Raw genomic sequence first — 84,092 nt, 5'->3', positions numbered from 1 at the left:
TTATATGGCTCCGCTACGATAATCTTGCTTTCTGGAGACAATGCGCTATTCTCTATCATTGACAGTTGTGCGAACCAGTCACGAATCTGATCATATTGTTTTGAGCTCGCCTGCAAATGATTTGTTGTCATCATCCGGACGGATAAACAATAACTTATCTCCAGCGTAGTCATTGTTTTCAATAAGAGACTGGAAAGTGTAATCTTCGCTTCATAGTTAAGCATATGCCGCCCCAATGTTTAATATAGTTTTCTATTGAGAACTTTTGTTCATCAAAGAAACTCCTTCTCTTAATATTGGATCATTCGCAGCAATCGCATTAAAGGTAGTAGAGCCATAAATGATAGAACGACGCGTTTTATCAAAAGGCGGTAAGGTTGATGTAAAAGGAATGATATCTATGGCCGTAAACGGAATATCCGATTTAGCACATGCATTTTGCATTCCCTCAAAATCGGAAAGACTGGTAGATTACGTTGTACAACCCACTGTATATTCCTAAACTGTGTCATAGGCATTATAATATCCATCTGGTTTACATGGCCTTTTTCAATGTGGCCAGTTTTTCTATCAATATTGTACAGCCAATACCCACCGTATAACACATCATATCTGTCCAGGTAAAATAATTCCCGATAATAATATTAGCTGCCCGGGAGTGCTCCAGCCCCAATAACTTCACAACTTTGAAGTATTGTAATATCTCTACCAGATAGGAAATACCAGCACACTCAGTGCAACAGGGATCACAGGTGCCTGAATAAAGCTGCGAACAAAACAATAGATCAGCACAACTACCAGTACATCTCCAAAATAGGGACGGATAAAATCATCATGTACATATAATGCAATCAGTACTTCTACAACAAAAATAAGGATAGCTAGTAGCAGGTAAGGCAGACTAAAACGAAATTTCATAAGGACTAAGATAATACTTCGGATGCATAGCGGCCTTAATAATTAATTTTCTTATGTACTTCGCCTTTCTCATTATAAAACAGGATCTCAGGCTCGTTCTTTTCATTAACGATCATCTCCAGCCTTATCCGGCCTTTGGTATCACGCACAAAGAGACCCGTGCGTTGGCCTTGTTGACCGGCAAACATACGCGTATAACCAAAATATCCTCCGCTTTTAGCTGATCAATCGCTTTCTGTTGTTCCTGTTCTCCTTTAACCTTACTCCGGATAGAATCGAGTGTGGCCATCGTCTGATCAACAGGAAAGGAAGGGCGCTCAAAAACGGTCAGTCCTTTAGTATCCTGCCCATTTTCGCGTTGAATGTAGGACAACTGTACCATCTGGTCCTGCTTATATTTATCAAACGTGATGCTAAGCTCATTCTGACCTTTACCATTTTTCCCTTTCCCGTTATATACCAGACCTCCACATTCTTCTCCTTCAGTATTATAAAACATCAGTCCAGCTTCATCACCACCCTGACGACTCAGCTTTTTACCATTCACAACCGCAGGAGGAAGGTTCTCTTTGTTGAACAAGGATAGTTTGACAGTGCCATCTGGTTCCACAATTTCAATCTTTTCTGCACGTAAGCTTTTGATAATGTCATCCTGTGCTGATTTTCGGAAACCGTATCCAATAAAGGCCAGTATAAAGAGGGATGTAATAACAGCATATAGTTTGAAAAAAGACATCTGACGGCGCAATTGTGCTACCTCATTGTGTAGATCCTGCATAGTTTGCATGAGTTTGGTGAGTAATGAGAAATATGGATAGGGAAGATAACAAAAAGGGGAGAAGTTCTGTAACGCAATAAACGAAGAACGGCCAGGTAACCCCGGCCGTTCTTCGTTTTATATAGCGTAAATAACTACTTGTTAAGATTAGGATTATTCTGCTCTTCGCCCTGTGGTACCACGAATATGTAATAAGGGCTGTTGGCTGCAAATGCAGTTCCATCTGAAAATGTCAGTGCTGTATGATACCTTGCCGGTACCTCTTTGCTACTGCCATCAGGTTTTACCACGGTCACCTTAATATCATTTCCGTTGACATCCACATAAGGTTTACGTACTACTGCCTGCTGGGTACGGATAATATCAGATAAACCAAACCCTTCACCCCACAGTTCTTTTCTTCTTTCTATCAGGATCTCCCTGATCAGATTATCCGCGGTTGCGCCATTGGCGTCAAACAATTTGGCTCCTCTGGCCGTACGAAGCTGGTTCAATGCAGTAATACCTTCAGGAAGATTACCAGCGCGGGCATAACCCTCCGCTTTGATCAGCACGGCTTCTGCACTTCTCATCAGGACAAGGTCCGCAGTCTGATCTGCTTTGAACTTGAATTTTTTATATTGAAGATACCCTTCTCGGGCGGCAGCGGAGCCGTCCCATGAGAACAGTGTTTTACGGATATCGCCAGTTTCAAATAGTTCGCCAAAGAAAGGATCTGCCATATAACTGTAATAATAGGAAGAGGAAGAAGACACATCCAGAAAATGGAAGGCATAACTACCATCACTCTGACTAGGTATTTCAGAATGTCCCCAGATCCATTCAGAGTTGCCGGCATCATTGAAACCTTTGCTGTATTCAGATGGTGCCATCAATGGATAATTTTGCAGAGCTTCATTAGCAGCAGCTGCTGCAAATGCCCATCTGCCGGTATTCAGGTAAGCACGTGCCAGTAAGCCATTTACCACATCGGCATTGATTTTATATTTCGCCGGACGATCATAACCTGCCAATAACTCTTTAGCTTGTAACAGATCAGAGAAAATCACTTCATAGATCTCTTTCAGAGATGCTTTCGGATTACCCTGTGTACTGGCATTCGTTGGTGTGGTATAAACAGGTGCCGTTTTTGCAGTTGAATCTTTCAGGTAAGAATACTGGTAAAAAGAAGCAATTGTAAGATAGGTATGTGCCCTCAGTGCCAGTGCTTGTCCTTTGAGCACTTTTTGGTGGTCAGATCTCCTTCCACTCTGTCCACATTCGCAATGATGATATTGCTATTGTTGATGATTTTGTATAGTTGTGCCCAGATAGCGCTCACACGTGACTGTGTCTTATCATTCATCTGAGTAAAACGGTATGCTGTAGGAAAACCATACTTGGTAGTGATCAGTGCGACGTCATTCGCCATGGCATCGCTGGTAAGTGCAATCGTCTTAAAGCCGGGATTGCTGTACGTTCCACCATAAAAATCATCCATCATTGCCGCCCACGTGCCCTCAGAGATGGTGGTCAGGTTGGCAACATTTTTCAGTACGATATCTTCTGAGACCGCATTGGAAGGAGCGGTATCCAGTTGTTTATTGCAGGCTGATAATCCTAAGAGCAGCGCTGCCGTATATGTGTAAAATCTGATTGATTTCATGTTCATTCAATGTTAAAACGTTACTTATTAGAGTCCCACCTGTATACCCACTGAGAATGTTTTCATCGCAGGATACTGATAGTAAGTGGTACCATCTATTGACTGCTCTGGATCCATGCCTTTGTGACCGTAGAAGGTCAGGAGATTTTCGCCCAGACCGTATACTTTAGCGCTTTTAATACCAATTCTGGATAATAATCTGTTTGGCAGAGAATAGCCGAGTGATACAGTTTTAAGACGGGCGTAAGTAGCGCTATAGAGGAAACGGGTAGAAGTAGATGTCCAGTTCAGGTTGTCTGTAGTGAAGCGTGGGACATCTGTGTTGGTATTTTCCGGTGTCCAGCGTTCCAGTAATTCTGTAGACCAGTTACGGCCAGGACTGGTTGCCCCGCTCAACAAGGATACATAATCCAGATCCAGCACTTTACCTCCTATGCTATAGGACAATAAGAAAGAGAGATCAAAGTTTTTGTAGTTGAAGGTATTGGTAATACCTCCTGTAACATCTGGTAATGCAGAACCTGCATAATATTGTGTTGCGGAAGCGTAGTTAGTGGTTGTTACCTTCTTGCCTTCGGCATCCGTCTGATACCAGAGTGGATTACCTGTCTTGGAATCTACACCTGCCCATTCACGCAGATAGAATTCATAAATAGAACTTCCTACAGTCAGCTTTTTAGTGCCACTGATGATTTCCTTCTGTGGCAGTTCAGTGATCTTATTCTTGTTATGCGCTACATTCAACCCGATATTCCATTTAAAATCGCGGGTTTGAACAGGTATAACATTCAGTTCGAGTTCCAGACCTGTATTGCGTAATGCGCCAATATTAGCACTGATAGAGCTGAATCCGGTAGAAGAGGCCATCGGTTTTGCATACAACAGATCCTTACTGGTTCTGTTATAGTAATTGATATTACCATACAGGCGATTGTCAAATAATGCGTAATCCAGACCAATATTCAGATTCAGGTTACTTTCCCATTTCAGACCCGGTGTAGCCAGTCTGGATGTGATAACGCCTCCATTCCCCAGGTTATTCTTAATATCGAATAAAGCGAGGTATGCGTAATAAGTACTCAGGTTATCGTTACCAGACGCACCATAGCTACCTTTTAATGTCAGGGTATTCAACCAGCTCACAGAACGGAGGAATTGCTCTTCTGACAGACGCCAGGATGCACCTGTTGACCAGAATGTTCCCCAACGGGAATCAGGAGAGAAACGGGAAGAACCATCCCTTCTTACAGATGCTGTGAAATAGTATTTGTTCAGGTAGTTATATTGACCCTGACCAAAGAAACTGAGTTTTGCGTAGTTATCAGAAACACCGGTAAAGTCATTTAACTGAGAGGCCGCTGCCGGCTCGTAGAGGTCAGGTAATGCAAACTTCTGACGACTACCACTCTGAGAACTGGAATTGAAATAATAATATTCATGGCCAGCCAGCAGGTTGAGGTGATGTCCTCCCAGCAGATCTGCATCATAGGTCAGAATGTTATTCCAGGTATAGCTTAATCTTCTGCCATTACTTTTACTGATAGCACCACCTATTTCTGCATCACCGCCCACAAGTGGGTTCGTGTAGAACAGGGAATTGGTATTTACATAGTCAACGTTGTAACTTGTCTTGATATGTAATGCTTTAGTAAGCGCAGCTTCTACAAATGTTCTTGCAGAAAGATTCTCATTTGTATTTCTGTTTTTATCCAGAGGGAGAGAGCCGATCAGATTCTCACGGGCCAGTGCTGCGGATGGGCGGTAAGCGCCATAGTCAAACAATTTCTGGCCACTGGCATCTAATATAAAAGTACCGTCGGGATTGCGTTGGTAAATAGGGTAGAAGCCGGGAACAGTCCTGCCGAATAGCACGACATTATCTGTACGGGAATCAGATGAAGCAGGATAGTCCTGTGCAGCGCTGGAACCACTCAGGTTCAACCCGGTCTTCAGCCATGATTTAGCCTGTAAGGTAATATTGCTCTTGAAGTTGTAACGTTTAAAACCAGAGCCCATGTAAGCACCTTCATTGTTGACATACCCACCACTTACATAATAAGTTGATTTGTCACTACCACCGCTGAAACTAAGTTGTGCCTGTGTATATTTTCCGGATTGCTGTATGCCTTTTTCCCAGTCATCGTTCCATAAAGGATGTGCACCAGCTACGATCTTTCCATCTGTACCTACAGGTTGAGGGAAGGTAGGACCGTAAGGATTGATTCCCAGATCGGAAACTACACGAGCACTGGCTGTTGCTGCCGCCTGAGCAGCTGATTGTCCGTTGGTCAGCTGTTTGTTACGCAATGCTTCCCAGTATAGTTCAAAGTACTGATCTGTATTAAGTTTATCATAGTCTTTCACCGCACGGCTGCTCCATCCCTGATTGAAGTTGATATTCACTGCAGATTCACCTTTTTTACCTTGTTTGGTAGTGATGATAATCACACCATTTGCCGCACGTGAACCATATAGGTTGGCAGCAGTAGCATCTTTTAACACACTGATGGATTCGATGTCTGCACCGTTAATTGCATTAATATCTCCGTCATACGGAGCGCCATCTACAACGAAGAGGGGTGCACTGGAAGCATTGATAGAACCAACACCACGGATGCGGATAGTGGAACTATTACCCGGCTGACCGTTAGAAGAGGTGGTCTGTAAACCGGTCACTAATCCCTGTAATGCATTGGTAACATTGGGCGTAAGACGGTTATTGATTTTATCTGAACTAACAGTTGACACGGCTCCCGGATATCCGGAACGCTTTACATTCGTATAGGCGACTGCTACTACTTCGCCCAGTGTCGTATTAGCGGGTTTAAGCAGGATCACAACATTTTGATCTCCTTCGCGGACTTCTGTTTCTGTTGTTTCTCTGCCAATAGAAGATACCGAGATAACGGTCTTGCTGGAAGGGACTGTCAGCTGAAAATGCCCTGCCTGATCAGTGGTGGTACCCAATGTGGTACGGTTAATTTTTACTGTCACTCCCGGCAATGGCTGCTTGTTTTCAGCAGCGAGCACCTGCCCCCGTATTTGTGTTTGCTGTGCAAAAAGCCTTGTGCTAAGAAGCAGCGCAAGCACGAGTGTTACATTTCTTTTGAACATGCGTGTTTTAATTAAGAAAATGGAAGAATACATTGCCTTTGGGGCAATAAGATATCAGTCAGCTGCGGGTGGGACAGCTGGTAATGGTTAAATTCATTATTTATATCAGTCAGGAAATACTACAATAACAGCTTATGCTTACAGATAAGGGTTTTGAATAGAATAAAGCTGATAAGAGTACAGTTGGTCTTCTCATAATGTCTAGATTCTTGTCGTTATTATACCAGTCTACAGTAAAGCTGATCATATCCGGGAAGCAAAAATAGAATAAAAAATTAGTCTATCAAAACAGTAGGGTATTCTTTTTGATGATTTTTTGAGATCTTATCTTGATAGGGGGTAGATAAGCCATCGTCCTTAAAAATCATTATCTTCCTTTCCATGAAATCTACCCAAACATTTAAAATTATACTGTTGACATTACCTTTTCTGATACTGTTGTATGTGTTTTTTCTGAGAGACAGAATAGACACAGGAGATGGAATCGGTGGCGGTTCATACGACCTGACGAAGCTTTACACTGCAATTGGTATTGGGTTGTATACACTCATTCTTAATCTTGTATTGCTGATCCAGGATGCGCATGGTAATAGAATGTTCCTCCTTGGTGGGATCGCCTTGTTGGTGGTGACGATAGTAATGGCCGTTCGTAGTTTCTAAGTCAGCAGTTGTATTCCCTGAAAACTAATCAATAACCACGTATGAAGTATATCTTTTCCCTGATCCTATTATTAGTGGGTACACCGGTGTTGTATGCACAAAGTATTCATTTTACACCTGTTACATTCTCTAATTTATACATAGGGGATGGTCATGCTGCACAGGGAGATGGAGAGATCGCCGGCAACGCTCTGGAAACTTCTATGGATGTTATTTTTTCTGTGCGTCTGATCAGGAAGGGCACAATGCCACTTAACTATCCCAGAGCTGAAGACGATAAATATATAATGGCGATGGGTGTACACAAAGAGCTTAAAAATGCTCTGAAGATTGCTTCCGCAAATCTGCTTGACTGGTTGCAGTACCAACATGATCTTACCTTGCAGGAGGCTACGCAGGTGATGAGCACAACCATTGAGTATACAATTGCAGAAATTGCAGATCCGGAGCAAATGGTCGTCGCAAAAATAGAAAAGAAGAAACTGAAAGATTTGCCACTACGAAGGTAACCAGACATTACATGATTACCTTTTATTAGTATCTATGTCCGTCAGCCAGACAAGCTTCAGCATAGTCAATAATACCTGCTTCCTGTAACTGCACCAGTTGTTTTCTGATAGGAGTGTAATCCAATCCTACAGGAATCTCTACTACAAAATACCACTCATTAAGGCCATCACTCGGACAGCCGGCTTTTTTAAAATCGGCCCTCAATGAGGTCGCATCTTTGCCGGCATCACGTACAATAACCTGTATCGTTGAGTTGCCGGAGCATTCAACCAATTCCCGATAAGTCATCATCTGCTCTTCTTCGTCATATTCTGCCAGAATAATATCGCCCGAAGCCAGACCCGGTACGTAAAAAGGAATATTGTCCAGTTTGAAATAACCTTTTACCGGATCTGTCGTCAGAGCCCATAAGGTTTCTACGGTTGACTCTTCGAGCAGGTTGCTGTAAAAGCGGAATAGGATCTTTTTATATTCATATTTCGGAGCATCCATCTGACAATAATTGAATGTGCCGTGAAAATAAGTAATTGCATGCATATTGAATTATAACTGCACAATTCCGTGTTTCACTGCATACATGGCCATAGTCACTCTTGTTTTTACATTCAGTTTCTGAAATAGCGCTTCACGGTATCCGTCTATTGTTTTCGGACTTAGATTCATCTTATCGGCTATTTGTTGATAAGTCATCTCTGTAGTGGCAAGTTTCAGGAATTCCCGCTCGTTTTCTGATAAATAGAGGGACGCCGGGTTTGGCTTTATATTTCCCATAAGATTCTGATTCAATACTTCAGTCGCAATTTCGGAGTAATAAAAACCGTTGCTGGCAATGGCTTCCAGTGCCCGGTTCATGTCTTCTACTTCAATATCCTTTGATAGATATCCTTTGACGCCCATACGCAACATGCGTAGGATGGCATTATCCGATTCTACCATAGATACAACTAATACTTTAACCGTAGGGTGCGTACGTTGCAGCCAATCAACTGCTTCATACCCATCCATGTCCGGCATGTCGATATCCATCAGTATAATATCCGGAAACGGTGGTTGCATCATTTTTTCCTTCAGATCGTTTCCATTTTCGGCTTCAAACAGAATATGATATTTCTGCTGTGTATCTCCCATGTTAATGAGCTTGATAAGGCCTTTACGGAACAGGTTGTGGTCATCTACGAGGGCGATGTTGATTTTTTTGCTGGCATTTTTCATACAGCATAAGTTTTTAGTATTTGTGGATGTGGAATATTAATGGTTACAATAGTACCGTCTCCGCTATGACTGGTAATATTCAGATCAGCGTTGATAAGTGATGCTCTTTTACGCATATTCAGTAAGCCGGTGCTTTGTTTTTCTCCGCTTTGTTTAAGCGCCTGATCGATGTCAAATCCATCGCCATTATCGGCAATGGTAAGGATGAAATTGTCATCTGAGAAAGAGAGTTTTGAAACCACTTTAGATGCCTTCGCGTATTTCACCACATTATTGAGCACTTCCTGACAAAGGCGGAAAAGAATGATCTCATGCTCAGGTTGCATCCGGTATTCTTCACCGGTTTTTGTAATACTGACATCATATCTGCCGGTTTTAGCTAATCTGTTCAGTTCATTCTGCAATGCCTGTACAAATCCGATATTAATGATATGATCGGTATTGAGATTGGCGCTGAGTGCTTTTAATTCGCTCATCAGCTGCTTGGCCAGTGACTTTGTTTCAAGAATGTTTTCCCTTTGTCCGGCGGGACTCTTAGGTAATATTTCAGAAAGATTGATATTAATCAGGGATACCAGATGACTAAAATTGGCGTGTAACTCTTTTGAGATATGATTGAGCGTTTGTTCCTGTATCGCAAGCTTTGACTGGAGTAGTACATGGTTAAATGCTTCCCGCATTTCAATCAGTTCCTGTTGATGTCGGAATTTTTTCTTCTGATAGAGAAACAGGAAATAAATAACGGCCGCACTGAGACTCATAACAAGTAAGGTTGATATGATGATAGTCAGAGAGGTTGCGAATGTTGAGGTTTGCATAAAAAGCTGATTAAATAACAGGTGCAAATGATGAAATTGAAGATGTCGTTGATAAACAGTAATGACAGTGCCAGGGGAGAGTGCTGTAAATTCAGAAAACCAAACATGATCAGGAATGGAAGTGATGCGGACTGGTATAGGAATGTTCCCAGGGTCATCCATATCATGGGCTCTTTGTGTAAAACAATGATGCCGGGGGCCTGCAGCAGCTGTCTGAAATAACAAAGGCATAGTGCTATCAGTGTTACGTGACATGATATCACACTATAAGTATTGTACTGAAAGGGACTTTGGATAATGAAATAATCTGCAAGGCCAAATACTATTAAGCCTATAGTCACCCCATACACTATTTTCTTTGTTCGGGGCTCGTATAAGATCTGATAGAAAATAGACGCCAGTAAAACGAGACGGATCAGAAAATAGAAGTTATAGATCCATAAGTTGTTCCTGGAATAGTCCCAGCCAAACATGTTATGCAGTTTATGTATCCAGAGGTTTGCCAGTGCTTCTGCTAATAATGTGGTCCAGATCAGTACAGCAAATAGCCTATATTGCTTAGGCCATCCCGGCCTGAAAGTCTTCAGGCTTAGAATGGCACTAAGCAACAGAGGTAACAAATACATGTATTCGTAACTGAAGAATCGCTGCATTTACTCAAATTACGTAATGTTATTGAGAAAACTCTTCGTCACAGCGTGGCGGACAAGGGATACCCATGTTGAAGTCCCTGATGTCTTCTCCAGCATCTTCACCCGGGAATAAGATCACATCTTTTTCCACAGAAGACCGCTCTGAATAGTTAGGTTCCTTCTCGAGTATTACATTCGCATGTGTAATGGTATTGCCTACCTGTTTTTCTCTGGTTGTAACGAACAACAGACAGGTCTGACCGGCAAATTGATGCCCCTCCTCATAGGTACCGAAATATACCCTGATACCGTCTCCACCGGCGAATTCAATTTCTTCTACAAGTTTGGTGAAATGTTCTTTCGAATACCATACAGATTTGGTATCGGGCTTCCCGCTGCCTGGCTTAATGCGGCATGTTTTTGTTTCTGGAATCTGGCGATCCTGTCGGCAGTAGTTTTCTGACCTACATAGAAGAATGGTAGAGGTTTTACGGTAAGGTGTTGTTGCATAAAAGGAATTTTTAGGTGTAGTGAAAAATCGGGGTGTAAACTGTTTACGCTGCGAAACTATAACCGGAACGAGCAAAAAAAATCAGCTCAAAGTAAATACCGGAAAAATCCTATCGCCCCGGGGGAATTATCCGGGACCGTGTGTAAAAAGGGGATTTTTCCCCCTGTATACCGGTTTTTTCCGCCGCAATGTAGTTTCATCTTTGCTCCGTCAACCAAGGACAATCCCAGACTAATCCCAATGAAAATATACACGCATGAGAAAAGCACTAGTAGTCGGAATTGATGACTATCCCGGCGCCCGCCTTAAGGGCTGTATCAATGACGCAAAAACGGTAGCAGAACTATTAGACAAAAACGCAGATGGCTCACCGAATTTTGAAGTAAAGCTCTTTATCACTGTAAAGACAAAATCAGAACTGAAGTCTGTGATCCGCAAAACTTTTAATGACAGGGATGATGAAATCAGCCTGTTCTATTTTTCTGGTCATGGTAATGTGACAGAGTCCGGCGACGGCTACATTGTTACCCCCGATTTTTCCCGCGATGATGTTGGCATTTCTATGGATGACATACTGAAAATGGCGGGCCTGTCAAAGGCGAGACACAAGATAGTCATTCTGGATTGCTGCCATGCCGGGGCTATGGGAACACCTGCTTTTATGAGCAATAATAATGTGGCATTCCTGGAACAGGGTGTGATCATCCTTGCTTCCAGCCGCAGCACGGAGACTTCTGTAGAGAGTAATGGTCATGGTGTATTTACCGGCCTCCTGATCGATGCCTTAAAAGGTGGTGCTGCAGATATAGATGGAGAGATAACTCCGGGAAATATCTATAGTTATATAGATAAAGCGTTGGGTAGCTGGCACCAGCGGCCCGTATTTAAGGCGAATATTGTACGTTCTGCCAGCCTGCGTAAAGTGAATCCAACGGTATCTAAAGCTGAATTGAGACAGCTGCTGGAATATTTTCCTGAAGTGGACAAAGAGTTTCCGCTCGATCCCAGCTATGAATACACAACTACAACAGATGCCCCGAATGAAAAGAATATCAGTACGTTTAAAATGCTGCGTAAAATGCAGCAGATAGGGCTAATAGAGCCTGTTGGTGAGGAGTATCTGTATTGGGCAGCTGTCCGGAATAAAAGCTGCCGTCTCACAGGTCTGGGGACTTATTATTGGACATTAATTAAAAATGGAAGAATATAATGCTGGTAACCTCAAATCCCATATACCATGATTCGGTTATTCAAATACGATGTAGCTATTTCGGTTGCTGAAGAGAACAAGCATGTTGCTGATCAGATTGCAAAAGAGTTGAAAAAACTAGGTATTCGGTATTACTATTACGCCGAGAATGAAATTGGTAGTTGGGGTAAGCATATCATTGATCTCACAATAGACGCTTATGGCCGGCAGGCCAGATTTGTACTAATGATCACCAGTGCCACTTTTGTCAATAAGTACTGGTCTGGACTGGAAAAATTAATCGCACTCGCCAAAACAAGAATGGGCGAGCCACATATTCTTCAGCTGAGACTTGACGATACACCTATTGATGGTATATCAAAGCATGTTGTTTATCAGGATTGGAAAAATAATCCGGAACACATCGCCCGTATGCTGAAAGAAAAGATTAAAGGACAAAAAAGGATCAGGCAACGTAAAACAGGCGTTACAACAGTCAGTGTTGGTTCCAGTATAGCTATTTTATCAGGGTTATGTATTCTGTTTAATCCTCCCATCAGAAATATATTCTTTCCGTTGAAGCATATGCAGCAAATATTGATCACAGGATCAGGCATAGATTCATTTTATATCAGCAATACGGAAGTGACGATTGACGAATATAGAACATATTGTAAAAGTGTTGGAAAACAGCCTCCGCCGCAATTAACAGGCCTTAGAGGAAATGCGCCTGTTGGCAATATCACCTGGCAGGAAGCCATGGATTTTTGTAAGTCTAAAAATGGTCGCCTTCCTACAGAAAGAGAATGGGAATACGCTGCTGACGCCGGGCTGGGGAAAAAATATAGTGGCGGAAATAATGCTCAGAAAGTAGCAATATACAACACGAAAAAACCGGCGACAGTAGGTTCTTTGGATCCTAATACCTTCGGTATACATGATATGACCGGCAATATCGCAGAATGGTGTGCTGATTGGTCCGATAGTTTACAGCGTTATAAGATTGTCAAAGGTGGCGCCTATAATAGCCGCATTAGCCCGGAAAATGAATTGCTGATCAGCGCCCGTACTATAGCAAATCCCAATGAGAGGTGCCCTGACATCGGTTTCAGAGTCGCCTGGAATAAACAATAAATCACGTCAACATGAAGAATCCCAAATTTGAGCTTTTCTCCGGTATCGGAAGGAATGACTATTTCTTCAACCTGAAAGCTGGCAATGGAGAGAAAATCCTGGGAAGTGAAAGCTATACCTCAAAACATGCAGCCGTACACAGCATCGCTTCCGTAAAAAGGAACGCTCCTTATTATAAACAATACGAAAGAAGGTTTAATAGTGACAATAACAGTTACACATTCGTATTAAAAGCCGAGAACGGAGAAATTATCGGTCGAAGTGAGACCTATCCCTCTGCCTATAGCCGTGACGAGGGCATTGAAGCCGTGAGACGGAATGCCCCTGAAGCACCTACTGATGATCTGACCTGATACTTGTGAATGTGAGCATGCAATACCGGCAAAGTCAGATCTTCACAGCAGCCAGTGAAACTTTGCCGCTCCTGTTTATCCCTTTATTTATCCCTTTTGAATGTTAATAACTCAAACATGCCTTTACGTCCGGAATTAAAAACACACTTTTTGAACCTATACCACATGGCGCTTGCAGATGAGCATGTGGATATCAGGGAACTTGAACTACTATACCGCATCGGAGAGGATGGAGGTATTAACAGAACAGAAATCGAAACACTGATCATGCAGGCAGAACAGCCTGTCTTTATCTCACCGACAACACTGTCAGAAAAGATCAGCTATTTGTACGACCTCAGTCTGATGGCTTGTGCAGATGGTAAAATCGATGAAGCAGAGCAAAAGCTCCTCATACGCTTCTGCTCCCTGTTTGGTTTCAAACAAGAAAACGTCCTGTCTATTTGTGAATATCTGTTGGGAGAAGCTGCACGCAATACTCCCATACAACAAGTATTATCCAATGTTTCTAAAAATCTCTAAACCATGGGCCTTTTAAAAGTCACCAAAGATTTGTTTACCGTAAACGAAAATCCCTCAACCGATACAGCTACTGCTGAACCGGCCGAAACAAGAAGAGAAGAAATTACTTATCAGGATTATGGCTATCAGCAGGCCTCCTTGTTAGGTGGTAGTATTGCAGGTTTACGGGTATGCCTGCAAAAGATTTATTATGATTTTAAGGAAAGGATCAAGAATGATAAAGAAAGACAGGATGATTTAAAGAAGCCGATGAAAGTCAAACTTGAGGAACATAAAGGAGATATTGACCGTTGGGAGAACCGGATCGGAAAGATGAAAGAAGAAGATCTTCCGGCTTTACTTCGTAAAATAGACACACTCAAAGAAGAAAAGAAACATCTTCGTGAAAATCCACACGAAATTGTGGGAGATCTCACCGGCAGACCTAGTTTTTATATCGGTTGTTTCATTCTTGCCACACTGACCATTTACCTGTTCGTCTTTTATAGCTCAGCCTCTTATTCCACTTTTTTAAGGAATTCAAGTTAGGCGACATCGGTGTTGCGAATGCGATTTTTGATGCGGAAGCCCTCTCCAATTCTCTGAAAAAGGAGTAACGCAGCTGTTACTAATTGTCACAATACCCTCTGTGTTTCTGGGACTTGGATACCTTATCCACAAATTCCAGGAGGAAAATGGTGTGCAGAAATATGCGAAAATTGCCACCTTGATATTGATCACGTTTGTATTCGATGGCATTCTGGCATATGAAATCACTGAAAAGATCTATGACATCAAGAAAAACGATGTTATTGACAAAGTGGTGCCGGATTACACTATCGGGCTCGCCTTTCACACTATCAATTTCTGGTTGATCATATTCGCGGGCTTTATAGTATATCTTATATGGGGATTTGTATTTGATTTCGTATTAGCTGCTCATGGTAAGATCGATAAGGTCAACGTTGCCCTGAAAGAAAAAGACAAACAAATACAGGATGTAAATACGCAGGTCAGTGATATGCATACCGGCGCCGATAAATTGACCCATTATATAGACGATGCAAAAACACAGATCAAAAAACTTCAGGAGGCAATTGCAGGGGTAATTATTCCCAGCGAGTTTGAAACATGTATGTACAGCTTTATGGCAGGATGGCTCGCCTGGATGAGTGGCGCCGGAAAATCCGGTACAGAACTGGATACAGCAGAGAATATCGTACGTGACTTTATTGGCACTGTAACATATACAACTCCCAAAACAGATGCGCTATGAAATACATCCTGTTGACGTTTACAATGATGCTGTTCAGTTGCCGGTCTAATGATGCGAAAGAAGATCAACCGGAAGTGAGGGCGAAAACGATGCTTAATGATCGCCAGAAACAATTAAACCTATCCATTCTGCTCGACCTTTCTGACCGGATCGACCCCAAAGCGAACCCCGACATGCCCGCGCATTTTCAGAAAGACAGTGCACTGATTAGTTACCTGACGGAATATTTTAAAAGCGAAATAAGATCCAAAGGTGGACATGCAGCCAAACCAAAGATGCGTATCATATTTTCTCCTAATCCTGCTGATCCGGGTATCAGTAAGGCCGCCGAGAAGTTGAGTACCGATTTGTCCGGATTGATGCCCGTTGAAAAGAAAAAGATATATGATAACATCGGTAATACCGTCACCGAAAATATCAGCTATATCTATCGTACCAGCCTCCGTCAGGCTTACTGGCCGGGATCAGATATCTGGCGTTTCTTCAAAAACGATGTGGATATCACAATAGATCCTGATACTTCTTACCGAAACATCCTTGTCATATTCACCGACGGCTATCTTTTTCATGCAGATTCCAAAGATGCTGCAGGCAACCGGTATGCCTACCTGCTACCCGGCTTGCTGGATAAATATAAACTTCGCAATAATCCTCAATGGTCAAAAGACATTGATAAACTTGACTTTGGTTTGATCAGCAAACGTGCCGACCTCGATCGCCTGGAAGTATTGGTGGTTGAAGTTACCCCCGCCACCAAACATAAAAACGATGAAGACATTATCCGCAAAGTCCTCGATAAATGGTTTGCAGAAATGAAGATCAAAAAATGGAAGATCCTGAATACAGACCTGCCTCAGATAACAAAAGGAAGAGTAGAGAGCTTTCTGAGAGACTGATAAACGGCTTTTTATCCATTCCCCCGATCCCGGATAAATGACTATTTCGACAGGGAGGAGATCAGTTCAGCCAGTTGTACATCTTCTGGCGCTGTATACTTCTCCCCCAGAAATGTCTTCACCACCTCGATCTTTCCCTCAATATGCCGGTTGAACATCTCCAGCTCCTCTGCGGGTACCCACAACTCATTATGTGACCCGTCTCCCACATTCTGGATATCATACCTTTGCAGAAAAGCTGTATCCACAGCAAACCGGGTTACAATGCCACAGTAACCGGACGCTTCGTCATTTGTGTTCCATTCCAAAGCGATCTGCTCAGCATAAGGCTGGTTCAGTACAGGGTAAATATCGGTTGCCAGGATAATCTGGGTGGAAAATGCCGGAAACCTGTCTCTGCAATCAGGGCTAACTCTTTTATTCCCGTCGGACGGTAAAGTATTGTCGTATTCATATTCAAATTCAATGTATAGTGATTGAGTCCTTTATCATATAATGGCTAAATAAAATTCTGTATTTACTGAAAGAATTACTATATAGCATGCAAAAATAGCTACAAATGAAAGAGAAAGTGTCAGTTACGGATACGGGGATCCAGTCTTCCGGTCTTCCGAAAGACTACATGGAAGCTGTGGCGGAGTATATCTGGAACGGGTTTGACGCCGCTGCTTCTGTGATAGACATATATTTTCAATCCAACGAAATCGATACCATTCATAGTTTATCCATAACAGACAATGGCTCCGGCATTGATTATGATCTGTTAAAGGAGACTTTCGGGCATTTTAATGATTCCATAAAAAAAGCCTCTTTCCAGAAAACCTCCTCCTTTATCAAAGGAAATAAAGGTCGCGGCCGCTTTTCTTTCTCTGCATTCAGCGGGAAAGCGGTATGGCATACTGTCTATAAAGACGATAAAACCGGCGGTATGATGGAATACGATATCACCATCAGCCGCAATGCAAAAGACTTTTATGACCCGGATGGAAAGAAAACAACCGTTAAGAAAGCAACCGGTACCACTGTTACTTTCTACGATCTGTTTGAAGTATCTGGTTTTTCCTTCGAGTCAGATGAATTTAAAAGCTTTCTGATCCGTGAATTCGGCTGGTTTCTAATGCTGAACAGAGAAAAAGAATATCAGATCCGCATCAATGGGGTCGCGCTGGATTATCAGGCTGCAATTGCAGAAAGTGACACAGGCGTATTGTCCCGGAAAGATGCGGAAGGCACGGAACATTATTTCAGGATCACTTTTGTAAGATGGTCGGAGCGAATAGGGGATAAGTTCTTCTTTTATTTCCTGAATTCAGGACAATCTGAAGTATTTAAAGACCTGACCTCTTTTAACAATAATGCTATTGGCTTCTATCACAGCGTATATGTTGAATCCCGTTATTTCGATGCATTCCATCCCCGTGATGCAGAACAAACGGAGAATATGTTTGAGCGGACAAGACAACATAACGTCTTTCGTGAATTAATGAACCATCTGCATGAATTGGTAAGGCTGAGACAGAAGGCTTTTGTAAAAGGAGAAGCCGCAGTGAAATTGCTGGATAGCTATGAAAAGAATGGTGTCTTACCGGATACGGGTAACAGGAGAGAATTGAAGAAATTCCTGAAAAGTATATTTGCTACCGAACCAAGACTGTTTCAAGGTTTGAATAAGGAGCAGCAACGTGTATATCTCGGTATGATAGATATCTTGTTGCAGACCGGCAAAAAAGATGATTTACTCGCATTGGTGAACGAGGAAACAGCAGCTTAACTGATCATTTTCGCAATAGCATAAGCAGCCGCTGCTGCAAAGATGCCGGTAAGGGCCACTTTCAGCGTACCTTTCAGCAGTGGTTGTGCTGTTACTTTCGACTTGAAATAACCGAATATGATCAGCGCAAAAATGGTGATCCCGCAGGACCAGTAAAAACCATGTTGATTGTTACTGATAATAACATAAGGCGCCAACGGAATTAAACCGCCTGTCAGATAGGCCAGTGCAATCGTAATGGCTGATTGATACGCTCTGTTTTTATCAGGTTTGTCCAGTCCCAATTCGAAGCGCATCATAAAATCAACCCATTTGTCTTTATCCTGACTGATCTGTAAAGTCACCTGTTTGCTAAGCGCCTCGTCCACACCCATAGAAATAAATATCTCCTCCACCTCTTTGCGTTCTATTTCAGGCACTTTCTCGATTTCCTCATACTCCCGCTTCAACTCAGCATCATAATGCTCTATTTCCGTCTGGCCCGCCAGAAAACCACCTAATCCCATTGAAATACACCCTGCCGCAATCTCTGATAAACCTGATACAATGATCAGGTGATTGGTATCCAGTACGCCGCTCAGACCTGCTGTCAGCGCAAAAGGCACCGTCAGCCCGTCAGACATACCAATGATAATATCCCGTACAATGTTGGAACTGGTTACATGTGTTTCCTGATGCATAGGCCTATTTTATCTAAAAGTATCAAATTTCATTGCTCCATTTGAATTCTTCTTTTTTAATCTTCCAGATGAAGCCATCAAGGACGTAGTGCGTGATCTGGGGAAGTGCCAGTAAGGGAACGATCAGACTTAATAACTGCTGATTGAGGTCAAGTGTGGGAAGACGGGTTGTACCGAAAACAGTCGCATGTTCCTGCCATACGGTCATATCCCAGAGACCTTCTTCCACAAAAGCAAACACAAATATCAACAGTAAAAATACCACTATGCCATACCTGCTGAATATCATCCGCAGAAAGGAGCCACTTTTCTCAGGATTCTTGTACTGTTTCTGGCCATATAGCCATATCAGTGCCATGTAAGGAATGCCGTGGCTAACCACATTCAGTAAGGTAAATGCCATATCTCCGTTATAGTATACTATCCCGAAATACCAAGAGACCAGAGTACCGGCGATCACCGCGTTTTTAGGGATATTGAATGTACGGGTGGTGTAGGTGTTATAGATCTCTTTCACAATATAAACAGCCACAGTAGCAAAATATCCAACCCCTAATATATTCCTGATCAGCACAGACTCGAAAAACACAAAGTCATTTTCCACAAACCAGTTAAAGTTCCGTGGTCCGCTGAGATGCCAGTATGCCATCGGATACAGGGCTGCTGTATAAATCGTGATACTATCTATCATTTTGCTGACACGCCCCGCAATTTCCTGTCGGCTGTATACGCGCATAAAACCATACTGCTGCCTGACGAAATGAAAAACCGCCACATAGGCCAATATGCGCCAGAATAACAAACTGCTGAGCGAGTAGATAATAACACCTCCGATAAAACTCAGTGCCGGTATGATCCATAACAAAAAACGTTGCTGGTTCAATGCATGTGGATCAAAGTAAGTTCTGTATAATGTACTGTATACATGCGCTACGTCTACCAGCAGAACGAGTACTACCCAGCCCGCATCCGGCATGTTTTTATTGTCCTGAAAGAAGGATGGGAAGAGTATGATGATCAGCAGACTGAAAAACGGAGGTAACAGTATGAATACACTGTCAGTCCATGGTTTGCCTATCCACGCTTGCTTGTTCATATCTTAGCGGATAATTGTGTCATTACTTTTTGAGCGGCTGTCAGTCCCTGATAAAATGCTTCTTCAAAGAGACTATTACCTGCAAGATCTGTATGTGCAAAGTGCAGGTGGTCATTGACCGAAGCACCCAGTTCCTGTCGTATCGTACCGTGCGCGGTGCCCGGTAAAGGTTTGGCCATGGCATGGCCCCATATCATTACATTGACTTCCTCAATATTTGTCGCAATATCAGGGTGTACAAGATCCAGATCATCTACGATCATCTTTACCCACTCCGTGTGAGTCCTTTCAATTGCTGCCTTTCGCTCTTCCACCGGACTTTTTCCTGTCAGTGGGAGGTAATAGGTCAGGTTCTTTTGCTTTTTACCCTGTTCTACCTGCTGATGAGTGGCTTCTACATAACCAAGAGAAGGACTGTTATAAATCACATTGTCCCAGCTTAAAGTATATCCTGTTCTTTCGTCCAGTGCGTTACTGCGGATATTCGCCACCATCCACGGACTATATTGCATATGCTGGTGTACTTTCCTGATACGCGCTTCATCATGTAATATCCTGCCGGCTACAAACTGTGGTACGGCAAGTATACACTGGCGGGCATTGATTCTTTTTAACCGGCTTTCTTTTACGTCGAAGTAATCAATCGCCAGTTTACCTCCCTCTTCCTGTATGCGGGCTACCAAAGCCTCATTTTTGAAGTACGATTGTAATTCTTTTTTCAGATGAGCCGCCAGCCAGCCATTTCCTTCCGGCCAGGTCAGTACATCATGATGATCTGCATTACTGCCTTTTCCTTTCCTGCTGGCAAAATACTGGATACCCACCCATGCGCTGATCTCATCGTAAGTGGTCCCATAATCATCCCGGGTGCAATAGTTCACATACCATTGCAGGTAAGGTGATGTCCAGCCTTGCTGGTGCAGCCATTCTTTCATGGTCAGCTTATCTAATGTAGTAAAGACAGGGTCTTTGCTGGAGTTGTCCAGTGGAATCGCAAATGCGTCTTTACCGTCTTCCCCTTTGGCAACACGGAAAGCCTGCATTTTATCAAGAAACGCCTGTATCTGTTTTTTCTCGGCATCAGGAACGCCAAACTGTGGGATAAGTCCTTCCTGCCATTGTCCGTTGATATAGAGTCTTTCTTCGGGATCGAAGCAGATATAGTATTCATTGTAGGTTGGGAGAGGTGCTTCCGGCGGACTGGTAATAACTCCACATTCCCGCATGAAGTCTGTATAAGCTGTAAGGTCATTGTTGGGAATCGGCACATAGTGCGCTCCCCATGGATAGCCGGAAACTTCATTACTGCCACAGGCTGCATTACCGCCCATTTCCTTTTCGAGGTCCAGTATGACCATGTCGGTGATACCCTGACGATGCAGGTGACGTGCTGCAGATAATCCACTAATACCTCCGCCAACGATCACGATGTCATGCTCCACAGCCGCTACGGGGGCTGCAAAGTTCTTATCCCGTAATAAGTGACCGGTATGCGAACTGGCCCCGATCACACTTCCTTTGATGACGTGCTGCCTCTGGCACGATGCCAGAAAACTGCTCACTACAGTGAGGCCTGCTATAGATTGTATAAATGATCTTCTCCTCATATCTTAACGTTCAAGATATTTACTCCATTCTTCTTCGAAATATTTTACCAGTGCCTGATTATTGAGTTTATTGATGTCGAGCAACTGATGCGCTTTCATGTCTTCAGGAAAAGTAAGCATCTGCTGAAGCGTGGTTGGATTAAGGAATTTCAGCGGAGCTGGTATATGACTGAACCATTGATGTGGCTCCTGTGGAGTAGCCATAATATATCCCCATTCACCAAAAGAAGGAACATAGTTATGATAAGCAATTGTATGCAGACCTACCGCTCTTAAGGTAGTGTCTACGCACCAGAAACTTTTAGGGGCAACATATGGAGAAGTGCTCTGAATAACAGCAATGCCCTCCGGGCGTAGTGCATGTTTCAACAATTGATAAAAGGTCGTGCTGTATAACTTTCCGATAGAGAAGTTAGAAGGGTCGGGAAAGTCAACAACGATCGCATCAAATTTCGTCTTGTTGTTCCGCAACCAGGTAAATGCGTCTGCATTATGTACCTGTACTTTCGGATTCAGCAGGGAAGAGTCATTCAGCATGGTTAACATACGCTGTTTAGAAAACAGCTTTGTCATGGCGGGATCGAGATCGACGAGGGTTATCTGCTTTACAGCCGGATATTTCAGTATCTCCCTCACAGCCAGTCCGTCTCCGCCACCCAATACCAGTACCTGTTCCGGATTGCTGAGAGAAGAAAAAGTGGGATGTACCAATGCTTCATGATAACGGTATTCGTCAGCAGTACTGAACTGCAGATTTCCATTAAGGAAAAGCCGCAGTTCATGCTTATTTTTAGTAATCACAATACGCTGATACGGTGTAGAGGTAGAGTACACAACATTATCATCATAGGTCATGGCTTCGCTGTAGGTCATGATCTTTTCTGAAAAGACAAAACATACCAGCTGAGACAATAACAGGATGATGGCACTTACCTTTAACAGCCCGGCCTGTCGTACTTCTCCTGAAAATTTATATGCCAGATACCACCCCACGCCGACATTCAGGATGCCGAAAAAGAGAGAGGTTCTGATCAGCCCGAGATGTGGTACCAGCAATAGCGGAAAGATCAGCGACGCCAGCAAAGCGCCGATATAGTCAAAGGTAAAGACCCGGCTTACCAGTTCTTTAAATTCCACCTTCTTTTCCAGTATCCGCATCAGTAGTGGTATTTCCAGCCCTACCAGTATGCCGGTAATCAGCACGATGGCATATAGTATCAGGCGGAAAGACGCTGCCAGCGGAAACATGATAAATAATAAGGCGGAACTGAACCCTCCTACCAGTCCTACCAGCAACTCTATCCTGATGAACCAGGCCAGCAGGTTTTTGCTGAAGTACTTAGACAGGAAGGAACCTATTCCCATAGAAAACAGGTACACGCCGATAATAGTGCTGAACTGTGTAATACTATCCCCCAGCAGGTAAGAAGCCAGCGTACCAGCTACCAGTTCATAAATCAATCCACAGGTGGCAATAACAAATACTGCCGTCAGTAACAGCCACTGTGCGCCGTTTTCTTTTTTAGACATCGTTTCGTTTACTTAGTGAATAGCAGAAGCAATAATGATCGCCATTGCCAGCATGAAAAAGCCCGCCAGTACAGCTACCGCCATGTTCTGATTGTCCATGATCTCTTTACGGAGGTTATGTCTTGGTGTCAGAACTTCCACCAGTATAAAGACAATCACGAGAATAGCGATACCAATGAAGGAATACAGAATAGAGTTGAGTAGTGCGTTTGTCATATTAGGTTGTTTGTTAGATTATTTATGAAAATGCTGCTGACCGGAAGCGTTCCATTGCTGTTGTCCGGAGCCGGAAAACAGACGATACCCGCTGGAATCAGAATACAGTAACACGCCGCTTAACAGTGCCAGAATAAGGAGGAACCAACGGAATGGAAACATGGAAGAATCCTCCTTGAAGGGATTGAAATTATTCAGATTCATAGTTAAACCTTGAGTATGAACTATTGGACCAGCGGTTCTTTTCGCTGTAGTATGTGAAAATATATTTAAAGACAGGCCATATCAGTAACAGCCCTATACAAATAAACAGGTTGTGCAAATTCGATACGTCATAGTATGCTGTAACATGATAAGAACGTACAGGGAAGGCCCCTTGCTCACGTGTAGCACTGAGTTGTACGGTATAATCTCCTCTGGGTATACTATTCAGGTATACTTTGGCATCCTGACTACCCTCACTCCAGCGTTCTCCTTCTGATACTCCGCTATAATATTCAACACCTTTACTTACACTATATTCAGTGCCGTCTTTTTTGTTGACCAGCGTAGCTTCTACCTCAACCCAGGAGTTATCCACAGAAGAGGTGATGGTCAGCATGACATTACTGCTGCGTTTGTCCAGGTGTACATCACCTACTACCGCACTATGTACATTGGATGAATCGTAGAAATAAAGCTCTTTGTCGATCAGCACTTCCTGTTTGCTGCCACTCGTAGTGGCAAGATGCACTACTATCAGTACGAGAATGGCAACCAGAGTGTACTTCAACATCTCTTTGAGGTTGATATAGCCATTAGGCTTTAACATACCGATGCCATCCTGCTTAGGAAGTGTTACTGCGTCTCCAAACGCGTCTTTGACATCTTTTGCGGCAATATGGGTTCCTTTAAACCAAACGATTCCTTCTTCCGGACTCTGCTCTCTGGCCCACATGACAGGCGGCGCTATAAACTCCCAGCACTTAATGTGACCATCATTGAAAGGATTACCCGGGAATTCTCCTTTTCCGCATATCACCTTAAAAGAATAATCATTGTACAGATCAAAATCACGTCCATCATATCTGAAGCCATCTGTTCCAATCGTATCCGGTACGGGCGTTTTCCCCTGCTCGCGCAGGTATATCCAGTGGCCGGCATAAACGCTCAGAAAGGCAAAGCCTTCTTTTTCATTAAACAGGGCGTATTCTGTCCACCGGGCGTGATAGGAATTACGTTCCTCCTTCATGATATAACCGGTGACTGTATAAGATATCCCTTTTATAATACCTTTTGCACCTACCTTAATGACTGGCTGGGGAGTCATGGTATTTCCCTGCCCAACTTTGACAAACTCAAGCTGGTTCTTGTATACATACCAGTTACCACAGCCGGTACACACCGTGCTTTGTGCAAATGGGAAGGTCGCTACATGGTTATTATACCCACAGTTACATTTAAACGATCTGCCACTATTTTCATATGGGCGGGTGTTTGCCAGTGCAAGACTGGTAAAATCAGTGTGATGTACTTCGAATGCAGGTTGTATGCGTGGCCAGTACTCTATTATATGTATGATTCTACCCGACGGACTGGAAAAATCATAGGTCAGAAACGTAGTGTTACATTCCGGAATATACAGTTCGCCTTCTACTTCCCATAGTTTAGCGGTGTCCTTACGCAACAGCATATACTCCTCCCCAAACATTAATTTCTTCTTGCCGGGCGCTATGCTTCTGATATTGTCTCCGGCAAGCTCAGGAGGCGATTTTTTGGGAATATAAATGGCATACATGCCATATCCTTCAGCAAGATAGGCGGCCGTTTCATCCTGAAAGATGATTGTCCAGTAGCTGAAAACAGTTTCTTCGGTCCATATTCTGAAGCGTCCGGTAACAGTAAATTTCTTCCCGTTCCATTGTCCGGTAGTGCCGGGGGCAATCACGGATGCTTTATCCGTAATGGTCCGGAATGGCCGGGGTAGAATGGAGCCGTCACTCATCCTGTTGATCACCGTTCCGCATTCGCATACTTTAACGGTTGTGTGAGGAGAGGAGAAATTAACAACACGGCTACAGTTCGGGCATTGATAGATAGATGGGATCACAGTCATTTGTTTAGCGTTTGAGGAATTGTTCCTGTTCGACAGTCGCATTAAAATGATCTTTGATCGCGCTGTATAGTTTATCTACCGTACCGTCATTGTTCCGGAGATAATTGCTCAGGTATATATCAATATTGATCTTGCCATGTTCCGGCCAGGTATGTATAGAAAGATGACTTTCGCTCAGACATACGACACCGGTATAACCGGAAGGGCTAAAGTTATGGTATACTTCTCCCAGCTTTTGTAACTGGTGTGTCCCGATGAGGTCATCTGTCAATATTCTGAATGCTTCAAAAGTATTAAGTAATTGATGCTCAGTTGTATACAGGGTCGCAATCAGGTGGGTTCCCTTGTTGTAGTGCATAAGTATCCTGGATAATTCGGTACCAAAATAATGAATCCTGACGATTTATACCTGAAAACCGCTATTCCAGGCAGTTACTTTTTGATCTACTTTTGACACCGAATCAGTACACAACATAAATGAAGCAGAAACCGTCACTTGCCTTTATTGCTACCTCCTGGCTCGCACTATTGATTGGAGTGGTAGGTTATGTAATTGGGCTGTGGAACGCAGCAATGCAGCTCAATGAAAAAGGCTACTATTTTACCATACTCATGTATGGCCTTTTTGCCGGCGTCTCTGTGCAGAAATGTGTAAGAGACCGTCTTGAAGGTATCCCGGTAACAGACATTTATTATGGTCTTAGCTGGGTATCGACCCTACTCTGCATCGTTCTGCTGACAGTAGGTTTATGGAATGCGACATTACTGCCAAGTGAGAAAGGATTCTACGCCTTCGCCTTCCTGCTGAGCATCTTTGGTGCTATCAGCGTACAGAAAAATACACGCGATACGCAGGCTGCAAAAGCCGGTACCGGAACCATAGACACAACTTCTGAAAGGTAACCCACCCTGATATTGATGGCACAAAGGCAGGCCACGGTAGCAATACTGTCGCCCGGGCCGCAAAAATTTAAACCATATCTTTTATGAAAAACCAAACGTTGGCTACTATTGCCTACATCACGTTGATCGGATGGTTGTATACCTATGTCCGGTATAGAAACAGTCCTGATAAAAGCAGGCTGGTTCAATACCACCTGAATCAGGCACTGGGCATATTTATATTCGCTGCGGTTTTGTGGATAGCAATTCAGATTATCTCAGCAATACTCCCTTCAATAGGCTCAATATTAGCGGTTGCCGGCCTTCTTCCATTGGTCTTAATGACTTTTGGTGCTGTTGCAGCATCAAAGGATATTCTAAGCCCTGTCCCCGGAGTTGGAAAATTGTTTGAGAACAGGTTTAACTTTTTGAATTAATCTGTCGTGGATCCGTTAGCCGTTAAAAGCATTATTGACTATATCCTAACACCCTATACTAACTGAAAAAGTAAACCGGGGAACTCCGTCCTGGAGTTTCCCGGACCTTAGTCTAAACCTGCTTATTTGTAGATCTCAATAGTGATTTTACCATCGGCAGTCACCATACCTCTGTACATCCCCTCCGTATTAAAAGGAAGTGCAGCATTCCCTTCTTTATCCAACGCAATCAATCCACCATTACCGCCTGATTTACCTACTTTATCTATCACGGCCTTTCCGGCCTCCTGTACTGTTAACCCTTTATATTCCATCAGCGCAGATAGGTCGTGTGCTACTACATTGCGGATAAAAAACTCTCCCCATCCGGTACATGAAATAGCGACTGTATTATTATTAGCATAAGTGCCCGCTCCGATAATAGGTGCATCTCCCACACGTCCGTATTTCTTATTTGTCATACCTCCGGTAGAGGTGCCGGCTGCCAGATTACCTGCTTTATCCAACGCCACAGCGCCTACAGTACCAAATTTGTTATCGATATTCTCAATGCCAAGCTTGCCGGCAGGACTGTAACTGTGGTCCAGCTTACTCTTGATAGAATCTTCACGTAGTGCTTTTTGTAATCCTTCCCAGCGTTCCTGTGTCCGGAAATAAGAAGGATCTACTATTTCCAGTCCGGCCTCTTTCGCAAATTGTTCTGCTCCACGACCAGTCATCATCACATGTTCTGATTTTTCCATTACCGCTCTTGCTGCCGTTATAGGATTACGGATTGTTGATACCCCTGCCACAGACCCTGCTTCCAGTGTTTTACCATTCATGATGGCAGCATCCATTTCATTACGGCCATCATGTGTGAACACCGCACCTTTACCCGCATTGAACAACGGATTATCTTCGAGTACCCTGATCGTAGCTTCCACAGCATCCAGACTACTTTTTCCTGCCTGTATTGCCTTATAACCAGCATTTAGTGCATCGCGTAAACCAGCAGTATAAGCCGCCTCCTTTTGTGGTGTCATATTTTTTTTCAGGATAGTGCCGGCTCCGCCATGTATAACAAGTACATATTTTTCCTGATGAAGGCTGTCTTCATTAGCTATAGTACTGGCGCCTGCCCGTATGCTGCTGCACATTATCAGCAGCCAGACGGCTGATTTGAGAAAGGATATTGTTTTCATACAGACTAAATTATAAAATCCGTTCCAGTTGTCAGTAGGACACTGTAGGATACTTTGTTAACAGAGATATTGCAAATTAATAATCCGTTTTTGCGCAAACGTTTCCATACATTTATCGAAATGTGTTTCCACGATGAGGAATAAAAGAACATCTGCCCGGCTGATTGCGCTTTCACTATATGTCTTTCTGCTGCTAAATGGCATTACCGCCAGTAGTCAGGAACGTATAGACCGTATGGCCCTTGTACAAAGACATCATGTCATTAATAAACAGTTTGATTCTCTCTCGGCATTGACCGTGGGGAATGGTGGCTTTGCTTTTACGGTGGATGTAACCGGTATGCAATCATTTCCTGAAGCCTACAGCCAGGGTGTTCCGCTGGGAACGCAATCAGAGTGGGGATGGCACAGCTTTACGGATACCGCCGGTTATCGTTTTGAAGAAAGTCTGAAATCCTATCATCTGGATAACCGTGATATTACCTATGCTGTGCAATGGAATACGCCGGAAAGAAATAAAGCTGCATCCGACTGGTTCCGCCAGAATGTACACCGGCTGCAATTGGGGAATCTGGGGATGCTTATTACGCTGAAGAATGGTACTACCTGTAGCTTATCAGATATTAAAGGAATTGATCAGGAACTCGATCTCTGGAATGGTATTGTCAAAAGTCATTTTACAGTGGAGGGTACGCCTGTGGACGTAATCACAGCGGTACATCCCGAAACAGATGTTGTCTCCGTCAAAATATCATCTGCTCTGATAAAAGAGGGCCGTATAAAACTGCGTGTCCGTTTCCCTTATCCGACCGGTACTTTTTCGGATGTGGGCGTCAACAGACAATTCCCTGAAAAACATTCCTCCCGTATCATCGATTATGACCAACGTTCCTTTACCCTGGAACATGTGCTGGATAAATACCGTTACTATCTTAAAGTGTCTGGTTCAGAACCTATGACCGTCACTCAGTTACAAAGACATGATCATCTGTTGACTCCTGCTGCAAGCGGTGCTGTAATAGAATGTAGTTTCCGTTTCAGTGAAGAAATACCATTAGGACGTAGTATTCCTAATTTCGGTGTAGTACGGATGCTGAGCGAAGACCACTGGCAGCATTTCTGGCAGGAGGGAGGTGCTGTGGATTTCTCCGGCAGCACAGATCCAAGAGCAACCGAACTGGAAAGAAGGATCATCTTATCCCAGTATCTTATGGCGGTACAATGTGCTGGTAATATACCACCACAGGAAACCGGACTGACCTATAACAGCTGGTTTGGAAAACCACACCTTGAAATGCATTGGTGGCATGCTGCCCATTTTGCTCTCTGGAACCGGCCGGATATGCTGGAAAAGTGTCTGCAATGGTATTATAAAGTAGCTGAAAAAGCGGCCGCTATTGCAAAAAGACAAGGTTATGAAGGCGTGCGCTGGCAGAAAATGACCGATCCGGCGGGTAATGAGAGTCCTTCTTCTGTAGGGGCATTTCTGCTATGGCAACAACCACATTTTATTTACATGACAGAACTGCTTTATCGTCATTATCACGATAAAGGCACACTGAATAAATACAAAGATCTCGTATTTGCGACAGCTGATTTCATGGCTTCCTATCCTACATATGATAGTGCTAAGCATCGCTACACACTAGGCCCCGGTATGATTCCGGCACAGGAACGTTTCAAGCCGGAGAGTACTTTTAATGCAACGTTCGAACTGGCCTATTGGCGCTGGGGATTATCTACAGCGCAGGAATGGAGAGTACGTCTGGGCATGCCCCGTAATGCCCGCTGGGATAATGTGCTGGATAGCCTTTCTGCACTTCCTCAGCAAGACGGATTGTATCTGGCAGCCGAAAGCGCTCCGGACTCTTATACGAATCCTCCTTATATGACAGATCATCCGGCCGTATTCGGTGCTCTGGGCATGTTACCGGCGCGTCCTTATGTAGATACGGCCGTAATGCATCGCACTTTTAATAAGATCTGGCAGTCATGGAACTGGAAAGAAACCTGGGGCTGGGATTTTCCGCTTACCGCTATGACAGCTACCCGTCTGGGGCTACCTGAAAAGGCCATGGATGCACTGTTTATGCCGGTAAAGACGAATACATGGTTAGTTAACGGACATAACTATCAGGACGAAAGACTGCGGCTGTATCTGCCCGGGAATGGCGGATTGCTGACGGCTATTGCCATCATGTGTGCAGGATATGACGGTTGTAATGTGGCATTGCCCGGTATTCCAGAAAATGGTAAATGGCACGTGATGTGGGAAGGGTTGAATCCCATGCCATAATGTTGATCCATCCACGTAAAAACTATATACAATGAAGATGCATCTTTTCGCAGCTGCCGCTTTGCTGAGCATCAGCAGTTATCTGCCGGTACAGGCACAGCAGGCACTGCCGCCAAAAAAAGAGACCCTGAAAACCCTGACCCTCGTTAACCGTTATTTTATGGAAAAATGGCCGGATGCCGGCAAAGACATCGTGTTGAAAAAGACCTGGCCTTCCCATATCTGGACAAGAGCCGTCTATTACGAAGGTCTGATGGCCCTCCACCAGATCGATCCTCAGCAAAGCTATTATGACTACGCCGTACAATGGGGTGATAAGCATAATTGGGGCCTCCGGGGAGGTATTACAACCCGTAACGCCGACAATCAGGCCTGTGGACAAACCTACATCGATCTCTATCTCCTCGATAAAAAGCAACACGAGAACCGTATTCACGATATTAAGGCCTCCATTGATACAATGATGCATACCGATGTGATCGATGACTGGGACTGGATAGATGCCATACAAATGGCAATGCCTGTCATGGCGCGTCTGGGTAAATTATACAATGACACCGCCTACTATCACCGCATGTATGAAATGTATGCCTACACTAAATACAAACACGGTACAGAAGGCCTCTACAACCCAAACGAACATCTCTGGTGGCGCGACAAGGATTTTGTACCGCCCTACAAGGAACCAAACGGCGGCAATTGTTACTGGAGCCGTGGCAATGGCTGGGTATTGGCAGCACTACTCAGAACAATGGAACAGCTCCCACAGAGCTCTCCTTACTATAAGATCTTTCTGCAGGACTTCAAAGATATGTCAGCCGCCATCCTTAAACTTCAGCGCCCGGATGGCTTCTGGAATGCCAGTCTCCATGATCCCACCAACTTTGGCGGTAAGGAGCTGACCGGCACCTCCCTCTTCGTATACGGTATGGCCTGGGGCGTACGTAAAGGCTACCTTGACAAGAAAACCTATCAGCCTGCCATCACCAAAGCCTGGAATGCGCTCACCAAAGAATGCGTACACGACAACGGTATGCTTGGCTACGTACAAAGCACCGGAAAGCAACCTTCCGATGGTCAACCCGTTACCTACGACAAAATTCCAGACTTCGAAGACTACGGTCTGGGGTGCTTTCTGCTCGCCGGAACAGAAATATATAAAAGCAGATAGTTAACAATCAGAATAGCAATAAAGCATCAAACATCAAATATTAAGCATCAAGCATCAAAAATTAAATCCATAGCATCAACAGCATAATAATATCAACATTCCCGCTCATAAAACGGCCAGATGATGCCTCTCACATCGTCCGGCCGTTTTTCTATTGTAAGCACATTGCCAACAGCGGCTTTCAGCTGGAGACCACTGGCCTTAGTTCTTTGAAGTATGCTGAGCCCATGCCCCCAGGGGTTTAATCCACCATCCACTGCCCAACTCTCCCACCCCGTCCCATAGCAAGTAACTTCAAAGAACTACAGCCTGTGGTCCCAGACTGAAACCGCGGTACCTCAAAACATCCGCACAGGACAACCCCTCAATATCGAAATGGGAATATTCATAAGCCACGGAAAAAATTCCCTTTTCGAGCAAACAATCCCTGCTATTTATCGCATCTTTAATCCCAACCTTCGAAGGAACTGCAATTGCGTATGACTGTAAAAAAACTCATTGGTAAAATCCACCTCTGGCTGGGCTTTATTTCCGGTATCGGCGTTTTCATGATTGCCATAACCGGCTGTATCCTCGCATTCCAGCAGGAAATAGAAAGCCTTACCAAGCCTTACATGTACACCGCCAGCAGGCCAGGTGTACACCCGCTGCCACCTTCTACGTTAAAAGCCATTGCCGTAAAAGAAGTTAAAGACAAACATCCGAACGGCATCAACTACCCCGGTAAGGATAAAAGTGCTTCCGTAATGTTCTACGGCGCCGACCCGGACTATTATTATCAGGTCTTCATGGATCCATACACCGGCAAAGTGATCAAGGTATGGAGCGAAGAAGACGACTTTTTCCATTTTATATTACACGGACATTATTACCTCTGGTTGCCGCCAAAGATCGGTCAGCCGATAGTGGCATCTGTGACGCTGATATTTGTGGTGATGCTGATCTCTGGTCTGATATTATGGTGGCCGAAGAACAAGGCCGCTGCCCGTCAGCGCTTCAGCATTAAATGGGATGCAAAATGGAGAAGGCTCAATTACGACCTGCATAACGTACTCGGATTTTACATACTGGTGATAGGACTATTAATTGCTACTACCGGATTGGTATGGGGCTTTGAGTGGTTCAGTAAGGGATTATACTATGCAACTTCCGGAGGAAAAGCCCTGCCGCCATATGCGGCGCCACTGTCAGATACAACAAAGCAGGCCCAATATAGCATTCCGGAAGATCAGGTATGGCAGCAACTGCTCGCAAAGGCGCCACAGGGCGCTGGTATCAGTATCGGCTTTGTGACAGATAAATCTGAATCAGTGGCTGCGTCTTTGAACTACCGTCCCGGCACATATTATAAATCGGATAACTATTACTTCGACCGCAATACCCTGGCTATACTGCCAGCTGATGGACCTTATACCGGAGAATATGCCAAAGCCAGCTTTGCGAACAAGCTGCGGGATATGAACTATGATATCCATGTCGGCGCTATATTAGGCTTACCCGGAAAGATGATTGTTTTTATGGCTAGCCTGATCTGTGCCAGCTTGCCGGTAACAGGTATTTATATATGGTGGGGCAGAAGACATAAGAAAGTCAAAAAGAGTCCTGTTACCAGTGCTACATCCCGGGTGAGGGTCTGATCAGAGTGCCCCCTCAGAAAAAATAAGCGTAAAAACTACGTTTCAAAAGAAATAATTTCTATTTTTCAGCAGTGAGAAAGGATTCACTGTGCTGTTGATTTAATCCACGGGTATCATTAAAATCAGGTTTATGAGTCTCAACAATTCTGCTGGCATAGCAGAGGGGAGCGACGCATTTCCACGTATTCAATCACTCTTACATAAAGCTCCACAAAATCATGAAGAGAATTTTTGGTATTGCAGCCGTACTGCTGTCACAACAGTTGTACGCGCAGCAACAACAGGCACCTGCCTATCCGTTGATCACGCATGATCCATATTTCAGTGTATGGTCAGCAACGGATAATCTGAACGCATCTGCTACCCGTCACTGGACCGGTACGGAACAATCCCTGACAGGGTTTGTAAAAGTAGATGGCGTTATTTATCGTGTACTCGGTGCGCCGGGACACTTGTACAAACAGCTGGCAGCAACTGCTGATGCAGCGCCTTATGAAGTGCGTTACACAGAAACAGCGCCTGCAAAAGGATGGGAGGATCCTGCCTTTAGTGATGCTGACTGGAAAACCGGTAAAGCACCTTTTGAAAAAGAAAGAAATACGGCAGGTACACCCTGGTTTTCTGATGACGTATGGGTACGCAGAACATTCAATGTGGATGATGCCAATGTGGATAATCTGCTGCTCAAAATCAATCACGATGACAATGCTGAAGTATACCTGAACGGAGAACTGATCTACAGTTATGTGGGATGGTTAAATCACATGTCCTATTTCCCAATCAAAGATGAGGTAAGAAAGAAACTGCGTAAAGGCACCAATGTACTGGCCATGCATTGTACCAATACCAGAGGCGGCGCTTACCTTGATGGTGGCATCGTGACTGAGATCAAAGACAAATGGGCAGATAAAGTAAAGCTCGCAGAACAGAAAAGTGTAGAGCTGACTGCTACGCAGACAGTTTACAATTTCAACTGTGGAAAAGTAGATGTAAAACTGACCTTTACTTCACCGTTGTTGATGAAAGACCTCGATCTGATGTCCCGTCCTGTTTCTTATATCTCTTATAAGGTGAAAGCAAACGACGGCAGTAAACATAATGTGGAAGTATACTTTGGTGCTTCTTCCGATCTGGCAGTAAATACGCCGGCACAGGAAGTCACTGCACAGCAATATAACAGTGAAGGGTTGTCCATACTGAAAACCGGTACTGTCGCACAACCTGTATTGGCGAAGAGGGGAGATGACCTGCGTATTGACTGGGGATATCTGTATGTGGCTGTTCCACAGTCTGCCGGTGCTAAACAGTTTGTCACCAGAGAAGGCGTAGCGGTAGGTGCATTGGCAGGTAAAGGAAAAACAGAAACAGTTGATAAAGGTACACAGCTGGTGCTAAACACTACGGTGTCATTGGGTAAAGTAGATGGCAAAGAAAAAGAACAGGTATTCCTGCTGGGATATGATGACCTGTATGCTATTCAGTATTTCAACACCAACCTGAGACCATGGTGGAAAAAAGACGATAGTTATACGATCGAAAAAGAACTGAAGAAAGCGCAGGATGATTATGCGGCTATCATCGGCCGTTGTAATGCGTTTGACAAAGAGCTGTTTGATGACACAAAAAAAGCTGGTGGTGAGAAATATGCGAAGCTTTGTGTACTCGGGTATCGCCAGAGTATATCTGCACACAAGCTGGTGAAAAGTCCGCAGGGAGAGATTCTGTTCCTGTCCAAAGAAAACTTCAGTAATGGTTGTATCAACACGGTGGATGTAACTTATCCATCTGCACCATTGTATCTGATCTATAATCCAGATTTAATGAAAGGTATGCTAACTGGTATATTCTACTTCAGCGAAAGTGGAAAATATACACAGCCTTATGCGGCACACGATCTGGGTACATATCCTTTGGCAAATGGGCAGGCATATGGTGAAGGTATGCCGGTGGAAGAATCTGGTAACATGATCATCCTGACAGCTGCTATTGCAAAAGCAGAGGGTAATGCCGACTATGCAAAACAACACTGGAAAACATTGACTACATGGGCAGAATATCTGTTGAAAGAAGGTTTTGACCCGGCTAACCAACTTTGTACGGATGACTTCGCAGGTCACCTCGCCAGAAATGCCAACCTCTCTGTGAAAGCGATTGTCGGACTTGGATCTTATGCCATGCTGGCTGATATGTTGGGTGATAAAGCTACTGCTGAGAAATACAGAAAGGCAGCAAAAGATATGGTGCCTAAATGGATGCAGCTGGCAGATGACGGTGACCACTACACACTGGCATTCGAAAATAAAGGTTCCTGGAGCCAGAAATACAATCTGGTATGGGATAAAGTGCTCGGACTGGACCTGTTCCCGAAAGCTGTTTATCAGAAAGAAATCAAGTATTACCTTACCCGTCAGTTAGCATACGGACTACCATTGGATAGCCGTAAGAATTACACTAAATCTGACTGGATCATATGGACAGCAACGCTGGCTGACAATCCTGCTGACTTCTCGGCATTCATTGATCCTTTATATAAATATGCACAGGAAACAAAGTCCCGTGTACCGATCAGTGACTGGCATGAAACAGAAGATGGTAAGATGGTCGGATTCCAGGCAAGGAGTGTAGTAGGGGGCTATTTTATGCCATTATTAGGAACTACTATTAAGAAATAATTATTAAGCCTTCAGGCTGAAAGTGTGTGGGGTGGCTCTTCTACAAGAAGAGTATCCCACACTTTTTTAAGTGTAGTAATACTACTACAAAAGAATTTCCGGGGCGGTTATATATTTGTATCAGCAACGAAAAAATAAACACTTCGTCAGCAATTACTCCTACTGTCCTATACCGTAAAAAAGGTCCCCTTTCCCTATTATCAATTTACTGGAAGAATTATCTTATTCAAAATATTAATGCTGTATGCTGTTTCGGCATCCGGCGTGAAGAACTTGGTTTTTATTAGGATATGGTTAGAAAGGGTTGTCATTCTTGACGACCTTTACCTTTTTATATAAGTCCCACTCCAACAAGTTTCCAATTAAGTATTAAGACGGCTTCATGTTTCGTTCATCTTACATCTTTTAAGACAAGACGGAAAGATGACCCCGTTTTATTAAGATAATAGTGCCGTCAACAGCGCTGATTGATGCAGTTATAAGCCTTACCAGATATAGATTGCAGGAACTTACAAACATGGATATCCTTAATATTCCAATGCCTGTTTTTTTAATACTCCATTAAAAAAGAGAACCCGCAAGCATTACTTGCGGGCTCTTCTACTTTTTTGGGTAATGGATGTATGAGGTTTATAATGGATGCTTGCCTTGGGTACAATGAATGCAGGGGAGCACAATGAATGAAAATCCGGGGGGCAAACAATGAATGCCTGGAGTTAAAATGGATGAAATTAACAATGGATGATGGGGCAATGAATGAAAATGGGGGCGATGGATGAGTTTGGGGAGCAAATGGATGAAAATTAGTTCTGACTGAACTCACTGAAAAAGCGACGTGCCACGTGTTTGAACCTGTTCACCTCTTCTTCGTCTTCCAGTCTTATATCCGGATGATTTGTTGTTGACTGATAATATTGATAAGCAACAGATGCAATATCCATGCTACTGTTAGCGTCTGCAGTAGCTTTGATATAACGGCTGTTGCTATGCAGGTAATGCAGGGCTTTGATATCGAAATCGAAAGTGATAATACCGTTTATCATAGTTGTATCGTTTTATGCAGACTCATATAAAAATTTCGTGCCAAACTAAATTCGTCCTGTGAAAAAGGCATCAAAAGCCACTATATAGGATACTTTGCAGAGAGGGGGTTGTGCATCTATTCCCCATTTTGTATCTTGACGAGTAGAAAAAACTCTTGATTCATGCAACTGACCACGTTACTCAAGCCCCTGCTCACCGGGGTACTATCATGCACATTTATCTTAAATAGCTTCGCAGATGTTCGTTTGCCCGCTTTGGTCGGTAGCAATATGGTGTTACAGCGTAATAAGCCATTAAATATCTGGGGATGGGCTGATAAGGGAGAAAAAGTGACCGTTTCTTTTCGTAACGGCACCTATAAGACCGTCACAGCTGCTGACGGCAAATGGAAAGTACAACTCCCGGCGCAACAGGCGGGAGGACCATATGTAATGACCGTTTCCGGCCATAATACCATAAAACTGGACAACATTCTGGTGGGTGAAGTGTGGATCGCGTCCGGACAATCCAATATGGAAATGCCTCTGAAAGGATGGGGGAAAATTCTCAATCATGATCAGGAGATAGCTGTCGCTGATTATCCGGAGATCCGTTTATTCCAGTTGAAACATACCACCAGTACTGCACCACTGGAAGATGTGAATCCATGGGACGGCGGATGGCAGGCCTGTACGCCACAGAGTATTCCGGAGTTCTCTTCCGTAGGATATTTCTTTGCCCGTGAGATCTACACACATGAGCATATACCCGTGGGTGTTATCCACACTTCCTGGGGTGGAACTGTTGCCGAAGCGTGGACAAGTGGGGAATCCATCAAAAAGATCCCGGCATTTGCAGATACAGTGAAAGCGTTTGAAAGTCTGCCGGCACCATTATCACCCTCCAATCCGAATAAAGCAACCCTGCTTTATAATGCGATGATCCATCCGTTGCTGCCATATGCTTTCCGTGGTGTTATCTGGTACCAGGGAGAAAGTAATGCGGAAAGAGCTTATCAGTATCGTGAAGTATTCCCAACCATGATCAAAGACTGGCGTAAACAATGGCATAACGGCGATTTCCCTTTTTATTTTGTACAACTGGCCAACTTCAAAGATAAACAGGCACAACCTGTGGAATCAGATTGGGCGGAGCTGAGAGAAGCGCAATCAATGACGTTGTCGCTGCCTAATACCGGTATGGCTACGGCTGTGGATATAGGTGACGCAAAAGATATTCATCCAAAAAATAAACAGGAAGTAGGTCGCCGTCTTTCACTGATTGCGAGAGCAAAAGTGTATGGGGAGAAAATACCCTATTCTGGTCCGGTTTACCAGTCTAAATTGGTAGCGGGTAATAAGGTGACACTGAGCTTCAAAAATGCAGATAACGGGCTTATAATGAAAAATGGCACTACCCTGAAAGGATTTGAGGTGGCAGGTGCCGATAAGAAATTCCATTGGGCACAGGCAACTATCAGTGGTAACCGTGTTATTGTGTCGAGCAGCGAAGTGGATAAACCTGTTGCCGTACGTTACAGCTGGGCTGATAATCCGGATGGTAACCTGTATAGCGGTGCTGGTCTGCCGGCTGGTCCGTTCCGTACAGACAACTTTCAGGGCGTGACCTACGGTAAAAAATAAATCTTCCTGTATACAACAGGCTATAAAAAGAGCAGGCATCTTTTCCGGATGTCTGCTCTTTTATTTAATACCTCTGATAATAACTACAGGAATATCTACTTTTACAATACAATATCAATCGCCGGGAATAATGATGCGCCAGATCGTAATAGGATTACTCTTTGCCATGCTGTGGGCATCCGCAGCTGTTGCTACCAAATTTGGTATTCACTCTGCAGATGCACTGATACTTGCCAATGTCAGGTTTCTGCTGGCAGGAGGAGGGATGCTGCTGTTTGCCTATCTGGGGCAGAAAGGTGAACATCGTTTGCCAAGAGGAAAAGAATGGAAACAACTGCTGATATTCGGCTCATTGAATACCACCGTATACCTTGGCTGTTTTGTGCTGGCAATGAAATCAGTATCTGCCGGTATCGGAAGTTTATCCACAGCAACCAGTCCCTTGTTCATTATGGTAATATCTGCGCTGTGGTTGAAACGTCCCCTGAAATGGTACGAGATCCTGGGCATGTTGCTCGGAATGGCCGGTGTAGGATTGGCTACTTATCCACTATTGCAGGACAGTCATGCAACAATGGGAGGGATCCTGACCTTGCTCTTTGGTATGCTCGCCGTATCGGCGGCAACGGTATATTATGCACGGATTAAATGGGAAATGGCCAATGTAGTGATCAATGGCTGGCAGGTGTTCCTCGGCGGACTGCTATTCATTCCCATTACCGCTTTTTTTGCCAATTTCGAAACAACTCACCTCGATCTGCAGTTCTGGTTATCCGTAGGCTGGCTGATCATACCCGTATCCGTTATCGCTTTACAGTTATGGTTCTACCTCGTACGTAAAGATGCCGTACGTGCCTCTCTGTGGCTTTTCCTTTGCCCTGTTTTTGGATTCCTGTATTCCTCCGTGCTGCTAAATGAACCCATTACATGGTTCACGTTTGCAGGTACATTTCTGGTGATCGGCGGATTATATCTGGCACAAAGGGAGAAGTTGCAGAAAAAGGCGGCAGACAAACAGTAAGACAAAGTGCTCCCCGGCCGCCCGCAGGACAGTCTCATTTATACATTCCACCACTCTGTTACTCTTCAAAATCAATTGACTTGATCTTATTGGCGAGATTATCAATACTCTGCAATTCGATCTCGGCCATTTTCCTTTTCAGGATCGATGCCTCCTCTGGTGAAATAATTCCATTCTGTAAAGCTGTCTCGATTTTCTTCTGCAACAGCTTCTTGGACCTTTCTACTTTTTTGACTTTGAAATATGCATTGGACTTACGGGAAATAAATTTCCAGAACACGGACAATACAATGGATATGCTGGGCGCAATGATTACCAGCCATGATTTAAGTGGATATGTATCAGGAAGATTACTCGCAAGCAGCACCAGTAATGTACCACCTCCTGCTCCGGCTATACTGGCGGATGTTGAACTCGGTTGCTGGGTATTGGAAGCTTGCTGGGATGGGTTAGCAACCAGTGAATTTTCTTGTTCCAACGAAAAAAATGGTTTTAAAAATGGTTTTATAGGATAATAGTATACGTATAGTGTATAGTGGATGATGGTATTCTGACCAGGCGATAGTGATAAAACAAAATGAAGTGAAAACTATTTCCCTAATAATACATCGAGGGTACGGAGTATCTGTTGTGTATCATTCTTTTTTTCGAGATCAAGCACTACAACATGTCCTGATTTATCTTCTACCACCAGCGCTTTAGGTGGGTATCGGCGGATTCTCTTGAGTCTGGCTGTTTCCCTGGAGGCATTAAAAATAATTAACGCCAGGGATGACAGTGAGGCGAACACCGCGATAATCACCAATATCGTTGTAGAAGTAGCAGACATCATAATTAATTATGCTTTTCTGGTTTTAGTCATAGCTATTAAATTTACGCATTTTCTGTCAGAAAAACACTTATCATATCTTTCATATATAGAACGTACGTGGATTAAAATTATTCCTTATCCGAGACTTCCCAAATATTTTTTTTAAGCCTGTAAGTAGTTCTCCTTTTTTTCCTGTCCTTCTATAGATACCGGAGCAAAGTCCGGGCCAGCCATAAACCAGACTGGGAAAGGCCTTAAAGAGAAAACAGAAGATTACACGTAGAAAACTGATTCTAAAGGATTAATGAGTACTATGCCAGCCCGGAAAAGAAACTATACCGCATAACAGTGTTATGTAAACTGATAAAATCTTGATTGTTTAGAGTGTATTAATAATAAACGGGGTTAATTTAGGACTATACCCAAATTGACACCAAGGGACAAATTCCGCGATAATGATGATTATATTTACCTCCCGGGGATTCTTTCCGTATGTAAACGAGAGTGCAGCACAACATACAGTATGAGTAACAGTGAAAACATCAGGTATTGGCAACAGCAGATTGCTTGTGAAAATGATGAGAAGGCCTTTTCAGAGCTGTTCCGGCATTTTTATGACCGGTTACTGTATTTTGCCGTACAATACGTCTATACCCGCGAAGCCGCAGAAGAGATCGTCTCCGACGTATTCGTCAAAATATGGAACCGCCGGGAAGATCTGGATAAGGTCGCTAATCTGGAAGTGTACCTCTTCGTTGCCGTCAAAAATCATTCGCTTAACTACCTTGAACAATACTCCGCACTACGGATTACTCCGCTTAGTGATGATTCCGGCTTGTCGCAGCTGACCAATACGGTCGATCCCGAAAGGACCATGGAATGGAAAGAAATTCTGTTCAAGATGGATCAGGAAGTTGGGCGTCTGCCTGACCAGTGCCGTCGTGTCTTCAAACTGATCAAAGAAGAAGGATTTAAATATAAAGACGTCGCGGAAATCCTCAACATCTCTCCGCGTACAGTAGAAACACAATTGTTCCGCGCCATGAAGCGCCTCAATGAAGTGATCGGTCCTTATATCACCAACAGACTGAAATCAAAAAATAAAAATCCGGATTCCTTGTAAGTAGTTTTTTATTTCTGTCTGTCCTTCTACTACAACCACATATGATAAACGAAGAATTATTTACCACGTTAGCCGCCAGGAAACTGGCAGGAGAAGCTACCACAGCAGAATTGCTGGAGCTGGACGGAATGCTGCAGGAATATCCTGAGCTCCGCGAACGCTACCAGCTGCTGCAACAGTACTTCAAAGTGTCCTCATATCATTCATCTTCCGATACAGAACTCGCGCTGCAACGTACCCTGTCCCGGATATCCGTTCCTGTCAGCAATACACCTGTAAGGAAAATGTTCCCGTGGAAATGGTTTGGTGTCGCTGCTGCTGCTGTATTGATCGGTATTGCCTCGTTTGTGGTACTCAGGCCCAAAGATCGTCCCGTTGAAATGGTGAAGTTGATGGAAAGACAGAATGGTAAAGCCACCAGAGCTTCTATCGAACTCGCCGATGGAAGTAAGATCTGGCTCAATGCTGAAAGTAAATTGTCTTATCCGGAAGTGTTTGATGGTAATACGCGTGAAGTGTATCTTACCGGAGAAGCTTTTTTTGATATTGCTCCCAATCCGAAGAAACCTTTCATCGTACATTTTAATGCCGGTAGCGTCCACGTACTCGGTACCTCTTTCAACGTACGCGCTTACGAAAATGAAGCCGTACAGACCTCTGTAAGAACGGGTAAAGTAGCATTCATCCCTAATCGTAAACAGGGTGAAATACCTGATACCATTTTTATAACACCTGATGAGAAAGTAACCTTACAAACCACTGTTGCTGATACGAAAAGCAATGGTATTGTGAAAGAAATTACTTCCTCAGAAGAAGACAAAGCATGGACAGAAGGCAGACTTATATTCCGTGATGAAACACTGGAAGACATCGCTTCCGAACTGGAAAGAACATTTGGAAAGAAAGTGACCTTTGGCAATGACGCTCCACGTTATTACAGACTAACAGGCGCTTTTCAGGATAACAGTCTGCAGGATATTATGTATTATCTCGCAAGATCAAAAGCATTCCACTATACAATTACTGATAGCACATTACTGATCACAGAATAATCGTTCACGTTTATAATAATCAATCAAATCAATTCATTCACAAACAGCTGCGTTATGAAAGAAAGACCGCTACCCACGCGTTTTTCAGGATTTTTCCGCTCGTTGTTCCTCCCGCTGCTTGTCTGCATGGCACTATTGAGCATGCTCGACCTGAAAGCACAGAGTGCATTTGCTGCTGATGCAAGTCATTCCGCCTATAGCAGAGGACAACAGGTAAAAGAAACTGAACTCCCTTTTGAAAGCCGTATCAGCCTGCAGGTAAGCAATGAGCAACTTGCACAGGTACTGGAGAAGATCGAGAAGCAAACCTCCTATGTGTTTGTCTATTCAAATGATGAAATCGGTGCTGCCCAGAAGATCACCCTCTCTGTAAAAGACAGGAAACTGGGAGAAGTGCTGGAAATGGTATTGGCTCCGCTGGAAATCAAATTTGAAATGATCAATAACAAGATCATTCTGCGCCAGCAGGCAGCAACCACCATTCAACAACAGAATGATATCACGATCAATGGCCGGGTCGTTAATAATAAGGGAGAAGGTGTCCCTGGTGTTAATGTTCGTTTGCAGGGTTCCAGCATCGGCACTTCTACAAATGATCAGGGTTTTTTTACGTTAAAGATCCCGAATGGGCAAGCCAATGGTACCTTAGTTTGCTCTTCCGTTGGCTTCATCCCATCGGAAGTAGGGATCAGCGGAAGAACCAACATTACCGTAATGCTCACTGAAGACTCTAAGGACCTGGGAGAAATAGTGGTTACCGCTTACGGCACACAAAAAAGGACACAGGTAACAGCGGCTATCAATACCATCTCCACTAAAGATATTGAGAGCCGTCCTGTTACAAACATGTTCCAGGCTTTACAGGGAACTGCGCCAAACCTCATTCTGCAACAAAATACAGCAGAACCGGGCGCGCAGATGACCCTCAATATCCGTGGTGTGGGTAGTCTCACCGGCAACTCTCCGTTGATCATTATCGATGGTGTACAAGCCGGAAGAGATGGTCTGCAGAACCTGAACCCTTATGATGTGGAAAGCATTTCTGTCTTAAAAGATGCTGCTTCTTCTGCTATCTACGGTTCTCAGGCAGCAAATGGTGTTATCTATATCACTACAAAAAGAGGTTCCAAAGACGAAAAGCCTTCGGTTACCTACAATGGAATGTATGGTTTCCAGACTCCAACTACGCTGCCACGCAACGTAGAAGCATGGGAATATATGACCCTGAAAAACGAAGCGCTGGTTAACTCCGGTAAAACGCCGCAGTACGCTCCCGAAGATATCAGCTACTGGCATCAGCGTGGTTCTGAGCCGGCTTATCTGAAAGAAATGATCCGTAACACCACGCCTCAGCAAAACCATAGTCTCAGCATGACCGGTGGTGGTAAAAGCAGTAGCTATCTAGTCTCTCTCGGTTATGTAGATCAGGGAAATATGCTGCAGAACTCTTACGTGTCAGAAGACTTCTATTACAAACGTTACAATGCAAGGGCCAACCTCGCCGTAGATGTGAGTAAATATGTAAAAGTAAACGTAAACCTCGCGTATACAAAAGGTATCAAACGCAGACAGCAGGCTGATATCGGCTTCCTGATCCGCGATGCTATCCGCACGCCGCGTATCTATCCTGTACAGGACTCATTGGGTAACTTTGTGGTGCCTTCCCTGAACAGTAACAACGTGATCGCGCAGCTCAAATACGGTGGTTTCAACAAAGAAGAAAAAGATAACCTCCTGGGTGGTCTGGATATTACCGTGACACCGGTGAAGCACTTCAAACTGAACTTTAATGCTTCCGGTACTTACACCATCACCAACCAGCAGGAACGCCAGAACAAGTATACTTACGCTCCATATTATACTACTGCCAATCCTCCGCTGTTCAACAGAATGTATGAGTATGAGTTCAAGGACCTTGCTTCCAACGTATATGCTACTGCGGAGTATGAGAACACCTTCAACAAACACTATATCAAGGCGCAGGTCGGCGGACGTAGCGATGCTATCAACGAAGAGTACGGTGTGAAAGCCACCCGTTATGGTACAACCAATCTGGATGATGACTGGACCATCGGTGGTGGATACATTCCTAAACCGGACGGTACTTTTGATTATGCCAACATTGGTACTTATAACGATATCATCAATCCAAACCTGTATGCGTTGAACTCCGTTTTCGGCAGAGTGAACTACGCATTCAATGATAAATACCTCGCTGAATTCACCTGGCGTTATGATGGTTCCTCCAAACTGGCGCCCGGTCATCAATGGCAGTTCTTCCCGGCCTTCTCACTCGGATGGAGAATTACTGATGAAGACTTCTTTGGTGATTTCAAGAAACGCTTCGGTAACGTGAAATTCCGTTATTCATGGGGTCAGGTCGGTAACTCCAACATCGGTGGCTTCAACTATCTGGCGAGAGTTACACTGAACAGCGGTAAATATCCTTTCAACAATACACCAAATGCCGGTGCCGATTTCTCTGCCTACAATGAAACATTGCAGTGGGAGATCTCTACCATGAGCAACTATGGTGTAGATGTAGACCTGTTCAATAATAAGATCAACGCCTCCTTCGACTACTTCAATAAAAACACAAATGGTATCTACCTGTTTCAGGTAGTGCCCGGTACGGCCGGTATAGGCGCCTCCCTGCAGAATGTTGGTAAAGTGCAGAACAAAGGCTGGGAGCTGACAGTTTCCTATCATGCAAAAACAGGTCCGGTGAATCATACAATCTCCGGTAACCTGTCAGATAACCTGAACAAAGTGGTGAAATATGGTGAGCAGTCCGTACAGGGGTCTGACTTCGCCTTCATCATCAAAGAAGGTTTCCCGATTGCCTCCTACTATGGTTACAAATCGAATGGTTTGTACCAGAATCTGGATGATATCAAAAGTGCACCAAAAGTACCTTTCGCTTACAACCAGCAGGTAATGCCGGGTGATGTAAAATACATTGACCGTAATGGTGATGGGGTGATCGATGCAGACGACCGTTATGTATTCGGTAATCCATTCCCGCGCTACACTTTCGGTTTCAGCTACGCTGCTAACTGGAAAGGCTGGGACTTCTCTATGTTCTGGCAGGGTGTAGGTAAAAGAAGCCAGTTCCTCCGTGGTGATATCGTAGAGGCCTTCCATAACAACGAAGACCATGCTTTCGAACAACATCTGGATCGCTGGACGCCTACCAATCCTGATGCGTCTTATCCACGTCTGACCATCGGTAATGCGGATGCAAACAACTTCGCTTATTCCGACTACTGGCTGTTTGATACCAAATACCTGCGTTTAAAGAACCTGCAGTTTGGTTATACACTGCCTCGTAGCGTAAGCCAGATGCTGCATATCCAGAATGCAAGAGTGTATTTCACCGGACAGAATATCCTGACTTTCACACCACGCCGTTTCCGCGACCTTGGTGTAGATCCGGAATTCACACAGTTTGACGATAAACTGTCCTTTACCAATTACAACGCTATTGCAGGACGTAGTTATCCAAACGCTGCTACTTTCTCATTTGGCCTGGATCTGAAATTCTGATGATAGTGTTTTAATGCTCAATCGTATGAAGAAATTATTATTACCCATACTTTGCGTCACCGTGCTGTTCTCCTGCCGTAAGCTGGACCAGCCTATCACGCGCGACTATACAGATGCCGCCTACTGGCGTACTGCTGACGATGCCCTCGCTGCACTCGCCAGTTGCTACGAGAACCTGTCAGACGACACTTACTACTTCGGAGACGAAGCGCTCAGCGACAATGGTTATGTCAACGGTACCGGCTACAAAGCTGTTTCCCTGATTGCCGGCGGCGCTTATGATCCTTCTAATCAACGTCTCACGGAAGAATGGAAATATCGTTACACCTGTATCCGCAAGTGTAATACCGTTACTACTAATATTGACAGAGTTACCGGACTGGATTCTACGCTGAAGAATCGTATTCTCGCGGAGGCCAGATTTATCCGCGCGTACTCTTATTTTCAACTGGCTGGCTGGTTTGGTGATGTACCGTTCTACACCAACCTGATCACCATCGAGGAAGCCCGTTCGATCAGCCGTAGCAACCGCGAAACAATACTCGACTTCGTGGAATCAGAACTGGCAGCTATCCGTACTGCATTACCCGTGAATAATTACAGTGGTGCAGGAAACGGTTATCAGGAAAAGGACAAAGGCCGTATCACCCGTGGTGCTGCAATCGCCCTGAGTGCGCGTGTACATATGTTCAGAAGTGAATGGCAGAAAGCGATCGATGATTGCCAGTTGCTGATCAATAATGCTACAAATGGTACTTACGCCCTGCAAAGCAGTTATAGCAATATCTTCAGTCCGGCCAATGAATTCAATAATGAGGTCATTTTCGATATTCAATATGGTGGTGGCCGTACACATGGTTCACAACGTAACTTCCTGCCGCAGACAGTCGCGCTGCTGAGAAGTACGCTGGTACCTACACAGGACCTTGTCGATGACTATATCATGTTAAATGGTAAAGGTATCAGGGAGACAGGTTCCGGTTATAACGAAAACGATCCTTATACCAACAGGGATCCCCGTCTGAATGCCACAATCCTTCATGATGGTTCTACGATCACTGATTTCGATGGTAAATTGCAGACTATCCTGACCAAACCGGGTTCTACTCCTGCCACTAATAGTGTGGATGATCAGGGTGCTTCTCCGACCGGTTATTATTTCTACAAATATTATGACCGTACTGCGACCAACTATGCTTCCGGTCTGAACCTCATCGTGATCCGTTATGCAGATGTTCTGCTGATGTATGCAGAAGCTAAGAATGAGTTAAACCAGCTGGATGCCAGCGTATGGAATCAGACCATTCGTGCATTGCGTGTGCGTGCAGGCTTTAATGATGCAGGTGCAACAGAATTCCCCGGCGTAGGGCAGGAGGCATTGCGTACAATCGTACGTCGTGAAAGAAGAGCTGAACTGGCTTTTGAAGGTGTACGTGCTACTGATATCCGTCGCTGGAAGATTGCAGATCAGGTAATGAGCAAACCAGTGAGAGGTATCAAAGTGTCTGGTGGTGCATTCAGAACCGATGCAAACGGTTATATCATCGCAGAAGACAGGCTCTTCAGCAATCCTAAACACTACCTGTGGCCGGTGCCTACATTCGAACGCGACCAGAATACAAATCTTGGCCAGAACCAGGGTTGGTAATTGTCAATTAGGAATTAACAATTAGGAATTTTTCAAACTGATACGATATGAAAACATTTTTCAGCAATATACTACTCGCATTACCGGTGGCACTGGGTGTTATCCTGACCGGTTGCGGTAAAGATGACCACGAACTCAATACCAATCTGCAGCCGGTAAGCAGACTCACTGCTCCGGTGAATGAAAAATATATCAAACTACAACCTGCTACCAGCGCCTCTGTTACTTTCGAATGGGACCAGGCACGTGCAGAAGATGGTTCACTCGTGTTGTACGAAGTTGTGATCGATAAAGACGGTGGTGACTTTTCCAACCCGATTGCGAAAATAGCTTCTGATGGTGGTGGTGTACAGAATAAACTGACCCTGTCACATAAAGACCTGAACAGTATTGCTGGTAAAGCAGGTATTGCCGCGCTGGCTACCGGTAAACTGAAATGGACAGTGAATGCTTCCAAAGGTTATAATATCCAGCCTGCTGCCGAAAGCCGCACACTGGAAGTAGAAAGACCAAACGGATTTGCAGAAATTCCTGTAGACGTATTCCTGACCGGCGATGCAACAGAAGCCGGTGCTGATCTGGGACAGGCTGTAAAATTAAAATCTACAGCTCCGGGCGTATTTGAGATCTATACTTCTCTGAAAGATGGTAAATACAAATTTGTAGATAGAACCAGCGGTACGCCTAATAGCTTCTTCATTGATGGTGGTGCGCTGAAAGAGGCTGGAGAAGGTACACAATCCGGTGGTACAAAAGTATACCGTCTGCGTCTGGACTTCAACAATGCAGCTGCCAACATCACAGAAATAACTGCTATTGGTCTGTGGTTTGCTCCTGAGAACAGTATTATGTACGATCTGAGCTACACCAGTAAGGGTGTATGGTCATTTGAAAATAAGCTGATCAACTTCCATCAGGAATCATGGGGACGTGACGAACGTTACAAATTCCGCGTGAGCGTAAAAGGCGCTGATGGTACACCGGGTACAGAATGGTTCGGTAGCTCTAATGCTGACAACAACCGTCCTACAGCAACTACACCGCTTTCCTTCTGGGAACTGAAACCAATTACCAACAGCGATCAGTATAACTATTGCTACAAATTCGCCTCAGAGGTTGATACTAAAAACTGCGATGTAAAACTGTATTTCTCTCCTGACAAAGCTTACACACACGAAGTAATCGTGCGTTAATCAGGAGCTGCAATCACATCATGCAAACGATCAATTAAAAGCTTATGCGTCGAATCTTTCTGCTACTTACAATAACAGCGGCTATGGCCACCACCTTCACCTCATGCCTGAAAGAGCCTGTGGATGATGGTCCGGGACCTGGCGCCGGCAAAACAACTTACCAGTATAACTGGCCTGCTATTGCCGATTCATCTGCTGCATCACTGGTGAGCAATTTCTATAACCAGAGTGGCAAATATTTCAACAAGAACAATACAGGTGATCTTACCTTCAACTATTGGCCGAATGCACACGCGCTGGATGTACTCACAGATGTTTACCTGCGTACCAACAACCCGGCTATTAAAACCCGTATGGATGAATTGCTGGAGGGTATGAAGGTAAAGAATGGCAACACCTATATCAATCACTTCTATGATGATATGGAATGGATGGTGCTGGCTTGTCTCCGTGCTTATGAAGCGACCAGTGACAACGATTATAAAACCACTGCGGAACTGCTTTGGAATGATATCAAAGGTGGATGGGATGAAACTTGGGGCGGCGGTATCTACTGGAATAAAGATCGTCAGAATAAAAATACACCTGCCAACGCGCCAGCTGCTATTATCGCCGCGCGTATGTATCAACTGAACAGAAACGGTGAAGATCTGGCCTGGGCTAAGAAGATTTACGACTGGCAGAAGGCCAATCTGGTAGATCCGGTGACCGGACTCGTATGGGATGGACTGGATGGTACAGGTACCAATAAGGCATGGAAGTTTACTTATAATCAGGGTGTATTTATCGGTGCAGGTGTTGAACTGTACAAGATCACCGGCGAGCAGGTATACCTAAGTGATGCATTGAGAACCGCCAATAACTCACTGACGGGCGATTTTGCCAGCAGTAACATCATGAAAGATGAAGGTGGTGGAGACGGAGGTTTGTTCAAGGGTATCCTTGTACGTTATATGATGCTCCTGATCACAGATGGCAGTATTAACAGCAGTGATGCTTCGAAGTTCATCAACTTCCTGCAGCTGAATGCCCAGACAATGTGGTTACAGGGTACTGCCCGTCCACAGGTATTATTTAACACCAGCTGGACAAAAACTGCTACGGCTACTGATCTGACTACACAGCTGAGCGGCGCTATGCTGATCGAGGCTGCTGCAAAACTGAAAGCATTGGAACTGATAGACTAAACTCCTTTCGCCATAACAGGATGTTATTCCGGAAACAGGAATCAGGTGTTTGAAAAAAGGTTGAGTATACACAGGACGGACCTGTCTGTGTAGCTAATACTTATTCAGATGCTTGATTCCTGTTTTTTATGAGTATATTCGTCTACCTATGAATCAAGGCAATAGAAAGGTTACCTCATGGGGTAACCTTTACTTATTTCAGGAATAACACTTGTTATGTATACCGTTTACGTCCTATTTTCCCGCCAGTTCGAGAAAGTTTATACTGGTCATACCTCCAATCTTGTGAAGCGTTTTCACTTTCACAATACATATGGCCGTCAGAAAGGTACCTGGCCCTTCCGTCCCTGGGAAGTCGTCTACACCGCTCATTTTGAAGATAAACAGCTGGCACTCAGGTATGAGTGGTTGCTGAAATCAGGAAAAGGCCGAGCATGGCTTTGGGGTCGTATCAGGGAGGAATATTATAGGGATGGGTACATTAGTGGCGTCGTGCCGGAGTGAGGAGCTGTTCTATTTCCTCCCTCTTCCTATCAGCCACAAAATAATCCCTACTACAAACGCAACTGCCAGCACACCTACCCATACTCCGGCTTTGAAAATACCACCCACGACTTCACAGCTGCTCAGTAACATAACGGCAAAGGCCAGCAGGCCCAGTTGTAAGCTTTTCATATACTCTTTTTAAATGAGTATATCATACTTTATGCCAGAGGCGGCCTATACCTTACTGCGCTTAAAGTCAAGCAACAATGATAGCATATGGGCCGATAAGCCGTCAGAACGTTTGTAAAATGCATACCGAAGCCCGATTTCCTGAAAGGAATAGTGTCCGGATAGCTGCTGAAACAATGCGTAACGGGCGTTGATACCTGCTTTGTAGCTGTTGAAGTGGCTCAGGTCATAGTCTGATGTATAGTAGCTTTCCTGAAGCTGATGTGTTTTGTAAGGCTTAAAATATTTTGCCTCCGTCTGGGTATAAAAACGGAATAAGGGAGCGATAGTCAGCTGTGGCGTGGCCTTTACAGGTACTTCCAGTTGGAGTGTATGTCCGGTGATACCGAAATTATCGTGGTAAAAACGATAATAGGAGCGGACAATGGTACGCTGGCCGACAAACATATTGAATTGCAACCCAATGGGGAACTTCCACCGCTCACGTGGCAGGTTTTCCACTCTTGGGGCATTCTGCTCCTGAAAGTAGACGCGGTGAAAGGGAGTGGAGAGCAATCCTTTCTGGTATACCAGTTCGGGGAACACAGCAAACTGCATCCGTTGATTGACCACCTGATAGAGTGCCAGATTCAGGTTATAGGAGCTTCGCCGGTAGATGTCAAACCAGGCAGTGTCTCTGAGTTCTGAGGGGTATACAAGTGTCTCCGGACTATAATAATCCGGATCAAATCTTCCCCACCGCAGGTCATCAAAGTAACATTGCAATCCGGCCGACCATTGCCGGCTATGATCTTTATTGTCATGTTCAACAGATATACCAAGTGGTACGGACAGATAGTCCGATTCCAGTGCCAGTCCACTGTTGATGCCTATGCGGACATCCGGTTTTTTCAACTGACGACTATAGCCCGCGTTAAGATGAAAGCGGTTGTCATGCCGGGACGCAGAAGATTTTACGAAGTCGATATTATCTGTGGAAGCAGAGGTGATCATATCGATGCCCAGTCCCAGAGAGTAGGTGTTACGGAGATCCGGCCGGTGTGTAATAGACACATCCGTAGCGTATACCTGCAGATTTTCCGTGCCTGTTCCCCCGGTGACAGCAGAATGATTCCCATCCTGTGTATAAAAAGAGAATAATACCTGTATGTCCGTCTGAGATACCTGTTGTTTCTTATATGCCGAGCTATCGGTCTTTTGCTGCGCGGATGCTGAGAGATAGGCAACCAGCAGTCCTGCCGCAATAAATAGTCTTTTCATGCCTGATTAGTTACAACCACAACCACCGCTGCTTTTACCACTGCCTCCACCACTGCTTCCTTCACGGTAGGTCTGTACGTTTTCATCAAATTTTTCCATTTGTGTCTTGCCCAGTTGCATTGACTCGTCATTCAGATAGGCACGCTGATATGGTTTTACTGCTACGCAGGATTGCAGTAACAGTATGCTCAGTATACCTGCTGCGCTGAAGAGGAGAATGCTCCCGCTATTACGCTTTCGCATGTATTTGAATATTATCCGATTGAAAAACTTTATTCTTCCCGTCTATTATAATACAATGTACTTCCGGTAACTGATTTACCAGATTGAGTCCCACCTCAGGGCCCATAACGGTGACTGCCGTCGCCAGTGCATCAGAAAGTTCCGCACTGGGACTCACAATTGTCACACTTTTGATATAGGGTACCGGCCATCCTTTACGCGGATCGATGTTATGTGAATAACGAATACCGTTTCGTTCCACATATTGCTCATAGTTACCGGAGGTGGCAACAGATGCATTATTGACCGGTAACCATAAAGAGATCTTTTGTGGATCATCAGGATGGGCAATTCCTACTTTCCACGGACCGCCATCCGGTTGTGTACCCCAGGCAGTCAGGTCCCCACTGGCATTCACGACGCCACTGGTGGCGCCATCCGCTATCCAGAGTGCTTTCACCCTGTCTGCTGCATAACCCTTTCCGATCGCTCCGAAATCAACACGCATACCTGCACGTTTCAGTTGCACACCATGATGATCCAGTAAGGCAATATGTTGAAAGCCCGTATAGGCCATCGCCTGTGTGATAGCATTTTCATCAGGCCAGCTAAAATGATCGTATTTGAAATTGAAAAGCTTTTTCAACACACCCGCCGTAATATCAAAAGCTCCCTGCGTGATTGTGCTGATCTTATTACAGCGCAGCAGCAGCTGATATACTTCTGCCGGTACTGTCAGGGGAGTACCACCTGCCTGTGCATTGAGTTGTGCTGTAACAGAGGTCTCGCTGTACACGGTAAGCAGTGACTCTATCCGTTTGATCTCAGCGACTCCCTGCTCCAGTCTGCGATTTGCAATAGCTGCTGTTACGCCGGTGGCTATCAGTTCGAAATCAGAACCCATTAACCGTGTATGAAGCTTACTGCTCTGCATGAGGTCTATTGAAGAAGATGTTTAAGCGTAGTGATAAACCCATCTGGTGTTTCCTCCCGGTAAGGGATGTAAGCGAGCAGTTTTTTCTGCGGACTTAACAACACTAACTGTGGGAAAGCTCCATCCGGATTAAACGCCGCCGCCAGTGAATCATATTGTTGCCGGAGAGGAGCAGCGATCTTTTTTCTCTGTGGAAAATCAGCCTCCAGTAACACCAGATTTTCTCCTGCAAAACGCAGAAAACTACTATCTGATAATATTTGTTTATTGAAACGGATGCAGGGTATACACCAGTCGGAGCCGGAGAAAACTAACATGATTTTTTTGCCCGATGCCTGCGCTTGCGCGAAAGCTTTATCAGGGTATTGAAAGACCTGTGCATGAGCAGATCCTCTCAAGGCTACAATCAGAAGCAGGAACAAAATACTTCGCATATCGCGACTGGTTTATATTGGCACGGTTACCTGCTACAAATGTAGTGGAAATTTGCCATACGGTTCCCGGCGCCCGCTATTGTTGATGTTAGTGCAATTGCTTCATTTTATGGATTAGGAGCAGGACTTTCCGGTGTCGAAGGCCTTTCTCCTGTACCAGCTGCTCCCGGCGGAGTTCCCGCAGGTGTCGGCGTTACCGATGCTATCGGTGCAGAAGGTGTGGCCGGCGTCTGTGCAGGTTGCTGTTTCCAGATACCCGGTTCCATATTGAACTGGAATTGCTGTGGTCTCGGATAGGCGATACTGATACCTGCTTCCTGTAATTTGATGTAGATATCGGTGAGTACCTCACTTTTCGTCACACCTGCCTGCCCCAGATCACTGATCCAGAACATTGCCTGTATGTCCACACCGGTATCCCGGAAGTTCTGTAACAATACCGTAGGATCCGGTGTTTTCAGAATATCTTCCTGATTGACCAGATACTCTTTAATAACAGTCAGCGCTTTCTTCAGATCACTGCCATACGCAACGCCTACCACTACGTCTACACGGCGTGTCCTGCTGGTCAGTGTCCAGTTTACCAGCTGTTGCGCAATCAGATCACCATTAGGTACAATCACCTCGGATCCGTCTCCGGCGGAAATCTTACTGGAACGGATACCGATTTCTTTTACAACACCAGATCTGCTGCCTAACTCGATGACGTCACCCACCTCTATCGGCTTTTCAAAAGCCAGTATGATACCCGAAACAAGGTTGTTCACAATGTTCTGCAGACCAAAACCAATACCGACACCCAATGCGCCTATCACAATCGCCAGCTTATCCATAGGTATGCCTGAGGCAGCAAATGCCAGCAGGGTACCTGCTCCCAGCACGGCCAACCGTATCAATAACATCGCCGAACCAAGTTTTTTCTGTGGTTGTGATGATTGACCGGTATAGCCCAGCAGATAGGAGAGGATCTGCGTCACAACGGTAGACAACCAGATGATCAACAGGAAAATGATCACACTGCTGAAAGAGAAAGTAAAGTTGCCGATCTTTCTTTCTGCGACCAGCATGTTACTGATGATCTCATATAATCCATCATACATGTAAAGATTACGGGCCAGTAAGGCCAGCCAGCCAACGGATGCAGCGATATAAAAGATCGTTTTTAAACGTGATTTGATGTTCTGATAATCGATCATGGAAATGAAGGTGCTGGAATCCTTTTTGGCTTCTACCTGTATGTAAATTGCCTCCATCAGTATTTCCACCATCAGTACAATACCCAGCGCCATGGTAATGCTGACCACACTGGCAGCTCCCATTATTTTGGCGGCTGCTACTCTGGCCATTAATACAAGTATGACAGAAAGTCCGCTTAATATGATAAATGTCCAGATAGCAGAACGGGAATATTTCGGCAATGGCAGTGTCGTATTTCGTAGTGTACGCAACAGGTAAATTCCAAGAACAATAGCCAGTGTACCCCCGATAAAAATGCCCCATTGCTCAAAGAATGTAACCTGTATCAACAGGTTATTGACACAATACAGTGCCAGCAGAAACACCAGCAGGTACCACCTTTTTAACAAATTGGGAGGGATATTATTGCGGATAATAACTGTCGTCGTAATAGCCGTGATCATCCAGCAAATACCGGAATAAAATATCGGATACTGGATAGAGATCAGGAATGATAGGGTAGAAGCGAGCAGGATCGTACTGGCGATAGGGTATCGGTACAGATAACGGGAATGTTGCAGGATCGTTTCTGCTTCCCGTTCTTCATGTTTGCGTTTGATCTTACGGGCATTGAATTTTACCCACCATAAAAACAATGCTGCGCCAAATATCCAGATGAGGTAAACTGGTCCGCTGACTGCAAAGAATATCTTTAGAATGTTGAGGTTTTTGCGGACGGAGCGATGTAACACTTCCGGAAATTTTGGGCCTTTCTTATCCGGTAAAGGCGGCTCCCAGAGATAACTGAAGTCTTTGTTGAACATCCGCTGACTGAAGCGCGTCAGCTGGTAATCCATATCCTCCAGCAGATTGGTTACATCAATATAACGTTTGGCAACTTTATTCTGTAATAATCCGAGGTGTAGCAGATTGACCTTATTTGCACTGTCCACCTGTCGCCATTTCTGAATGAGCGAAGCCATTTGTCCGACGTAGATACCCCGTAATTCATCTTCCGACGGTATGTTACGCATACTCGTATCTTTCCGCAGCAGCTGAAGCGTATCAGTGATATTCACGAGTCTGTCGTGAAACTTAAACAACACATCCTGCCAGTTGTCCAGTTTTCTTTCCAGCTGCACCAATAGCACCCGGTTTGTATAAAGATCGTGCACGTTATTGGTACTGCCGATAGCTGTCATATCTTTCTGTACCACTTTCATAGACGAGTCGATCAGCGGAATGTTTTCACTGATCTCTGCCGTATCAAGTCCACGTCTTAAGGTACTCATCACCTGATTCAACATCAGGGTATAGGTTTCCAGCCGTGTAATGATAATAGCGACAGAAGTATCTGATAGCCTGATCACCGATTTACCGGAGGAAGTATCTTTTACCTGCTGGGAAATGATTTTGCTGAGTGTCGCGCTGTCAATAGGCCTGGGAGGAGCCGTCTGGTTCTGTGCGGAGAGGTTGGCACTGATAAGAAGGGCGATCAGAAAGATATGGAGGCGCATGGCAAACAATTAGGAATTACATCTTAATATCAGGAATTAAGAATTATAGCTTCGGGCATTTAATCCCAGTTCTTAATTCTTAATTCCTGATTGAAATTACATCCACTTGAATTTCTCTTCCACCGGCTTCAGTCTTCTGCCTTCCGGAATTTGTTCATCCGTATAGCCGAGATAAAAGAAACCGAGCACTTTATCTTCTTCACGTAAGGAAAGATATTCCTTCATGGCAGGGTGGAAGGTCATACCACCTGAACCCCAATAGCCGGCCAGTCCTTTTTCGGTTGCGCCGAGCCAGAGGTTTTGTGTGGCGCAGGCAACGGAAGCAATTTCTTCCAGCTCAGGAATGGCTGGTTTGTTGCCTCTCTTCATACAGATTGCGATCACATGTGATGCAAGGTCGCCCTGTTGCTGCAGCTTTTCATAGCTTGCCTGTGCAAATTTTTCAGCAGGAGTATTGGCTTTATAAATGTCGGCATGCGCCTGACAGAATTGTTTTACGCCTTCTCCACTGAATACCACGAAGTACCATGGTTCTGTATAGCCGTGGGTAGGTGCCCAGTCAGCCAGTTCCAGTATTTCACGTACCTGTTCATCAGGAATTCTCTTCCCGTTCATACTTGCCGGTTTGATATTGCGGCGTTGTCTGATAATATTCGTCAGATTTCCGTTTTCCATTCTTATGCTTGATTGTTTATGCAGATATTTTTTCTTTCCATTCTTCCGGAAGTCTGGCGACCTTCCTGTTGGTATAATCAAAGAAGATCATACCTGATTTCGCTTCAGCGATGACGATAGTTTTACCATCACGAATAGTAGTGATCCTGTAATAAATGTCAAAGCCGAAAGGAGAGATGTCAGCTGCTCCGATGGCGATATCAAATATATCCTTGAGAAATCCTTCTCCTTTATATACGAGTGCCGCATCTGCCATGATAAGGCCTGTTTCCGGACCTCTTTCTTCGAGTCCGAGGGCATGGAGGTAATTGATCCTTGCCTGATGAAGAATGGACAGGATAGCGTCATTGCCTACGTGTCCGCCATAGTTTACATCTGTCACCCTTACCGGGATCTGTGTTGTGTAATGCAGTTTTTCCGGTATATCTAATTTAACTCTTGCCATGCTTTATATTGATAGATCTTTTACTACTGTTAAGTGTACTGCCTGTAGGGCTGGTCTCAGAGAGGAAGGCTTTTTGTTCCCTCTGCTTTCAGGAAAGTGACCAGTTGCTGAAAAGCTTTTGCACGGTGACTGAACTTATTTTTCCAGCCATATCCATTTCTGCGAATGTGAGATCCGAACCATCCGGCACAAAGATGGGATCATAACCGAATCCTTTGCCGCCACGGGTTTCGGTGAGGATAGTGCCGGGGCATACACCGGTGAACTGAAATTCTTGTCCGCCGAGGATAAGAGAAATGACCGTTCTGAAATGCGCTTTCCTGTTTTCCTGCCCTTTCATTTCTTTTAATACTTTGGCAATGTTGTCTTCCGATAGTTTTTGTTCGCCGGCATATCGGGCGGATAATACACCCGGAGCGCCGTCCAGTGCATCTATTTCCAGTCCGGTATCTTCGGAGAAGCAATCCTTACCGGTCATATTAAAAATGACAGTTGATTTCTCCCGGGCATTCTCTTCCAGTGTATCGTGTGGTTCGGGAATATCGATATCAATACCTGCCTCCTGAAGGGTGATGATAGAAAAGCTGTCACCCAGCACAGAGCGGATTTCCTTTATCTTGTTTTCGTTATTGGTAGCAAATACAAGTTTCATTAGAAAAGCAGTGTTTTAATGTCTTTGGTAATATTCAGATACCCAGTAATTGCTTCAATCCCATCCAGAGTTTTCCTTTCAGCACTTTATCCTGCGCAATGATCTGCAGCTCATCAGAGCAGAGCAGCTGACAACCGTTAACCTGTACTAACTGATAAGTGGATACTGCTTCCAGTCCCATTGCAGCAGGTGGAATACCAAATAGTACTGCCTGCTTCATAGGTACTGCAGCCTGCCACGTAGCGAATGGCAGATTACCGTACTGAGCGGTGTTGATGAGTGCGATATCCTGTACGCCGAGTTTACAGGCGTTCAATATATTAGTTAACAGGTTGAACAAATCATCGTTTAAGTATGCATCACCGGCATTTTGTATGAATAGCGCGATGTTTTTTTGATTTTCACCTAAAAATTTGACTTTAGGAGCAGTCTCCGTCACGACTGCAACAGGTTCCTTTTTCCCCGGAATGATAGGCTGGGTGTATATCCTGGCCAGTATGTAAGGATCGAGTTGCAATTTATCGAAAGACATGTTTATGTGTATTTAACTTAATATATCGCTCCCCTTTGGGGAAAAAATCAGTTTATTTGCATCTGACAGTGAGCAAATGTAAGAGTATTCAATTTTAGATTCAGGATTTCCGACTTTAGATTTTAAACGGGAACAGGACCGGGAATTGAAATTCAGACACCAAAACATCAATAAAAAATTTAAAGGTCCTTATGATGGTAGACAATCCAACGACAAATGCCGTACTAGAAGAGGCAGTTAAGAAGATTAAAGTGACCCGGACGGCTCAGAGCCGGATCAATGAGATTGATTTTAACAACCTGGTATTCGGGAAGAAGTACGCTGACCACATGCTGGTGGCTGACTTTGACGGGAAAGAATGGAAAAATGCAGAGATTTTACCATTTCAGCATCTTTCAGTAAGTCCTTCCAATGCCGCCTGGCACTACGGTCAGGCTATCTTCGAAGGTATCAAATCATACAAGGATCAGGAAGGTAACCCTATGATCTTCCGTCCTTATGACAACTATGCACGTTTTAACACTTCCGCAGAGAGAATGGGTATGCCTGAGGTTCCTGAATGGTTATTCATCGGGGGCATGGACATGCTGATCGACCTCGACCGGGATTGGGTGCCATCCAATGACGGTTGCTCACTGTACCTGCGACCTTTCATGATTGCAGCAGATGAATTTATCGGTGTAAAACCTTCTGACACCTATAAATTCGTTATTATTAATTCTCCGTCTGGTCCGTACTTTAATAAGCCTATTAAATTGCTGGTACAGGATAAGTATATCCGTGCTTTTCCTGGCGGCGTAGGTTATGCAAAGGCTGCCGGTAACTATGGCGGAGCGATGTATCCGACTATGCAGGCACGTAAACAGGGATTTGATCAGATCCTGTGGGTAGACGGCCTCGAGTATAAATATTTACAGGAATGTGGCACGATGAACGTATTTGCGATCATCGGTAATAAAGCCATCACACCTGATCTGACACAGGGCACTATCCTTGCAGGAGTTACCAGAACGAGTGTAATGGACGTACTGACTGATATGGGACTGACTGTAGAAGAACGTCCTGTTTCTATAGAAGAGGTGGTAGCTGCGTGGAAAGCCGGCACCCTGCGTGAGGTATTCGGTACAGGTACTGCATCCAGCGTAGCTTATGTGGAAGAACTGCACTATAAAGAGCACGAAATCCGCCTCGATACCACCAAATATGCAGTAGGTGCTGAGCTGCTGGAACGTCTGGATGCTATCCGTACAGGAAAGGCAGACGATACCCGTCACTGGAACTATAAAGTATCAAAACACTAAAATAGTCTTAGTTGTGTTAGTTAGGGGCCATTTGCAGATGCGGATGGCCCCTTCTCTTTAAGGTAACAATCAGGCATCAGTAATTAAGCCCCCTGTCTTAGAGGAGTAGTCTGATCCTTTACTTAATACCCGGTTTATCCTTTACTATGTATTAGTTATCCTACGTTCATCCTACGTTCATGAACGTAGGATGAACGTAGGATAACTAATACATAGTAAATATCATAGCGAGATCAGGTGAGAGACATGCGTTGTTTGGGCAGAAAACTATTGTACACAAATATAGATGATATGCCTGCCACTATACAGGAGTAGTAGCGGGGAGTAATTTTATTGCTTGTTAAATATTGAAAATCAATACAATAATATCTCTATATACAGTACTGTCCGCAGTTTGCTCCTGTAACATTATGCATTCACGGTGAAAAAGTGCATCTTTGCAGGATGACACTTTCTGCTTTTCTGGAATCCCTCAGCCAGGCTATGCCTCCCGCAGGCACTTCTCCATACCTGGCCTCCCTATGGTGGGACGGCAAAGGAAACTGGCAAAAGGCGCATGATATTATAGAACACCTGGATGGCGATACAGCTGCCTGGGTGCACGCTTATCTCCACAGAAAGGAAGGCGACCGTGGTAATGCCCGTTATTGGTATTCACGCGCTGGCCAACCAATGCCGGAAGTGTCACTGGAACAGGAATGGAAAGACATAGTGACCGTTCTGTCAGGTCGTTAGAGGGTATTTCAAAAAAATGTTCAAAACATTTTGTTATTAATAGGGATAAATGTACCTTTGCCCTCCCAAATTCCCATTCTGGGTGATTTGGATGTCATTGTAAACCGACAGAAAAAAAACTTAGGTAGAATGCCTACTATACAACAATTAGTAAGAAAAGGAAGAGAAATTATCCGGGCTAAATCCAAGTCCAGGGCTTTAGATAGCTGTCCTCAGCGTCGTGGTGTATGTACCCGTGTGTACACAACCACTCCTAAAAAGCCAAACTCTGCGCTGCGCAAGGTTGCAAAGGTGCGTCTGACAAACAAAGTAGAGGTGATTGCTTATATCCCAGGTGAAGGTCACAACCTTCAGGAGCACTCAATCGTGCTGATCCGTGGTGGTAGGGTGAAAGATCTGCCAGGTGTTCGTTACCACATCGTTCGTGGTTCTCTGGATACTGCAGGTGTGAAAGATAGAAAGCAGAGCCGTTCCAAGTATGGTACCAAAAAGGAAAAGGCTAAGAAATAATATTTTTACAAATAGTTGAAATTTTCCAAATAAATGAGAAAGCAAGCCGCAAAGAAGATGCCTCTGGCTCCGGATCCGCGCTTTAACGACAAACTGGTTACCCGGTTTGTTAACAACGTGATGGAACAGGGCAAAAAGAGCATTGCCTATAGGATATTTTATGATGCGATTGACAGAGTAAGCCAGATAACCAACGATAATGGTTACGAGGTTTGGAAAAAAGCTCTGGCAAACGTAACTCCTGCTGTAGAAGTTAGAAGCCGTCGTATCGGTGGTGCTACCTTCCAGATCCCTTCTGAGGTTCGTCCTGACAGAAAGGTTTCTCTGTGCATTAAATGGTTAATCCGTTACGCTGGTGAGAGAAATGGTAAGAGCATGGCTGAGAAACTGGCTAACGAAATCGTAGCGGCAAGCAAAGGTGAAGGTGGCGCTTTCAAAAAGAAAGAAGATACTCACCGTATGGCTGAAGCGAACAAGGCATTCTCCCACTTCAGGATCTAAATCTACTGCCGCAAGGTAGATGGTTTATAAAGATATAGGAGAAACATCCTCCGGGCTATACCGGGGGATGTTCTCTTTTTTTGTGTCCGTTATGCACTGCCAATCTATCCCTGAAAGCCGGCAGTATATGCCAGACTGCAACATGACCGTTTAGACGGTTAATGAACAGCAATATCAGGTACACGATTCAACCCGTTACCTGCTGATGTGAAAACACTCATCTTTATCAGGACTACTCCACTGTCTATAGTGAGGTGTGTTGAGTAATGTTTTCAATGCACAATTGTTTTCCCATAGCTTATACCGGTAATCCCGATTTTCGTCAATATACAGACGAGCAGGATATCTTATGTCTGATGGCATGGGGTAAGTTATTCTCCTGATAGTAATAGTTAAGGGTTATCCATCCACAAAAGTAGTCGGGGATGACTATTTCCACATTGCTTATAAATGATACCTCTTGTCATCATAACAGAAAATCAGGCTATCACTGATCACTGTTGCCCCAAAGTCGGTGACCACATCGATTTTCTTACTACGTTATTTATAAATAGGACAAGTCAGCGGATAAGCGGGATGTCTGAATACAGCCCATCGTTTAGTACTGAAAGCAGAGAAAGCACAAAATGTTGCTGTTATTTATAAAGCATACAAGTCCTCATTATAATAAATGGTCAGGATAATCTCTATTGCACCGTAGGAGCGTCAACCGGATGCAATATTTATTGCTGAGCTGCTTATAAATACTACAAGTTTGATAGTGATTGGAAGTCGTCTGCTATTTATCGTCACTGTTGAGACATGGATCGGAGAGAAGGGTGTGTTGAAGATAACAGGCAGGGGATAAAAAAAACGGCCGGATAACATTACGTCATCCAGCCGTGTACGGTTAGCTAGTATTAAAGCGTTTTATCTTACGTTTACAAGTACTTTGATCAGACCATTACCTTGTCCGTCAAAAGTTTCCAGCGCCTTTCCAATAACCTGACCCGGTTTCACTTTATCCAGATCCGCTTTCATTGCGTGACCCGCTTTACTGGAAGTCACCAGCAGATCACCTCTGCGGATAGCACCGCCTTCTCCACATACTTTGGTCGGAATAACACCGATTACACCCATTGGTACTTTATCAGCCAGTTCATTGTCAATATCTTCTTCTGTCAGCAATACGCCCGGTTTGGTTGCGTATACACCTGCCACAAGCGTAGAATATGGCTGGGAAGATAAAGCCACTGTTCTATCTGCATCTTCGGCAATCACGAGTACATCTCCCGGCGTATATTGACTTACATGACCTTTGACATCAAATGCTTCCGCAACGTCAGCGCCACTGTTTTGTGTACCGCCGTTAAAGAACCCACGGCCGGCTTTGTTAATACGAGCTACGTTGCCGCTGGCGCTCTGGAATACGGCTACACTGCCCGATGGACCCTGATGGTTGATCAGTAATCCATTACCTGTACCATTGGTTGTAATATGTACAACAGGTTGACCGTTCGCATTGTTGAAATTTGCGAATCTTCCTGCTTTACCGGTGCCGAAATTGGGGATAAATCCGGATACCGCATTACCTTGACCGTCGCAGCTGGCTTCTATACCATCACCATTACCACCGGCATTGGCAGTAATTCCATTACCGTTGCCATCAGCAAGTGATAACAAGGCCGGACCATTACCAGCAGGATTAGATGCATGGAAAAGCCCTGCATAACCGCCGGTACCGGATGATATGCCGTATATACCTGCAGTACCGAAGTTGGCAAATTGGGAAGTCACCTCGCCTTTTACTGCCGGAGAAGTACCGGTTGTTCTGTCCACCAGAAAATCTCCCGCTGTACCATTACCAACCGTTTTTACCGTGATTACAGGATTTTCATTATCCTCATTAAAGATTTCAAACCTGCCTGCACGGCCTTCACTGAAGGTAGGCACCCATGCATACAGAGCAGTACCTGCACCATCGATATTAGTTTCAACACCATTGCCATCTTTACCGGCATTGGCGGTGATGGCATTACCATTACCGTCGGTCAGTGCAATCAGAGCGGCGCCGTTGCCGGAAGGATTGGATGCATAGAACAGGCCTGCGCGACCACCAGTACCGGAAGAGATACCGAATACACCTGCAGCACCGAAGTTGCCGAAGATGGTATTCACCTCTGCTCTTACTGCAGCTCCCACACTGTTATTGTTGTCCAGCAGGAAGGAAGAGGCATTACCCAGTGTATTATCAGGAATATTACCGTTACTGTTGCTGATTACTTCGAGAATATTTGCTTCTGTATTGTCCTGATTAAAGTTTTCAAATTTACCCGCCATACCGGTACTGCTGTTGATACCAACCTGTCCATATACACCGATACCAGTGTTGGCAGTGCTGGTAGCTACAAAACCTCTTACGCCATATCCACCGCCATCATTACGACCTACTATCGCACCGGCAATATCAGAAGTAGTACGTCCTACGATCGCTTCACCTGCGCCGTTGTTATCACCAACAATACCGGCAGATGTTTGTTCAGAAGTAATACCATGTACGCCAAAACCTGCTACGGTACTACTCCGCACACCTGCGCCGTTGCCAGTTGTGCTGACATTGATAACAGTACCATTACCAACAGAAGAAGCGTTCAGTACAGTGTTATTATTTGAGTTGTTGTTAATGTTGATATTGGCTGCGACGCCATTTACAGAAGTGGCATTCAGACCTGTACCAGTATTACTGTTGGCAAATACACCGTAACCATTGGCGGAAGCATTACCATATACACCAAGACCATTCGGAGTAGAACCATATACGCCCCATCCTGACCCGGCCTGAGAACCCCATACACCAATACCTAATCCACCGCTACCATTGTTGATACCTCTCACCGCTGAAGAGAATCCACCCGGGGCGGTACTATTTACAATACCACGTACAGCGGCGATGCTCGAAGTAGTCGTGTTGTTCACACCTTCTATGGAAGTACCATCTCCATCGTTAGTCAGTGAAAACAATGTAGCGGCGTTGTTTTCTACAGTAACATAGGGGAGTGTGAATCCACCGCCAGCTACGCCGGGCAACCAGTTGGTGCCGTCAAATCTAAGGATTTGTCCTGCGAGCGGAGCGGTAGCTGACACAGGGATGTTCTGTATACGCACCACATTCGGATTAGGATAAGTACCACTCAGATCTCCGCCAGCTGCTGCACCATTGATCTCACCTGCTGGCCCTGCTGGTCCTACGGGACCTTGTGGACCTGCCGGGCCTACTGGTCCGATTGCACCGGCCGCACCCGCTGGTCCTACAGGTCCTACGGGGCCAATTGGTCCGGCTACGCCTGCATCACCTTGTGGCCCTGTTGCACCTGCAGGTCCTACCGGCCCTACTGGTCCCGCTGGTCCTGCAACCCCCGGATCACCTTGTGGGCCAGTCGCACCCGCTGGTCCTACAGGGCCGATTGGACCTGCTGGTCCTGCTACACCCGGATCACCTTGTGGGCCAGTCGCACCTGCCGGTCCTACGGGGCCCACCGCGCCTACAGGACCTTGCGGACCAGCAGGTCCTGCATCTCCTTTAGCGCCAGCCGGGCCTACAGGTCCTACCGGTCCTGCTACACCCGGAGCTCCCTGAGGGCCAGCTGCTCCTGCGTCTCCTTTAGCACCAGCCGGGCCTACAGGTCCTACCGGTCCTGCTACACCCGGAGCTCCCTGAGGGCCAGCTGCTCCTGCGTCTCCTTTAGCACCAGCCGGACCTACAGGTCCTACCGGTCCTGCTACACCCGGAGCTCCCTGAGGACCGGCTGCTCCTGCCGGACCAGTATCGCCTTTCGCGCCTGCAGGTCCTGTAGCACCGGCATCACCTTTCGCGCCGGTTGGACCAGCCGGACCCTGAGGGCCTGCGGGACCTGCCGGACCGGGCGTTCCATTTGCAGCAAACAGTGCATAGGGAACACTCAGTAATTCAGTGGTGCCTAGTGTTACAAAGCCGCTACCGGTATTTACTTCGACTTTTAAATATTGATTAGCGTCAGCCCAGGGTACAGCTGCAAATGTGCCGGTAGTTGCATTACCCTTACCTATCTGAAGATTGAAGAGACCCAGTGTGCTGGTTTTCACTTCATGCGTTTCTTCATATTGTACCGGACCAGCAGCGGAACCGCCGAGAACGGATATGCGGACAGAGATGTCTTTATTGGCGACAACGGTACCGTTGGTGTTGCGGACTACCGCCTGGTAATTGGTGCCTGACAGTCCATTCTGGGCATAAGCACCCGCACAGACAGCAGCCAGTAATATGATCAGTAGATATAATTTCTTCATGGTTATGTGTTTGTATGCTTAGGGGTTATTGTCTCGCGCGTTGGAATGATTTATTCACAGGCGCGGTAGTGGGAGCTTTGGTAGCTGGTTTTACAGTATTGCCGGGAGCCGGTGTGATGGTACCGGTCTGACTATGTGCCGGAGCATTCAGATTTTCCTGTGCATTACCCTGTGTAGGTACTTCAACAGGAGCCGGTAGTTTCAGCTGCTTAGACTTTATATCCTTTGCTGCGTCTGCTTCGCTTACATCAGAAGTATTTTTACCAGCTGTTTTTTTAGCATTCAGTACCCTGCTGCTACGCGTTTTGGTAGTTTGAGGACGGTAATCTGTGAATAGCTGTTCTTTGGTAGAACGAGTATTCTGGGGTTGAGGAGCTGCCTTTAACTTATTCTCCTTTTGCTTCATTTTGGCAATGTCCTCATTAAAGTGCGGGAATAGTTTGTCTCTGGTACGTTCCTGAGCTATGCTGACGCCGAGCCCGGAAAAGAATAACGCAATCAGTAAAGCGTACGGTTTCATATGTTGGAGTTAATATGTGATTGATAGAATGGGATTATTGTCTGGAGCCGCCGCCTACATGATAAGCGATGGTAAATTTCAGGGTCTTGCGCTGATACAGGCTATTTGCCGTAGGCATAATATAAGCCATGTCCAGAGATACACCTTTAATACAGGTGCCTATGCCGGCTGCAAAGTGTTGCCGGTATCCTTTCTGGGGATGTTCATAGAAGTAACCTGTACGGATAAACAGCTGATGTTGGTAAGTGTATTCGAGTCCGCCGGAAACTGTAAACTCTCTGATTTCTTCCTGAAAACCGCCCGGAGCGTCCCAGAAGGAGGTAAAGAGTGCTTCTGTCATACTGCGGTCCGGATCTTTACCCTCGATGATTTCGCCGGTGGGTTGTCCATTAGCATCCAGTGCATATTTCGGTGGAGTGGGAATCAGTAGTTTATTGACATCTGCCAGAATGGTGAACTGGTGTTCTACTGTATTCACGAAGGTGTATCCACCGCCTATGCGCAGATTAGCGGGAAGGAAGGCTTTACGGTCGCTATCATCCGTATAATTCAGCTTGGATCCTATGTTGGTGAAGGCAATACCCCACGAATAGCGGTTACCTGCGGGATCACTTTTGCCATAATTCTGGGAATAGAGGGCGATATCACCAGCTACAGCGCTGGCCGGATTTTGTTGTAATCCGTTAAAGCTGCCCTGTCCGAGATCACTTCTGATATAACGGAGGCTGATGGCCAGTGAGTAGCGTGCGCCGAGTTTACGGGCGTACGTTGCGTCTATAGCGTATTCTCTGGGTTTATACCGTTGCAGTTCGGTGCCGTTATCATCTCTGAAAATGATCGTTCCGTTGGTGAAGTACCGCATGGAGACGCCGATACCTTCTGTATTATCCTTGAAATTTTTGAAGGCGGAAACATAGCCCATGTTGGTCCGCTGATCGCTATTGTTGAGGTCCCACATCCAGGGGGAGTAGGAGGCGCTGACACCCCAATCGTCGGCGAAGACGATCTTGGCGGCGTTTGCGAACAAGGCATTTGCATTGGGTTCAAGTCCTGTTGCGGCATCACCTGTACCACTGCTGCGTGCATCGGGATTGACGAGCAGGAATGCGGCGCCGGTATTGATGGTTTTGATACCCTTTACCTGTGCCATCGATCCGCTATGGGCGAGCAGTCCGGCGACACAGAGCCATAGTGTAAAATTTTTCTTCATGATCTTGCTTTTTGGGGTTATTGGATCACCAGTTTCTCTTCATACATGTGACCGCCTGCTTTCAGCACTACGGTGTAGATACCGGCGGCAAACCTGGTGACTGGCAGTGTGATCAGCACTTTACCGGCGCCATATGACCTGCTTTCCTGATGAACGACCTGCCCGCTGCTATTGACAATGAAAAAAACAACGGGGTTGTTGGACAGCATGTCGAACTGGAGCTTAAGAGTAGTAGAAACCGGGTTTGGGTAAAGAATGAGGTTGACAACTACTTCTGCACCTGCTGGGTTTGGAGGAAGCTCTTCTGCCTGATGGAAGCCCTGGGTCAGCAATATGGCTGATTTCTGCAGGGAGCTGACGGTAATTTCGCCGACGGTGTACTGGAAGATATAAGACCCTGCGGGGCCTCCTCCGCCTGTACTGGCGTTGACCTGTCTGTTGAGCAGCTGCGCTCTTGCGGTGGGTACGCCACCGGCAGCAAGACACAACAGGAGGAGCTGTTTGTGGATAATCTTCATTTAAAGATATGTTAGGGGGTGAATTAATGACAACGGTAAAAGCATTCACGTATGACAGTACAGCTACAATAAATCAATAGTATGGGGTTCAGGACATTAACAAGCACATATACAAATATGTTTTAAAGGGCAAAAAAATGCAATAGCAAGTTCCTGGCTGGCGGGATTATTATTAAAACCGGTCGGGCGGAATGGACAATTGGTTTTCAGTGTAGTAGCAGATCGCTGGTAAGGTGGTAAAATTGGATTACCTTTGCGCCGTTAATTGTGGGGTAAAGCCCTTTCTGTAAAGGAATTCTTAAATAATGATTTGGTAAATCAACCCATTTTATTTATTGGTAAAAATCATTTACCTTTGCCCCCCAAATTGCATTAGTAATACAGTCATTTTAATATTATGGCAGACTTAAAATTTCAAAGAAACTTTGGTATTGCGGCGCACATTGATGCCGGTAAAACCACTACCACAGAGCGTATCCTGTACTACACAGGTAAATCCCACAAAATAGGGGAAGTGCACGAAGGTGCTGCCACCATGGACTGGATGGCACAGGAGCAGGAGAGAGGTATTACCATCACATCTGCTGCTACTACTTGTTTCTGGAAATTCCCGACTACACAGGGAAAGCTTCAGCCAGACACTAAAGAGTACAAATTCAACATCATCGACACTCCGGGTCACGTGGACTTCACCGTTGAGGTAGAACGTTCCCTGCGTGTACTGGATGGTCTGGTAGCATTGTTCTGCGCCGTATCTGGTGTAGAACCACAGTCTGAGACCGTATGGCGTCAGGCTAACCGTTACCGTGTACCACGTATCGGTTTCGTTAACAAAATGGACCGTGCTGGTGCTGACTTCCTGAACGTGGTAAAACAGGTGAAGGAAATGCTGGGTGCTAACCCTGTTCCGCTGATGCTCCCTATCGGTGCTGAAGATACTTTCAAAGGTGTGGTTGACCTGATCACTATGAAAGGTATTATCTGGGACGAAGAAGGTAAAGGTGCTACTTACCAGGAGATTGAAATTCCTGCTGACATGAAAGATGAGGCAGAAGAGTGGAGAGCTAAACTGGTAGAAGCAGTTGCTGAGTATGATGACAACCTGATGGAGAAATTCTTCGAAGATCCAAATTCAATCTCTGAAGCTGAGATCCACGAAGCTATCCGTAAGGCTACTATCGATATCGCTATCATTCCGATGCTGTGTGGTTCTTCCTTCAAGAACAAAGGTGTTCAGAAGATGCTGGATGCGGTTTGCCGTTACCTGCCTTCTCCACTGGATATCGAAGCAGTAAAAGGTACAAATCCTGACACTGGCGCTGAGATCGAGCGTAAACCAGATGCAAAAGAACCATTCTCTGCACTGGCGTTCAAGATTATGACCGATCCTTTCGTAGGTCGTCTGGCGTTCTTCCGGGCTTATTCCGGTCACCTGGATGCAGGTTCTTATGTTCTGAACACACGTACAGGTAAGAACGAGCGTATCAGCCGTATCATGCAGATGCACGCCAACAAGCAGAATCCGATCGATTTCATCGAAGCTGGTGATATCGGTGCTGCTGTAGGTTTTAAAGATATCAAAACAGGTGATACCCTGTGTAATGAAGATCATCCGATTGTTCTAGAGTCTATGACATTCCCAGAGCCTGTAATCCACATCGCTATCGAGCCAAAAACTCAGGCTGACATGGATAAAATGGGTCTTGCAATCGCGAAACTGGTAGAAGAAGATCCTACCCTGAAAGCAAAAACTGATGAAGAAACCGGCCAGACCGTATTGAGCGGTATGGGTGAGCTTCACCTGGAAATCATCGTTGACCGTATGCGTCGCGAGTTCAAGGTAGAAGTTAACCAGGGTGCACCTCAGGTTGCGTTCAAAGAAGCATTCACCGGCGTTGTTACACACCGTGAAGTTTATAAGAAACAGACTGGTGGTCGTGGTAAATTCGCTGATATCCAGGTTGAGATCGGACCTGCTGATCCAGAATGGCTGAAAGAGAACGACGGTAAAACGTTCCAGTTCATCAACGATATCTTCGGTGGTTCCATTCCAAAAGAGTTCGTACCTCCGGTACAGAAAGGTTTCGAATCTGCAATGAACCAGGGTGTACTGGCTGGCTATCCGCTGGATAATCTGAAGGTTCGTCTGTTTGATGGTTCCTTCCACCAGGTTGACTCCGATGCAGTATCATTCGAGCTTTGTGCAAGAGCAGCTTTCCGTGAGGCTGGCCGTAAGGCGAAACCAGTTCTGCTGGAGCCAATCATGAAAGTTGAAGTACAGACTCCTGACCAGTACATGGGTGACGTAACAGGTGACCTGAACCGTCGTCGTGGTATGCTGGAAGGTATGGAAATGAGAAATGGTGTACAGGTGATCAAAGCTAAAGTTCCGCTGAAAGAAATGTTCGGCTATGTAACTCAGCTGCGTTCAATGTCATCTGGTCGTGCGACTTCCATCATGGAATTCTCTCACTACTCTGCAGCTCCAAACAGCATCGCTGAAGAGGAAATTGCAAAAACAAAAGGTAAAGTGAACGCTGACTAATTTCAGATTCATTTATCAGACTTATAGAAAAAGGGATGCCGTCAAGGCGTCCCTTTTTTATTTGGTATAAGTGACGCGGTGATTGCCTGTATTGGGACCGATTGTCTTCATGATAGGAGTATGTGCTGACATTATTCCGCAGAAAGCCCTTTGTTTAAATTGTTTGTGCGCTACTGAACCCCTTCTCTTATTAATTGTTTTTCTTTTAGTTACAAATTTGTGTAGGAACATATACAGCATTCCTTGTTTGTGACCGTTATTTATGCATTTTATAGAGTTATTTTATTCATTGTCAATAAGTTTTGTCGATGTAGCAGCTGAATGGCACCAAATTTGGGTTGCGTGAGTTGTCCCCTTTTAACCCATTAGAAGTCATAGTGTAATGTTTCCAAAAGCTCCCTTGTAAAGGGCATTTATAATTTTTGATGGCAAGTATTTATTCAATTAAAATTCAGAACATGAAAAAAATTCGTCTCTTAACCCTTGCGCTGATTGCTTTATTCATCGGCAGTACTGCTTTTGCCCAGACCCAGAAAGGAAACCTGATGGTAGGATCTGACATTACTGATTTCGGTTTTAATTTCCAGAAGGAGAGTACTATTTTCCATGTCACTGTAAACCCTAAGCTGGCGTATTTCATCAAGGATGATCTTGCGCTGGGAGCATATGTTAATCTGGGCGTACAGACAACGGGAGGAAATGGTACGAACGTAGATTATGGAGTGGGGGCATTGGCGCGTTATTATTTCCAGGACAAGAACATCCGTAAGATGGAGTTTTCTAAACGTGTACGTTTCTTTGGTGAGGCAAACGCGGGTTTTGGCGGAAGTAATCCGGCGAGCGGTGCGTCTACCAATGGAGTGCAGTTGGGAGTTGGTCCGGGTTTATCTTATTTCATCACACCAAATGTGGCATTGGATGCGTTGGTAAAGTATGATGTGATTATTGGTGGCGGTAATTCTACTACTTCACATCAGTTGAACTTCGGACTGGGTTTCCAGATTTTCCTGCCTACTGCGAAAGCGCGTGCGATCATGCGTGAGGAGATGGGTAAATAGGAGGTGAATGCAGGGAGTTTATCAGGGCAGGCTCATTTTGAACACGCTGAATGAACTGCTTGATAATGAATAGGAATGAACAACTTTTTAATGGTGATCAGAATTTATCTTTATCCTGTTGGCAGGGAAGAATCTTCGCTGTAAACTGGGATTTGCCGAAAACCAATAATAGAGTAGGCGTGACACCCTTGTTAAACGAGTATTTATGACATCCTCCATCCTCTCTGCAGTCATTGGATTTCTGAGAACTGTATTAAGAAGTTTGTAATTCCACAAACATTTGAAATTGTTGAGCCCTGGCGAAAGCCGGGGCTTTTTTATGGGGGGTACTTTGTTCACTTGATGAAAGGCGGGAGTAGTGTTGTTCATTTTATAGCAGACTTCGATTTGAACAAAATGATCTAATTGATTGAAAGTGAACGAAAGTGAATATGGTGATTTTACAGGAGCAGGTTAATTTTACTTCAGGACCAGATGATCATCTCCTTTGGGATTACCGAAAACCAAGAAAAGAGTAGGTACTAACCACCAAAACGTAAAGTAATGGATCTGTTGAATCAATTACTGGCAACTATCATCGCGTTGCTGAATTCTCTTCTGGGAGGTCTGTAATTTTAAATTATTCCCCCAAGTTCCCGGGACTAGTTTACCTGCCACGAGGTTAAACTGATCCAAATTATTGAAGAGCCTCTCTGAGTCGGAGGCTCTTCGCTTTTTTATAACGATGATAGTGTGACCTTATCCGGTTTCATATGTTATAGTGCCACAGAGTTTGTATCCGGATGTTTGAGTGATATGATATCTGCAAGTAGTTACCCGAAGTTTTGAATATTTCTTCTCTTTCAAATAGTTATTAAAGTGTATATGATAAGATGCCGACAGCGATAAGCCTCCCTTTTTAGGCAGAACTGATATCTGCCATTACTTCAACGGTATCTGGTATAGGTAAGGTAATCTTCGTTCTTTTAACTGTTTCCGTCGAATTGGAATATCGGCGGGATAATATATACCTGAAGTATACAAATATGTCATCGCCATTCTCTTGCTGATATTGCGCTTATTACAACAGGATAAATAATGGGAAAGTATTTTTATAGGGCAGTTCTGTCCATCTGGGATATGTGCGGCCGCTTTCTGCCAACGCTTATAAACAATTCTGCAGTTTACTCAGGTATAACGGAGGGGAAGTATATCATTCAGTTGGTCCGACTTGAACAGCATGTTCATCTGGAGATATATGACTGAGCTTGCAGACAGATTTCCACACTTCTCTTTTATCTCAATCCCCATATTATTCACCTCAACATACAGGTATTGCCAGATTTTGTTTATTCCATCATTGATGGGTGATGAATGAGTCTGCCGGAGTTGTCATTGGCAATCGTTTAGTCTGGCAGGTATGGAATGAGCTGATTTCCGGCACTGACAGGGGGGATCAGGTGTAGTGGGCACGGTATATTTCGTTTGTTCATTTTTATGCAACTCAACCGTTCATTTTGAAATCTTCTGTTCATTTTTGTTCACTGCGTTTTTGCTTCCAAATGCGTTGATAATGAACGAAATGACAGTTTGCTAATTCCATGCATGCAGGTAAATTACATTCATGCTCCTGTATGGTGGGTAGCATTTGGGATTGCCGAAAACCAAGCAACAGAGTAGGCTTAACCTTATGAAAAACCTCAACAAACTATGGATTTATTGAACCAGTTATTGGCTTTAGTTCTGAACTTGCTGAATTCATTATTGGGGAATTTACCCATCTGAGTTTTGACAGGTTGAGAAATATTGCTTATTGCATTCCCAGACAGGACAGGCCACCGGTTCCCCGGAGGCCTGTTTCATTTTAGGATGGTTTGGGAGGAGGATTATGAGCGTAGACAGACTTTGCCACTATTGCCAGACTGAGGGAAATTAACAACTACTTCACCAATAGCCTGTTTTTTTATAACATGCATCTTATCCGCAACTACTTTTCCGGTTGGCATATGACGTACTACTATAAAGCCCATTCTTTCATTTTTCAGATAACTGAGAATGGAGTAGGGGCTATGCGCGTAAAAGGTACTATGGTTTTAGGACGGCGGGCAGGTCAGATAACATGTTTTTTGGGGCTTCAGGTAGTTTATGAGGGGCTGAATACAGCAAGTGAGCAGTAAACAGGAAGTAAGGCGTAGGGAAGCTGTAGGGCAATAGATTTAACTGGATGGATCGCTGATAAAGGATGTTGGTAACTCCTATGGGGGCTTATTGTCAGCCGCCGGAAAATGCCTTTATAATCCCTATAAGGTGATATTTCTCCTATAAATGACCCGGCTGTGCAACAAAAGCGCTGTCTTTTCGGTCTGTTAGGATGTGTAAATAGTGGCGTAAATCCTTTACTACGGCTGACCTGGCAGCGTGGACAACGTTTTTTTGGTATTTTATTGAAAAACAGTATTTTGCTGATCCTCACCACATCACTTCTTTTGTGCATAAGGCCGGTCTCCCCGGGCTTGGTGTGCGCGACCTAATTATTTTTCCACAAAATTATTTGTGAAGTAAAAAAAACGGGTTACCTTTGCCCTCCCAATTTGTAAGGGTAAAAACAAGAAGAAGTTCATTGCATATGTCTCAGAGAATTAGAATCAAGCTGAAGTCCTACGATCACAATCTGGTAGATAAATCTGCTGAGAAGATCGTTAAAACCGTGCGTAACACGGGTGCCGTGGTAACAGGTCCAATTCCTTTACCAACAGAAAAGAAAATTTTTACGGTGCTGCGTTCACCGCACGTTAATAAGAAGGCACGTGAGCAGTTCCAGTTGTGCACGCACAAACGTTTGCTGGATATCTACACTTCTTCTTCCAGAACAGTAGACGCGCTGAGCAAGCTCGATTTACCTTCCGGTGTTGAAGTAGAAATTAAAGCGTAGGACATCAGCCAGGTAGACGAAAGGTCTGCCTGATTTGATTTAATACTGGTTGTTGCCTGGTTTGGGTACTGAATCACCCGAACCGGATTGGAAAACAACACTTTAAGAAATATCGGTCACGCCTTCTGGGTGGCCACCCAATAAAGCATTTAAACCGCTCATCCTGGGGATAGCTAGATCCACCCCCAGGCGCTGGGCAAAATATATATAGTAATGAAAGGTATTATTGGTAAAAAGATCGGCATGACCAGCATCTTCGACCAAAATGGTAGACAGACTGCTGTTACTATTATCGAAGCCGGTCCTTGCGTTGTAACTCAGGTAAAGACAGTAGAAACTGATGGGTACAACGCTATTCAAGTTTCATTTGGTGAGAAGAAAGAAAAGAACACTCCCAAAGCTGAACTTAATCACTTCGCGAAAGCAAGCACCTCCCCTAAAAGATTTGTAAAAGAGTTCCGCAACCCGGATGTACAAAAAGCTCTTGGTGAGACCATTACCACCGAAATATTTGCAGAAGGCGAAACTATCGATGTAGTCGGTACCTCTAAAGGTAAAGGTTTCCAGGGTGTTGTTAAACGCCATGGATTCTCCGGTGTGGGTGAAGCTACACACGGTCAGCACGACAGAAGCAGAGCTCCTGGTTCTGTGGGTGGTTCCTCTTATCCTTCCCGCGTTTTCAAGGGTATGCGCATGGCAGGTCAGACTGGTAACGAACAAGTGAAAGTGAAAGGTCTGAAGATCGTGAAGATATTCGCTGAAAAGAATTATATCCTGGTAAGTGGTTCCGTTCCCGGCCACAATGGTTCAATCGTTTTAATCCAGAAGTAACATGCAAGTTGATATTTTAAATAAAGAAGGTAAGAAAACCGGCAGGACTATTGAGCTTCCTGAGGAGATTTTCGGTGTGGAGCCTAATAACCACGTTATTTACCTGGCAGTAAAACAGTATCTGGCCGCACAGCGTCAGGGTACTCACAAGGTTAAGACCAGAGCTGAAGTGAAGGGTGCTTCCCGCAAACTGCACAAACAGAAAGGTACTGGTGGTTCCCGTAAAGGTAACATCCGTAACCCACTGTATAAAGGTGGTGGTACCATCTTCGGTCCTAAGCCACATAAATATGACATCAAGCTGAACAGAAAAGTAAAAGATCTCGCAAAGATCTCTGCTCTGTCTACTAAAGCTAAAGAGAACAGCATCATCGTAGTTGAAGATCTGACACTGGATACACCAAAAACCAAAGCGTTTGCAGGTATCCTGAACAATCTGAAAGTAAATGTATCTGGCCGTAAGACTTTATTCGTACTGCCAGAGTATAACGATAATGTTTACCTGTCTCTGAGAAACATTCCTACTGTGGATAGCGTGATGTTGAGCGATATCAACACTTACGAAATCATGAACAGCAATGTTCTGGTGTTCACAGAGAGTGCAGCTAAGATCTTCACTGAAGAGCCAGTAGAAGCTTAATTGTCAATATTACCAAACACAAGCTTGCGGTTAGCCGCAACTCAAAGCTATAAAAGATGAGACTTTCAGACGTTTTAATCAAACCGGTGGTTAGTGAAAAAGTGAACAAAGCCACTGATAAATTCAACCGCTACTACTTCATCGTAGATAAGAAATCCAACAAACTGGAGATCAAAAAAGCAGTGGAAGAATTCTACGGTGTAACCGTAGCTGAAGTGAATACTGCCGTAATGCCAGGTAAGGCTAAACAGCGCTTTACTAAAGCAGGCTTCATCGCCGGTAAAAAGCCTTCTTACAAGAAAGCTGTTGTTACACTGGCTCAAGGAGAAACTATAGATCTGTATGCTAACATATAGTGCTCATTCCTGCTAAACACAGGATGATGGATGTATATGCAGATCACTTTTTAATAAACAGAACCTAGTTAAACGAACACTAGATCATGGCACTGAAGAAATACAAACCGATGACAGCCGGTACCCGTTGGAAAATAGGCAACGCGTTCGCTGAGCTGACCACGGATACCCCTGAAAAAAGCCTGCTGGAGCCTATCAAGAAGTCCGGCGGTAGAAACGTACAGGGTAGAAGATCTATGCGCTACATTGGTGGCGGTCACAAACAACACTACCGTATCATAGACTTCAAACGCGACAAGCACAATATTCCAGCTACAGTTAAGACTATCGAATACGATCCAAACCGTAGCGCATTCATCGCTCTGCTGAGTTATGCAGATGGTGAAAAACGTTACATCCTGGCTCCTCAGGGTCTGCAGGTTGGTGCAACCGTATTAAGCGGTTCCGATGCTGCTCCTGAAGTTGGTAACGCGCTGGTGCTGAAAAACATGCCTTTAGGTACTGTTGTTCACAACATCGAATTACAGCCTGGCAGAGGTGGTGCTATCGCGAGAAGCGCCGGTACTTATGCTCAGCTGTCCAACAAGGAAGAAAAGTATGCAGTACTGAAAATGCCTTCTGGTGAGCTGCGTAAAGTGTTGATCACTTGTGCTGCAACTGTAGGTACAGTTTCTAACTCGGATCACGCACTGCAGTCTATCGGTAAAGCAGGTGCTAACCGTTGGAGAGGTATCAAGCCTCGTAACCGAGGTGTTGCGATGAACCCAGTGGATCACCCGATGGGTGGTGGTGAAGGTAAATCTTCAGGTGGTCACCCAAGATCCAGAACAGGTAAATATGCGAAAGGTCTGAAAACCAGAAAATCGCATAAGAGCTCTGATAAACTGATCATCAGCAGGAAAAACGGTAAGAAATTATAATACTTAACGCCTTAGCAGTTCCGCTGACGCAGCAACGCAAAAGCGGAACTGTATAAAGCGATCTGGAATAAAAACAACAAGACATGGGTCGTTCCATAAAAAAAGGTCCTTACGTTGACCAGAAATTAGAGCAGAAAGTTGTGAAAATGAATGAAGGCACCAAGCGTACTGTTATCAAGACCTGGAGCCGTCGTTCTACAATCACGCCTGATTTTGTAGGCCACACATTTGCGGTACACAATGGTAACAAATTCATCCCTGTTTACGTGACTGAGTTCATGGTAGGTCACAAACTGGGTGAATTCGCGCCAACCCGCAACTTTAAAGGACACGCTAACAAGAAAATGTAGTAAATCGTTTGAAGTTTAAAGTTTAGGGTTTTGACTTACCTCTAAACCCCAAACTTCGAACCTCAAATATCAAATTATAATAGAAAATGGAAGCAGTAGCTAAGCTTAATAATAATCCGACATCTACCCGCAAAATGCGTTTGCTGGCGGACCTGATCCGTGGTCTGGATGTGGAAAAAGCTCTGAATATTTTGAAGTTCCATCCAAAGCATCCCAGCGTTCCGTTGGAAAAACTGCTGTTGTCTGCTATCGCTAACTGGAAAGTGAAGAACGAAGGCACAAGAGTAGAAGATGCTAATCTGCAGGTTAAAACCATCTTCGTTGATGGCGGCCGTATCCTGAAAAGAATGCGTCCGGCTCCACAGGGTAGAGGTTATCGCGTTCGTAAAAGAAGCAACCACGTAACACTTGTTGTTGATAGCCGTCCTGCAGTGGAAGCAAAATAAAAGAAACTAAAACTATTTATCTAATAGACAAATAAACCAGAACATGGGTCAGAAAACAAATCCTATTGGTAACAGGTTAGGTATCATCAGAGGATGGGACTCCAATTGGTATGGTGGCAAAAAAGATTATGCTACCAAACTGATCGAAGATAACAAGATCAGAACTTACCTGAATGCCCGTATCAATAAAGGTGGCATCTCCAGGATAGTGATTGAAAGAACTTTAGGTAAACTGATCATCACCATTCATACATCTAAACCTGGTATCATCATAGGTAAAGGTGGTGGAGAGGTAGACCGCATCAAGGAAGAACTGAAGAAACTGACATCTAAGGAAGACGTACAGATCAACATTCTGGAAATCCGTCGTCCTGAGATCGATGCAAATATCGTAGCTGAAACCATCGCTAAGCAGATCGAAAGCCGTATCAACTATAAACGTGCGATTAAAATGGCTATCGCTACTGCGCTGAGAATGGGTGCTGAAGGTATCAAGATAAAAGTAGGTGGTCGTCTGGGTGGTGCTGAGATTGCTCGTTCTGAAGAAATGAAACAGGGTCGTGTTCCATTGCATACTTACCGTATGGATATCGACTATGCTTCCCTGTTCGCTCTGACAGTATACGGTAAAATCGGTATCAAAGTATGGATCTGTAAAGGTGAAGTACTCGGTGAGCGTGACCTGAATCCTAACGCTATTTCTGCTAAAGATGGCGAAGGTGGTGGACGTACCGGTGGTGGTGACAGAAGAGGCGGTGACAACCGTGGCGGCGACAGAAGAGGCGGTGATAACCGTGGTGGTGACAGAAGAGGCGGTGATAACCGTGGTGGCGGTCGCAGATAAGCTTACTTAACAATTTAACATTAACAATTAACAACATACCAAGATGTTACAGCCAAAGAGAACGAAACACAGGAAGATGCATAAAGGCCGCATCAAAGGTAACGCTAAGCGTGGCGCGGCAATCTCCTTTGGTAGTTTCGGTCTGAAAGCATTAGAACCTAAGTGGATCACCGATAGGCAGATTGAAGCTGCCAGGGTTGCTCTGACCAGGCATATGAAACGTGAAGGTAACGTGTGGATCCGCATATTCCCGGATAAATCTATTACCGCCAAACCACTGGAAGTGAGGATGGGTAAAGGTAAAGGTGCTCCAGATCATTGGGCTGCTGTAGTAAAACCAGGCCGCATCTTATTTGAAGCGGATGGTGTTCCATTACAGGTAGCAAAAGAAGCAATGGAACTGGCTGCACAGAAACTGCCTATTAAAGTGAAATTTGTAGTGCGTCCCGATTACGTTGCATAATCCCCGCAACCCGCAGGAATGCAAACGCAAAGAGATAAACTATAAACGATAAACCAGAAATAAAATACAATGGCAAAAGATAAACTGGATCTTAAAGGCTTAAGCGACCAGGAGCTGAAAGAGAAACTCTCTGAAGAGCAATTACGCCTGAAGAAAATCACATTCAGTCACGCAATCACGCCAATTGAGAATCCAATGAGCATCCGCTCTCTCAGACGTCAGATCGCACAGCTGAAAACCGAGCAGCGTAAAAGAGAACTCGGCGCAAAAGCCTAAATAATAAAATTCATTAGCCCTGCCGGTAAAACGGGAGGGTTAAAGAGTAAATACTTTCAACAATGATCGAAAGAAAATTAAGAAAAACCAGAACTGGCGTGGTATCCAGCAATAAGATGGATAAAACAATCACCGTTAGCGTTGAGCGTAAGGTGAAGCACCCAATCTATGGTAAATTCGTTAAGAAAACTACCAAGTTCATGGCGCACGACGAGCAAAACGAGTGCAGCATCGGCGATACCGTAAGAATCATGGAAGTTCGTCCTCTGAGCAAAAACAAATGCTGGAGACTGGTAGAAGTTATCGAAAAGGTAAAATAATTATCTGTTTCAAGCTCCATCCGGCATTCCCGGTTGTAGCCGCTGATTAAACAACTTAACAATCTCATAAGATGATACAACAAGAATCAAGGCTGAATGTAGCTGATAACAGTGGTGCCAAAGAGGTGCTGTGTATTAGGGTATTAGGCAACTCCGGCCAGGATTACGCTAAAGTGGGTGACAAGATCGTAGTGACGGTGAAAGATGCAATCCCAGGCGGTGGCGTAAAGAAAGGTATGGTAACCAAAGCTGTTATCGTTAGAACTAAAAACAAGCTGCGCCGTAAAGACGGATCTTATATCCGTTTCGACGATAATGCCGTTGTATTGCTGAACAACTCTGACGAGCCACGCGGTACCCGTATTTTCGGTCCGGTTGCCCGTGAGCTGCGCGATAAGGGATACATGAAGATTATCTCTCTGGCTCCCGAGGTGCTGTAAATCAAAGCCTTATACAAGCGGAAAGCATAAAGCCCGAAGTAAAAAACTTTAGGCTTTGTGCTTTCAGCTTGAATGCATATCTTTGCAGCCCGTTTCAAAAACGAAAATTTTAATCAAGCGGAACCGGTGTTTCGCTTGGCGTTTTAAATAAACAAATAATGAAAACGAGATTCAAGCCTAAGTTCAACATTAAGAAAGGCGACACGGTAGTGGTGATTGCCGGTGATGACAAGGACAGGACCAAGCCACGCAAAGTGCTGGAAGTGATCCCTGACAAGGCACGCATTCTGGTTGAAGGTGTGAACATCATCACCAAACATACCAAACCAACTGCGCAGAACACCAAAGGTGGTATTGTTAAGCAGGAGGCACCTATCGCTATTTCCAATGTAATGTTGTGGGATGCTAAGGCTGGTAAACCTACCAAAGTTAACAGGCAGCGCGAAAATGGTAAATTAGTTCGTATCGCTAAAAAATCAGGGGAGGTAATTAAATAATGGCAAACACTACATATACACCCAGACTGCAGAAAAAATACCGCGAAGAAGTGGTAAGCACACTGCACAAGAAATTTAACTACAAGAGCGTAATGCAGGTACCACGTCTGACAAAGATCTGTCTGAACCAGGGTATCAATGGCGCTGTTGGAGATAAGAAACTGGTAGATATTGCTGTTGATGAGATGACCCGTATCTCCGGTCAGAAAGCGATCGCTACCTTATCTAAAAAAGATATCTCTAACTTCAAACTGAGAAAGCACATGCCGATTGGTGCCCGCGTAACTCTGCGTGGTAACAATATGTATGACTTCCTGGATCGTCTGATCGCAGTATCCCTGCCTCGTGTACGTGACTTCAAAGGTGTGAATGAAAAAGCTTTCGATGGCCGCGGTAACTATACCCTGGGTATCACTGAGCAGATCATTTTCCCTGAGATCGATATCGATAAAGTAACTAAGATCTCCGGTATGGATATCACTTTCGTTACTACGGCTCAGACCAACGAAGAAGCTTATGAGCTTCTGAAAGAACTGGGTATGCCGTTCAAGAATATCAAGAAGGATAATCAATAATCAGATAGCAAATTCCAAACCCTATCCGGGATTTGGAATTTGGAATTTATAACTGGAATCATCAATTCATCATGGCAAGAGAATCCGTAAAAGCTCGCGAAAGAAAGAGACAAGCACTGGTTGCTAAGTTCGCAGAAAAGCGTGCCGCTCTGAAAGCAGAAGGTAACTACGCTGAACTGGACCAGCTCCCAAGAAATGCATCTCCTGTTCGCCTGCACAACAGATGTCAGCTTTCCGGTCGTCCAAAAGGTTACATGCGTCACTTCGGTATGTGTCGTAACATGTTCCGCGATCTGGCACTGGCTGGTAAAATCCCTGGCGTAAGAAAAGCTAGCTGGTAAGCCGACACCAGCGATTGTTCCCACCTGCAGTGCAGGCCGGACAATCGGAAACAGGCAAAAGTTTTTTGATCTTCCTATCTATTACTGATTGGATATCGCATTGTAAATCGTTTTTAAATTTTAAAGACAATGGTTACTGATCCAATAGCAGACTTCCTGACCAGAATCCGGAACGCGCAAATGGCCACTCACAGGATTGTGGAAATTCCTGCCTCAAAACTGAAAAAACGTATCACTGAGATACTGTACGACAAAGGTTATATCCTGAAGTACAAATTCGAAGAAGATAACAAACAAGGTGTTATCAAGATAGCGCTGAAATATGATCCTCAGACTAAAGTACCTGCTATCACTGATATGCAGCGTATCAGCCGTCCTGGTTTACGCCAGTACGCTAAGCCTGGTGATTTTAAACGTGTTAAGAACGGTCTGGGTATCGCTATCGTTTCCACTTCTAAAGGTGTAATGACCGATAAAGAAGCTAAAGCACAAAATGTAGGCGGCGAGCTCGTTTGCTTCGTCTATTAATATATATGGTGCTGTACAGATCCTGACAGAGTATCTGCTCAGTTATCGGTAACAGGCCAAACCAAATGGGCCTTCTGACAATTAAGCTTTCTATACGGGGCTGAACACTGGAGGATCCGGCAATTCAACATAACAGTAAAAAACTGCAATTATGTCTCGTATAGGTAAAAGTCCTATCAAATTAGCGAGTGGTGTGACAGCTACTGTTTCTGCTGCTAATGAACTGACTGTAAAAGGTCCTAAAGGTGAACTGAAAAGGATCATCGACAGGGATATCACAATAGAGGTGAAAGATGGCGTTCTGACAGTAGTTCGTCCGACTGACCAGATCCGTCACCGTGCACTGCATGGTCTGTACCGTGCATTGATCAACAACATGGTGATCGGTGTAACTGAAGGTTTCAAAAAACAACTGGAACTTGTCGGTGTGGGTTATAAAGCCGCTAACCAGGGTCAACTGCTGGACCTGTCTTTAGGTTACTCTCACAATATCGTGATTGAAATCCCTAAAGAACTGAAAGTAGCTACTCTGACTGAAAAAGGTTCTAACCCTAAGATCATGCTGGAAGGTATTGATAACCAGCTGCTGGGTCAGGTAGCCGCTAAAATCCGTAGCCTGCGTAAACCAGAGCCTTACAAAGGTAAAGGTGTTCGCTATAGCGATGAAGTGGTTCGTAAGAAAGCAGGTAAGTCTGCAGGTAAATAATTTTAATTAGCTAATCAGCGCGTGCCGTTGATTAGCTAATTCAACAACATTCCGGCAGTATCGGAATGATTAAAATAAAATCAGAAATGAGCACAAAAGTTAATAGGAGACAGAAGATCCGCTACCGCATCCGTAAAAAGTCTGTAGGTAGTTCACAGAAGCCGAGATTATCTGTATTTCGCAGCAATAGCGACATTTACGTGCAATTGATAGATGACGCTAACGGCGTTACTCTGGCTGCTGCTTCTTCCCGTGATAAAGATATCCAGGCACAGAAAGGTACCAAATCCGAGAAATCCAAACTCGTAGGTGCTGCTCTTGCTACTAAAGCAAAAAATCTGGGTATTACTACCTGCATTTTTGATCGTGGTGGTTATCTGTATCATGGTCGCGTAAAAAGCGTGGCTGATGGCGCCAGAGAAGGTGGCCTTCAATTCTAAATCAAATTGATTAAATCGTAATTCGCAAATAACAAAATGGCAAAGAATACATTTAATAAAGTAAAGGCTGGTGACCTTGAGCTGAAAGAAAAGGTTGTGGCTATCAACCGTGTTACCAAAACAACTAAAGGCGGACGTACTTTCAGTTTTTCTGCCCTGGTAGTAGTAGGTAATGAGCACGGTGTAGTAGGACACGGTCTGGGTAAGGCTAAAGAAGTGCAGGAAGCTATCACTAAAGGTATCGACGATGCTAAGAAAAACCTTATCAAAGTCCCTGTAATGCATGGTACTATTCCTCACGATCAGTTAGCTAAAGAAGGTGCTGCTAAGGTGTTGATCAAGCCAGCTGCTCATGGTACTGGTGTGATCGCGGGAGGTTCTATGCGTGCCGTACTGGAAAGCGCAGGTATCACCGACGTTCTGGCAAAATCACTGGGTTCTGCTAACCCTCATAACGTGGTAAAAGCTACATTCAAAGCACTGGGTCTCCTGCGTGAGCCGGTTCAGATAGCTAAAACCAGAAGCGTATCACTGAAGAAAGTATTTAACGGATAATAACACTATCCAGTTAACGGGGTGGAAGATCCTTTCCCGGCAATTGTAAAGTGCTAATTCAAATAACAATGGCAAAGATCAAGATCACCCAGGTAAAAAGTGGTATAGACCGTCCTGAACGTCAGAAGCTGACCCTGAAGGCGCTGGGACTGAAAAAACTGAACGCCACTGTAGAAGTGGAAGCTACCCCCCAGATTCTGGGTATGGTGCGTAAGGTAAATCATCTGGTAAAAGTTGAAGGAGAGCAGGCTTAATAATTT

Annotated in this window: 86 protein-coding genes and 1 pseudogene; 51 read left to right on the top strand and 36 right to left on the bottom strand. The window is 44.6% G+C overall.

Going from position 1 to position 84,092, the window contains the following annotated elements; translation table 11 throughout:
- Nucleotides 1-535: 535 nt before the first annotated feature.
- The 5 genes and pseudogenes from FEF09_RS07800 to FEF09_RS07785 form a co-directional block, all read right to left on the bottom strand.
- A pseudogene (locus FEF09_RS07800) lies at nucleotides 536-918 on the bottom strand (DUF2809 domain-containing protein).
- Nucleotides 919-1,042: 124 nt separating this feature from the next.
- Entirely contained in the window at nucleotides 1,043-1,696 is a 654-nt protein-coding gene (locus FEF09_RS07795; protein ID WP_146304572.1) for a hypothetical protein, read from the bottom strand.
- A gap of 134 nt (nucleotides 1,697-1,830) precedes the next feature.
- On the bottom strand, nucleotides 1,831-2,919 hold the full coding sequence (locus FEF09_RS07790; RefSeq protein ID WP_261387388.1) for a RagB/SusD family nutrient uptake outer membrane protein: 1,089 nt from the start codon (nucleotides 2,917-2,919) through the stop codon (nucleotides 1,831-1,833).
- Complete coding sequence (locus tag FEF09_RS32800) at nucleotides 2,892-3,341, bottom strand: hypothetical protein (RefSeq protein ID WP_261387387.1); 450 nt, start codon at nucleotides 3,339-3,341, stop codon at nucleotides 2,892-2,894. The genes FEF09_RS07790 and FEF09_RS32800 overlap by 28 nt, the downstream gene beginning before the upstream one ends.
- Before the next feature lie 27 nt (nucleotides 3,342-3,368).
- Nucleotides 3,369-6,455 carry a SusC/RagA family TonB-linked outer membrane protein gene (locus tag FEF09_RS07785; protein WP_146304571.1) on the bottom strand — a complete coding sequence of 1,029 codons (3,087 nt, stop codon included), beginning with the start codon at nucleotides 6,453-6,455 and terminating at the stop codon, nucleotides 3,369-3,371.
- Nucleotides 6,456-6,869: 414 nt separating this feature from the next.
- Here FEF09_RS07785 and FEF09_RS07780 point away from each other — a divergent pair, with 414 nt between their 5' ends.
- Both FEF09_RS07780 and FEF09_RS07775 read left to right on the top strand, forming a co-directional pair.
- Nucleotides 6,870-7,115 (top strand): hypothetical protein, encoded by a 246-nt coding sequence (locus tag FEF09_RS07780; RefSeq protein ID WP_146304570.1) that lies wholly within the window; start codon nucleotides 6,870-6,872, stop codon nucleotides 7,113-7,115.
- Between the two features lie 41 nt (nucleotides 7,116-7,156).
- The gene (locus tag FEF09_RS07775; RefSeq protein WP_146304569.1) at nucleotides 7,157-7,624 is read left to right on the top strand and encodes an acetamidase/formamidase family protein; all 468 of its coding nucleotides are present in this window, start codon (nucleotides 7,157-7,159) and stop codon (nucleotides 7,622-7,624) included.
- A gap of 25 nt (nucleotides 7,625-7,649) precedes the next feature.
- On the opposite strand, the gene FEF09_RS07770 is transcribed toward FEF09_RS07775, so the two are convergent.
- The 4 genes from FEF09_RS07770 to FEF09_RS07755 all read right to left on the bottom strand — a co-directional run bounded on the left by FEF09_RS07770 (nucleotide 7,650) and on the right by FEF09_RS07755 (nucleotide 10,873).
- Nucleotides 7,650-8,117, bottom strand: a complete 468-nt coding sequence (locus FEF09_RS07770) for a DUF4265 domain-containing protein (protein WP_261387386.1) — start codon at nucleotides 8,115-8,117, stop codon at nucleotides 7,650-7,652.
- A gap of 51 nt (nucleotides 8,118-8,168) precedes the next feature.
- On the bottom strand, nucleotides 8,169-8,837 hold the full coding sequence (locus tag FEF09_RS07765) for a response regulator (protein ID WP_146304567.1): 669 nt from the start codon (nucleotides 8,835-8,837) through the stop codon (nucleotides 8,169-8,171).
- Nucleotides 8,834-9,655: a sensor histidine kinase gene (locus tag FEF09_RS07760; protein WP_186774234.1), complete on the bottom strand. Its 822-nt coding sequence runs from the start codon at nucleotides 9,653-9,655 to the stop codon at nucleotides 8,834-8,836. The genes FEF09_RS07765 and FEF09_RS07760 overlap by 4 nt, the downstream gene beginning before the upstream one ends.
- A gap of 672 nt (nucleotides 9,656-10,327) precedes the next feature.
- Entirely contained in the window at nucleotides 10,328-10,873 is a 546-nt protein-coding gene (locus FEF09_RS07755; protein WP_146304565.1) for a hypothetical protein, read from the bottom strand.
- Nucleotides 10,874-11,054: 181 nt separating this feature from the next.
- Between FEF09_RS07755 and FEF09_RS07750 the strand changes: the two genes are divergently transcribed.
- From FEF09_RS07750 to FEF09_RS07720, 7 genes are all read left to right on the top strand, one after another.
- On the top strand, nucleotides 11,055-12,008 hold the full coding sequence (locus FEF09_RS07750) for a caspase domain-containing protein (RefSeq protein WP_146304564.1): 954 nt from the start codon (nucleotides 11,055-11,057) through the stop codon (nucleotides 12,006-12,008).
- Between the two features lie 27 nt (nucleotides 12,009-12,035).
- Nucleotides 12,036-13,121: an SUMF1/EgtB/PvdO family nonheme iron enzyme gene (locus tag FEF09_RS07745; protein WP_146304563.1), complete on the top strand. Its 1,086-nt coding sequence runs from the start codon at nucleotides 12,036-12,038 to the stop codon at nucleotides 13,119-13,121.
- Between the two features lie 11 nt (nucleotides 13,122-13,132).
- A complete protein-coding gene (locus FEF09_RS07740) occupies nucleotides 13,133-13,474 on the top strand; it encodes a YegP family protein (protein WP_146304562.1) in 342 nt (113 codons plus the stop codon).
- Between the two features lie 150 nt (nucleotides 13,475-13,624).
- On the top strand, nucleotides 13,625-13,996 hold the full coding sequence (locus tag FEF09_RS07735) for a TerB family tellurite resistance protein (RefSeq protein ID WP_146304561.1): 372 nt from the start codon (nucleotides 13,625-13,627) through the stop codon (nucleotides 13,994-13,996).
- A 3-nt stretch (nucleotides 13,997-13,999) separates the two neighbouring features.
- Nucleotides 14,000-14,524 (top strand): hypothetical protein, encoded by a 525-nt coding sequence (locus tag FEF09_RS07730; protein WP_146304560.1) that lies wholly within the window; start codon nucleotides 14,000-14,002, stop codon nucleotides 14,522-14,524.
- Nucleotides 14,525-14,624: 100 nt separating this feature from the next.
- Entirely contained in the window at nucleotides 14,625-15,251 is a 627-nt protein-coding gene (locus FEF09_RS07725; RefSeq protein WP_146304559.1) for a hypothetical protein, read from the top strand.
- Nucleotides 15,248-16,147 carry a hypothetical protein gene (locus FEF09_RS07720; protein WP_146304558.1) on the top strand — a complete coding sequence of 300 codons (900 nt, stop codon included), beginning with the start codon at nucleotides 15,248-15,250 and terminating at the stop codon, nucleotides 16,145-16,147. The genes FEF09_RS07725 and FEF09_RS07720 overlap by 4 nt, the downstream gene beginning before the upstream one ends.
- 41 nt (nucleotides 16,148-16,188) lie before the next feature.
- On the opposite strand, the gene FEF09_RS31390 is transcribed toward FEF09_RS07720, so the two are convergent.
- Nucleotides 16,189-16,395, bottom strand: a complete 207-nt coding sequence (locus FEF09_RS31390) for a hypothetical protein (RefSeq protein WP_222596934.1) — start codon at nucleotides 16,393-16,395, stop codon at nucleotides 16,189-16,191.
- A gap of 311 nt (nucleotides 16,396-16,706) precedes the next feature.
- Between FEF09_RS31390 and FEF09_RS07710 the strand changes: the two genes are divergently transcribed.
- Entirely contained in the window at nucleotides 16,707-17,918 is a 1,212-nt protein-coding gene (locus tag FEF09_RS07710; RefSeq protein WP_146304557.1) for an ATP-binding protein, read from the top strand.
- Here the strand turns inward: FEF09_RS07710 and FEF09_RS07705 are convergent.
- Genes FEF09_RS07705 through FEF09_RS07670 form a run of 8 tightly spaced genes read right to left on the bottom strand, consistent with a single transcriptional unit; the run spans nucleotide 17,915 to nucleotide 25,500 of the window.
- Nucleotides 17,915-18,598 (bottom strand): VIT1/CCC1 transporter family protein, encoded by a 684-nt coding sequence (locus tag FEF09_RS07705; RefSeq protein WP_146304556.1) that lies wholly within the window; start codon nucleotides 18,596-18,598, stop codon nucleotides 17,915-17,917. The genes FEF09_RS07710 and FEF09_RS07705 overlap by 4 nt on opposite strands.
- A 22-nt stretch (nucleotides 18,599-18,620) precedes the next feature.
- Nucleotides 18,621-19,694, bottom strand: a complete 1,074-nt coding sequence (locus tag FEF09_RS07700) for a hypothetical protein (RefSeq protein ID WP_146304555.1) — start codon at nucleotides 19,692-19,694, stop codon at nucleotides 18,621-18,623.
- Nucleotides 19,691-21,301: an NAD(P)-binding protein gene (locus FEF09_RS07695; protein ID WP_146304554.1), complete on the bottom strand. Its 1,611-nt coding sequence runs from the start codon at nucleotides 21,299-21,301 to the stop codon at nucleotides 19,691-19,693. Before FEF09_RS07695 ends, FEF09_RS07700 begins: the two co-directional genes overlap by 4 nt.
- Nucleotides 21,302-21,304: 3 nt before the next feature.
- Nucleotides 21,305-22,831, bottom strand: a complete 1,527-nt coding sequence (locus tag FEF09_RS07690) for a polyamine aminopropyltransferase (protein WP_146304553.1) — start codon at nucleotides 22,829-22,831, stop codon at nucleotides 21,305-21,307.
- A 12-nt stretch (nucleotides 22,832-22,843) separates the two neighbouring features.
- Nucleotides 22,844-23,047, bottom strand: a complete 204-nt coding sequence (locus FEF09_RS07685) for a DUF350 domain-containing protein (RefSeq protein ID WP_146304552.1) — start codon at nucleotides 23,045-23,047, stop codon at nucleotides 22,844-22,846.
- Nucleotides 23,048-23,065: 18 nt separating this feature from the next.
- Nucleotides 23,066-23,251 (bottom strand): hypothetical protein, encoded by a 186-nt coding sequence (locus FEF09_RS07680; RefSeq protein ID WP_146304551.1) that lies wholly within the window; start codon nucleotides 23,249-23,251, stop codon nucleotides 23,066-23,068.
- Complete coding sequence (locus tag FEF09_RS07675; RefSeq protein ID WP_186774233.1) at nucleotides 23,238-25,142, bottom strand: DUF4178 domain-containing protein; 1,905 nt, start codon at nucleotides 25,140-25,142, stop codon at nucleotides 23,238-23,240. Before FEF09_RS07675 ends, FEF09_RS07680 begins: the two co-directional genes overlap by 14 nt.
- A 4-nt stretch (nucleotides 25,143-25,146) precedes the next feature.
- Nucleotides 25,147-25,500 carry an S-adenosylmethionine decarboxylase family protein gene (locus tag FEF09_RS07670; RefSeq protein WP_089809471.1) on the bottom strand — a complete coding sequence of 118 codons (354 nt, stop codon included), beginning with the start codon at nucleotides 25,498-25,500 and terminating at the stop codon, nucleotides 25,147-25,149.
- Nucleotides 25,501-25,619: 119 nt separating this feature from the next.
- Between FEF09_RS07670 and yiaA the strand changes: the two genes are divergently transcribed.
- Nucleotides 25,620-26,045: an inner membrane protein YiaA gene (gene yiaA, locus FEF09_RS07665; protein WP_146304549.1), complete on the top strand. Its 426-nt coding sequence runs from the start codon at nucleotides 25,620-25,622 to the stop codon at nucleotides 26,043-26,045.
- A gap of 83 nt (nucleotides 26,046-26,128) precedes the next feature.
- Entirely contained in the window at nucleotides 26,129-26,461 is a 333-nt protein-coding gene (locus tag FEF09_RS07660) for a DUF4870 domain-containing protein (protein ID WP_146304548.1), read from the top strand.
- Nucleotides 26,462-26,583: 122 nt separating this feature from the next.
- On the opposite strand, the gene FEF09_RS07655 is transcribed toward FEF09_RS07660, so the two are convergent.
- Nucleotides 26,584-27,645, bottom strand: a complete 1,062-nt coding sequence (locus tag FEF09_RS07655) for an isoaspartyl peptidase/L-asparaginase family protein (protein WP_146304547.1) — start codon at nucleotides 27,643-27,645, stop codon at nucleotides 26,584-26,586.
- Between the two features lie 133 nt (nucleotides 27,646-27,778).
- Between FEF09_RS07655 and FEF09_RS07650 the strand changes: the two genes are divergently transcribed.
- From FEF09_RS07650 to FEF09_RS07635, 4 genes are all read left to right on the top strand, one after another.
- Nucleotides 27,779-29,941, top strand: a complete 2,163-nt coding sequence (locus FEF09_RS07650) for a hypothetical protein (protein WP_146304546.1) — start codon at nucleotides 27,779-27,781, stop codon at nucleotides 29,939-29,941.
- A 31-nt stretch (nucleotides 29,942-29,972) separates the two neighbouring features.
- Nucleotides 29,973-31,112, top strand: a complete 1,140-nt coding sequence (locus FEF09_RS07645; RefSeq protein WP_146304545.1) for a glycoside hydrolase family 88 protein — start codon at nucleotides 29,973-29,975, stop codon at nucleotides 31,110-31,112.
- A gap of 479 nt (nucleotides 31,113-31,591) precedes the next feature.
- Complete coding sequence (locus FEF09_RS07640) at nucleotides 31,592-32,749, top strand: PepSY-associated TM helix domain-containing protein (protein WP_146304544.1); 1,158 nt, start codon at nucleotides 31,592-31,594, stop codon at nucleotides 32,747-32,749.
- A 218-nt stretch (nucleotides 32,750-32,967) separates the two neighbouring features.
- Entirely contained in the window at nucleotides 32,968-35,421 is a 2,454-nt protein-coding gene (locus FEF09_RS07635) for a glutaminase family protein (protein ID WP_146304543.1), read from the top strand.
- A gap of 803 nt (nucleotides 35,422-36,224) precedes the next feature.
- Here FEF09_RS07635 and FEF09_RS07630 read toward each other — a convergent pair.
- Nucleotides 36,225-36,464 (bottom strand): hypothetical protein, encoded by a 240-nt coding sequence (locus tag FEF09_RS07630; protein WP_146304542.1) that lies wholly within the window; start codon nucleotides 36,462-36,464, stop codon nucleotides 36,225-36,227.
- 162 nt (nucleotides 36,465-36,626) lie between these two features.
- On the opposite strand from FEF09_RS07630, the gene FEF09_RS07625 reads away from it, so the two are divergent.
- Nucleotides 36,627-38,087, top strand: coding sequence for a sialate O-acetylesterase (locus FEF09_RS07625; RefSeq protein ID WP_146304541.1), 1,461 nt, complete (start codon nucleotides 36,627-36,629; stop codon nucleotides 38,085-38,087).
- A gap of 130 nt (nucleotides 38,088-38,217) precedes the next feature.
- Complete coding sequence (locus tag FEF09_RS07620) at nucleotides 38,218-39,108, top strand: DMT family transporter (protein ID WP_222596933.1); 891 nt, start codon at nucleotides 38,218-38,220, stop codon at nucleotides 39,106-39,108.
- Between the two features lie 58 nt (nucleotides 39,109-39,166).
- Here the strand turns inward: FEF09_RS07620 and FEF09_RS07615 are convergent, their stop codons facing one another.
- The gene (locus FEF09_RS07615) at nucleotides 39,167-39,586 is read right to left on the bottom strand and encodes a hypothetical protein (RefSeq protein ID WP_146304540.1); all 420 of its coding nucleotides are present in this window, start codon (nucleotides 39,584-39,586) and stop codon (nucleotides 39,167-39,169) included.
- Between the two features lie 111 nt (nucleotides 39,587-39,697).
- Nucleotides 39,698-39,940: a hypothetical protein gene (locus FEF09_RS07610; RefSeq protein WP_146304539.1), complete on the bottom strand. Its 243-nt coding sequence runs from the start codon at nucleotides 39,938-39,940 to the stop codon at nucleotides 39,698-39,700.
- Between the two features lie 502 nt (nucleotides 39,941-40,442).
- Between FEF09_RS07610 and FEF09_RS07605 the strand changes: the two genes are divergently transcribed.
- The 7 genes from FEF09_RS07605 (at nucleotide 40,443) to FEF09_RS07575 (ending at nucleotide 50,172) form a co-directional block, all read left to right on the top strand.
- Entirely contained in the window at nucleotides 40,443-41,042 is a 600-nt protein-coding gene (locus tag FEF09_RS07605; RefSeq protein WP_146304538.1) for an RNA polymerase sigma-70 factor, read from the top strand.
- Nucleotides 41,043-41,083: 41 nt separating this feature from the next.
- Nucleotides 41,084-42,094 (top strand): FecR family protein, encoded by a 1,011-nt coding sequence (locus FEF09_RS07600; RefSeq protein ID WP_146304537.1) that lies wholly within the window; start codon nucleotides 41,084-41,086, stop codon nucleotides 42,092-42,094.
- Nucleotides 42,095-42,148: 54 nt separating this feature from the next.
- A complete protein-coding gene (locus FEF09_RS07595) occupies nucleotides 42,149-45,640 on the top strand; it encodes a TonB-dependent receptor (RefSeq protein ID WP_146304536.1) in 3,492 nt (1,163 codons plus the stop codon).
- Nucleotides 45,641-45,665: 25 nt separating this feature from the next.
- Complete coding sequence (locus FEF09_RS07590; RefSeq protein ID WP_186774232.1) at nucleotides 45,666-47,288, top strand: RagB/SusD family nutrient uptake outer membrane protein; 1,623 nt, start codon at nucleotides 45,666-45,668, stop codon at nucleotides 47,286-47,288.
- Between the two features lie 47 nt (nucleotides 47,289-47,335).
- Entirely contained in the window at nucleotides 47,336-48,481 is a 1,146-nt protein-coding gene (locus FEF09_RS07585) for a SusE domain-containing protein (protein WP_146304534.1), read from the top strand.
- 44 nt (nucleotides 48,482-48,525) lie between these two features.
- Nucleotides 48,526-49,668, top strand: coding sequence for a glycoside hydrolase family 76 protein (locus FEF09_RS07580; protein ID WP_146304533.1), 1,143 nt, complete (start codon nucleotides 48,526-48,528; stop codon nucleotides 49,666-49,668).
- A gap of 216 nt (nucleotides 49,669-49,884) precedes the next feature.
- Entirely contained in the window at nucleotides 49,885-50,172 is a 288-nt protein-coding gene (locus tag FEF09_RS07575; RefSeq protein WP_146304532.1) for a GIY-YIG nuclease family protein, read from the top strand.
- A gap of 9 nt (nucleotides 50,173-50,181) precedes the next feature.
- Here the strand turns inward: FEF09_RS07575 and FEF09_RS07570 are convergent, their stop codons facing one another.
- From FEF09_RS07570 to FEF09_RS07525, 10 genes are all read right to left on the bottom strand, one after another.
- Nucleotides 50,182-50,343: a phosphatidate cytidylyltransferase gene (locus FEF09_RS07570; protein WP_146304531.1), complete on the bottom strand. Its 162-nt coding sequence runs from the start codon at nucleotides 50,341-50,343 to the stop codon at nucleotides 50,182-50,184.
- A gap of 45 nt (nucleotides 50,344-50,388) precedes the next feature.
- Nucleotides 50,389-51,603, bottom strand: a complete 1,215-nt coding sequence (locus FEF09_RS07565) for a DUF3570 domain-containing protein (RefSeq protein WP_146304530.1) — start codon at nucleotides 51,601-51,603, stop codon at nucleotides 50,389-50,391.
- Nucleotides 51,604-51,609: 6 nt separating this feature from the next.
- The gene (locus FEF09_RS07560; protein ID WP_146304529.1) at nucleotides 51,610-51,846 is read right to left on the bottom strand and encodes a DUF4266 domain-containing protein; all 237 of its coding nucleotides are present in this window, start codon (nucleotides 51,844-51,846) and stop codon (nucleotides 51,610-51,612) included.
- On the bottom strand, nucleotides 51,833-52,759 hold the full coding sequence (locus FEF09_RS07555; protein WP_146304528.1) for an FAD:protein FMN transferase: 927 nt from the start codon (nucleotides 52,757-52,759) through the stop codon (nucleotides 51,833-51,835). The genes FEF09_RS07560 and FEF09_RS07555 overlap by 14 nt, the downstream gene beginning before the upstream one ends.
- 5 nt (nucleotides 52,760-52,764) lie before the next feature.
- Entirely contained in the window at nucleotides 52,765-53,193 is a 429-nt protein-coding gene (locus FEF09_RS07550) for a thioredoxin family protein (protein ID WP_146304527.1), read from the bottom strand.
- A gap of 107 nt (nucleotides 53,194-53,300) precedes the next feature.
- Nucleotides 53,301-55,886, bottom strand: a complete 2,586-nt coding sequence (locus FEF09_RS07545; protein ID WP_146304526.1) for a mechanosensitive ion channel family protein — start codon at nucleotides 55,884-55,886, stop codon at nucleotides 53,301-53,303.
- 96 nt (nucleotides 55,887-55,982) lie between these two features.
- Nucleotides 55,983-56,561 carry a nitroreductase gene (locus tag FEF09_RS07540; RefSeq protein ID WP_146304525.1) on the bottom strand — a complete coding sequence of 193 codons (579 nt, stop codon included), beginning with the start codon at nucleotides 56,559-56,561 and terminating at the stop codon, nucleotides 55,983-55,985.
- 16 nt (nucleotides 56,562-56,577) lie between these two features.
- Nucleotides 56,578-57,006, bottom strand: coding sequence for a thioesterase family protein (locus FEF09_RS07535; RefSeq protein WP_146304524.1), 429 nt, complete (start codon nucleotides 57,004-57,006; stop codon nucleotides 56,578-56,580).
- Nucleotides 57,007-57,094: 88 nt separating this feature from the next.
- Entirely contained in the window at nucleotides 57,095-57,658 is a 564-nt protein-coding gene (rdgB, locus tag FEF09_RS07530) for an RdgB/HAM1 family non-canonical purine NTP pyrophosphatase (protein WP_261387385.1), read from the bottom strand.
- A gap of 34 nt (nucleotides 57,659-57,692) precedes the next feature.
- The gene (locus tag FEF09_RS07525) at nucleotides 57,693-58,190 is read right to left on the bottom strand and encodes a hypothetical protein (protein ID WP_146304523.1); all 498 of its coding nucleotides are present in this window, start codon (nucleotides 58,188-58,190) and stop codon (nucleotides 57,693-57,695) included.
- A 191-nt stretch (nucleotides 58,191-58,381) separates the two neighbouring features.
- Here FEF09_RS07525 and FEF09_RS07520 point away from each other — a divergent pair, with 191 nt between their 5' ends.
- The 4 genes from FEF09_RS07520 to rpsG all read left to right on the top strand — a co-directional run bounded on the left by FEF09_RS07520 (nucleotide 58,382) and on the right by rpsG (nucleotide 61,237).
- Nucleotides 58,382-59,491 (top strand): branched-chain amino acid aminotransferase, encoded by a 1,110-nt coding sequence (locus FEF09_RS07520; RefSeq protein ID WP_261387384.1) that lies wholly within the window; start codon nucleotides 58,382-58,384, stop codon nucleotides 59,489-59,491.
- A gap of 444 nt (nucleotides 59,492-59,935) precedes the next feature.
- Nucleotides 59,936-60,226 carry a hypothetical protein gene (locus FEF09_RS07515; RefSeq protein WP_146304522.1) on the top strand — a complete coding sequence of 97 codons (291 nt, stop codon included), beginning with the start codon at nucleotides 59,936-59,938 and terminating at the stop codon, nucleotides 60,224-60,226.
- A 129-nt stretch (nucleotides 60,227-60,355) separates the two neighbouring features.
- The gene (gene rpsL / locus FEF09_RS07510) at nucleotides 60,356-60,736 is read left to right on the top strand and encodes a 30S ribosomal protein S12 (RefSeq protein ID WP_012789278.1); all 381 of its coding nucleotides are present in this window, start codon (nucleotides 60,356-60,358) and stop codon (nucleotides 60,734-60,736) included.
- A 33-nt stretch (nucleotides 60,737-60,769) separates the two neighbouring features.
- Complete coding sequence (gene rpsG, locus FEF09_RS07505) at nucleotides 60,770-61,237, top strand: 30S ribosomal protein S7 (RefSeq protein ID WP_012789279.1); 468 nt, start codon at nucleotides 60,770-60,772, stop codon at nucleotides 61,235-61,237.
- A 909-nt stretch (nucleotides 61,238-62,146) separates the two neighbouring features.
- Here rpsG and FEF09_RS07500 read toward each other — a convergent pair.
- From FEF09_RS07500 to FEF09_RS07485, 4 genes are read right to left on the bottom strand one after another with little or no spacing between them, the layout of a single operon-like run.
- Nucleotides 62,147-65,542, bottom strand: coding sequence for a collagen-like protein (locus FEF09_RS07500; protein WP_146304521.1), 3,396 nt, complete (start codon nucleotides 65,540-65,542; stop codon nucleotides 62,147-62,149).
- A 25-nt stretch (nucleotides 65,543-65,567) separates the two neighbouring features.
- Complete coding sequence (locus FEF09_RS07495; protein WP_146304520.1) at nucleotides 65,568-66,062, bottom strand: hypothetical protein; 495 nt, start codon at nucleotides 66,060-66,062, stop codon at nucleotides 65,568-65,570.
- 34 nt (nucleotides 66,063-66,096) lie between these two features.
- Nucleotides 66,097-67,272 carry a type IX secretion system outer membrane channel protein PorV gene (gene porV / locus FEF09_RS07490; RefSeq protein ID WP_146304519.1) on the bottom strand — a complete coding sequence of 392 codons (1,176 nt, stop codon included), beginning with the start codon at nucleotides 67,270-67,272 and terminating at the stop codon, nucleotides 66,097-66,099.
- A 17-nt stretch (nucleotides 67,273-67,289) separates the two neighbouring features.
- Nucleotides 67,290-67,790 (bottom strand): T9SS type A sorting domain-containing protein, encoded by a 501-nt coding sequence (locus FEF09_RS07485; RefSeq protein ID WP_146304518.1) that lies wholly within the window; start codon nucleotides 67,788-67,790, stop codon nucleotides 67,290-67,292.
- 397 nt (nucleotides 67,791-68,187) lie between these two features.
- Between FEF09_RS07485 and fusA the strand changes: the two genes are divergently transcribed.
- The 22 genes from fusA to rpmD all read left to right on the top strand — a co-directional run bounded on the left by fusA (nucleotide 68,188) and on the right by rpmD (nucleotide 84,086).
- Nucleotides 68,188-70,335, top strand: coding sequence for an elongation factor G (fusA, locus tag FEF09_RS07480; protein ID WP_222596932.1), 2,148 nt, complete (start codon nucleotides 68,188-68,190; stop codon nucleotides 70,333-70,335).
- 458 nt (nucleotides 70,336-70,793) lie between these two features.
- Complete coding sequence (locus tag FEF09_RS07475) at nucleotides 70,794-71,393, top strand: outer membrane beta-barrel protein (RefSeq protein WP_146304516.1); 600 nt, start codon at nucleotides 70,794-70,796, stop codon at nucleotides 71,391-71,393.
- Between the two features lie 2,605 nt (nucleotides 71,394-73,998).
- Nucleotides 73,999-74,304, top strand: coding sequence for a 30S ribosomal protein S10 (gene rpsJ, locus FEF09_RS07470; RefSeq protein WP_012789286.1), 306 nt, complete (start codon nucleotides 73,999-74,001; stop codon nucleotides 74,302-74,304).
- 213 nt (nucleotides 74,305-74,517) lie between these two features.
- Complete coding sequence (rplC, locus tag FEF09_RS07465; protein WP_012789287.1) at nucleotides 74,518-75,135, top strand: 50S ribosomal protein L3; 618 nt, start codon at nucleotides 74,518-74,520, stop codon at nucleotides 75,133-75,135.
- 1 nt (nucleotide 75,136) lies between these two features.
- Nucleotides 75,137-75,775 (top strand): 50S ribosomal protein L4, encoded by a 639-nt coding sequence (gene rplD, locus FEF09_RS07460; protein WP_012789288.1) that lies wholly within the window; start codon nucleotides 75,137-75,139, stop codon nucleotides 75,773-75,775.
- Nucleotides 75,776-75,831: 56 nt separating this feature from the next.
- Nucleotides 75,832-76,131, top strand: coding sequence for a 50S ribosomal protein L23 (gene rplW, locus FEF09_RS07455; protein WP_089809394.1), 300 nt, complete (start codon nucleotides 75,832-75,834; stop codon nucleotides 76,129-76,131).
- Nucleotides 76,132-76,217: 86 nt separating this feature from the next.
- Nucleotides 76,218-77,051, top strand: coding sequence for a 50S ribosomal protein L2 (gene rplB, locus FEF09_RS07450; protein ID WP_012789290.1), 834 nt, complete (start codon nucleotides 76,218-76,220; stop codon nucleotides 77,049-77,051).
- Between the two features lie 83 nt (nucleotides 77,052-77,134).
- A complete protein-coding gene (rpsS, locus tag FEF09_RS07445; protein ID WP_012789291.1) occupies nucleotides 77,135-77,401 on the top strand; it encodes a 30S ribosomal protein S19 in 267 nt (88 codons plus the stop codon).
- 86 nt (nucleotides 77,402-77,487) lie between these two features.
- Nucleotides 77,488-77,847 (top strand): 50S ribosomal protein L22, encoded by a 360-nt coding sequence (gene rplV / locus FEF09_RS07440; RefSeq protein ID WP_012789292.1) that lies wholly within the window; start codon nucleotides 77,488-77,490, stop codon nucleotides 77,845-77,847.
- 43 nt (nucleotides 77,848-77,890) lie between these two features.
- Nucleotides 77,891-78,691, top strand: a complete 801-nt coding sequence (rpsC, locus tag FEF09_RS07435; protein WP_012789293.1) for a 30S ribosomal protein S3 — start codon at nucleotides 77,891-77,893, stop codon at nucleotides 78,689-78,691.
- 43 nt (nucleotides 78,692-78,734) lie between these two features.
- Nucleotides 78,735-79,154 (top strand): 50S ribosomal protein L16, encoded by a 420-nt coding sequence (gene rplP / locus FEF09_RS07430; protein ID WP_012789294.1) that lies wholly within the window; start codon nucleotides 78,735-78,737, stop codon nucleotides 79,152-79,154.
- 69 nt (nucleotides 79,155-79,223) lie between these two features.
- Complete coding sequence (gene rpmC / locus FEF09_RS07425) at nucleotides 79,224-79,430, top strand: 50S ribosomal protein L29 (RefSeq protein ID WP_012789295.1); 207 nt, start codon at nucleotides 79,224-79,226, stop codon at nucleotides 79,428-79,430.
- 62 nt (nucleotides 79,431-79,492) lie between these two features.
- Nucleotides 79,493-79,750 carry a 30S ribosomal protein S17 gene (gene rpsQ, locus FEF09_RS07420; protein ID WP_012789296.1) on the top strand — a complete coding sequence of 86 codons (258 nt, stop codon included), beginning with the start codon at nucleotides 79,493-79,495 and terminating at the stop codon, nucleotides 79,748-79,750.
- A 71-nt stretch (nucleotides 79,751-79,821) separates the two neighbouring features.
- Complete coding sequence (gene rplN / locus FEF09_RS07415) at nucleotides 79,822-80,190, top strand: 50S ribosomal protein L14 (RefSeq protein WP_012789297.1); 369 nt, start codon at nucleotides 79,822-79,824, stop codon at nucleotides 80,188-80,190.
- A gap of 158 nt (nucleotides 80,191-80,348) precedes the next feature.
- Entirely contained in the window at nucleotides 80,349-80,687 is a 339-nt protein-coding gene (gene rplX, locus FEF09_RS07410; protein ID WP_012789298.1) for a 50S ribosomal protein L24, read from the top strand.
- Nucleotides 80,687-81,262: a 50S ribosomal protein L5 gene (gene rplE / locus FEF09_RS07405; protein WP_146304515.1), complete on the top strand. Its 576-nt coding sequence runs from the start codon at nucleotides 80,687-80,689 to the stop codon at nucleotides 81,260-81,262. The genes rplX and rplE overlap by 1 nt, the downstream gene beginning before the upstream one ends.
- 71 nt (nucleotides 81,263-81,333) lie before the next feature.
- Nucleotides 81,334-81,603 (top strand): 30S ribosomal protein S14, encoded by a 270-nt coding sequence (gene rpsN, locus FEF09_RS07400; RefSeq protein ID WP_012789300.1) that lies wholly within the window; start codon nucleotides 81,334-81,336, stop codon nucleotides 81,601-81,603.
- A 129-nt stretch (nucleotides 81,604-81,732) separates the two neighbouring features.
- Complete coding sequence (gene rpsH / locus FEF09_RS07395; RefSeq protein ID WP_146304514.1) at nucleotides 81,733-82,131, top strand: 30S ribosomal protein S8; 399 nt, start codon at nucleotides 81,733-81,735, stop codon at nucleotides 82,129-82,131.
- A gap of 151 nt (nucleotides 82,132-82,282) precedes the next feature.
- Nucleotides 82,283-82,837 (top strand): 50S ribosomal protein L6, encoded by a 555-nt coding sequence (gene rplF, locus FEF09_RS07390; protein ID WP_146304513.1) that lies wholly within the window; start codon nucleotides 82,283-82,285, stop codon nucleotides 82,835-82,837.
- Nucleotides 82,838-82,923: 86 nt separating this feature from the next.
- Entirely contained in the window at nucleotides 82,924-83,277 is a 354-nt protein-coding gene (gene rplR, locus FEF09_RS07385; RefSeq protein ID WP_146304512.1) for a 50S ribosomal protein L18, read from the top strand.
- A 36-nt stretch (nucleotides 83,278-83,313) separates the two neighbouring features.
- A complete protein-coding gene (rpsE, locus tag FEF09_RS07380) occupies nucleotides 83,314-83,832 on the top strand; it encodes a 30S ribosomal protein S5 (RefSeq protein ID WP_012789304.1) in 519 nt (172 codons plus the stop codon).
- Nucleotides 83,833-83,900: 68 nt separating this feature from the next.
- Complete coding sequence (gene rpmD / locus FEF09_RS07375; RefSeq protein WP_012789305.1) at nucleotides 83,901-84,086, top strand: 50S ribosomal protein L30; 186 nt, start codon at nucleotides 83,901-83,903, stop codon at nucleotides 84,084-84,086.
- Nucleotides 84,087-84,092 lie beyond the last annotated feature (6 nt).

The sequence above is a fragment of the Chitinophaga pinensis genome (assembly GCF_007896845.1).
Taxonomy (GTDB): domain Bacteria; phylum Bacteroidota; class Bacteroidia; order Chitinophagales; family Chitinophagaceae; genus Chitinophaga; species Chitinophaga pinensis_C.
The sequence above is the reverse complement of the archived record's forward strand: the minus strand, read 5'-3'. Positions and strand labels throughout refer to the sequence as shown.

Coding starts and splice junctions, on each gene's coding strand:
- FEF09_RS07680 (WP_146304551.1), bottom strand. CDS start 23,251: ATGAATCTGAATAATTTCAATCCCTTCAAGGAGGATTCTTCCATGTTT.
- FEF09_RS07550 (WP_146304527.1), bottom strand. CDS start 53,193: ATGCGAAGTATTTTGTTCCTGCTTCTGATTGTAGCCTTGAGAGGATCT.
- FEF09_RS07620 (WP_222596933.1), top strand. CDS start 38,218: ATGATGCGCCAGATCGTAATAGGATTACTCTTTGCCATGCTGTGGGCA.
- FEF09_RS07535 (WP_146304524.1), bottom strand. CDS start 57,006: ATGGCAAGAGTTAAATTAGATATACCGGAAAAACTGCATTACACAACA.
- rpsC (WP_012789293.1), top strand. CDS start 77,891: ATGGGTCAGAAAACAAATCCTATTGGTAACAGGTTAGGTATCATCAGA.
- FEF09_RS07485 (WP_146304518.1), bottom strand. CDS start 67,790: ATGAAGATTATCCACAAACAGCTCCTCCTGTTGTGTCTTGCTGCCGGT.
- rplF (WP_146304513.1), top strand. CDS start 82,283: ATGTCTCGTATAGGTAAAAGTCCTATCAAATTAGCGAGTGGTGTGACA.
- FEF09_RS07540 (WP_146304525.1), bottom strand. CDS start 56,561: ATGGAAAACGGAAATCTGACGAATATTATCAGACAACGCCGCAATATC.
- FEF09_RS07575 (WP_146304532.1), top strand. CDS start 49,885: ATGTATACCGTTTACGTCCTATTTTCCCGCCAGTTCGAGAAAGTTTAT.
- FEF09_RS07720 (WP_146304558.1), top strand. CDS start 15,248: ATGAAATACATCCTGTTGACGTTTACAATGATGCTGTTCAGTTGCCGG.
- rplB (WP_012789290.1), top strand. CDS start 76,218: ATGGCACTGAAGAAATACAAACCGATGACAGCCGGTACCCGTTGGAAA.
- FEF09_RS07675 (WP_186774233.1), bottom strand. CDS start 25,142: ATGACTGTGATCCCATCTATCTATCAATGCCCGAACTGTAGCCGTGTT.
- FEF09_RS32800 (WP_261387387.1), bottom strand. CDS start 3,341: ATGAAATCAATCAGATTTTACACATATACGGCAGCGCTGCTCTTAGGA.
- rpsL (WP_012789278.1), top strand. CDS start 60,356: ATGCCTACTATACAACAATTAGTAAGAAAAGGAAGAGAAATTATCCGG.
- FEF09_RS07625 (WP_146304541.1), top strand. CDS start 36,627: ATGCAACTGACCACGTTACTCAAGCCCCTGCTCACCGGGGTACTATCA.
- FEF09_RS07590 (WP_186774232.1), top strand. CDS start 45,666: ATGAAGAAATTATTATTACCCATACTTTGCGTCACCGTGCTGTTCTCC.
- FEF09_RS07775 (WP_146304569.1), top strand. CDS start 7,157: ATGAAGTATATCTTTTCCCTGATCCTATTATTAGTGGGTACACCGGTG.
- FEF09_RS07580 (WP_146304533.1), top strand. CDS start 48,526: ATGCGTCGAATCTTTCTGCTACTTACAATAACAGCGGCTATGGCCACC.
- FEF09_RS07770 (WP_261387386.1), bottom strand. CDS start 8,117: ATGGATGCTCCGAAATATGAATATAAAAAGATCCTATTCCGCTTTTAC.
- FEF09_RS07695 (WP_146304554.1), bottom strand. CDS start 21,301: ATGAGGAGAAGATCATTTATACAATCTATAGCAGGCCTCACTGTAGTG.
- FEF09_RS07525 (WP_146304523.1), bottom strand. CDS start 58,190: ATGTCTTTCGATAAATTGCAACTCGATCCTTACATACTGGCCAGGATA.
- FEF09_RS07545 (WP_146304526.1), bottom strand. CDS start 55,886: ATGCGCCTCCATATCTTTCTGATCGCCCTTCTTATCAGTGCCAACCTC.
- rdgB (WP_261387385.1), bottom strand. CDS start 57,658: ATGAAACTTGTATTTGCTACCAATAACGAAAACAAGATAAAGGAAATC.
- rplC (WP_012789287.1), top strand. CDS start 74,518: ATGAAAGGTATTATTGGTAAAAAGATCGGCATGACCAGCATCTTCGAC.
- FEF09_RS07585 (WP_146304534.1), top strand. CDS start 47,336: ATGAAAACATTTTTCAGCAATATACTACTCGCATTACCGGTGGCACTG.
- FEF09_RS07705 (WP_146304556.1), bottom strand. CDS start 18,598: ATGCATCAGGAAACACATGTAACCAGTTCCAACATTGTACGGGATATT.
- rpsH (WP_146304514.1), top strand. CDS start 81,733: ATGGTTACTGATCCAATAGCAGACTTCCTGACCAGAATCCGGAACGCG.
- rpsG (WP_012789279.1), top strand. CDS start 60,770: ATGAGAAAGCAAGCCGCAAAGAAGATGCCTCTGGCTCCGGATCCGCGC.
- FEF09_RS07555 (WP_146304528.1), bottom strand. CDS start 52,759: ATGCAGAGCAGTAAGCTTCATACACGGTTAATGGGTTCTGATTTCGAA.
- FEF09_RS07570 (WP_146304531.1), bottom strand. CDS start 50,343: ATGAAAAGCTTACAACTGGGCCTGCTGGCCTTTGCCGTTATGTTACTG.
- rplP (WP_012789294.1), top strand. CDS start 78,735: ATGTTACAGCCAAAGAGAACGAAACACAGGAAGATGCATAAAGGCCGC.
- FEF09_RS07660 (WP_146304548.1), top strand. CDS start 26,129: ATGAAAAACCAAACGTTGGCTACTATTGCCTACATCACGTTGATCGGA.
- rplD (WP_012789288.1), top strand. CDS start 75,137: ATGCAAGTTGATATTTTAAATAAAGAAGGTAAGAAAACCGGCAGGACT.
- FEF09_RS07605 (WP_146304538.1), top strand. CDS start 40,443: ATGAGTAACAGTGAAAACATCAGGTATTGGCAACAGCAGATTGCTTGT.
- FEF09_RS07685 (WP_146304552.1), bottom strand. CDS start 23,047: ATGACAAACGCACTACTCAACTCTATTCTGTATTCCTTCATTGGTATC.
- rpmD (WP_012789305.1), top strand. CDS start 83,901: ATGGCAAAGATCAAGATCACCCAGGTAAAAAGTGGTATAGACCGTCCT.
- rplR (WP_146304512.1), top strand. CDS start 82,924: ATGAGCACAAAAGTTAATAGGAGACAGAAGATCCGCTACCGCATCCGT.
- fusA (WP_222596932.1), top strand. CDS start 68,188: ATGGCAGACTTAAAATTTCAAAGAAACTTTGGTATTGCGGCGCACATT.
- rpsJ (WP_012789286.1), top strand. CDS start 73,999: ATGTCTCAGAGAATTAGAATCAAGCTGAAGTCCTACGATCACAATCTG.
- FEF09_RS07520 (WP_261387384.1), top strand. CDS start 58,382: ATGATGGTAGACAATCCAACGACAAATGCCGTACTAGAAGAGGCAGTT.
- rplN (WP_012789297.1), top strand. CDS start 79,822: ATGATACAACAAGAATCAAGGCTGAATGTAGCTGATAACAGTGGTGCC.
- FEF09_RS07700 (WP_146304555.1), bottom strand. CDS start 19,694: ATGAACAAGCAAGCGTGGATAGGCAAACCATGGACTGACAGTGTATTC.
- FEF09_RS07630 (WP_146304542.1), bottom strand. CDS start 36,464: ATGATAAACGGTATTATCACTTTCGATTTCGATATCAAAGCCCTGCAT.
- FEF09_RS07690 (WP_146304553.1), bottom strand. CDS start 22,831: ATGTCTAAAAAAGAAAACGGCGCACAGTGGCTGTTACTGACGGCAGTA.
- FEF09_RS07515 (WP_146304522.1), top strand. CDS start 59,936: ATGACACTTTCTGCTTTTCTGGAATCCCTCAGCCAGGCTATGCCTCCC.
- FEF09_RS07495 (WP_146304520.1), bottom strand. CDS start 66,062: ATGAAACCGTACGCTTTACTGATTGCGTTATTCTTTTCCGGGCTCGGC.
- FEF09_RS07730 (WP_146304560.1), top strand. CDS start 14,000: ATGGGCCTTTTAAAAGTCACCAAAGATTTGTTTACCGTAAACGAAAAT.
- FEF09_RS07500 (WP_146304521.1), bottom strand. CDS start 65,542: ATGAAGAAATTATATCTACTGATCATATTACTGGCTGCTGTCTGTGCG.
- FEF09_RS07655 (WP_146304547.1), bottom strand. CDS start 27,645: ATGAAAACAATATCCTTTCTCAAATCAGCCGTCTGGCTGCTGATAATG.
- FEF09_RS07600 (WP_146304537.1), top strand. CDS start 41,084: ATGATAAACGAAGAATTATTTACCACGTTAGCCGCCAGGAAACTGGCA.
- FEF09_RS07560 (WP_146304529.1), bottom strand. CDS start 51,846: ATGCGAAAGCGTAATAGCGGGAGCATTCTCCTCTTCAGCGCAGCAGGT.
- FEF09_RS07640 (WP_146304544.1), top strand. CDS start 31,592: ATGACTGTAAAAAAACTCATTGGTAAAATCCACCTCTGGCTGGGCTTT.
- rpsQ (WP_012789296.1), top strand. CDS start 79,493: ATGATCGAAAGAAAATTAAGAAAAACCAGAACTGGCGTGGTATCCAGC.
- rplW (WP_089809394.1), top strand. CDS start 75,832: ATGAGACTTTCAGACGTTTTAATCAAACCGGTGGTTAGTGAAAAAGTG.
- FEF09_RS07635 (WP_146304543.1), top strand. CDS start 32,968: ATGAAGAGAATTTTTGGTATTGCAGCCGTACTGCTGTCACAACAGTTG.
- rplX (WP_012789298.1), top strand. CDS start 80,349: ATGAAAACGAGATTCAAGCCTAAGTTCAACATTAAGAAAGGCGACACG.
- FEF09_RS07475 (WP_146304516.1), top strand. CDS start 70,794: ATGAAAAAAATTCGTCTCTTAACCCTTGCGCTGATTGCTTTATTCATC.
- FEF09_RS07565 (WP_146304530.1), bottom strand. CDS start 51,603: ATGAAAAGACTATTTATTGCGGCAGGACTGCTGGTTGCCTATCTCTCA.
- rpsE (WP_012789304.1), top strand. CDS start 83,314: ATGGCAAAGAATACATTTAATAAAGTAAAGGCTGGTGACCTTGAGCTG.
- rplE (WP_146304515.1), top strand. CDS start 80,687: ATGGCAAACACTACATATACACCCAGACTGCAGAAAAAATACCGCGAA.
- FEF09_RS07765 (WP_146304567.1), bottom strand. CDS start 8,837: ATGAAAAATGCCAGCAAAAAAATCAACATCGCCCTCGTAGATGACCAC.
- rplV (WP_012789292.1), top strand. CDS start 77,488: ATGGAAGCAGTAGCTAAGCTTAATAATAATCCGACATCTACCCGCAAA.
- yiaA (WP_146304549.1), top strand. CDS start 25,620: ATGAAGCAGAAACCGTCACTTGCCTTTATTGCTACCTCCTGGCTCGCA.
- rpmC (WP_012789295.1), top strand. CDS start 79,224: ATGGCAAAAGATAAACTGGATCTTAAAGGCTTAAGCGACCAGGAGCTG.
- FEF09_RS07710 (WP_146304557.1), top strand. CDS start 16,707: ATGAAAGAGAAAGTGTCAGTTACGGATACGGGGATCCAGTCTTCCGGT.
- rpsS (WP_012789291.1), top strand. CDS start 77,135: ATGGGTCGTTCCATAAAAAAAGGTCCTTACGTTGACCAGAAATTAGAG.
- FEF09_RS07670 (WP_089809471.1), bottom strand. CDS start 25,500: ATGCACTACAACAAGGGAACCCACCTGATTGCGACCCTGTATACAACT.
- FEF09_RS07745 (WP_146304563.1), top strand. CDS start 12,036: ATGATTCGGTTATTCAAATACGATGTAGCTATTTCGGTTGCTGAAGAG.
- FEF09_RS07750 (WP_146304564.1), top strand. CDS start 11,055: ATGAGAAAAGCACTAGTAGTCGGAATTGATGACTATCCCGGCGCCCGC.
- FEF09_RS07595 (WP_146304536.1), top strand. CDS start 42,149: ATGAAAGAAAGACCGCTACCCACGCGTTTTTCAGGATTTTTCCGCTCG.
- rpsN (WP_012789300.1), top strand. CDS start 81,334: ATGGCAAGAGAATCCGTAAAAGCTCGCGAAAGAAAGAGACAAGCACTG.
- FEF09_RS07610 (WP_146304539.1), bottom strand. CDS start 39,940: ATGATGTCTGCTACTTCTACAACGATATTGGTGATTATCGCGGTGTTC.
- FEF09_RS07785 (WP_146304571.1), bottom strand. CDS start 6,455: ATGTTCAAAAGAAATGTAACACTCGTGCTTGCGCTGCTTCTTAGCACA.
- FEF09_RS07795 (WP_146304572.1), bottom strand. CDS start 1,696: ATGCAGGATCTACACAATGAGGTAGCACAATTGCGCCGTCAGATGTCT.
- FEF09_RS07760 (WP_186774234.1), bottom strand. CDS start 9,655: ATGCAAACCTCAACATTCGCAACCTCTCTGACTATCATCATATCAACC.
- porV (WP_146304519.1), bottom strand. CDS start 67,272: ATGAAGAAAAATTTTACACTATGGCTCTGTGTCGCCGGACTGCTCGCC.
- FEF09_RS07650 (WP_146304546.1), top strand. CDS start 27,779: ATGAGGAATAAAAGAACATCTGCCCGGCTGATTGCGCTTTCACTATAT.
- FEF09_RS07645 (WP_146304545.1), top strand. CDS start 29,973: ATGAAGATGCATCTTTTCGCAGCTGCCGCTTTGCTGAGCATCAGCAGT.
- FEF09_RS07740 (WP_146304562.1), top strand. CDS start 13,133: ATGAAGAATCCCAAATTTGAGCTTTTCTCCGGTATCGGAAGGAATGAC.